General features: G+C 41.3%; 64 protein-coding genes, 2 tRNA genes and 1 pseudogene (1 of these 67 cut by a window edge). 33 read left to right on the top strand and 34 right to left on the bottom strand.

Annotated features, from left to right (window positions below):
• Nucleotides 1-5 precede the first annotated feature (5 nt).
• From BM378_RS13895 to BM378_RS13885, 3 genes are all read left to right on the top strand, one after another.
• Nucleotides 6-81, top strand: a tRNA-Lys gene (locus BM378_RS13895).
• 130 nt (nucleotides 82-211) lie between these two features.
• Nucleotides 212-1,252, top strand: a complete 1,041-nt coding sequence (gene nadA, locus BM378_RS13890; protein ID WP_036967789.1) for a quinolinate synthase NadA — start codon at nucleotides 212-214, stop codon at nucleotides 1,250-1,252.
• A 150-nt stretch (nucleotides 1,253-1,402) separates the two neighbouring features.
• Nucleotides 1,403-1,490 (top strand) — tRNA-Ser (locus tag BM378_RS13885).
• Between the two features lie 93 nt (nucleotides 1,491-1,583).
• On the opposite strand, the gene BM378_RS13880 is transcribed toward BM378_RS13885, so the two are convergent.
• Nucleotides 1,584-7,751: a pectate lyase family protein gene (locus tag BM378_RS13880; RefSeq protein WP_074989416.1), complete on the bottom strand. Its 6,168-nt coding sequence runs from the start codon at nucleotides 7,749-7,751 to the stop codon at nucleotides 1,584-1,586.
• Nucleotides 7,752-7,831: 80 nt separating this feature from the next.
• The gene (locus BM378_RS13875; RefSeq protein WP_074989415.1) at nucleotides 7,832-10,789 is read right to left on the bottom strand and encodes a TonB-dependent receptor; all 2,958 of its coding nucleotides are present in this window, start codon (nucleotides 10,787-10,789) and stop codon (nucleotides 7,832-7,834) included.
• Nucleotides 10,790-10,963: 174 nt separating this feature from the next.
• Between BM378_RS13875 and BM378_RS13870 the strand changes: the two genes are divergently transcribed.
• On the top strand, nucleotides 10,964-12,376 hold the full coding sequence (locus BM378_RS13870; protein WP_074989414.1) for a pectate lyase family protein: 1,413 nt from the start codon (nucleotides 10,964-10,966) through the stop codon (nucleotides 12,374-12,376).
• A 314-nt stretch (nucleotides 12,377-12,690) separates the two neighbouring features.
• On the opposite strand, the gene BM378_RS13865 is transcribed toward BM378_RS13870, so the two are convergent.
• The gene (locus tag BM378_RS13865; RefSeq protein WP_074989413.1) at nucleotides 12,691-13,089 is read right to left on the bottom strand and encodes a DUF2750 domain-containing protein; all 399 of its coding nucleotides are present in this window, start codon (nucleotides 13,087-13,089) and stop codon (nucleotides 12,691-12,693) included.
• A 631-nt stretch (nucleotides 13,090-13,720) separates the two neighbouring features.
• Entirely contained in the window at nucleotides 13,721-14,302 is a 582-nt protein-coding gene (locus tag BM378_RS13860; RefSeq protein WP_074989412.1) for a TetR/AcrR family transcriptional regulator, read from the bottom strand.
• 126 nt (nucleotides 14,303-14,428) lie between these two features.
• On the opposite strand from BM378_RS13860, the gene BM378_RS13855 reads away from it, so the two are divergent.
• The 5 genes from BM378_RS13855 (at nucleotide 14,429) to BM378_RS13835 (ending at nucleotide 24,944) form a co-directional block, all read left to right on the top strand.
• Complete coding sequence (locus BM378_RS13855) at nucleotides 14,429-15,472, top strand: alkene reductase (RefSeq protein ID WP_065978515.1); 1,044 nt, start codon at nucleotides 14,429-14,431, stop codon at nucleotides 15,470-15,472.
• 120 nt (nucleotides 15,473-15,592) lie between these two features.
• Nucleotides 15,593-18,895: an exodeoxyribonuclease V subunit gamma gene (gene recC / locus BM378_RS13850; protein WP_074989411.1), complete on the top strand. Its 3,303-nt coding sequence runs from the start codon at nucleotides 15,593-15,595 to the stop codon at nucleotides 18,893-18,895.
• A complete protein-coding gene (recB, locus tag BM378_RS13845) occupies nucleotides 18,882-22,463 on the top strand; it encodes an exodeoxyribonuclease V subunit beta (protein ID WP_074989410.1) in 3,582 nt (1,193 codons plus the stop codon). The genes recC and recB overlap by 14 nt, the downstream gene beginning before the upstream one ends.
• Before the next feature lie 5 nt (nucleotides 22,464-22,468).
• Nucleotides 22,469-24,502, top strand: a complete 2,034-nt coding sequence (recD, locus tag BM378_RS13840) for an exodeoxyribonuclease V subunit alpha (RefSeq protein WP_081759723.1) — start codon at nucleotides 22,469-22,471, stop codon at nucleotides 24,500-24,502.
• Nucleotides 24,489-24,944, top strand: a complete 456-nt coding sequence (locus BM378_RS13835) for a GNAT family N-acetyltransferase (RefSeq protein ID WP_074989409.1) — start codon at nucleotides 24,489-24,491, stop codon at nucleotides 24,942-24,944. Before recD ends, BM378_RS13835 begins: the two co-directional genes overlap by 14 nt.
• A gap of 87 nt (nucleotides 24,945-25,031) precedes the next feature.
• Here BM378_RS13835 and BM378_RS13830 read toward each other — a convergent pair whose 3' ends face one another.
• Entirely contained in the window at nucleotides 25,032-26,321 is a 1,290-nt protein-coding gene (locus BM378_RS13830; protein ID WP_036967817.1) for an amidohydrolase, read from the bottom strand.
• A 54-nt stretch (nucleotides 26,322-26,375) separates the two neighbouring features.
• Between BM378_RS13830 and BM378_RS13825 the strand changes: the two genes are divergently transcribed.
• The 6 genes and pseudogenes from BM378_RS13825 (at nucleotide 26,376) to BM378_RS13800 (ending at nucleotide 32,407) form a co-directional block, all read left to right on the top strand.
• Nucleotides 26,376-27,038: a Crp/Fnr family transcriptional regulator gene (locus BM378_RS13825; protein WP_065978513.1), complete on the top strand. Its 663-nt coding sequence runs from the start codon at nucleotides 26,376-26,378 to the stop codon at nucleotides 27,036-27,038.
• Nucleotides 27,039-27,091: 53 nt separating this feature from the next.
• Nucleotides 27,092-27,496, top strand: coding sequence for a hypothetical protein (locus BM378_RS13820; protein WP_074989408.1), 405 nt, complete (start codon nucleotides 27,092-27,094; stop codon nucleotides 27,494-27,496).
• 92 nt (nucleotides 27,497-27,588) lie between these two features.
• Nucleotides 27,589-28,092 carry an Mpo1 family 2-hydroxy fatty acid dioxygenase gene (locus tag BM378_RS13815; protein ID WP_036967827.1) on the top strand — a complete coding sequence of 168 codons (504 nt, stop codon included), beginning with the start codon at nucleotides 27,589-27,591 and terminating at the stop codon, nucleotides 28,090-28,092.
• A gap of 35 nt (nucleotides 28,093-28,127) precedes the next feature.
• Nucleotides 28,128-28,916 carry an SDR family oxidoreductase gene (locus BM378_RS13810; protein WP_065978510.1) on the top strand — a complete coding sequence of 263 codons (789 nt, stop codon included), beginning with the start codon at nucleotides 28,128-28,130 and terminating at the stop codon, nucleotides 28,914-28,916.
• A 176-nt stretch (nucleotides 28,917-29,092) separates the two neighbouring features.
• Nucleotides 29,093-30,094 (top strand): annotated as a pseudogene (locus BM378_RS13805) (branched-chain amino acid aminotransferase); the annotation flags it as partial.
• 159 nt (nucleotides 30,095-30,253) lie between these two features.
• Nucleotides 30,254-32,407, top strand: a complete 2,154-nt coding sequence (locus BM378_RS13800) for a prolyl oligopeptidase family serine peptidase (RefSeq protein WP_036967836.1) — start codon at nucleotides 30,254-30,256, stop codon at nucleotides 32,405-32,407.
• Nucleotides 32,408-32,485: 78 nt separating this feature from the next.
• On the opposite strand, the gene BM378_RS13795 is transcribed toward BM378_RS13800, so the two are convergent.
• Entirely contained in the window at nucleotides 32,486-33,577 is a 1,092-nt protein-coding gene (locus BM378_RS13795; protein ID WP_051501754.1) for a DUF481 domain-containing protein, read from the bottom strand.
• 97 nt (nucleotides 33,578-33,674) lie between these two features.
• The gene (locus BM378_RS13790; protein WP_036967839.1) at nucleotides 33,675-34,970 is read right to left on the bottom strand and encodes an anti-phage deoxyguanosine triphosphatase; all 1,296 of its coding nucleotides are present in this window, start codon (nucleotides 34,968-34,970) and stop codon (nucleotides 33,675-33,677) included.
• A 214-nt stretch (nucleotides 34,971-35,184) separates the two neighbouring features.
• Here BM378_RS13790 and BM378_RS13785 point away from each other — a divergent pair, with 214 nt between their 5' ends.
• The 4 genes from BM378_RS13785 (at nucleotide 35,185) to BM378_RS13770 (ending at nucleotide 38,034) form a co-directional block, all read left to right on the top strand.
• Nucleotides 35,185-36,003: a glucosaminidase domain-containing protein gene (locus BM378_RS13785; protein ID WP_036967842.1), complete on the top strand. Its 819-nt coding sequence runs from the start codon at nucleotides 35,185-35,187 to the stop codon at nucleotides 36,001-36,003.
• Between the two features lie 82 nt (nucleotides 36,004-36,085).
• Entirely contained in the window at nucleotides 36,086-36,664 is a 579-nt protein-coding gene (locus tag BM378_RS13780) for a DUF2987 domain-containing protein (protein WP_405127523.1), read from the top strand.
• A 388-nt stretch (nucleotides 36,665-37,052) separates the two neighbouring features.
• A complete protein-coding gene (locus tag BM378_RS13775) occupies nucleotides 37,053-37,412 on the top strand; it encodes a MerR family transcriptional regulator (RefSeq protein WP_074989407.1) in 360 nt (119 codons plus the stop codon).
• Nucleotides 37,413-37,458: 46 nt separating this feature from the next.
• Nucleotides 37,459-38,034 (top strand): NAD(P)H-dependent oxidoreductase, encoded by a 576-nt coding sequence (locus BM378_RS13770; protein ID WP_036967851.1) that lies wholly within the window; start codon nucleotides 37,459-37,461, stop codon nucleotides 38,032-38,034.
• Between the two features lie 74 nt (nucleotides 38,035-38,108).
• Here the strand turns inward: BM378_RS13770 and ttcA are convergent, their stop codons facing one another.
• From ttcA to ccoN, 11 genes are all read right to left on the bottom strand, one after another.
• Nucleotides 38,109-39,014, bottom strand: coding sequence for a tRNA 2-thiocytidine(32) synthetase TtcA (gene ttcA, locus BM378_RS13765; RefSeq protein WP_065978506.1), 906 nt, complete (start codon nucleotides 39,012-39,014; stop codon nucleotides 38,109-38,111).
• 95 nt (nucleotides 39,015-39,109) lie between these two features.
• The gene (uspE, locus tag BM378_RS13760; protein ID WP_074989406.1) at nucleotides 39,110-40,033 is read right to left on the bottom strand and encodes a universal stress protein UspE; all 924 of its coding nucleotides are present in this window, start codon (nucleotides 40,031-40,033) and stop codon (nucleotides 39,110-39,112) included.
• 102 nt (nucleotides 40,034-40,135) lie between these two features.
• Nucleotides 40,136-40,870, bottom strand: a complete 735-nt coding sequence (locus BM378_RS13755) for an FNR family transcription factor (protein ID WP_036967860.1) — start codon at nucleotides 40,868-40,870, stop codon at nucleotides 40,136-40,138.
• A 38-nt stretch (nucleotides 40,871-40,908) separates the two neighbouring features.
• Complete coding sequence (locus BM378_RS13750) at nucleotides 40,909-41,580, bottom strand: sulfite exporter TauE/SafE family protein (protein ID WP_036967863.1); 672 nt, start codon at nucleotides 41,578-41,580, stop codon at nucleotides 40,909-40,911.
• A complete protein-coding gene (gene ccoS, locus BM378_RS13745; RefSeq protein ID WP_036967866.1) occupies nucleotides 41,573-41,740 on the bottom strand; it encodes a cbb3-type cytochrome oxidase assembly protein CcoS in 168 nt (55 codons plus the stop codon). Before ccoS ends, BM378_RS13750 begins: the two co-directional genes overlap by 8 nt.
• Nucleotides 41,737-44,112 carry a heavy metal translocating P-type ATPase gene (locus BM378_RS13740; protein WP_074989405.1) on the bottom strand — a complete coding sequence of 792 codons (2,376 nt, stop codon included), beginning with the start codon at nucleotides 44,110-44,112 and terminating at the stop codon, nucleotides 41,737-41,739. The genes ccoS and BM378_RS13740 overlap by 4 nt, the downstream gene beginning before the upstream one ends.
• A gap of 9 nt (nucleotides 44,113-44,121) precedes the next feature.
• Nucleotides 44,122-44,613: a FixH family protein gene (locus tag BM378_RS13735; protein WP_065978504.1), complete on the bottom strand. Its 492-nt coding sequence runs from the start codon at nucleotides 44,611-44,613 to the stop codon at nucleotides 44,122-44,124.
• Nucleotides 44,614-44,763: 150 nt separating this feature from the next.
• A complete protein-coding gene (gene ccoP, locus BM378_RS13730) occupies nucleotides 44,764-45,729 on the bottom strand; it encodes a cytochrome-c oxidase, cbb3-type subunit III (protein ID WP_036967877.1) in 966 nt (321 codons plus the stop codon).
• Nucleotides 45,726-45,911 carry a cbb3-type cytochrome oxidase subunit 3 gene (locus tag BM378_RS13725; protein ID WP_010373992.1) on the bottom strand — a complete coding sequence of 62 codons (186 nt, stop codon included), beginning with the start codon at nucleotides 45,909-45,911 and terminating at the stop codon, nucleotides 45,726-45,728. Before BM378_RS13725 ends, ccoP begins: the two co-directional genes overlap by 4 nt.
• Before the next feature lie 5 nt (nucleotides 45,912-45,916).
• Nucleotides 45,917-46,591 (bottom strand): cytochrome-c oxidase, cbb3-type subunit II, encoded by a 675-nt coding sequence (gene ccoO, locus BM378_RS13720; protein ID WP_036967880.1) that lies wholly within the window; start codon nucleotides 46,589-46,591, stop codon nucleotides 45,917-45,919.
• 12 nt (nucleotides 46,592-46,603) lie between these two features.
• Complete coding sequence (gene ccoN / locus BM378_RS13715) at nucleotides 46,604-48,037, bottom strand: cytochrome-c oxidase, cbb3-type subunit I (protein ID WP_036967883.1); 1,434 nt, start codon at nucleotides 48,035-48,037, stop codon at nucleotides 46,604-46,606.
• Between the two features lie 343 nt (nucleotides 48,038-48,380).
• Here ccoN and BM378_RS13710 point away from each other — a divergent pair, with 343 nt between their 5' ends.
• The 3 genes from BM378_RS13710 to BM378_RS13700 all read left to right on the top strand — a co-directional run bounded on the left by BM378_RS13710 (nucleotide 48,381) and on the right by BM378_RS13700 (nucleotide 53,573).
• The gene (locus tag BM378_RS13710; protein ID WP_083202723.1) at nucleotides 48,381-48,803 is read left to right on the top strand and encodes a hypothetical protein; all 423 of its coding nucleotides are present in this window, start codon (nucleotides 48,381-48,383) and stop codon (nucleotides 48,801-48,803) included.
• 576 nt (nucleotides 48,804-49,379) lie between these two features.
• Nucleotides 49,380-52,097 carry a TonB-dependent receptor plug domain-containing protein gene (locus BM378_RS13705; RefSeq protein ID WP_036967885.1) on the top strand — a complete coding sequence of 906 codons (2,718 nt, stop codon included), beginning with the start codon at nucleotides 49,380-49,382 and terminating at the stop codon, nucleotides 52,095-52,097.
• A 108-nt stretch (nucleotides 52,098-52,205) separates the two neighbouring features.
• On the top strand, nucleotides 52,206-53,573 hold the full coding sequence (locus BM378_RS13700) for a hypothetical protein (protein ID WP_036967889.1): 1,368 nt from the start codon (nucleotides 52,206-52,208) through the stop codon (nucleotides 53,571-53,573).
• Between the two features lie 26 nt (nucleotides 53,574-53,599).
• Here BM378_RS13700 and BM378_RS13695 read toward each other — a convergent pair whose 3' ends face one another.
• The 8 genes from BM378_RS13695 to BM378_RS13660 all read right to left on the bottom strand — a co-directional run bounded on the left by BM378_RS13695 (nucleotide 53,600) and on the right by BM378_RS13660 (nucleotide 65,337).
• Complete coding sequence (locus tag BM378_RS13695; protein WP_036967891.1) at nucleotides 53,600-53,863, bottom strand: lipoprotein; 264 nt, start codon at nucleotides 53,861-53,863, stop codon at nucleotides 53,600-53,602.
• A gap of 11 nt (nucleotides 53,864-53,874) precedes the next feature.
• Nucleotides 53,875-54,708: a CsiV family protein gene (locus BM378_RS13690; protein ID WP_036967893.1), complete on the bottom strand. Its 834-nt coding sequence runs from the start codon at nucleotides 54,706-54,708 to the stop codon at nucleotides 53,875-53,877.
• Entirely contained in the window at nucleotides 54,708-58,181 is a 3,474-nt protein-coding gene (gene mfd, locus BM378_RS13685) for a transcription-repair coupling factor (protein ID WP_074989404.1), read from the bottom strand. The genes BM378_RS13690 and mfd overlap by 1 nt, the downstream gene beginning before the upstream one ends.
• Nucleotides 58,182-58,203: 22 nt before the next feature.
• Complete coding sequence (locus BM378_RS13680; RefSeq protein ID WP_036967897.1) at nucleotides 58,204-59,097, bottom strand: carbon-nitrogen hydrolase; 894 nt, start codon at nucleotides 59,095-59,097, stop codon at nucleotides 58,204-58,206.
• Nucleotides 59,090-60,148, bottom strand: a complete 1,059-nt coding sequence (locus BM378_RS13675; RefSeq protein WP_074989403.1) for an agmatine deiminase family protein — start codon at nucleotides 60,146-60,148, stop codon at nucleotides 59,090-59,092. Before BM378_RS13675 ends, BM378_RS13680 begins: the two co-directional genes overlap by 8 nt.
• 84 nt (nucleotides 60,149-60,232) lie before the next feature.
• The gene (locus tag BM378_RS13670; protein WP_065978500.1) at nucleotides 60,233-60,826 is read right to left on the bottom strand and encodes a hypothetical protein; all 594 of its coding nucleotides are present in this window, start codon (nucleotides 60,824-60,826) and stop codon (nucleotides 60,233-60,235) included.
• 117 nt (nucleotides 60,827-60,943) lie between these two features.
• Nucleotides 60,944-64,117: an efflux RND transporter permease subunit gene (locus BM378_RS13665; protein WP_036967904.1), complete on the bottom strand. Its 3,174-nt coding sequence runs from the start codon at nucleotides 64,115-64,117 to the stop codon at nucleotides 60,944-60,946.
• Between the two features lie 14 nt (nucleotides 64,118-64,131).
• Entirely contained in the window at nucleotides 64,132-65,337 is a 1,206-nt protein-coding gene (locus tag BM378_RS13660; RefSeq protein ID WP_065978498.1) for an efflux RND transporter periplasmic adaptor subunit, read from the bottom strand.
• 674 nt (nucleotides 65,338-66,011) lie between these two features.
• Between BM378_RS13660 and BM378_RS13655 the strand changes: the two genes are divergently transcribed.
• The 3 genes from BM378_RS13655 (at nucleotide 66,012) to BM378_RS13645 (ending at nucleotide 70,671) form a co-directional block, all read left to right on the top strand.
• On the top strand, nucleotides 66,012-66,572 hold the full coding sequence (locus tag BM378_RS13655; protein ID WP_074989402.1) for an RNA polymerase sigma factor: 561 nt from the start codon (nucleotides 66,012-66,014) through the stop codon (nucleotides 66,570-66,572).
• Nucleotides 66,569-67,639 (top strand): FecR family protein, encoded by a 1,071-nt coding sequence (locus BM378_RS13650; protein WP_036967913.1) that lies wholly within the window; start codon nucleotides 66,569-66,571, stop codon nucleotides 67,637-67,639. The genes BM378_RS13655 and BM378_RS13650 overlap by 4 nt, the downstream gene beginning before the upstream one ends.
• 215 nt (nucleotides 67,640-67,854) lie before the next feature.
• The gene (locus tag BM378_RS13645; RefSeq protein WP_227006825.1) at nucleotides 67,855-70,671 is read left to right on the top strand and encodes a TonB-dependent receptor plug domain-containing protein; all 2,817 of its coding nucleotides are present in this window, start codon (nucleotides 67,855-67,857) and stop codon (nucleotides 70,669-70,671) included.
• Nucleotides 70,672-70,729: 58 nt separating this feature from the next.
• On the opposite strand, the gene BM378_RS13640 is transcribed toward BM378_RS13645, so the two are convergent.
• A complete protein-coding gene (locus BM378_RS13640; RefSeq protein WP_036969180.1) occupies nucleotides 70,730-71,128 on the bottom strand; it encodes an ExbD/TolR family protein in 399 nt (132 codons plus the stop codon).
• 289 nt (nucleotides 71,129-71,417) lie between these two features.
• Here BM378_RS13640 and BM378_RS13635 point away from each other — a divergent pair, with 289 nt between their 5' ends.
• Entirely contained in the window at nucleotides 71,418-72,395 is a 978-nt protein-coding gene (locus tag BM378_RS13635) for a catalase family peroxidase (RefSeq protein ID WP_074989401.1), read from the top strand.
• A 57-nt stretch (nucleotides 72,396-72,452) separates the two neighbouring features.
• Here the strand turns inward: BM378_RS13635 and BM378_RS13630 are convergent, their stop codons facing one another.
• The 6 genes from BM378_RS13630 to BM378_RS13605 all read right to left on the bottom strand — a co-directional run bounded on the left by BM378_RS13630 (nucleotide 72,453) and on the right by BM378_RS13605 (nucleotide 78,130).
• Entirely contained in the window at nucleotides 72,453-72,896 is a 444-nt protein-coding gene (locus BM378_RS13630; protein WP_036967916.1) for a ferritin-like domain-containing protein, read from the bottom strand.
• A 193-nt stretch (nucleotides 72,897-73,089) separates the two neighbouring features.
• Complete coding sequence (locus tag BM378_RS13625; protein WP_036967919.1) at nucleotides 73,090-74,028, bottom strand: LysR family transcriptional regulator; 939 nt, start codon at nucleotides 74,026-74,028, stop codon at nucleotides 73,090-73,092.
• A gap of 16 nt (nucleotides 74,029-74,044) precedes the next feature.
• Nucleotides 74,045-75,769, bottom strand: a complete 1,725-nt coding sequence (aceK, locus tag BM378_RS13620; RefSeq protein ID WP_036967922.1) for a bifunctional isocitrate dehydrogenase kinase/phosphatase — start codon at nucleotides 75,767-75,769, stop codon at nucleotides 74,045-74,047.
• 100 nt (nucleotides 75,770-75,869) lie between these two features.
• Nucleotides 75,870-76,343 carry a DUF4124 domain-containing protein gene (locus tag BM378_RS13615; protein WP_036967925.1) on the bottom strand — a complete coding sequence of 158 codons (474 nt, stop codon included), beginning with the start codon at nucleotides 76,341-76,343 and terminating at the stop codon, nucleotides 75,870-75,872.
• Nucleotides 76,344-76,418: 75 nt separating this feature from the next.
• On the bottom strand, nucleotides 76,419-77,912 hold the full coding sequence (locus BM378_RS13610; RefSeq protein WP_065978494.1) for a DUF3413 domain-containing protein: 1,494 nt from the start codon (nucleotides 77,910-77,912) through the stop codon (nucleotides 76,419-76,421).
• A gap of 5 nt (nucleotides 77,913-77,917) precedes the next feature.
• On the bottom strand, nucleotides 77,918-78,130 hold the full coding sequence (locus BM378_RS13605; protein ID WP_036967930.1) for a YejL family protein: 213 nt from the start codon (nucleotides 78,128-78,130) through the stop codon (nucleotides 77,918-77,920).
• Between the two features lie 63 nt (nucleotides 78,131-78,193).
• On the opposite strand from BM378_RS13605, the gene yejK reads away from it, so the two are divergent.
• From yejK to BM378_RS13570, 6 genes are all read left to right on the top strand, one after another.
• The gene (gene yejK, locus BM378_RS13600) at nucleotides 78,194-79,210 is read left to right on the top strand and encodes a nucleoid-associated protein YejK (RefSeq protein ID WP_036967934.1); all 1,017 of its coding nucleotides are present in this window, start codon (nucleotides 78,194-78,196) and stop codon (nucleotides 79,208-79,210) included.
• 190 nt (nucleotides 79,211-79,400) lie between these two features.
• Nucleotides 79,401-79,904, top strand: coding sequence for a DinB family protein (locus tag BM378_RS13595; protein ID WP_074989400.1), 504 nt, complete (start codon nucleotides 79,401-79,403; stop codon nucleotides 79,902-79,904).
• 153 nt (nucleotides 79,905-80,057) lie between these two features.
• Nucleotides 80,058-80,423 carry a cupin domain-containing protein gene (locus BM378_RS13590; protein ID WP_074989399.1) on the top strand — a complete coding sequence of 122 codons (366 nt, stop codon included), beginning with the start codon at nucleotides 80,058-80,060 and terminating at the stop codon, nucleotides 80,421-80,423.
• Nucleotides 80,424-80,447: 24 nt separating this feature from the next.
• Nucleotides 80,448-80,720, top strand: a complete 273-nt coding sequence (locus BM378_RS13585) for a hypothetical protein (protein WP_143104586.1) — start codon at nucleotides 80,448-80,450, stop codon at nucleotides 80,718-80,720.
• Nucleotides 80,721-81,700: 980 nt separating this feature from the next.
• Nucleotides 81,701-82,120 carry a hypothetical protein gene (locus BM378_RS13575; protein ID WP_036967950.1) on the top strand — a complete coding sequence of 140 codons (420 nt, stop codon included), beginning with the start codon at nucleotides 81,701-81,703 and terminating at the stop codon, nucleotides 82,118-82,120.
• 301 nt (nucleotides 82,121-82,421) lie between these two features.
• A complete protein-coding gene (locus BM378_RS13570) occupies nucleotides 82,422-83,288 on the top strand; it encodes a PhzF family phenazine biosynthesis protein (RefSeq protein WP_074989396.1) in 867 nt (288 codons plus the stop codon).
• A gap of 80 nt (nucleotides 83,289-83,368) precedes the next feature.
• Here the strand turns inward: BM378_RS13570 and rne are convergent, their stop codons facing one another.
• Nucleotides 83,369-86,602: a ribonuclease E gene (gene rne, locus BM378_RS13565; RefSeq protein WP_074989395.1), complete on the bottom strand. Its 3,234-nt coding sequence runs from the start codon at nucleotides 86,600-86,602 to the stop codon at nucleotides 83,369-83,371.
• A gap of 622 nt (nucleotides 86,603-87,224) precedes the next feature.
• Here rne and rluC point away from each other — a divergent pair.
• A protein-coding gene (gene rluC / locus BM378_RS13560) for a 23S rRNA pseudouridine(955/2504/2580) synthase RluC (RefSeq protein WP_074989394.1) crosses the window boundary here: on the top strand, nucleotides 87,225-88,041 show its 5' portion. The gene runs 152 nt beyond the window's last position; 817 of the gene's 969 nt are visible here — the first part of the coding sequence; the start codon lies at nucleotides 87,225-87,227; its stop codon lies off the right edge, out of view.

The following is an 88,041-nucleotide window of genomic DNA, read 5'->3' as shown; positions in this document are numbered from 1 at the left end:
AGAGCGGGTCATTAGCTCAGTTGGTAGAGCAGTGGACTTTTAATCCATTGGTCGATGGTTCAAGTCCATCATGACCCACCACGCTTAATTTATCTTTTTTATCTAAGTTATCCCTTAATTATCTTTAACAGCACTCAGCAATACTGTTCTTTAGCGTTATATTCTCGTATAATTCGCGCCATGAATGCACTGTGGACTAAGTGGTCGAGAAATGAGTCTAGCTGAACAAATTATGCCTGAGGATTATATCTTTCCTCCAAAGCCAGCGCCGTTATCAAAAGATGAGCAAGCTGAGTACAAAGCACGTATTAAACAATTACTAATAGACAAGAATGCAGTTCTTGTTGCCCATTACTATACGGATCCTGAAATTCAAGCACTTGCTGAAGAAACAGGCGGCTGTGTGGCCGACTCGTTAGAGATGGCACGTTTTGGTGCTAAACACGATGCGGATATTATTGTTGTCGCCGGCGTGCGTTTTATGGGCGAAACAGCAAAAATCTTAACGCCAAACAAAACAGTCGTAATGCCAACTTTGGCTGCGACTTGTTCATTAGACGTAGGGTGCCCAATTGAAGAGTTTTCTGCGTTTTGTGATCAGCACCCAGATCGTAAAGTAGTGGTGTACGCTAACACCTCTACGGCGGTAAAAGCACGCGCCGATTGGATTGTTACCTCATCATGTGCGCTTGAAATCGTTGAGCACTTAGATGAGCAAGGCGAAAAAATCATTTGGGGTCCAGACAAGCACCTAGGTTCTTATATTCAAAAGAATACCGGTGCCGATATGATTATGTGGAATGGCGCGTGTATCGTTCATGACGAGTTTAAAACCAAAGCGTTAAAGGACATGAAAGCCCTACACCCAGATGCAGCGGTGTTAGTACACCCAGAGTCACCTGCTGAGATTGTTGCCCTTGCTGATGCTGTTGGTTCAACAAGCCAACTAATTAAAGCTGCGCAAACCATGGACAACAAAAAGTTCATCGTGGCGACTGACCGCGGTATTTTTTATAAAATGCAGCAGTTATGCCCAGAGAAAGAATTCTTTGAAGCACCTACAGCCGGTGAAGGCGCAACATGTAAAAGCTGTGCACATTGCCCGTGGATGGCTATGAACGGCTTAAAAGCGATTGAAGAAGCCCTAACAGACCCACAAGGCAAAGAAGTGTTTGTTGATATGGACTTACGCGAAGGCGCGTTAAAATCGCTTAATCGCATGTTAGAGTTCTCTGCGACACTACAACGCTAAGAATTGTTGGGATAGAAATGAAAGGCAAGGTGTACATACCTTGCCTTTTTTGTTTGTTTACTAGCCACTTAAGTTCGCTATTTTAAAAACCCCTTGCGTATGTAGGGTTGTTTTCATACTATAACGCCGCGTTAATCAGTTAACGCTTTAGGTGACGTGTCCGAGTGGCTGAAGGAGCACGCCTGGAAAGTGTGTATACGGCAACGTATCGAGAGTTCGAATCTCTCCGTCACCGCCATTTCTTCATATATACTTGTCTATTTTTATCAAATTTTCTTTATAAAAAAATAAACCCCGCAATTGCGAGGTTTATAGTGTAATGCGAAATGCACTATTGAATGCTTATTTCATCCAATGTGATAGTCGCTTCACTTTCCGTTCTTATGGTGATGAATGAAGTGCTGGTTGCAACGAGTCCATCCACAGTATAAGTTTGGCCTGCTGTTAAGTCAGACAGCGGCACAGAATAAAACTTAGACGCAGTGCCATGAATTGAATTGCTACTACCCGAAGTATTGTTATCGACATAAATTTGAAAGTTTTTGGCTGTGTTTCCAGCTACCGCTGCAACTTTGAACGTTACTTGGTAGTTGTTTGATAAATCAAGCAAGCCTGTTGTTTCGATGTCATTTCCTGTCGTACTGGTACTTGGGGTTGTGTTAGCAATGCTAATTCTAGCGCCAGTCATTGTTAACTGTCCGCCTGCGACGTCAACATTACCTGTTACACGGTAGAACAGCGCTTGTTCGTTACCCGCAGATCCTGAAATATCACGATAGCTGTTACTAAAAAACTCATCAGTATTAGCAGCAGAGAAGTTTTCAGTAAAGGGCAATCCAAGTGGTTCTTGAATAGGAGGCTCCGTTGGAGACTGAATATCAGGAATGTTTAAATCACTTTGATCCAGCTTACCAACACCTGCATGAGCAAGTACATGTGCTTTAACATCCATTACAGGCGTAAGCGTATATTCATAAGGTGCTTTATATGAGCTGGTTGGCGTCATGCCGTTTTCAGTCACTTCTGCTCGTACATCCCCATCTGCCGCATCACTCCATGTAATGCCTTCGCCTAGATAATTACCTGATGTGTTCCAATAACCAATCTGTGCTGAATAAAAAGAAACCACAGGGTTCTTGGTATTTTCAAAGTAATTATTCTCTATGTGTAGCTCAGCTCCCATGCGTGAATTAATTGCACTTGAAGTGATATTGTTATAGTAGTTATTGAAAATATGACCATTACCGAACCTAAATAAAGGGACCCGAGAGACAATATTTTCAAAGCGGTTGTGATGGAAGGTGATATGACGGTTTTTATTACTGCTGTCGTCATTGTCACTATGGCCATGTAATGAAGTTTTCCAACTATCATGTATATAGTTGTAAGAAATGGTAATGTTCTCAGCACCCGACTTAGAGTCAATTAAGCCATCATAATAGTCTTGATCCACGGAGAGCGAAGAATACAACTCATTATGGTCAATCCAAATGTTTGCTGTTGTTTCGTTTTCATCACCTTCAATTGAAATTCCGTCTTTACCACCAGTGAGTACTTCATGAATTTTTAAGTTTTGGATGATAATGTTGTTAGCGCGGCGAATAGCAATGCCAATCCCATTAAACTCACCTCTATCAGCCACACCGATAATTGAGACATTATTCATATCTTTAATTTCAATAGATTTATTATCACCGCCACTGTTAGCATCTGTGATTACACCATCAACATAGATAGTAATAGCGGATGCTGAAGACTTCGCTTGTGCTAGGGCTGCTTTTAATGAAGCCCCATTATCAACAGTAACAACAGTACCGCCTTCACCTCCGGTGATATTATAGTTATACCCTGCAAACCCTCGACTAGGATTGATTGGCGCAATGCTGACAGGCTCATCCGGTAGTTGAGGAATAGCAAGTGGTTTTGGACTCCATCCTTGACCGTCGTTATAATCTGCAAAAATGTTTTCGCGGTCTAGCAGCTCGCTGACTTCTGAATCTGAAAGAATATAGCCACCTTCGCGTTCAGATAAATCAAGTGGATTACCGTCTAAATCCATACTGCCATATTCGCGCCAACCACTGGTTGCTGTGGCAACGCTAGGGTTAGGAGCAGGTTGATTATTTACACCTTGAACAGCCCAGCCAATTTTAGCGATATGTGTATCAAACCTATTGTTTATTAAGGTTATATTATCAAAGTATGTATCGCTGCCTCCACTTCTTGCAATGTATGTTGAGTTATCTAAAACATCATTGCCAATGGGGCCAGGACCGTGTGTGAATCGACTATTCAAGAAAATAAAACCAGGGTCTGTTTCTACAGGTACACGCGCTTGTAAAACATAGCCACCCGCTGAGTCAGTTAAAGGATCACCGTCTTTTGAATCACCGATTGTACGGATCTCTGAACTCTCGAATAACGCCGTTGTTGGGTAACCCCAAATAAAATCAACATTCCCTGCAACAAGCGTGTTGTAGAACCATGAGTATCCTTTTAACAGGAGGGTATCTTGTTCACTTTTAAAGCGGGCATTGTTCGCAACTAGGCGGTACGGGCTATTGAAATAAATAGTTTCTGCTTGGTTTGAATCCACTTTATTACGAATATGCGTATTTTTAAGGGTGAGATTATTAAGGGTCAGCATGTCGACACCTTCTACTAAAAACACACTTCTACCTCCGTTAGGTGTTCCTGTGCTAATAGGTGCACTGCCACCCGTGCCGCCATTCATAGACTCGTAATTCTCATATTGAATAACGGTGTTTTCTTGGCTTTCACCTTGAATAGTGAGGTTGTTTTTATCGCGTAAAAATAACAGTTCGTTATAGATGCCGTCTTTTATGGAGACAGTGGTGTGCTCATCTTTGCCCAAGTACTGCATAGCAAAATTAAGTGCACCTTGCACAGTTCTAAAGTCTGCCGCACCTTCATCATCAACGAGCAGCTGATTACCTGCAGGCATGCTTACTTTAGTGACAAAGTCCCATTGACTGTTATCACCTAGGCCACTAAATTCTTGACCATTTAACATTGCACCAACCACGACATCATCACCAATTACAACACGGTATGTATGTCCATACTCAAGGGTATTATTGCGTGGTTTAATGGTGAGTGTGTTCCCATTTAGCTGCAGTGGATAGTAGTAAACAGAGCGAACTTTAGCTTGTCCAGCAAAACCAATGTGGTCAATGTTTTTACCAACGGTAAGGGTATCGACTAAACTGTTATCGCTGACTTTATAAATACGTACTTCACCTAAAGCGCCTAAACTTGGTTCATTATCAAATGTAAGGCTAAATTGCGTATCAATAAATTGATTGGCACTGTTTTTTTCAGGAAATAACTTTCCAGTTAAGTCGCCATAGTCAGTTGTTGGCATGACAAAACCTTCAGCCACACTCACCTCTATTGTTCGGGTTATGGTACTATCAGAACCAGAGACGAACGTAATCGTGGCATTACCGGCCGCCATTGGGGTAAGAGTAATTACACTCCCATTGATATCGACACTGACAATTTTGTCATCAGTTGAAGTCACTGTGAATTCATCAATTGTTACCCCATCATTTTTAATGGCGGTGACATTAATTGTTAATGGTTCAGCTGTCGTTGAGGTGTCCCAGTTAGGGTCCTTGTAATCCAGTGTGAGTTGAATGGGTTTGATAGTCGGATCGCCAACTTTTAAGTCATCCAATTCAAATGAACGGTTATTAGTAAATAAACCTATTAGCCCACGTGCGCTGTAATTTGTATCACTCACTGAGCCTAAGTTTTCACCATTTAAGTAAATGGTTAATTGATCATTGATTAATTCAAAACGGGTGGTGTACCAAACACCGTCTTCTGTGCCCCCTTTTTCGCCGAGTAAAATAGGTGTACTTGCCTGAACAGGGCGTGCAATAGAGCCCTCGGTGCTGACAGCAACTTCTACTCGCGTGCTACTAGATGAGTTTTGCACATTTAAACCGCCACCGTACCAGTTTCCTGTATCTTGATAACGGGCCATCATGTACAACTGTTTGTTTGCTGTTGTACTGTTTTGACGAGGACGAATTTTCGCTTCTACAAAATAATTACCTGTTTGTGGGATATTTTGCATTGCTTCGTCTGTGGCTAAAATAAGTTCACCGCCTGCGTTGCCTGCGGTGTATCGCATCATGTTATTACCGTTGATATTTAAAATATCGAATTCACCCATGGCACCGTCTACGTTAGTAGGCGTTGCTAAAATTTTCCAGTTGCTCAAATCACCACTTTCAAAATCATCACAAAAATACAGTTCAGGTGCATCTGAACACTTAAAGATACTTGGGTCTTCAACGTACTCAATGCGTAAATTATTAATCACTACTTTACCGCCTGTCTCGGTACGCAATTGTAAAAAAGAGTTCTTGGTAGCGAGTTTTCCGGGTACGACTAAGGTTTCGCCAACAACTAAGTCATTGATTAACTCGTTGAAGAATCGAGATTCACCACCGTGCATCGATTTAGAGCTACTTGATGTATTGTTGTCGACATAGATTTGGAACTTGTTGTCACCTTCAGGATCGCTAGCACTGACAATATCCATGACGACTTGGTAAGGCCTTGATAAATCAAATACCCCCGTTGAGTTTGTATCATTTTCGCTGGTTTCCACGCCCGCAGTGGTATTACCCAAAGTGAATCGGCCCCCGTCCAGTTCTAAACCGTTTTCGACGACGGTGACGGATCCTCCAGTTTTTGAAAACATCGGAACTTCATTACCTTGACTATCAACTATTTTTTGATAGTCGACAGAAAAAATATCACCAGTAACAGTCGTAAAATCGTTTGTGTAAGGCAGTTCAACAATGGGGATCTCACCTGTCGCAGGTGGATCAATTGGCGGTTCAACAGGTGGCTCAACTTCTGGCACATCTGTCGCAACTGTTTCTATTTTTAGATTATCTATGACAAATAAAGCGGCTGAATCGGTTCTGATTTGAAAGTAAGAGTTTTTAATATCTGCGCTCAGGATACCGCGTGCATCTGGGTGCGTTAATTCAGTTCCTGTATTAACATCTTGCCCAGGTATATAAGTATAAGAGAAGCGTTGTCCGACAGGCAGGTTGGTTTCATCAATCGATTTTCCATAAAACTTTGATGCATCAGCATGCACAGAGTTACTTTGGCTTGTTGTATTGTTATCAACGTATAAAGAAAGAGAGCCTGCACCATTATGGCTAATGACGTCAAAGCTAATAGTGAAGCCTTCGCTTAAATTGTATATTCCCACACCCGTTGTATCGCTTGGCGATGATTCTTTACCTGGCAGGGTATTACCGATTGTGAAACGGTCACCTTCCAAAACAAGCTGACCCAACTCATTGATAATGGCACTGCCGCCAGATTTAAAATAAAGAGGCCCACTTCCTTGCTCATCAGAGAGGCTCTTATAACTGGATGAGAAGAATGTATCAGTGTCGGTATCGAATTCTTCGTTTAACGCAAGACCGGTTTGTTCAGCAAGTTCACTAAGCTTTACCAACTCATTTTGGGCTTGCTGTTCATCAAATGCTAAAATATTGTTGTATGCATCATCGTTGTTATCACAGCTAAGTACTAACGTTGCAAGCTGTGCTGCATCATTTGTAGAGCACACACTAAAGGTATTATTGACAGTGTTGTGCGAGCGAGAAATTAAATAATGCTTACTCGGTGTATCACCTTCACTGGTTGTTAATACTAAAACGCGATTACCAAACTGAAACTCATAGCTGCCAACAAGCGTTTCATTCCCATCGACTAGCTTAGTGAATGACCCCGTGCTTGCTCCTTCTTCACTGGGTGTAAACTGCCACATTTCAATACTCGCTTTTGCCCCTTTTACAACGGGGTTATAAATTGTTCCCGTGAAGTCGGCAGGAGTGAAGGCGAGAGGCTGTGTACTGTTATACTGCTCAAAAATAAAATCTACAAAATGCATAATGGCAGTATCAGCACTCACTAAGCTGGTATTTGCTCCCCCAGCGTTAGCAAGCCATTGATTTACCTTTTCGTCAAAATCGTCACTGGCAAAGAATTCTGCAGGTGTTTGTCCTTGGGCTAATTCCATTACTGCAGCCTGTGCTGCTGCGTCACTAATGGTAATACCGTTACTGGTGTCACCATCCACATCTAACGACTGCAATAAACGCAAACTATTGATTACAGCAGGATGAAATACGGTGTCTGTAGAGAATACGCTCAGTGGAGTGACAACATTGCTGGCCGCGACACTTGGAAATGTCAGCTCACCAATAGAAAATGTGATCGCTTCACCACGGAAATAATCAAATTGGCCATTACTGTCCGTTTTACCGTTTGTCACAGACGGGCTGTTATAGGTCAATCCGGCGACAGGGCTATCTATAAAAACCCCTTGAATAGGGGGAAGTGGCGCCTCTTTTACGTTGACAGAGCTTTCTTCGCCGCAGCCTGCAAGTACGGCTGCAAGCAATAAGCAAGATGGAATTTTAATTGTGCTATTCATACATCCCTCCAAGGATGAACGCGTTTAGCAACACAAACGCGTGTGTTCAGTGATTATTGTTGTTTTAAGTAGTTGAATTATTAGTAGAACTTATAATTCATTCCTAGTTGATATGTCCGACCATAATCTTCTCGTTGATACAAAATCTCGCCGCCAGACTGATCATTACCGGTGAAATAACGAAGGTCTGACTCGTCGGTGATATTGATTGCATCAAAGTAGAATGAAAGGTGTTCGTTGAAGTCGTAAGTCGCTTTTATGTCAAAGGTTAATATGTCATCTTGGTAGATATCAGCCCATGTTTTACATGCTTTAGCATCATTTTTGTCTGCTGAAATAGGGCAAGAGCCTACTTGTTCTAAAATATCGGAACGATAATTACTGATTAGCCTAAGTGACGCTGTTTTATTCTCCCAACCCAGCGCAATATTAGCGGTAATATCTGCTTGGCCTGGTAACGGCATTTTTTCATAGCGTATGGTGTCATCGAGTTTTGACTCACTACTGACGACGGTCATATTACTTTGCCAAAATAAGCCGTTTTCAAAAAACTGGTTATAACTAAGCTCCATACCATACACGGTTGCTTTATCACCGTTTAAGGTGATATCAACTTGATTTATGACTAAGTCTTGTGGAATCGCGAAGTCAGAAACATGATCAACAGGTAATGTAAGAGGTAGCTCATCTAACCCCATTTGAATACCACTGACATCAACAATGAAGTTATCAATATTTTTATAGAAAACAGCTACTTCAACGAATAATTCTTTGGAAGGATACCAACCAAATGAGGCGTCAAAGTTGTCTGATGTCATTGCGACAAGATTTGGGTTACCAACTTGAAGTGCATTGTCGGGCCCCAAAATATAGTTTTGTAATTCTAATGCACTTTGCCCATCGGGTTCGCTATAACATGTATTGGTTGTGGGGTCGCATAAACTGATATCATCATCAAACCGTGCATATCCTCGTGCTTGTTTAAACGAAGGGCGAGTGTAGCTGGTCCATAAAGAGGTTCTAACTAACATCGTTTCATTTGGTTCATAACGAAGATGCATACTAGGGAAGTATTCACTGTAAGTTATTGATGATTCAGGTAACGGAACTGCAATATCTAAGGTATGCTCACCACCAAATGACCAATCGTCATTTTCAAGTGACATAAAACCAGTCGACGAAAACTCGGTATGCGCATAACGCACACCCGTTATTACGCTTACTTTTTCTGATAACTGCAGTTCTGCCATAACATAAGTGGCATACGTGTCCTCGGTGAGTACATAGTCTTCTTTAGTGCTGTCGATTGATAGTTCGCCACCGGTGGCATTTTCACGCGTGATTTTTGTTGAATCAACCATGTACTCAACATCCTGCGCGGACACTAAAGGGTAGGTGAATAAATCACCAGCGGGCACACTATAGTCATAATCGGTAATATTAGAGTTAGCAACAGCGATACAGGTTTCATTACCATCGCAATCATCAGCATTTATCGTGTAACTCCAACGATCTTTATCTCTATAGTGTTCACGTTCGTTATAGGTGCCCCCAAACTTTATAGAATTTAAAAACTGACTATCAAACTCCTTTTGAAAGTTAAGTTTAAAGCTTGTGATTTCGTCTGTGCGGGTGCTGTCTTCCATGAATAGGTTATCGTATTGCATATTAGAAAGATCGCTTAAATCACCGTCGGCCTCACCAGCAAAAACATCATTGTCTGGGTCAAGCTCAAAACCACCAAGAGCCGCAGCTTCAGAAGGCGTTAATACTTTCGCAGTAATAAAATCACGGCCAGCCTTGCCATAAACGATATTTTCTCGTTCGCGGAATTGCACACGACGATCACCCACTGATTCATCGTCTGTTTTAGAGTAAGCATATTCATAATCTACGCGCCACGACTCAGCAAAGTAGTTTTCACCACCAAAGCTATAGTTGGTGGTTACAGTTTCACCTTCTTGAATAAAATACTGGTTGTAAACATCAATATCTGAAAGTGCAAACTCCTTAGTTTGTGGGTTAACATAAATAACTTCGTCTTCTTGATCGCCATTATAAAAGTTATAAAATTCACGTTGAGCGATATCGTCGTCGGTGTATTTTGAATAATTACCACGAATATAGTAAAAGCTGTCTTCATTTGGTTTGAATTCGACATTAAGTGTGGCATTGGTACGTTTACGATCCGCTATTTCGCGACGGTTTTCGAGCTGTGCAGGGATTAAAATTTCTTCTGCATTTGCTAATTCTGTTTCAGAGAGACCAATACCCCCTTTTAAAAAGTTCATATCACGAGAGCTGTGATGACGTACTTCATCGACTTGTGTTTGTCTGTCTTCATAGCTGGCCGCAAAGCCAATACCAACTTTGTCATCAAATAACAACTGTGTACCATCAATACTAAACTTCGGTGAATGTGCCTCTCTCATTTCATTGTAAGAATCTTGAAGTTTTATTTTCAGTGTATTGTCACCACGGTCATAAGCCGAAATAGCTTTCACGTTTACTGCGCCACCGATTGAGTTTAAGTTCATATCAGGTGTGAGCGTTTTAAACACCTCAATTGCACCAAGAGAGTCACCCGTTATGCCATCAAGGCCGACTTTTCGGTCATCACCTGCACCAGAAAGTTCCGCGCCATTCATATTTACCGACACAAATTTGGGACCAAGACCACGTACAGCTACATATTTACCTTCGCCTTCGCTTCTTTCTAAGGTGACACCGGGAACACGACGTAGAGACTCAGCGACATTTTGGTCAACTAAGTTACCTAAATCATCTGTAGCAATCACAGAGCTAAATGCTTTGCTTTCACGTTCCATTGCTCGGGCTTTTAAATCAGCCTGATAAATGCCTGTTACAGCGATGATCTCCATGTCATCATCTTCATCTTGGGCTTTCTTTATCGCTGTTTTTTCATTACTACTAGACGCTGTTTGCGGTACGGGTTTGGTTGTCTGTGCGTCTTGTGCATAGACGGGCAGGGCAACCAAAAGTGCTGCTGCAATACCGCTGAGTTTTATCGTTTTCATTGTTGTTCCTTTTTAAAAGGCTTTTATTGTGTTCTATTTTCTTTTTAAAAATCCATTTGCCACCGGTGGCAAATGAAGATAACATAAAGTTAACACCGCATTAATTAAACTGTCAATTTTTTAATCAGCATAAAGGCTGGTTTTTTTCTATAAGGTACAAAAAGGTGGGTTTGAATGAAAAGTGAACAATACCGGTTTCGTCGAAACGTCCTATTGCTACTGTTTGGTGCATTGAGTGTGTCATTATTTAGTGCAAATAGTATGGGTCAGTTGTTAACGCCTAGGTCTATTGCCTTTGATGGTGCCGAAGGGTTTGGTAAATTCTCTCGAGGTGGCGCAGAGGGTAAGTTGTATATTGTAACGAGCCTCGAAGACAAAGATGAGCCCGGAACCTTACGTTACGCAATTAAACAAAAGCATCCTCGCGTTATTACATTTGCTGTGTCTGGGGTGATTAAGCTGTCAAAAGAATTAAAAGTAAACCACGGTCGAATTACGCTAGCAGGGCAAACCTCTGCGGGAGGCATTACCATTTCAGGTGCGCCATTTACTGTCTCAAATGCAGAGGATGTGATTATTAGGTTTATTCGTTTTCGATTAGGGACATTTAAGGTGGTAGAAGACGCATTAACTGTGCGCAATTCTAACAACGTTATTATAGATCATTGTTCATTAAGCTGGTCTGTTGATGAAACGGGTAGCTTTTACAATAATCGTAATTTCACATTACAAAACTCTATTATTTCATATAGCTTAAACGACTCTATTCATCCTAAAGGAAAGCATGGTTATGGTGGTATTTGGGGAGGAGCTAATGCCTCTTTTATTAATAATATAATAGCAAATCATGCAAGTAGAACTCCCCGTATAAATGGACATAGACTAAAATCTCCTTACCCTTACACAGATGAATTTATCGAAGTTAGTAATAATATTATTTTTAATTGGGGACACAATAATGTGTATGGCTCTGAGAATGGGCGATTTAACCTAATAGCGAATTATTACAAACCGGGTAAAGCGAGCAAGCGCATTCAATTTGCGGATATTTGGTTCTCTCCATTCATTAGCAAAAACCAAGCTTATATCGCTGGAAATATTCTAGAAGGGTACCCAGAGTTTGATGATAAAAACTGGTTAGCTGTCAATTATAGAAATAAAAAAGAAGGGAAACGTATCGCCAGCCAAGCAAACAGCCCTTGGTTGAGTGATAAAAAAATTATAGTTGAGAAAGAGTCTGATTTTAAAGCAAAGAATGCGAAGCAGGTGTTTTATGACATCGCACAAAATCAGTTAGCGGGAGCGAATAGAAATGCAAATGGCGTGTTCATAGACAGCATTGATCAGTTAGTTTATGACCAACTCAATGACAAGCGTCCCGTAACAGGGGATGGGTTAATTAATCATGAACTTGACGTTATTCCTAGCTGGCAAGCGTATGAAGCTCAATTTAAAGATGTTGCTGTTGTTCAAGATAAAAATAACGACGGTATTGCCGATAGCTGGTTTGCACAACAAGAAGCGGTGTTAAAAACATTAAACGAATCACAAAAATTAGAATTATATTTAGAGCATTTAGCAAAGTAGTCAATAATTTTTGTTAAATTTGCAGGATTAGGTATTTTACGGATTGGTATCATAGCCTATCGGTAAATGCCGCATAAAAAAGGGAGCTATTGCTCCTAATGCCAGTCAGTTAAGCAGTTTTTTGAATAAATATGTGAATATTATTCAGTTAAAGCTGCTTAAAGCAGGTGGGGATAAAATTAGCTAAAGACCATATAGCAAAAGGGCTACAGTAAGATTTTTATAAATCATCGCTGTAACCCTTTATTTTATTGGTTTTTCCTTAACTGATCTGCATTAAGCTATTGCTCCCTTTTTTAAGTTATAAGCATGATTTAAAAACGTCTTTTTGGCACTCTTAGTTGCGAGTCAAATTCGTCAGGGAATAAAATAGTACCGTCATCTTGTTCAGTTGGAAAAACGGCAATCAGTAAGTCATCTTGTTCAAGACCTGGCGTCCAGCGGCTCAACCAATCTTTGACGGGTATCGCTTTGGGCTCGCAATCTTGCCACTCTCCGGTTGCCCAACTTTGTGCAAACTCACGGCTAGGCCAAACGGGTACGCAGTCATCGTCTTCATTGGTAAGCATTACACAGCCGTGCTCATCATTAAGGATCCAAATCTGTTTAAATTCGTGAACCATTTCAAACATATAAGCGAGTCGTTTTTTTGTACCAAGGGCAAGGATTTCGTCTAATTCTGTTTCAACACGTTTTGCAGTTGCATTATTCATGACAGGCTCACTCTTTTTAGTTATACACAGCATTATCTTAATCATAAGGTGATAAATTAATATGACAAGTAATAAAGCGATTATCTCTGTGCAATGAATGGTGGTTAATGCCCTTCACGGCTATTAACGTAAGCGGCAAGCCATTGGTGCATTCGCTGTTTATAAATTAGATAGTTGTTGGTTCGGTATGTGTTGATTTTGCACTTATCGATTTAGATTTAAGTAACTGAAATCGTTCACTGGAAGGTGGCACCAATGCAAAAGATAAATCATTTATCCACGAAGAATTAATATTAACAGTGACATAAGCAGGGTACACGTGCACTTTTTCTACAATAGTAATCGTGCTGATAACGCTGTGAGTTGGGTTGTCAGGAAGGGGCAAATTTTCGGGATGAGTAAACCTACAAGGTGGGATTATGGGGCAGGACAGTTAATTTAACACTGAGCTGTTCAATGAAGTCATGGTTACTTGCTGTGATTGTAAATATATATTTTCCAGGCTCAGTTGCTTTATGTGTATGTGTAATAAGAGAAAAGTGGTCTCCTAAATTGATCTGCTTTTTTGTAAGATAACTATTCGCTATTGGTGTGGCGACATAGTAGTTATTAATAGTGCGAGTGCCGTGAGTTAATTAAGAAGGGCACAATATAAATCATCGGCAAGCAGCTGTAGCGCTTTCGGATCGCTATTAGTGAGCGCATAAGTACGGATACCATAAATACCCATAACTAAAAAGCGCGCCAATTGCTGCGCGGTTTTACTGCTTTTAAATTCGTTGTTATCAAGGGCTTTTTGAATTTGTTCGGCAAGTGTATTTTCGTAGGCATTTAAGTTGCCACGTAGCACGCTGCAAATTTGTGGATCGTTGCCTTCTACCTCTGAAATACTCTTGGTGAGTAAGCACACTTTTGCTACTTCGCCTTTAATACACTCATCAACAATGAGGGACAGATAATTTTTAAGTGTCTCTAAAATAGGCTGTTTATTATGAAATAACGCTGTGAACTGTTGATTACGATCTTTTTGATATTGTTCTATTGCTCTTAAAAATATCGCTTTTTTATTGCCAAAGGCGCCGTACAGCGAACCGGGGTGAAGGCCAGTAACGTGCGTTAGTTTTTGCATGCTGGTTTTAGCATACCCAAACTCCATGAAGGCTAGCATGGCTTGTCTTAACACATAGTCATTATCAAATTCAGCGGTTCTCATTACGTCAACTTTTTGAGGTCATTATTTGCAGTCTACTTAATCTTGAACAAATATTCAAAAATAGCCTTGAATAATGATTCAAGAATCCCTATCTTGAATGTACATTCAAAAATAATTGAGACATTTATGGCTACTGATTTATTAACTCCCTTTAGGTTAAACGACACTATTGAACTGCAAAACCGTGTATTAATGGCGCCGCTTACGCGCTGTATGAGTGATGATGATTTAGTCCCCACTCAAGCAATGGTTGACTACTATGCACGCCGTGCCGATGCCGGTTTAATCATTAGTGAAGCGACAATTATTCGCCCTGATGCACAGGGTTACCCAAATACCCCAGGGCTATTTACCAGCGAACAGATTCAAGGCTGGAAAAAAGTCACCGATGCAGTGCATGCGAAAGGCGGCAAAATGTTTGCTCAGCTTTGGCATGTAGGGCGTGTGGCTCACCCACATTTTTTTGGTGGTGATGTACTTGCTCCTTCGGCAATCGGTGTAGAAGGGTCTGTGCCACGCATGCGTGAATTAACTTACGTGACACCAAAAGCAGCAACCATTGAAGACATTCAAGGTTTAATTGCTGATTACGCTAAAGCGGCTGAAAACGCTATAGAAGCGGGCTTTGACGGGGTTGAAATCCATGGTGCAAATGGGTATTTAATTGATCAATTCTTACACTTCGCTGCCAACCAACGCGATGACCAATACGGTCAAACACCAGAAAATATGTCACGTTTCGCCTTAGAGGTTGTAGATGCTGTAATCGCAGCCATTGGCGCAGATAAAACAGCATTACGTTTATCTCCGGGTGCATATTTTAATATGAGTGAAGATAACCGCGATAAGGCCGTGTTTGATTATTTATTAACAGCGCTTGAAAGTCGCAATCTTGCCTATCTTCATGCGGGTATTTTTGATGACAGCATGCGTTTTGCAAGCCTTGAAAATAAAACGACATCTGAATACTTACGCAGTGCATATAAAGGTACATTAGTGGGTGTAGGTAGTTATACGTTTGAGTCAGCTAATCAGGCAATTGATAACAACCAATTTGACTTAATCGCGATTGGACGCCCCTTTATCGCAAACCCAGATTACATTAGTAAAGTTACCCATGGTGAAGCATTAACACCTTACAGCGAAGAAATGCTGGCAGAACTTATCTAATCTGCAGATCGCTTAAATTGTCACCTAAGAGCGTACTTAGGTGACTCTTATACCTATCCCATCTAATTAAAATATCTTACACTGTGTCAATTAGTTAGTTTCAAGCAAGGACAGTGTAAAGTGCTGAATATAATTCAATCAAATCGCATGGAAGCACTGCAAGCGCGGTTTCACGCTCTTCTTAAAGTTAATCCGTTAACGAGTCCATTCAAAAAAGAAATTGTGCTTGTGCAGTCACCCGGTATGTCGCAGTGGCTAAAAATAGGCTTAAGTGAACATTTAGGCATTGCCGCACAGGTTGATTTTCCACTGCCATCTAGTTTTATTTGGCAGCTGTATCAGCAACTATTGCCCGATGTGCCCAGTGAATCTCCCTATAATAAAGCAAACCTTGCGTGGAAGCTGTTTGCTATTCTGCCTGATTGTATTGATGAGCCGTTGTATTTACCTCTAAAAACGTATTTAGATGGCGATACTGATGGCCAAAAGACCTTCGCATTATGTGAAAAAATCGCCGATGTGTATGACCAATACCTAATGTATCGTCCACATTGGATTGCCACGTGGGAGCAGGGCACAGATCAACTTGATGATGTTGATATAGGCATAGCACCTTGGCAGCCTGATCTTTGGCGTAGGCTGGTGGCGCACAGTAAACAACTTGGCCAAAGCCATTATCATCGTGCCAATATGCAAGACCAATTACTCGCTGCGCTTGAAACGATGGATAGCAGCTTATTACCCGAGCGTATTAGCTTATTTGGTATTTCGGCGATTGCCAGTAGTCAGCTTGAAGTGTTCCAAGCCATTGCGAAAAAAACGCAGGTGTTTCTGTTTTTCTTCAACCCAAGCGAGCACTATTGGGGTGACACTTTAGATGAAAAAACGGCTGCTAAAATTGCTGCAAAATATGCCAAACGTCCGCACCTAGATGCGCTTGAAGACCATGCAAAAAATCCCGACCATGAGTACTTTTTTATTGGCAATCCGCTGCTATCGTCGTGGGGGAAATTAGGCCGAGATTACTTTGAGCAATTATTGCAGCTAGACGCGCAGTGGTTAGATGGTTTTGAGAATGAATTTGATGACACTTTATTATCGCAAATTCACGCTGAGATTTATCAATTAGCGTTTAAAGGCGAATCGCTTACACCCGATAAAGAATGGTTTATTAACGATGAAGGTAAACTGCCAATTAAAGCAGGCGATACCAGTATTGTGCTCAGTGACTGTCACACGCCACTGCGTGAAGTAGAGCGGCTTCATGATTACTTATTAAATTTGTTTAACCAAAACCCACACTTAACGCCGAAAGATATTATTGTGATGATGCCCGATGTTGGCACTTACAGCCCGTATATCGAGGCCGTTTTTGGTGGTGCAGAAGGTCGTCGTTTTATTCCTTATGCGTTAGCCGATTTAGCCATTGAACAAGAAAAGCCTGTACTGAGTTCATTTGCAAGTTTGGCCGATTTACCTTACTCACGGTTTGGTGTGTCTGACATTCTTGATTTACTGCAAGTCACACAAATCGCCGAAAAGTTTAACTTAGAGGCTCATGAATACGAACAAATTGGCTTTTGGCTTGAGCGAGTGGGTGTTAAATGGGGTTTAGATGCCGCGCATAAAGACAGTTTTGGTCTTCCTGCTATTGATTTAAATACCTGGCAGCATGGGTTAAACCGGTTACTGCTAGGGGTGGCACAACGTGATGAACACATGCCATTTTCGGGAATTTACAGTGCCGATGAAGTCGAAGGCATGGCGTTAAATACCCTTAATAAATTAATTGAATTTATTGATGTATTGGCTCGTTATAAAGAAAAACTACACGATGATGCACCATTAAACGAAAAAGCCGCGATTTTAAAAGCCCTGCTTGGCGAAATTTACAGTGATGAGGGCGAGCAAAGCTGGGATTTACTGGTACTGCAAAAAGTGCTTGATACGCTCATTAAGCATTACGAAAACGGTGATTACCAAGGGGATGTTTCGCAGCGTATTGTTAGCTATTTAGTGAAGCAAGGTATTCAAGAGAAAGGCGTAGGACAGCGCTTTTTAGTTGGGCAAGTGAACTTTTGTACGCTGATGCCAATGCGTGCCGTGCCCTTTAAAGTGGTGTGTATGCTGGGTCTGAACGATGCTGATTACCCTCGTACCGTGCAGCCCATTGGTTTTGACTTAGTGCCGTATTCAAAACGCCAAAAAGGCGACCGTTCGCGTAAACTAGATGACAGGTATCTGTTTTTAGAAGCCATTTTAAGCGCCCGTGAAAACTTATATATCAGTTATATTGGGCGCTCGTGTTTTGATAACCAACCAAGAATGCCCTCAACACTCGTCAGTGAGCTGTTAGAATACATCGCCCGTAGCTTTAAATTTGACGATGAAAAAGACTGTCACGCAGCACTGCCCGAGGCGCTGATTAATTATCAGCACTTGCAACCGTTTAATCCTGCCTATTATCTTAAGGCTAAGCAGCCTGCGGTAACGCAATTACACAGCTATAACCCGGTGTGGATACCCGCTCAAAGTATTACGCCAGAGCCACAGCAAGACCTGTGTGTATCACCCGAGCAAATTGTTGAGCTAAACCAGTTTATTCGCAGTGTGTGTCAGCCGCACGAAAGCTTTTATCAGCAGAGTTTGGGCTTAAGGTTGCCGCAATTTAATGATATTGCGAAAGATGAAGAGCCATTTAGCCTTGATGCACTGCGTCGCTATTTCTACTTAGATGAAATTTTAGAAGCCAGTATTCTAGAAACACCACTTAATAAAGCGCAAATCATGCAACGCGGTGAGTTGCCCCAAGCGCATGTTGGCGATTTGGTGTTTGAAAGTATGCAGCACCGTGTTGATGCGTTAGCAGGGCAGGTGAAAGCCCATATTCAAGATGATGAGTTGCTGCCAATTGAAGTCAAAATAACTCTTGAAAATACCACCTTAGAGGGCTGGCTTAACCACATTTACGGGCAAAAACAGGTGTTTTATCGTACCGCAAGCATTAAAGCCAAAGACGTGATTAAGGGCTTTATTCAGCATTTAGCTGCACAGATCATGGGCCAACATGTTGAAACCTTAATACTTGGTTTAGATAAACAAATTAGTTTTTCAGCGCTTTCACAAGACGATGCACGTGGTTATTTGAACGATTGGTTTATGCTCTATAAAGCATTACTTACACGGCCAGTGGCATTTTTTCCAGTAAGTGGCTACGAGTACATTAAAACAAATAAAGACATGGCAAAAGCGAATAATAAATTTGCCCCGCAATATATCGGTGTAGGTGAAGGAGAAAACCCCTATATTCGCCTAACCATTCGGAATCTAAAAGACTGCGAAGACGAGTTTATTCATTGGAGTGAGCTGCTTTTATCGCCGCTGGTTGAATTAGCGCAGGAGGCTGACCATGCAAACGCTTAATCCTATTAGCATGGAGCTTTGTGGGCAAAGCCTGATTGAAGCCAGTGCCGGTACAGGTAAAACGTACACTATAACGGGGTTGTATTTACGTTATTTATTGGGCTTACAAAAAGCGACGGACGAAGATGGCACTGCGCTTTTAAATACCCCGCTCAGTGTTGAACAAATATTGGTTGTTACTTTTACTGAGGCGGCTACCCAAGAAATAAAAGACCGCGTGCGCGCACGTATAATCAATGCCAGAGATGCACTGCTGGGCAAAAATCCTGAAGATGAATTAATTAGTCAAATTATCAATGAAGTTAATGACAAACACGCGGCATTTGATTTACTCGACGCTGCGGCCAAATCAATGGACGAAGCGGCTATTTTTACTATTCATGGCTTTTGTCAGCGCATGCTCAAACAGCACGCGTTTGAGTCAGGTGTCGCGTTTAACTTAGAATTTATTTTAGATGAGCGAGAGCTCATTCAAGAAACACTCAATGATTTTTGGCGTGCCTTTGTATACCCACAGTCAAAAGCGCGCACAGAAGCGATTACTGATATTTTCCCGGTACCAGCGTCGATGTATCCGCACGTGGTCAGTTTGCTCAGCAAACAAGGGGCGATTATTACCCCTGAATACAACCTTGATGAAATATGGCAAGCACGCGATAACTTTGTCGCAAAAGTACCTGCTTTTAAAAAGGCATGCCGTGACAGTGAATTTATCAATGCTGTAAAAGCGTCTGATCTGAGTGGTTCTAAAACGCCAGGCCGCAAAAACAGCCTTGCAGCGCTTGAAGAATATCTAAACAATGACGACACCTTTTTTGTATTTGGCACCAGCAAGTATTCGTTTGAAGTTTGGAGCACAGAGAATTTAAGCGACCCTGCGAATTATAAGAAAAACGGCAGTTTGCTTAGTCACGCAATGACGGCACAGTTTGATGAAATGGCCAAACTGAGTAGCCTTATTAATAACGGCTTGAATATTGCGATAGTGCAATATGCAACAAAATGGGTTGCGAATGCACTTATAAAACGTAAGCAGGAGCAAGGGGTTATCACCCCTGATGATTTGCTAACTAACTTGCATCAGGCACTTTGTAGCGACCAAGGAGACGTGCTAAGCGAAAAAATAGCGGCCTTATTTCCTGTTGCCATGATAGACGAATTCCAAGATACCGACCCAGTGCAATACGGTATTTTTAGCCGCATTTATAACGCCAAAAATACCACACTCGCTATGATAGGCGACCCAAAGCAGGCTATTTATGGTTTTCGTGGTGCAGATATTTTTACCTATATTGGTGCCAAAAAAGCGGTTGTTGCGCAAAAACAATACACATTAGACACTAACTTTCGCTCAAGTGAAGGGGTGGTCGAGAGTGTAAATCGCATTTTTTCTAAAAACGCTAATAGCTTTATTTATAACGATGCGATTCCGTTTCAAGCAGTTCATGCAAAGGGGAAGCCTGAAAACAAAGCGTTTTTAATCAATGGCGAAACCACCAATGCATTTGAGTTTTCAGTGTTTGTTGATGAATACGCTCAGGCTAATAATAAGCCAACCAGCAAAGGGGTTGCCCAGCAGGCGCTTGCCCAGCACTACACACAAAAAATCACACGCTTACTTAAGCAGGCGCATTCAGGTGAAGCCACAATTGCTGGCAAAGCGGTCACCGCTGCCGATATTTGTGTATTAGTGCGAGATAGAAACGAAGCACAACTGATGAAGTCGGCGTTGAGTGAGGCAGCCATTGCCAGCGTGTATTTATCTCGCGATAGCGTGTTTCAGCAAGAGCTTAGTCATCATTTATTAAACTTTTTAACAGCGCTTCATGGTCAGTACGATGAATCATTATTGCGCGGCGTACTGGCAGGCCCCTTGTTTTGCTTAAGCTATAACCGTATTTATGCGTTACATGAAAACGAAAGCGAATGGCAAGAACATTTAAACTTTTTCGCTCAGCTTTCACATATTTGGCATAAGCAAGGTGCGATGGCGATGCTTGAGCGCTTACTGAGCCACAATCAACTCGCTGCACGCTGGCAGGGGCTTGGTTATAACGTGGAACGTTGGCTGACAGATTTTCGCCATTTAGGTGAAATCTTGCAGCAAAAGCAAATTGAACTAGAAGGCACTCACCGATTATTGCGCTGGTTTGCGCAAAAGGTCAGCCAACAAGAGGGTGAAGCGGTGCAAGTTCGTCTTGAAAGCGATGCCAATTTAGTAAAAATCGTCACGATGCATGCTTCAAAGGGTTTGGAATATCCGATAGTGTTTATGCCGTTTGCTTGTGGCTACCGTGAAACCAAAGAAGCGCTTTATCATCATAACGGAAAACTGGTTTACGACCTTGCTAACGGTGATGAGGCCTTACAAAAAGCAGAGCAAGAACGTTTAGCTGAAGACTTGCGTTTATTGTATGTGGCGTTGACCCGTGCGGTACATTTTTGCTCAGTCGGTGTGTATAACATTGCACAAGGGCGCAGTAATCGCCCTGGTATACAAAGTACCAGTATTGGTCATGTACTGTTTGCAGGGGAAGAAATTAAATCGGCTGATGAGTGGCACAGGTTATTAAGCGATTTTTGTGCTCAGTCGGCGCATATGCATTTTGAAGCTTTTACGCAACCCGATGAGGTCACTGTGCTTGACCTAACAAGCACAGGTGCTGAGCAGTCATATCAAGTCAACACACTCGAACCCCACATTGAACGAGATTGGCGTTCAACCAGCTTTAGTGCATTAACCTTTAAAAAGCAGACTGATCATATTGAACTGGGGCGCAGTGATGAAGATCACGAAAAAGATGAATTTTTAGCGCAGCAAGCAGTGCAACTAACCCCCTATAGTTTCCCGAAAGGTGCGAAGCCGGGCAGTTGTTTACACGAAATATTTGAGCAATTGGACTTTACGGATCCCTATGCATTGAAACGACCTGACAACGAGCGTGACGACCATGCTCTTGATAAGGTAATAACAAAACTGTTTGCCAAGTATCACATTGATGATAGTTGGGAGGCAATGACCGAAAGCTGGATCAATGCCGCTTTAAAGTGTCCACTAAACGATAAAGGGCTTTGTTTATCGGCGCTTTCGCCTGAAGTGTGTTTAGTCGAAATGGAGTTTAATTTACCGTTATTATCGCTTTCAAGTGATAAGTTAAATCAAATTTTGGTAAAGCATTTTGGTTTACCGGGGAAACTCGACTTTACTGATGTGCAAGGTTTACTAAAAGGCTTCATCGATTTAATTTTTTGTTGGCAGGATAAGTATTACATTCTTGATTATAAGTCGAACTTTTTAGGCAACAGCGCAGCTGATTATCAACATGATCAGCTTGAGCAAGCGATGAGCAGTCACCAATATCATTTACAGTATTTGATTTACACTGTTGCACTGCATCGCTTATTACAACAACGTGTTAAAAATTACGACATAGAGACCCATTTAGGCGGCGTGTATTACACCTTTTTACGGGGCATGAGTGATGGCCAAGGGGTGTACTTTAATCAGCTTACAAAGCCGCAAGTACTTGAGCTGGATAGTTTATTTGCACGAGGAGCAATGTTATGAGTCAGATGACATTTGGCTTTGATGAACGTGAACCAGAGCAACCTCGCAAACACAAAGAACCGTTAAAGGAGCCTGTACAGGCATTAGAGGGGACTGAGGTTGAAATGAAAACACAGCCCTTACTGGACTTTTTGTTAGAGACGAAACGTATTCGCTTAGTGGATGTAAAACTTGCTGAGCTTTTAATAGGCACTGATACCTCCCAGAAAAATGAGGTGTTCTACCTTATTTTGTTGCTTGCCGTCGCTCAGCAAAGCCAGCATAGTTGCTTAGATTTAAACGCTATTAATTGGCAAAATCCGTTTGCAATTAGAGAACAGGCAGTATCAGACGCAAGCATTGCTGCACCTGATATTATTTCGCCGTTTTCAGAAAACTATGACGCGCAGCAAGCTGAAACACAGCTCATGGCTGCAGCTTGTGTGGGTGATGACAAGCCACTGCTGCTGTTTGCTAATAAGTTATATTTTGCGCGATTAGCTCAGTATGAAACTGTGTTAGCGTCACGTTTGAGTCATTTGGCAGCAAAACCACTAAACATCGATGAAACGGCTTTAACTGCGCTTTTGACAGAGTATTTCCCTGATGAAGCTCACCGTGAAGACCCCGCAGATCCTATTAAAACGTTAAATTGGCAAAAAGTAGCATGTGCCATAGCCGCCACCAAAGGCTTTAGTGTGATTACCGGAGGGCCAGGCACCGGTAAAACCACAACTGTCACCAAATTATTAGCTATTATGCAGTCGTTGTATGCCAGTGCACCGTTGACAATTAAGTTGGTTGCACCAACGGGTAAGGCCGCGGCTCGTTTAAGTGAGTCAATTTTGGGAGCGAAGCAAAAACTCAGTATGATCCCAAAAGACATCGCACCGCTTATTCCTGAAACGGCACAAACGATTCACCGCTTACTTGGCGTGATTCCGCACACGAATAAATTTCGCCATAACAAACGTAATCCACTGCATTTAGATGTGTTGATCATTGATGAAGCCTCCATGGTTGATTTATCGTTAATGGCAAAATTAATTGAGGCGCTGCCAAGTCATGCTCGGTTAATTCTGCTGGGAGATAAAGACCAATTAGCCTCAGTTGATACTGGCAGTATTCTCAGCGATTTATGCCAAGGATTAACACTTGAAAAAATGCCCGCCTACAGCCAAGCGCGGGCAGAGCAACTCAATCGGGTGTGTTTTAATAATCGCGCCGTGCTTTCACACAGTGAAGACAGTTACTTGTTAAGCGACTGTATTGCGTTTTTACAGCAAAGCTACCGTTTTGACGGCAAAAGCGGCATAGGTCAATTAGCGCAAGCTGTTAATACCAATAGCCAAGGGTTACTTGGGTATGTTGAGCAAACGGTGAACGAGGGCGGCTTTAGCGACCTTAAACTTAATTACAATGTGATTAACAAACCGATTGAGCATTTTGTTCAGTTAGCAGCCCAGCATTATCAGGCGTATTTAACACTGATACGCGAAGGTGCTGGGGTGGCTAAAGTGCACAATGCTTTTTCTGACTATCAACTACTGGCAGCGGTGAAAGAGGGCGATTATGGCGTAAACAGCCTTAATCTTCGAATTGAAAAAGCACTTTCACAACAAGGGCTTATTTCACCGTATCAGCGCCATTACCTGGGCATGCCCATTATGATCAGCCAAAATGATTATCAGTTAAAACTGTTCAATGGTGATATTGGTATTTTAATGCACGATGAGCAAGGTCAACTAAAAGCAATGTTTATTGATGAGCAAGAAAACATTCGTGCTTTTTCGCCAGCTCGTTTACCCGCTCACGATAAAGTGTATGCCATGACTATTCATAAATCGCAGGGCTCTGAGTTTGCGTATACAGCGATGATTTTACCGCCAATAAATCAAGCAAACCAAGGGATCAACAGACAGCTTGTGTACACGGGGATCACTCGTGCAAAAAACACCTTTGAGCTGGTGGCAGATAAAAACGTGTTACTAATGGCAATGAATAAATCAGTTACCCGAGCATCGGGTTTATTCGATAGGTTAAAACATGCAGCTAGTTAGCGTGACTGATGAGCATTTAACTAAGCTAATGGGTTGGTTTAACACAGAGGCGGAGCTGCGTATTTGGTCTGGGCCATTTTTTAACTTCCCATTTGATGCACACAGCTTTAAACAAGATTTAAATCTTGATGAACTGAACTCATACGCGCTGGTAAATAATGAGGGCCAGATGTTGGCTTTTGGCCAATATTACTTACGTGAAGGATGCTGTCATTTAGGACGTTTGGTCGTGGCTTTGAATATGCGGGGGCAAGGGCTTGCAAAAATACTGATTAATTTATTAAGCGAGCAAGGCAAACAGCAATTGCACTGTAATACAGTGTCGTTGTTTGTATATACCCACAATACCTTGGCCATTGCAGTTTATAAAAAATTAGGTTTTCAAGAATCCAAGTACCCAGCCCTAATGCCTTTGGCAGACTGTATCTACATGGTTAAATAAAAAGAGCCGATTAGTTCGGCTCTTTTCACAAGATTATTATTTAAGGTAATAAACTATTTAAGGTAATCAACTATTTAAGGTAATCAACTATTTAAGGTAATCAACCACTAATTGCGTCATGGCATTTACACCCAATTGTAATGCTTTCTCGTCTGCAAAAAAGTGTGGTGAATGGTTACTAGGCGCTGTTACGGCATCTTGACCTTTTGGCGTAACTCCTAAAAAGAAGAACATTCCTGGTGTTTCTAAGGCATAGTAACTAAAGTCTTCTGCCCCTGTTATTAATGGCGTTGTGATCAGGTTTTCTTTGCCAACCACACCTGCAAGTGTTGGTGTCATTTTCTTGGTTAATTCAACATCGTTCACGGTGACTGGGTAACCGTGATCAATGTGAACATGCGCTTCTGCGCCACCAGATTCAGCCACCATTTCGGCGGTTTTAGCTAAGCGTTTTTTAATATCAGCACGCATGTCTTGATCAAAAGTACGAATTGTACCGACCATTTCAACTTGATCAGGGATTATATTATTACGTACACCCCCATTAATGGCACCAAAGGAGACAACAGAAGGGGCTTTTGTTACATCAACTTGGCGTGATGCAATGGTTTGCGTTGCCATAATAATTTGTGATGACGCGACAATGGGGTCAACCCCATTCCAAGGACGCGAGCCATGAGTTTGGCGACCTTTTACAGTAATCGTAAATTTATCGGCGCTGGCCATTAGCGGTCCTTCACGAAAACCAATTTGCCCTGTGTTCAGTGAGCTGGTGACATGTAAACCAAAGATGGCTTCGGGTTTTTCTTTAAATAAGCCTTCTTTTAGCATTAGTTCAGCACCTCCTTCTTCGCCATCGGGTGCACCTTCTTCTGCAGGTTGGAATACAAATAGAATATCGCCAGCGAGATTATCTTTAATTTTGACCAAAGACTCAGCAGCAGCCATTAAGATTGCGACATGATTATCGTGGCCACAGGCATGCATAACACCCACGGTATTACCTTTATATTCAGTTGTTTGTGTTGATGCAAAAGGTAAATCAACTTGCTCTTTAACTGGCAGGGCATCCATATCTGCACGAAGCGCGATAAGTGGCCCTTTTTTGCCGCCTTTTAATTTGGCCACCACACCGGTGTGAGCTACGCCTGTTTGCACTTCTAGTCCTAATGAGCGAAGGTGTTTAGCAACATACTTTGCCGTTTCAAATTCACGATTGCTCAGTTCTGGATATTGATGCAGATGGCGGCGCCATTTTATGACCTTTTCACTGACACTTTTATTGGCTGATTTAAGTTCTGTCTCTATATCACTGGCAAATGCAGGAGCAGACATAGCACTGAGCAGTAAGCTGGTCGAAAGTAGTTTGTTAAACATCCTGTATCCTCTTATTATAAGTAATTGCACTCATAACAATGTAAGTATAAATAATTGAATGAACAAGACCTTTCGATAATTAACCACGATAAATGGTTTAAAAATCGCAGCCAAGAGTTTAAGCAACACTTACTTAAAAACGCTAAATTAATCACGTGTAATGCAGGTGATGCCTTATTTTTGCGCGGTGATGAAAATACGGGTTTGTATTGTGTAATAAGTGGGGTGTTACGTGTATCGGGCGTAAACAAACAAGGTAAAGAAGCGGTGCTTAGTTTTGTAACAAGTGCCATGTGGTTTGGTGAAGTGGCGCTTTTTGATGGCGGCAAACGAACTCACGATGTGTATGCCCATACTTCAGTGCGCCTTATACATGTGTCTGAACGAGCACTCACTCAATTGCTGAACGAACACCCGATATACTGGCATGACTTTGGGGTGTTATTAACCGAGAAAGTGAGAAGTTTGTTTGATTCTTTAGAAGATCATGCGTTACTTACGGCAAAGCAAAAAGTCAGTAAGCGACTGTATATGTTGTGCCACTCATCGGGGCAAACTAGGTTGCCACTTTCTCAGCAACAACTTGCCGATATGACTTATTTAACACGGCAAACAGTGAATCAAATATTACAATCATTGCAAACAGAGTCAGTTATTAGTCTTAAATATCAGATAGTTGAAATAGAAAATTTAGATAAACTCTTAGCTCAATGTTAGCTTGGAACTAAAATTGCTACATCTTTTCAGACAAGTTTAAAGGACGATTACGTGTGACTATTACTTTTCATAACCAATATAAAGCTTATCATTACTCAGGCACTAATAAACTTGAGCGAGCACTGGATGTATCAGAATCAAAATTGATGCCTCAAACGTCTTCTGATGCACAAAGTCTATTAAGAAAACAACCCGAACCAAGTTCATTTTTAGAGACAGCAAACGAAGCTCTTGTTTATCAGCGCTTAGGGGTAGATAAAGAGAAAATCGATGAAATCAAAGCGCAAATAGAAAAGCTTGCGGAACAAATGCAACAACAAGGTGCAGATACCAAAGCACTGCAAGAAAAAATGAATAAGTTGCAAGCCATGCTTGATGAAGAATATCAAAAAGGACGCGAGCGCATGGATATGCAGCCAGAAGCCGAAAAAGGCAAGGTCATCGATGCGCTAGTTTAATGCAGTTACTTTAAAATGTCGGCTAGTTGACATTCTTAGTGGTAAATTTTCTGCTAATCTGAGTTTTGAACACAGTTTTGGCAGGAATAATAATGAAAACTCTCAAACAACAGCTGAGCAATTACGCCCTTTATCACCGTTCAAAACGCAATATCTATACACATTTTATTGGTATTCCCTTGATTGTGTTTGCCATTATTTGTTTATTGCAACGCGCAACAATCATGCTTGAACCCGTTACGTTAACAGTGGCAAGTATTGTTATTGCGATTACGTGCCTGTATTACTTAATGCTCAGTATTTCTATGGGGCTAATTATGGCTGTGTGCTTTGCTTTATTGAGCATTATTGCACAGCCTGTCGTTGTGCTTTCAACATCAATGTGGCTGGCTGTGAGTGTGGGCTGCTTTGTGGTGGGTTGGCTATTTCAATTTATGGGTCATTACTATGAAGGTAAAAAACCCGCCTTTGTTGATGACATTATTGGCCTCGTTATTGGACCCTTATTTGTTGTCGTAGAAGCCTTAATCATACTTGGTTTTTATAAAGATGTTGCTGATTACATTGAGCAACATGCAGGTCCTCATAAAGCGTGATAACAGCAATAATAACAATAAGAAAAGGAACACACATGAATTTAAAAGATAAAATAGTTTGGGTTACGGGGGCATCATCAGGTATTGGTGAAGCACTGTGTGAACAATTGGCTGCAAAAGGGGCAATCTTGGTTTTATCTGCCCGTAATGAAGATAAATTAAAAGCGCTAAATACACGTTTAGGCGGAATGCATCATGTTGTGCCACTCGATTTAGCAGAGCCTGAGGCGCTGCTTAAAGAGATGCCTGCGGTTGTTGAACGTATTAAGCGCATTGATGTGCTAATTAATAACGGCGGGGTGTCGCAGCGCAGTTTGTTTTTAGAAAACGATTTCAGTGTGTATCGCCAGTTAATGGAGGTGAACTACTTTGGCCTTATTGCATTAACGAAAGTGGTCGTGCCGCAGATGGTTAAACAAGGTATGGGCATGGTTGTATCGATAAGCAGTGTGGCGGGTAAAGTTGGCTCTAAATTCAGAACCGGTTACTCGGGCTCAAAATATGCGGTTGTGGGGTTTATGGATTGTTTGCGTGCTGAACTGGCAGATAAAAATGTCAATTGTTTAACAATCTGTCCCGGATCAATCAAAACAGCCATTGCGCATAATTCGTTGGATGGGCAAGGTAAACCACAAAATAAACCCGAAGAATCGATTGAAAATGGGATGGATGTTGGCAGAGCTGCTGCGAAAATGATCAAAGCCATAGAAGCGGAAAAGGATGAGGTTGTCGTTGGTGAAGGGATCAGCGGTTTAGCGCCGACAATTAAACGCTTTTTCCCTCGCTTTTTTAATCGACTAACGGCACGAATGAATTACCGGTAAAAGCAAAAACGTGACCGTGAATGATTATTAATAAAAAACACGCAATTAAATTGCGTGTTTTTTATACTGTGAGGTGAAATTATTTGCACTTTAATCGATAAAAGGCATGCGTTAGCTATGGTTAAACAGGGATGTATTAGCATACAATGGAGAAAAAGTAGTCCAAACAAGAGAGAACAACAATGGCCGCATTTGGTACTGTATTTATGCCACACATGATCCAAGCACGCTTTGCAGACAACACATGGAGTGAAAGCGCGCTGGTCCCATCTGATAAAATCGAATTACACGCAGGTGCTCACGTATTACATTATTCAAGCACGTGTTTTGAAGGATTAAAAGCATTTCGTCACGAAGATGGCTCGGTCTATATCTTTCGTATGGACGCAAATATTGCCCGAATGAAGCAAAGCTCAAAGCTATTAAACTTGCCTGATTTTGATGAAAGTATGCTTGAGCAAATGATCAAAGACATTGTTAAAGAGTACGCAGACGAAACGCCAGCCCCGCCGGGTTCAATGTATATTCGCCCAACTCATATTGGTACAGAAGCGGCAATTGGTAAAGCGGCTGCGCCTTCAATGAGTTCATTACTGTATGTGCTTCTTTCGCCTGTAGGTGATTATTTTGCAGGGGGTGCAACAGCACTTCGTGTATTACTTGAAGAAGACGGCATGCGCTGTGCGCCTCATATGGGTATGGTAAAAAGTGGTGGTAACTACGCCAGTGCATTAGGGCCTATTTTACAAGCACGCTCTGAGCATCAGGCTGACCAAATATTGTTCTGCCCAGGTGGTGACGTACAAGAAACGGGTGCTGCCAACTTCATTCTTATTGATGGTAATGAAATTATCACCAAGGCACTTGATAGCACTTTCTTACACGGTGTTACGCGTAATAGTATTTTAACTATTGCCAGAGATTTAGGTATGACGGTGTCTGAACGCAACTTTACCGTAAGTGAATTACTAGAGCGTGCCGCTAAGCCTGGTACTGAAGCTGCGCTTTCAGGCACTGCTGCAGTGCTGACGTCTGTTGGTACACTTATTCATAACGACCAAGAGTTTAAAGTAGGCTCGGGCGAGCCGGGTGAGAAAGTGGTGAAGTTACGCCAAGCATTGAATAATATTCAATGGGGTAAATCACCGGACAACCACGGTTGGTTGACTAAAGTATAGGCACCCTTTTTATTGCAGAGCCACGCACTTGCGTGGCTTTTTTATTGGTATTTTACATTGGTTTACAGCCTAGGCTGTGTTTAACCGCAAATTGCTAGACTTTCTATTTCATTAACTCTATTTTCTGTTTGTTAACAATAACTAAAAAGTATGAAGATTATGATTAAGAAGACGCTTGCATGTGCAATTCTAATTGCACTGGCTGGTTGCAGTGAATCAACCACAACGAAGACTGAACAAACAGTAAAAACCGCAGAGGTAAAAGCTGCCGTGAATTATCCTGAAACTAAAAAAGGCAATGTTGTTGACGAGTATTTCGGTGAAAAGGTTGCCGATCCTTACCGTTGGCTTGAAGACGACATGAGCGAAGAGACGGCGCAATGGGTTAAAGCCGAAAATGAGGTGACATTTTCTTACCTAAAGAATATTCCTTATCGAGATGAATTAAAAACGACTCTCGAAAAGCTAATGAACTATGAAAAAGTCACAGCGCCGTTCACTGAGGGCGAGTACACCTATTTCTACAAAAATGATGGCCTACAAAACCAATACGTTGTTTACCGTAAAAAAGGTGACTCAGAGGCTGAAGTTTTCCTTGACCCAAATACATTCAGTGCTGATGGCACAACCTCTATGTCGGGATTAACGTTTACCGAAGATGGCACGCTAGCTGCGTACCAGATTTCAGAGGGTGGAAGCGACTGGCGTAAAATTATTATTATTGATACTGCCACTAAGCAGCCTATTGAAGAGGCGTTAGTTGATGTGAAATTTAGTGGTATTTCGTGGTTAGGAAATGAAGGTTTTTATTATTCAAGCTACGATAAGCCAAAAGGGAGTGAGCTGTCGGCTAAAACGGATCAACATAAAGTGTATTATCATAAGCTTGGCACTTCTCAAGCGGATGATCAGTTAGTTTATGGTGGCACAGAAGAACAAAAACATCGTTATATTGGGGCTGCTGTTACCCGTGATAATCGCTACTTGATCATCTCGGCAAGTACCTCAACATCTGGTAATAAACTGTTTATTAAAGACTTATCTAATCCAGATAGCGAATTGGTGACAATTTTAGACAACACAGATTCTGATACATCCATTATTGATAATGATGGCAGTAAATTGTATTTGGTAACAAACTTAAATGCACCGAATAAACGTGTTGTGACAGTTGATGCGAATAATCCAAGCCCAGAAAACTGGCAAGATCTTATTCCCGAAACAGACAATGTATTGAGCCTGACTAAAGGGGGAAATTACTTCTTCGCTAAGTATATGGTCGATGCTATCTCGCAAGTTAAGCAGTACGATAAATCAGGTAAGTTAGTTCGCGAAATCAGTTTACCAGGTGTAGGCACAGCCTATGGTTTTAGTGGCAAGCATGACGCTGACACGCTGTATTATTCTTTCACGAATTACACGACGCCGGGTAACACTTACTCATTTGATATTGAGTCAGGGCAATCGGATGTTTATCGCAAGTCGGGTGCTAAATTTAACAGCGACGAGTACGTGTCTGAACAAGTGTTTTACACATCGAAAGACGGCACGAAAGTACCGATGATTATTTCGTATAAGAAAGGCACTGAACTTAACGGTAAAAATCCAACGATTTTATATGGCTATGGTGGCTTTAATGTAAGTTTAACACCAAGCTACAGCCCAACAGTTGCAGCGTGGCTTGAGCACGGTGGTGTGTATGCAGTTGCTAATATTCGTGGCGGTGGTGAATATGGTAAACAGTGGCACATTAATGGTACACAGCTTAAAAAACAAAATGTATTTGATGATTTTATTGCGGCTGCAGAATATCTAAACGATAAAAAATACAGCTCGCCAGACTATTTAGCTGTGCGTGGTGGTTCAAACGGTGGCTTATTAGTTGGTGCGGTTATGACCCAGCGCCCAGAGCTATTCAAAGTAGCATTACCGGCTGTTGGTGTACTGGATATGCTGCGCTATCACACATTTACAGCGGGTGCAGGCTGGGCGTATGACTACGGTACTAGTGAACAAAGTAAAGAGATGTTTGACTACTTGAAAGGGTATTCACCTGTTCATAACGTAAAAGAGGGGGTAACGTACCCTGCAACGCTTGTGACGACAGGCGATCACGATGACCGTGTTGTACCTGCTCATTCATTTAAATTTGCCGCTGAGTTACAAGCAAAAGGTGCAAAACAGAACCCTTACCTGATCCGTATTGAAACTAACGCGGGTCATGGCGCGGGTACACCAACCAGTAAGATTATTGATCAGTACGCTGATATCTATGGTTTCACGCTTTATAATATGGGTGTTAAATCACTTTAATTTAATGAGTGGTAAAAAAACGCCGAGCAAAATTGTTCGGCGTTTTTTGTTTTAAACGATCGTTTTTAAACGCGTATTTTATAAATCGATTCCCAAAGCAAAAATCATTTTATAGTCTTCCTTTTCAGGCACCACGGCATTCTCGTCGGCAATCGGGTCTGCTAAGTAATCCCAAACCAGAGAGATATCAAAATCAATGTCGTCAGTAATATCAATCTCGAAACTTGCCATAGCGTATTGAGAATCTCCTCCTGTATCACTTTTGGCCGTGAGGTAGCGATAATTGAAGGTAAAGTCGATTTTTTTAGTAAGTTCATGCTCAAAATTAGTGCCAATAAAGTAAGACATTGACGCATTACTTTTGTCTTCACCGGTGGTGACAGTATCAAATTCAGTTTTTTGATACGCAGGGCCAGTTGAAAAATCCCACTCAGTTTTGTCGGTATCCATCACGTAATAACCGACACCTGCGCCTACAGTGTATTTATTAGCAATGTTTTGAAAAGGGTCACGGTAATATTCAAAAAAGATAGGACGGAAATACATTTTTTGAGTGTAAAACCAGTCGAACGTGCCATTGGCTCTAATGTTGTTTTTAGTTACTTGTTCATCGCTGGTGGTACGGTAGCCTAAAAACTCGGCTAAAAAGCGACTCGATGCCGTACGACGTTTAATATCGGCTCTGGCAGAGTATTCTGTTTGGTCTGTATTACCTCGCGATAAATCAGCACCCAAGGAAATTTTTACTGTCCACGCGCTGAGCTCACTGTCGATTGAAGGGGCAATCGACACTAAATCACGATAGCGATACTTTGCCGGTAAGTCACCGACCTTTACATAACCGCCTGATATATTAAGTGTGCCACTGAGTTCTGTGCCGTCGTTAAAGCGTACTGTGTGATGGCGGTCAGAGACAATCATATAGATATCTTCACGGTCAATTACGAGGGTGTCGAGTACATCACTGTCAAATTCAAGCTCTTTATCGTACATTGCGATAAGTTCACCTTTGAGCCATTCACCTGAGTTGAGCCTTACCCAGTCAAATTGACTGGCATCTTTAATGATGACACCACGCTCTTCTAACAGTGGATCAGGCAGGGATTCATTTGCGAAGCAAGTTAAAGGAGAGAGTAAAAGCGTGCTAATAAGCAGGTATTTTTTGAGCATTATTCCAATCCATGTTTAATAAAATGCGAAAGAAAGTTGTTATAGTAATTAGGTACTAATTAAATACTAGCTCAATATTTTACCCTCTTCAAAGTCCTTAAGCAGAGGGTAAAAATAGGCGTTGATAGGTTTTATATGCGTATTCGTCACTCATCCCCGATAAGTAATCGCAGATAATACGCATTGCATTATCACCTTGTTGGTGTGCATTTAGCCACATTTCTTGGGTGGTTTCTGGCAGTAAACGCATAGGATCACTTGCAAACGCACTGAACAGTTCAATGAGTAAATTTTGCCCTTTAAATTCAACTTGCTGCATTTTCGGTTCACGAATTAAACGTTTAAATACAAAGTGTTTTAACACATTAAGAATGCTTGCAAATTCGTCGGGTAAACTAACCGTGTATTGCAAGATTTCTGATTCGAAATCAGCATTTTGCACCACTAAATTGGCGTGAATTATAAAAGTATTAACAAGCTCACCGATGGCATCTTTTCGCTCATATTCATGGTGTGAAAAAAGGCGCGCCGTAATAGAGCTTAAATGCGTTGTTAACCATGGTGAGTTTAGTGCTTGTAACTGCGTTAATGCATGGTTTTGCCAATCAGCTAATGTGAGTACTTCTGTGGCGATAGCATCTTCCAGGTCATGAACAGCATAAGCTATATCATCGGCGAGCTCCATGATGGCAGAGTCAATCGATTTATAATGTGTTTTTGCTCTGAATTCATCAACGTTATAATGGCGACTTAAAATGTGCTGGTCGTTTTTTGATAGTGGCGCGACAATCCAATCAAACACATCTTTGTCGTCTTTGTATAAGCCTTTTGCAGGACGCCAGTGATCAGCTTTAATAAAGCTGCGCTGCTCAGAGAGCGGTGGAATGGTGTGCCATAAGTCATCAATAAAAGCGGGGTATTTTATAAAACCAAGCAAAGTGCGGCGTGTTAGGTTCATACCATAGCCATTGCTGTATGGCTCAAGCTTAGAAACAATTCTTAGGGTTTGCGCATTTCCTTCAAAACCACCGTGTTCACGCATCATGTAATTAAGAGCTATTTCACCACCATGACCAAAAGGAGGGTGCCCAATATCATGAGCAAGGCACAAGGTTTCAAGTAAGCTACCACTGGGGAAATGGCTAAAATTTGGGTGTTGTTTTTTAAGGTGGCGCAGTAGACCACTGCCTATTTGTGCGACTTCAAGAGAATGGGTGAGGCGAGTACGATAAAAATCGTTTAGGCCAATGCCCATTATTTGAGTTTTAGCTTGTAAACGTCTAAATGCTGCCGCGTGAATTATACGAGAGCGGTCAACCTGCCAGGCAGTGCGGTTGTCGTTTGGGCGATATTTTTGCTGATCAATGATACGCGCTTGCCAAGACTGGCACATAAATAGAACCTTATAATTACTCGCTCAGTTGCCCTTTAGTATACGCAAGCACTTGAAAATTGCGAGTAAATTGGACGTGATTCGCAGCAAGTCATGTTGAGTTAGGGCAAAAAAATACGCTGATATTCGCGAAAAAATTAGCTCTTTGATATAATCCGCCTTTATGTGTGCGTGGCTTTACCGCACATGAGTTGTAGTATATTTGAGAGAATACATGCTTAAGTACGTTTTTCGAGGTTTACTGACCGCTTTTTTTGCATGGGCGTTATTATCGCCTTTCATGAATCAAGATGTTGCAGTGGAGGAGGCCGACCAAACCGAGGCAACTCAGCAGGGTAAACAGCGAGTAATTAAAAAAGAAAAGCCATTACATAATGTAAAACTGCCTGACTTTGCGGGCTTTACTGATGTAAAAGAAAAGAAACAGGCGTTTTTTGATTTTATTCGTCCCCATGTTGAAGCTGAAAACAAGAAAATTCTACAGCAGCGTGCCAGCTTAGAAATTGCACGTATGATGCTAGAATATAATGAGCCTCTGACGAGTAAGCAGCTGTCTGATATTAAGAAAATTCTTACCAGTTATAAATTACCAACAAGTATTGATGTATTGTCTTTGACACAAGCACTGCGTCGTGTTGATATCATTCCAAAAGAACTTGCCTTAATGCAGGCGGCGAATGAGTCAGCATGGGGAACATCGCGTTTTGCCCGTATTGGCTTAAACTTTTTTGGCCAATGGTGTTATAACAAAGGCTGTGGCATGGTGCCACGACGCCGTGCAAATGAGGCGGCTCATGAAGTGACGGCATTCAAATCTGTTCGTGCTGCTGTAAGCTCTTACTTTAAGAATATTAATACCCATGCGGCGTATAAAGATTTACGCACAATCCGCGCAGATTTACGTCGCCAACAAAAACCGATTGAAGCGACAAAACTAACCCAAGGGTTGTTATCGTATTCTGAGCGACGTGAAGCATACATAGAAGAATTAAACACGATGATTAATCAGAACAGAGCATATTTTGATGAATAAAATCTTTTTATTGTTAAAAGTGGTGGGTGTGATCAGTGCATTAAGCGTTACGAGCTTTAAAGCAACTGCCAGTGAGTTTGTGATTGCATATGACGGTTTTTACGACCGTTTAAAAGTCGTAAACAAGGGGGAGTTTCAGTACGCACAAGTTAACTTTTATTTAAGTGATATTGCCACTAACGAAGTATGTACGATTAAGTCAGGTAAAATTCTAACCGAAAAACAAGAGTTCGATTTAACGTACACCGACAATGCACAGCTGTTATTGCCTTTTGATAAGCAGTTAGACACGGATAAAGCTGTGATTGTCGTACAGCCTAAAAACCCTCAGCATGATTGCCAATTAAAGCTGCAAATTGAAGCAACAGAGCTTAGTAACTTTGCACTAACAAAAGCGAATTTATTTGAGCTTAACCAAGAGTTTGATGAGCTTTTATCTGATTTATCGGGCTTTTTTGTTAGCAAACTAATGTGGTTTTTATTACCTGAGCAACAAGGAGTTGTACTTAAATTTGACGCTCCTGCAAGTATGTCGGGTGAGGGGGTTAGCTGTAAAGAAAACCGCTGCACGATTAAAATCACTGATGAGTGGCAAGATGACAAAACTCTACTTAATAGCAGTGCAAAGCTTATTAGTGCAACGCCGTGGATTGTAAAATAGCTGAGTCATCTTTTTTATAGCATAGCTAATTATTCAAAAAAGGATCTTTACAGGTCCTTTTTTGTTGCTTTTAAATTACGCTTTAATGATTTATACCATTTTGCAAAAATACTTAATCATTTTGAGTGATTAAACCAGTCGCTACCTACGTTAAAAATTTCTGATTTACGACTGCATGGATGCAGGAGGTAGAGCAATGCAGGAGCAATTGCCGAGAACAATTAAATAACTAAATTTTTGCCTTGTTATCAACGCGGTTTTATTGCCTCAAAATAGACCCCTTAATTAAGCACAATGGTATTAATCTGAAAAATCTATATCTAACACTATCTCTTAAATACAAACAAAGCATGTCACATAAATTGATTTGGTGGATAAGGACGTTCGAATGTATCTCAATGAGGCATCTAAACTGTCTGGGGCAACACAAAGAGCAATAAGGCTCTATGAATCAGTGGGCTTACTGACTGTTTCTAGGGTTGGAAAGTATCGAGTTTATAATCAAGAGAATATTTATTTAATCAAATTAATAAAAGAGGCTCAAACTCTGGGAGTTGCACTGTCAGATATGGTTGCTTTGAAGGGAGAAAACGAGGATTTTGATTGGCAGGCTGTCAGCCATTACCTTATTCAAAAGCAAGCTGCAGTCGAAGAAAAGATAAAGGAGCTTGAACTTCAAAGAGAGCGCATTAAAAATTACCGAATTTCAATTGATAAGTGTATTCAAGAACTTGACTCTTACCCTTAGGTGAGAGTTTACACTGTGTCCTCACTCTAAATGGATATGTCAGTGTATGAAAAGAATATTAGTAATCAATGCTAACCCCAAACTAACCAGCCTGTGTAAATCTTTAGCGGAACAGTATGCAGCAGTTGCCATAAAAAAACATGACGTTAAGCACGTGAATATCGGTGACTTGAATTTCGAAATCAATTTAGCCGAAGGCTATGACAAAGTGATTGATTTAGAGCCTTGTTTAGCAGATCTCCAAGAGAAGATTCTGTGGTCTGAGCATATTGTGATTGTTAGTCCTGTTTGGTGGGGAACCATGCCTGCTAAGTTTAAAGGGGCGATTGATAGAGTTTTTTTACCGGGGTTTTCGTTTAAATATGTCGAAGGTAAATCAATACCGAAAAAGTTATTAAAAGGACGTACATCAGAGTTATTAATAACGTTAGATACCCCTGCTTTTTGGTATAAATACATTCAAGGGAATGTTATCTATAAGAATTTTAAACATTGTATTTTGGACTTTTCTGGCATTAAAAATAAAACCACTACATACTTTGGGCCAGTTATAAATTCCAGTAGCAATAAAAGAAAAGTCTGGCTTGAGAAAGCAGCTCGATTAGGAGCGAAAGTTAGTTAGATAATTTTTTACCAAAAATAAAAAGGAGAGCTTCTTTGCTCTCCTAATAATTAGTTAAATGTTTTTTTAAACCATTAGCTTAGGTTAATTGTCACAACGTCACTAATGTGTTCGTCATCAAGCGCAGGCTGTTTTGGGATATCTGGCTTATCAAGGGCGATATCGCCACCATCAATTACATCACCTGTTTGCAGGTCTTTAAAATTGAATAAGTCTTTATCAGCTAAGTGCGACGGCACGACGTTTTGCATTGCCGTGAAAATGCTTTCAATACGACCCGGATGCTGTTTATTCCACTCAGCAAGCATGGCTTTTGTGTGTTTACGCTGCAAGTTTTCCTGAGAGCCACATAAGTTACATGGAATAATAGGGAATTCCATACGCTCTGCGTATTTTTCGATATCGACTTCTTTACAATATGCCAGTGGGCGAATCACCATATGCTCGCCGTTATCGCTCATTAATTTAGCGGGCATACTTTTTAATTTACCGCCGTAGAACATATTTAAGAACAACGTCTCTATCATATCATCGCGGTGGTGACCAAGGGCAATTTTAGTCGCGCCCATTTCTTTCGCTGTACGGTATAAAATACCGCGACGAAGGCGTGAGCACAGCGAACAGGTTGTTTTACCTTCAGGAATAATATCGGTAACAATGCTGTAGGTGTCTTCTTCAACTATTTTGTATTCAATACCGAGTTTATCTAAGTATTCGGGTAAAACGTGCTCAGGAAACCCTGGTTGCTTTTGGTCTAAGTTAATGGCGAACAAATCAAACTTAACCGGTGCGACACGTTGTAGATGCTGTAATGTATCTAATAGGGTGTAGCTGTCTTTGCCGCCTGATAAACAGACCATGATACGATCGCCATCTTCGATCATATTAAAATCCATAACGGCTTGGCCGGTTAATCGACGTAAGCGTTTTTGTAACTTATTAAAGTTATATTGCGCTTTAGCTTCTGCTGAGTGAGACACTACGCCCCCTTATAAATACATGGGTAAAATAAAGGGGCGTATTATATTTGAAGCGCGGGTAAACAACAATTATTTGTTTCCCGCAACGATGAGAATTATTTTGCTAAAGGGCTCACGTAGCCATCTGGTTTTAGAGCCAATACGTCGCAATCTAGGCTATCAATTACATGCTCAGCTGTATTACCAACCAATGCAGCACTTAAACCGGTGCGGCCTACAGTGCCAATAACCACAAGCTCGCTGTTAAGTTTTGCAGCAACATCAGGGATCACATCTTCAGGAAGACCTTCTTCAATGTGGCATTGTGCTTCATCAATTTGAAAACTTTTTGCTAGTTCTAAGGTTGATTCAAAATGATGCTTTTTAACCGATTCGTTGTATACACCCGGGTTAAACTCAGGAATTTCGATAGCAATATTTACCGGTGTAGCAGGGTAGGCATTCACTAAATTAAGCTGCGCATTAGCAAGGTCACAAATAAAGCGTGCATCATTGATAATACGTTTGTTCAGCGCAAGGTGTTGCTCATTTTCACTGACTGCATTTACTGCTGCGAGTATGTTGCCATGTGCAGGCCACTCTTTTTCTTTAACTAATAACACCGGTGCAGGGCACTTACGAATGAGGTGCCAATCAGTCGGTGTAAAAATCACTGATTTAAGGGTGTCATGCTGATGTGTGCCTTTAACCACAAGATCATAACCGTCATTGATCACCGTATTAATAATGGCTTCGTAAGGGCGATTGTGCCAAACAACACAACTATCAATTGATAATTCAGGGTAAAGGGCGATTTGTTCATTTAACCAGACTTGACGGTCTTTGATGACAGCTTCGCGCATGGCTTCACGCTCATCAGAAGAAAGCATTGTGGTCATTTCGTAGGAGAAGTCATAAATACTAAGAAAAGCAGTGATGGTTGCGCCTGACTTTTTGGCTAGGTCAATTGAGCGGCTTAAACTATGCTGGTGTTCCTTGGTGGGATCTATTACTGCTAAAATTCGTTTTATTGCGTCCATATGCTGCTCCTTAACTGTTCTGCAAAAAGGTATACCTTGAGTGTAACCTAAATTCTGAGCAGTTAAAGGGGCAAGCAATAGAAAGTTGCGCTATATCAAACTCTATTTACATTTAATCGCGGCTGTTGAAGCAAGCGCCTGTTGATCTAAAATGGTAATAAATTTACCTTCAACTTTGATAATGTCGGCTTTTTGAAAGCGGCTTAGCAAGCGGCTAATTGTCTCGACGGTTAAACCAAGATAATTACCTATTTCGCCACGAGTCATTGTAAGACGGAACTCTTTACGCGAGAAACCACGTTCACCAAATCGTTCTGCAAGGTTGTAAATAAAGCTGGCTAAACGCTCTTCTGCTGATTTCTTATTAAGCAGTAACAACATTTCTTGGTCGTAATTAATTTCGTTACTCATCAAGCGCATAATTTGTTGGCGTAATTTTGGTAGTTTACCTGCCAATTCATCTAATGTATCGAATGGAATTTCGCATACCATTGATGTTTCAAGCGCTTGCGAAAAACTTTGATGAGACATTTTATTGATAGCATCAAAGCCAACGAGATCACCGGCTAAATGAAAGCCTGTGATTTGCTCATCACCTTGCTCCGAAAGCGTATAAGACTTAAATGAACCTGAGCGAACTGCATAAATTGCATTTAGCTTTTCACCCGACTCAAATAAAAAGTCGCCTTTGTGAAGAGGCTTTTTACGCTCGATAATCTCATCAAGACGATCCATTTCTTGGCCATTAAGCGAAAATGGTAAACACAGCTGACTAATACTGCAATTATTACAGCTAATAGTGCATAAGCCTTTTGACTTGTTTTGTGAAAAGTCCATACATCAAATCCATTCTAATAAGTTAACAACTCGTAAGGTTAATGAACGAGCCTGTCAGTTGCTATAATTAATAAGTATACACCGTACCATATTATTACGCTTCCTAGAATAACCCTAGTCCAAACATGGTTTAAAAAAACGTTTATTTTTTGACTTGCGAGGCCAACACTGACCATCGCTGGAAATGTGCCTAGGGCAAAAAATAGCATAACCCCTGCACCATGAAGCGCAGAAGGGCTCGTCAGGGCCCATGTCAGTGCAGAGTAGACTAATCCACACGGCAGCCAACCCCAAAGCGCACCATAAAGCAGGGCTTTAGGGGTTGTATTAACCGGCAATAAATAGCGATTTAATTTTGCTAAATGCTGCCACACGAGCGTTTTCCCAAGTTTTTCTAACCACTGTAATGTGGCAGCCAAACGCATAATATAGATGCCCACAAGTAGCATAAAAATGCCACTCAAAAATGATAAAGCGAGGGCGATACTGGTGTTCTGTGCTGCAAAGCGACTGCTGATACCCGCGACTAAAGCACCCGCTAACATATAACTCAGCGCGCGCCCTACATTGTAGGCAACAGAAAAGCTCACAGCACGATTTTTGTCGGCGGCAAGCTGTAAGCTACTTGCAATGCCACCACACATCGCTAAGCAATGGCCACTGCCAAGTAACCCCATAACAAATGCACTAATGAAAAGGGGATCAATCATTACTTTTGTTGTGCTGCTCTTTGTCATCTTCAAACAGGATACTGTGGCCCTGTTTATTTAAATCTGAGAATTGTTCACTTTTTACAGCCCAAAAAAATACACCAATAGCGATTATTACAAACAAAATCGCAATCGGGATTAACATGTAAATGATACTCATAGTTTTAATAACCTTAATGAGTTGGTAATAACCAAAATGGAGCTTGCAGACATGCCAATAACAGCCATCCAAGGCGCAACGAGCCCCAATGCTGCTAAAGGTAAAATCGAACCATTGTAAATAAGTGATAACGCCAAGTTTTGTTTCACAATTCTGCGCGTTTTTTTCGAGACGCTAAGCAGATGCTCAATGGCGCTTAAATCACTATTGAGTAATACCACATCGGCACTGTTTTTGGAAATATCTGCCCCAGTTTCCATCGCAATTGATAAGTGTGCACTTGCAAAAACTGGGCTGTCATTAACGCCGTCTCCAACCATAGCAACCACAGCGCCTTTACTTGCAAGGGCATCAACATGCGTTTGCTTATCTTGTGGGCTGCAGCCAGCGTGAACAGTGTCGAGATTTAGTTGTTTAGCCAATCGCTCCCCACTGTTTGAGGCATCCCCAGTTAACATATGGCACTTTATGTGTTGCGCATGAAGGTTTTTAATGAGTTTATCGGCATTATTACGCAAACTATCCGATAGGTAGAAGCGTGCAACAATCTGTTTGTTTACATATAAAGTGGCTTGGGCGTCTGCTTTATCGGTTTCAAACCAGCCACTTTTACCAATCGCAAAGTGCTCATTATTAAGGTTAGCAGTGATACCTTTGCCTGGTTCAATAGTGACATTTTCGAACTGATTGACGCTATTGTTAAACCCTGCAAAGGCATTGGCAATCGGGTGCTCGGAAAAGCTCTCTAGCTGAGCAGCAAGAGTTAATGCTTCAGCTTCTGAGTACGTATTATCTATTAACTCAATGCGCTCAATTGTAAAACGACCTTGTGTGAGTGTGCCTGTTTTATCAAAGGCGATATCACTTAGTTGAGGGAGTGTCTCTAAGACGTGGGCTTGTTTTATTAATATACCGCGTTTAGTTAAGCTTGCCACGGCGCAAGTGAGTGCCGTAGGAATCGCTAAGCTGAGCGCACACGGGCAGGTTGCAACCAATACAGAAATGGTGATCCAAAATGCATGTTCAGGATCAACTTGATACCAGCCAATAGCGGTGATTGAGGCAAAAAGCAATAAGCATGCGACAAACCATTGTGCCACTTTATCCGTTATCTCAACAAGTCGTGGACGCTTAGTTAGGGCTGTATGTTGCAGTTTTATAATTTGATTAATAAGGGTGTTTTGGCCAATTTTATTAATCTCAATGCTGATCACGCCATCGTGGTTAATGGTGCCAGCAAATACTTGATGATTAACAAACTTATTAACGGGTTGATGCTCGCCTGTCATCATCGCTTCATCGACCGTTGTTTTACCTTTAATAACTATCCCGTCAGCGGGGATTGTTTCACCAGCTTTTATAAGTACCACGTCGCCCAGTTTGAGTTTTTTAGCGGCAATGATTGATTCTTGATGGGTGTTATCAATAATGCGTGCGGTGAGCGGGAGTAGTTTTTGTAGGTTTGCTGTGAATTCGCTGGCTTTTAATCGTGCTCTGAACTCTAAATACTTACCCAACAATAATAGAAAGGTAAACATACAGATTGATTCAAAATACACTTCGCCAACCGACATTATGGTTGCATAACAACTTGCGCCATACGCGCCAAAAATAGCCAAAGAGACGGGTAAGTCCATATTCAGCTGTTTTGCTCTTAATCCATTAATTGCATTCGTTAAGAAGGGTAATGCACTGTAAAGAATAACCGGCGAAGCAAGTACGAGGCTTATCCAGCGAAAGTATTGTTCAAAATTTTCTTCCATGCCAGAAAACATGCCAAAGTACATTGCAAAAGCAAACATCATTACCTGCATAGTCATCAGGCCGGCGACACCTAAGCGGCGAATATAGGCCTTTGCAGCTTGTTGCTTTTGGCTGGCTTCTAAGTCGGCTTGAAAGGGGTAGGCTTTGTAACCTATTTCATGTAATGCAGTAATTATTTTACTCAGTGGGGTGACTGATTTATCCCACTGGATCATGGCACGATTTGTTGAGGTATTTACATCTACGCGTCTGATGGCTGACAAATTAAGTAGCTGCTTTTCAATAAGCCAAGCACAGGCGGCACAGGTAATCCCTTCAACGGTGAGTAAAACCTCAGATAACTCTTGGGAGGTGGCAATAAACTCATCTTGAATATCTTCGTTATCGTAACTTTTTATAAGCTCTAATTGCTCTGGAACAAGTTGTTCAACTTTCCCAGAGCGAACAGTTCTAAACTTATAGTAATCGGTCATGCCTTGGGCAACGATATTCTCGGCCACTGTTTGGCAGCCAATACAACACATAGGCTGTGCCTTCCCATCTATTACGACAGTTGCATTAAAGCCTTTTGGCACACTTTCAAGACAATGAAAGCAATTATCAGACATGAGCGTTAACTACTTATATTCAGGGCTAATCGAAATTGTTTTAGCTGTTGGAAGAATAATATCTTCTTTTAGTTTCCAACTGTTATCGACAGGTTCAATAAATACGGTATACGCACCATCAACATGAGCATCGAGCAGGGCTGTAAAGTCACCATGAGCATTTTTCATCAAGCTTACATCAAAGTCGTTAGCTTTAATGGTGCGATGATAAAATGACATTTTTAAAGAATGAACATTACTGGCATCACCTTTAGTGAAAACAAACGTGACTTTGTCATCAGTAACGTTTAAATCACCATGTAAATAAAGCGCTTTGGCTTTATTAAATTTACTAAGCTCTAAATTGATTGCTTTTCCTTTTTTATAATAATCATCAACAACCATGTCAGGTCCGTTGCCTATTGCCATATAGATAAGACCCGCACAACCGATGATAGCGGCAAGTGGGAAAGAGATTAAAAACCATGGCCAGAAATTTTTATACCAAGGAGTGGGATTCATAGTACTTACTACCTCAAAAAACGTTGTACGCATTTTATCGGATCTAAAAGCAAAAGACTAAAAAAAAGCCTCCAGATGGAGGCTTTTTTGATCTTAATTAATCTATTGAATTAAAAGATTAATTGTATATACATTTTATTAACCGCGCGGTTATTTTTCTTGTGACAGACTGTAAACGTACGCTGTTAAAAGGTGTACTTTGTCTTCACCAAGAATGTCTTTCCATGCTGGCATCACACCTGCACGACCATTTCTCAGTGTTTCTTCAACAGCACGTTTAGAGCCACCATATAACCAGATATTGTCGGTTAGGTTAGGCGCACCAAACGGTAAGTTGTGAGCAACCGAACCTTTGCCGTCAGCACCGTGACATGCAGCACACATTGCAAATTTAGCTGCACCAGCTTCAGCGTCTTTTTGGTTAACTGTACGACCCGAAAGGCTAAGTACGTGAGCAGTCATTTCTTTAATGCCTTGCTCGCCAAGTGCATCACCCCAAGGTGGCATTGCTGCAACACGGCCGTAAAGAAGCGTTTCTTTAATTTTGTCTGGTGAACCACCGTATAACCAATCGTTATCCGTTAGGTTAGGGAAGCCTTGACCACCACGCGCATCTGAACCATGGCATTGAGCACAGTTTTGAGAGAATAAACGTTGACCAATCTCAAGCGCTTTTTCATCTTTTACAAGTGATTCAATGTCTTGTTTCGCGAACGACTCAAAGATTGGGCCAAAACGCTCATCTGCTGCAATAAACTCTTGGTCTAACTGAACATTCTCACCATTGGCTAACGCTTCTTCAGTGGCCTTTTTAGACTCTTCTAAAGACGTAATACCTTGGTTTGAACTTGTCCATTTACCTAAACCTTCCCAGTTACCTAAACCCGGGTAAGCCGCTAAGTAATAAACTGACCAAACGAATGTTGCAAAGAACATGTAAGTCCACCATTTTGGTAGTGGGTTATTCAGCTCTTCAATGCCATCAAATTCGTGACCACAACTTTCGCCTTCTTTAACACCTGTGTAGTTTTTTAAGTTCCACAGAAGTAGGCCGAAGATGATAGCAAGACACGCAAGGGTTAATACAATAACCCATATACTCCAAAAGCTAGTCATTTCTCAGACTCCTTTTCCTCGTTAGAGATTGTGTTGTTGTGTTTTTTTTCATCTTCAAATATGGCATTAGCTGCGTCATCAAAACGACGTTTGCTACGCTTGCTATATGCCCATACAACAATCACAATAAACAGTACTAAAATTACCAGAGTTAAAATGCCTCTGTATGTTCCGTAATCCATAATAATTACTTCAAGTGTGTGCCAAGCTGTTGTAAGTAAGCAATTAGAGCTTGCATCTCAGTTGCGCCTTCACCATTGTTCATGGCTTCAATTTTCGCAATGTCAGCTTGTAACTCTTCATCGCTTCCATAACCTTTACCGTCGTAACGGGTGCTTGCTTTATCAATTCCGAAGCTATCACGGAATATTTGAAGCTTTTTAAGAGTATGGGTCGTATCGACTCTGTTTTCGTCTAACCAAGGAAACGCTGGCATATTTGATTCTGGAACCACAGCACGTGGGTCCATTAAATGCGCATGATGCCAATCGTCTGAGTAACGCTCACCAACACGTGCTAGGTCTGGACCAGTACGTTTAGAACCCCATTGGAATGGGTGATCCCATACTGATTCACCAGCAACAGAGTAGTGACCATAACGCTCAACCTCGTCACGGAAAGGGCGAATCATTTGTGAGTGACAGTTGTAACAACCTTCACGTACATAAATATCACGACCTTCCATTTCTAAAGCTGTAAGAGGGCGTAGGCCATCAACAGGCTTAGTCGTATCATCTTGGAACATCAACGGTGTAATTTCTACAAGTGCACCGAAGCTGATCGCAAAGACAGTCAAGATAGCCATAAGGCCAACATTTTTTTCGACTATTTCATGTTTGTTTTGTGAATTATTATTGCTCATCATCCTACTCCGTTATGCTAATTGTGCGTCAGCGTCTAATTGAAGCGAATCTTTCTTCGCAGCAATTGTACGGTAAACGTTGTAAGCCATAATTAGCATGCCCGTTACGATGAATACACCGCCAAGGAAACGCATGATGTAGAACGGATACGATGCTTCTAGTGATTGTACAAAGCTGTACATTAACGTACCGTCTGAGTTTACTGCACGCCACATAAGACCTTGCATTACACCTGAAATCCACATTGCTACGATATATAGAACAACCCCTACAGTGTGTAACCAGAAGTGTGTATTAACCAGTTTAACACTGTACATACGACCCTGAGAGAATAGTGCAGGGATTAAGTGATAAATTGCACCGATTGAAATCATCGCAACCCAACCTAGCGCACCTGAGTGAACGTGACCTACTGTCCAGTCTGTGTAATGTGAAAGTGCATTAACAGACTTAATAGCCATCATTGGACCTTCAAACGTAGACATACCGTAGAAAGACAGTGAAACAACTAAGAAGCGAAGTACTGGGTCAGTACGAAGTTTGTGCCATGCACCTGATAACGTCATGATACCGTTAATCATACCACCCCATGATGGGACGAATAAGATAACTGACATAACCATACCTAAGCTTTGCGTCCAGTCTGGAAGCGCAGTGTAGTGAAGGTGGTGAGGACCTGCCCAGATGTATAAAGAAACAAGCGCCCAGAAGTGAACAACCGATAGACGGTAAGAATATACAGGGCGACCTGCTTGTTTTGGTACGAAGTAGTACATCATACCTAAGAAACCAGCAGTTAATAAGAAGCCAACAGCATTATGACCGTACCACCACTGAACCATCGCATCTACTGCACCCGCATAAATAGAGTATGATTTAGTTAGTGACACTGGAATTGCCATGCTGTTTACAATGTGTAATACGGCAACAGTAATAATGAAACCAGCATAGAACCAGTTTGCAACATAAATGTGCGATACTTTACGTTTGATTAGCGTACCAAAGAATACAACGGCGTAGGTTACCCAAACTACCGCTATAAGAATATCAATTGGCCATTCAAGTTCTGCGTATTCTTTTGAGCTCGTGATACCTAACGGTAAGGTAATCGCGGCAAGTACGATAACAAGTTGCCAACCCCAAAAGGTAAAGGCCGCTAGTTTATCTGAGAAAAGACGCGTTTGACACGTACGTTGTACGACGTAATAAGACGTCGCAAAAAGTGCACTTGTACCAAATGCGAAAATTACTGCGTTCGTATGTAACGGACGTAGTCGAGAGTAAGTTAACCATGGTGTATCAAAGTTAAGTGCTGGCCAAGCTAATTGGGCAGCAATCAGAACCCCAACACTCATGCCAACGATGCCCCAAATCACTGTCATAATAGCGAATTGGCGTACAACTTTATAATTGTACTCAGTTTGTGATGCTACTGTTTGGCTCATTTTCTGGCTTCCGCTGCAATTAATGCGTTTTAGAAATGAATTACCCACTTAGTAATAAGTGGGGCCTACTATTACTTCACAAGCGTGTTACCCAAAGCTAGCTGTAGATGATAGCTTCAGAAAACAAACTCGAGAAACCCTTATTTTGCGATGGAAATGATAAAATTTTTGACCTTAAAAAGATAGGTCAATTGCATAAAATTATGACATCAATCAAATTTTCCCGCTTTGTTGGTTATTTTTTGTCAGTCATTGTATTTTTATTAACTTATTCTACTTAGCCTAGTTGTTTTTCATAGACGAGCGGACTAGTATCCGCTTTTATTTTATACAGGTAAGTTGAGTGCGAACTACAATAACCAGCTACATTTTGTTTTTGAGTGTTTTCATAGTTGCTTGTGACAGGCAAAGTATAGATGAGCCACAGACAAGTGCAACGTGCGAAAAAAATACACATTGTCAGTTTGCGAACGGTGTGGAAATTTGGTTGCCCAATTCAGTCATTAGCCCAGAAACTCCCTTTTCAATTAACCTTAAATTACCTCCAAATGCGTATAACGTTTCGGCAAAACTAGAAGGGGTTACGATGTATATGGGGTATATCCCTTTACAGTTTACCCAAAAAGGCAGTTATTGGTCGGCCCAGACGATGGTCGGAGTGTGCTCCGAACCTGTGATGACTTGGAAAATGACAGTCGTTTTTACCGATGCGCAAAACCGTCAACAGAGTGTTTTTTATTACTTTGACTCACGCCATGCTGTGTAAATAAGGTTGAGCATTAACAGCCTCCTCATTGCCTTATAATAGGTAATAGCTTTTTACGTTTGCCACTTTTCTTGAATAACACGCTCTCACTGCTTTTTTGCATGGAAATTTAATCCGTGTGAACAAAATACAAAAACCATCCTCTAATACCTTGTTTAAAAGCTAACTTTGCCAATTTAGTTATTTTTTGTGAATAACTATGGTTAGCAGACATATTGACCTATTACGGTTTTTATAACGTTGTGTGATCAACTTGTAAAATTTTCATTTAAAGACAAATATCCATCATGGTTACACTTGATTACAAAGTGTGTGTAATTGATTTCAATCGTGTTTTTTTTGTTTTAAACATTTTGTACCTGTTTGTTTTGTATTGGTTTTTTATTGTTAACATTGATACATAGTGAAATCTTATTACCTTAAATGGGTACGTAATTTTTGGGGTGTTTTTTATTTAATCTACCATTCAGTTTTCGTTCAGTTAACTGCGCCTAAGTTGCCCTCCGCTGACTCGTGATTCTAATAATAACGAGCGCTACCTAACTAAAGGTAAATTTCCAACAAGTAGGGTTTCACATGAAAAAATCAATTCTTGGTTTAGCTGTTGTTTCAGCAATCCCAATGTTCTCAAGCATGCAAGTTTTAGCTGCTGATGATGCAGCAGAATCTATCGAAAAGATTCAAGTTACGGGTTCTCGCATTAAGCGTTCAGATATGGAAAACGCAAGCCCAGTAACATTGATTGGCGCAGACGATATTAAAGCGATGGGTGCAACTAGCATCGATAGCGTATTACAAAAAATGACTGCCACTGGCGGTGCGATGACTAACCCAGGTATCAACAATGGTTCTGGTGGTAATGCACGTATCGATTTACGTGGTCTAGGTAGCAGCCGTACATTGGTTCTTGTTAACGGTCGCCGTATGATTGCATCGGGTACTGGTGCTGCTTCAACTGTCGACTTAAACACAATCCCTGTATCAATGATCAAATCAGTTGAAGTGCTTAAAGATGGTGCTTCTGCTGTTTATGGTACAGATGCGGTAGCAGGTGTTGTTAACATCATTCTAAAAGACGATTTTGAAGGTCTTGACATGAATGTTAACTCAGCTATCACTGGTGAAGGTGATGCAACTGAGAATTCATTTGACTTCACAGTTGGTTCATCATTCGACAAGGGTAATATTGTAATCGGGATGCAATATACAGACCGTGGTAAAGCGAAGCAATCAGACCGAGATTTTTCTTCTTGTCCAATCGCTGAAGGTGCTAATGGTTTAAATTGTAATGGTGGCTCACAATACAGTGAAGGCGGTCACATTTGGCAAGGTGGGGTCATCGGTGATGTAAACGATAAAGGTGAAACAGTCGATGCTGATGGTAAAAAAATTACTTCTAGCTTAGCGCCTAGCGATTATGGTTTAAGTGGTAAAGATGGCTTACACCCTTACAGTGATTCTGATCTTTATAACTTTGCACCTGACAGCTATTTGTATACGCCAATGGAGCGTTTAAACCTGACTGGTTTAGCACGATATGAACTATCTGATGACACAACATTGTTTTCAGAATTCACTTATACTAAACGTTGGTCAGAACAGCAAATGGCTGCTCAACCAGTATGGTTTGATTTCAAATATACTGAAAATATGGGTGACTCATTACTTGGTCAAACATATGTTGGTAAAGTAGATCGTGATGGTGACGGTATTGCAGATCGTGATGCTGATGGCAACTACATCACTGATACTCTGAACTACGCTTATGGCGATGATATTTCTTATGGTCGTCGCATGACTGATACAGGTGCACGTTACTTTGAGCAATCTGTAGACACTGTTCGTGCAGTAATTGGTGCCGAAGGTTTCATTGGTGATTATGCTTGGGATGTGTCTGCTAACTTTGGTCGTAATGACTCAGTTGACAAGCTAAGCAACCTTCACAACATGGGTGCTATTCAAGACCAAATCACTGAGGGGACTTTTAACCCATTAGATCAAGCTGCATGGGTATCTGAAGATTTCCGTAAAAATGTTTACACTGAAGTTAACAACGGTGGTAGCCAATTATTTATGCTATCAGCATCGATCTCAGGTGAAATGTTTGAATTACCAGCTGGTTTTGCTGCATTCGCTGCAGGTGTTGAACGCCGTCAAGAAAAAGCATGGTACACACCTGACTCACTTACAGCACAAGGTCTGGCTAATGATCCTCCAGTAGAGCCAACTTCAGGTGGTTTTGATGTTAATGAAGCGTATGTTGAATTTGCATTGCCACTTCTTTCTGAATTGCCATTTGCTCAATATGTTGAATTAAGTGCTGCAATTCGTGCGTTTGATTACAGCACATTTGGTTCAGATGAAACATGGAAACTAGGTTTAACCTGGAAAGCAAACGATGAATTAATGCTACGTAGCGTTGTGTCAACTGCGTTCCGTGCACCAACTGTTTCTGAGTTATATTCTGGTAATTCACCATCTTTCGAACGTATATCATACCCAGGTGCTCAAGACCAAGCTGAAGTAACTGTAGGTGGTAACTCTCTTCTTACTCCTGAAGAAGCAGATACGTTTACTGCAGGTATCGTTTACGAGCCTGAGTGGTTTGAAGGCTTCAGCATGACGCTTGATTACTACAAAATCGATATTGAAAATGCAATTGCGTCAGTTAATGAGCAGTATATTGTTGATCAATGTTTAGCTACTTCTGCAAATAGCGACACAGTATTATGTCAATCAGCAAACATCGGTATTGATAGTACTGGCCGTATTAGTTTTAACAATCAACTTCAAAATGTTGGTTCTGAAAAGACTTCAGGTGTTGACCTTAACTTAGCATACAGCTTTGAAGCTGCAGGCCTTAACTGGAAAGCAGGTTTAGACACAACATATTTAGATGAGTATGTTGTGACTGTATTAAATGACACCGTTGACTACGCTGGACTAATTACATCAAACATTGGTGGATATGCAGATATCAAATCTAACTTCACGCTAAATGTAGCGGGTGATAATTGGGATGCTCAATACCAAGCACGTTACATTGCAGGAATGGATAGCTATGCATGTGTTGGTAAAGATTCATGCTTAGCACCTACAACACCATCAGTTGTTTATCATGACATCAGTGGTTCATACTTACTATCTGATACAGTGACTTTATCTGCAGGTGTTAATAACTTGTTCGATAAAGAGCCACCTTACTACACAGGTAACAATGACTCAAACACTGACCCGTACACATACGATGTACTAGGTCGTCGTTTCCACGCTGGTGTGAACGTTAAGTTCTAATCTAGTTTGAAATGATTATTAAGGCCCGGTTTTTACTGGGCCTTTTTTATTGTCTGAAAAGCTATCTCGGCGTAAACTTACAGTGTAAAAGTAAACAACGAGGTGATATTGCTTAAACAAGACGAAAACCTATCTTTTATTATCGAACCTGAGCTAAGTCCCCGCGCAGAGCAGCGTCTCGATCTGTATTTTTCTATTCCAAATGAAATGAGTGTCAACCCGCAAACACTCAGTGAAGAAGCGTACTTCAACAACCACTTTAAGTCGCACCTAGCTTACAATGCGAACAATATTCACTTGCCACTGGTGCGAAGTCGGTTTGTGAGTAAAAACAAAGGTGAGCAACAAGATTATAGGCAAAACCTAAATTTATATTGTTATCAGGTTCGTCTAGCACTCAATGCCGATATTAAAGACACCCTAAAACATAACGAAGCTGACGAGTTTTACCCTGCGGCGATGGAGTTGTGTGAGCAAACTGAAGGGTTACTAAAAAAACTACGTCGTTATACCCCAGATGATGAAAAGTTGCTGCCATTTTATAAAAATGCCGATAACTATTTAAGCTGGCATGTTGAACAATCATTTTTAAAGTTATTAGACGAAGGGCCGCGCAGTAGCGATTTTGCAAAAGAGCGTGGTGAGTTGCTCGATTTCTGTAAAGCAGAAAACAGCTACCGAGAAGAACAAGAGTATAATTCGCAATCAACCCTTGAAGATGCAAACCGCATTACAAATAAAATGCGTTTATTACAACGCTTAATTGAGCATGGCGTTATCTTAAATCGCACCACACGCCATCTTAATAGTTATCTAAAGCGAATGGTTAAAGGCACTGTCACTGCCGTTATAATGGCTTTTGTGATGCTGGTTGTACTTAATGCACGCTCAACCTTTACTGAAGTAACAGCAACATTAATTTTGATTTTAGGGGTGATCTACGGGCTGCGTGAAATATTTAAAGAAGATATAACCCGTGTTATTTGGCGTGCCATTGTGAGAGGCCGGCCGAAATGGCGTTTTCAGTTTAAGAACAGTATTACAAAAGACAGGATCGCCAGTCAGTACATTTGGCTCGAATACACCTCGTTCAAGCGGATCCCAAAAAAAGTGCGTCAGATATTTTCTAAGCGTCGCCATCAAAATAAACAAGCAGCACAATGGTTACACTTTGCCAGTGAAACACACGTCAATGCAAAAGAGTTTTTGCCCGGGTATGATACGTTGCAACAAACTGTTAGCTTTAGCTTAGCGCCGTTTGCGCGTTACTTAAAACGTGGTGAGGGGAAACTCTATCATCTCGACAGTAATAAAATATCAAAGCAGGCAGTTGAGAGGCGTTACCAATTAAATTTGGTGTTAGTTTTTTCAGAAAATGAGCACGAAACTAGGTATGAACGCTACAAAATTACGTTAAATCGCAGCAAAATTATTAATATAGAGCTGATCCACAGTCAATTAGATAAGAGTGAGTAGGGTGGCTATATGCCACCCTTGCAGGATTATTTAGCGTCTAAACCTGTTTTACTATAAAGCGATACTTTATCTGAAACCAAAGTGATTTCGATATTTTTATCATTATCACCCCAGATACAGTTCGTATGCAGTGTTTTCTCTTCGCACTTATCAGCTGAACCTAAGATAGCTTCAACTTCTGCTTTATCCATACCGATTTTTATTTTTTCATAGTTCTCAAGGTTTACTTTAGAGCAGCCAGCTAATGTTAACACTGCAGCGGCAGCAGCAATTGCCATGTATTTTTTCATAATAGATTCCATTAATGGTTGTAGCGTCTTATTTGCACGATCATGCCCATACGAGGATGATCGAAATAATGTATTTCGTTGCTGATCACACGCTTAAATTGTGAAAAGCGGGCTTTTTCATAATCACCGGTTTCTAAACGTTGACTAATATCAAAATCAGCATTTATAAAAAGGTAATGACGAACGTAAATTTTCATTAAACCATCTAATTCCCAATCAGGCGTTTGTTGCAAACTCTCCGGAATATATTGCTCTGATGGAGTTACTAGGCTAATAAAGTCATTGTTATCTGGTTCAATAGCAGGTGAACTTGCTGCTAAATGTTTGCCTGCAAATAACCGAATACTTTGAGCGCGTGATTCACTCATTTCAGGAAAACGCCAACCGGTGTGTAATAACGGTGTCAAACCTTTTCTATCAAGCTGGTTTTTCTGTTCAGTAAATTGCAGTTGCTCAGGCGCCATTAAATAAATTTCGTCGGTGTCTTCACGTGGTTCGACAGGGGGAGAGACTGGTAATTCGTTGTAGCTTGCTAAAAAATCAACGCTGTCGTCACAGACATTCGAATGTGGGTTTGAATTAATCAATTCATCAGTAAATGACTGTGAACGAAAACGACTATCACCGTTAATACAAGCTTGTTTAGCGTGCGCTTTGTAGACAGGTGATAATAAGTCTTTCGAACGTTTTGCATTGATTTCATCATGTTTTAACGAGAAATCTTCTTGTAAGTAGGGCGCTGGACGTTGTTTATAAATAAGCACTTCTATTTCGAACCAGCGTGCTGCAAACGATGAGCTTGTAAATAAGCAACAAAGTAAAATAAAACTATTTCTAAACAACATTAATGGCTAACCTTTTTTTCGAAATCTGCAATCATTGCAGTGACCATTTTCAAGCGTTCACGAGGGTTCGCCTCGCTGATCGCAAAACGCAATTTATTTGCGCCGTCCATTTTATATATATGCGGAGCACTTTGTATCAAACCTATAATGAAGCTAGGGTTAACCTTTGTATGCTGGCTAAACTCAAAATAGCCGCCTTTCGGGTTTGCTTCAATCTTTTTGATGCCAATATTGCTGGCTTGCAATTTCAGTTGTTGCAAACTAAATAAGTTTTTAGTGGCATCTGGGAGTAAACCAAATCGGTCTATTAACTCGACCTGTAGCTCGTCCATGTCATTGAGATTAGCACAGCTTGCGATGCGTTTATAGATTCCTAAGCGTGCATTTACATCATGAATATAATCATCCGGTAATAAGGCTGGCAGTTTTAAATCAACCTCAGTCTGTTGACCTAGCAGGTTCTCCAGTGTTGGCTCTTTGCCTTCTTTTAGTGCGTTAACGGCCTGTTCAAGCATTTCCATATAAAGGCTAAAACCGATGCTCTGCATTTGCCCTGATTGATCATCACCGAGTAGCTCACCCGCGCCACGAATTTCTAAATCATGCGTCGCTAACGCAAAGCCTGCGCCTAAATCTTCTAAAGACTCGATGGCCTCAAGGCGTTTTACTGCATCTTTAGTTAATGACTTTGGATTGCCTGTTAATAAATACGCGTATGCTTGGTGGTGACTTCGACCAACGCGGCCGCGAAGCTGGTGCAGCTGAGCTAGGCCAAGCTTGTCGGCTCTATCCATTATGATGGTATTCGCAGTCGGAACATCAATGCCGGTTTCAATGATTGTTGTACACACAATCACATTGTATTTTTGGTGATAAAAATCACTCATGATTTGCTCAAGCTCGCGTTCACGCATTTGGCCGTGTGCAGTGGTAACGCTTGCTTCTGGTACCCACTCAGTAATTTCTTCAGCAACACGGTCGATAGTTTCAACATTATTGTGTAAGAAATAAACTTGGCCGCCGCGCTTAATTTCACGCAGAATAGCTTCGCGAATGAGCTCAGCATCACGTTGTCTTACAAAGGTTTTAACGGCCAATCGTTTAGCCGGTGGTGTGGCGATAATCGATAAGTCGCGCATGCCGCTCATTGCCATATTCAGTGTACGCGGAATCGGGGTGGCGGTGAGGGTTAAAATGTCGACATCGGCGCGCAGTGCTTTTATCTTTTCTTTTTGACGAACACCAAAGCGATGTTCTTCATCAACGATTAATAAGCCTAAGTCTTTAAATTTAATGTCTTGCTGAATTAATTTGTGTGTACCTATGACAATATCTAGCTTGCCTTCGGCCATTTTATCCAGTGTTTCTTTTTGTTCTTTTGTCGAATTAAAACGCGATAAAACACCGACTTCTATTGGCAAATCAGCGAAGCGATCTTTAAAGTTTTCAAAATGTTGCTGTGCAAGTAACGTGGTCGGGACTAGCACGGCGACTTGCTTGTTATCATTTACGGCAACGAAGGCAGCGCGCATGGCGACTTCTGTTTTACCAAAACCCACATCACCGCACACTAATCGGTCCATAGCCTGTTTACTTTGCATATCGCCTAGTACAGCTTCGATGGCGTTGCGTTGGTCGTCTGTTTCTTCAAATGGAAAGCTGTCGCTAAATTGGCGATAAGCACTGCCGTCAAGCTTAAACATATTGCCAGGTTTAGCTTGGCGTTTTGCGTAAATATCTAATAGCTCAGCAGCGACATCGCGTACTTTTTCTGCGGCGCGTTTTTTCGCTTTTTCCCATGCATCTGAACCCAGTTTATGAAGTGGGGCACTTGCTTCTTCTCCACCTGAATAACGGCTCAACATATGAAGTGCAGAAACGGGCACATAGAGTTTGGCTTCGTTTGCGTAGGTGATCGTAACAAACTCGGTAATCACCCCTGCAGCATCAATGGTTTCAAGACCTTGATAACGACCCACACCGTGATCAAGGTGCACAATTGGTTGACCTTGACGAAGTTCTGCCAGATTGCGAATTAATGCATCTTGGCTTGCTTCGTATTTATGTTTTCGGCGTCTGCGCTGAGACACCTTAATACCTAATAACTCTTGCTCTGTAATGATGGTTAAACGGGGTTTACCATCCAGTACCACACTTTGCTCAAGGGGCGAGACGATTAAACCCACATCACTAGAGCTTTGGGTAAAGTCGGTGAATGAATTAAATTCTTTAAACTTTAAACCACTTGGTTTTAACAGTGTCAGCAGCGATTCACGTCGTCCGTCAGACTCTACAGACAGTAGCACACGGCCTTTTTGTTTTTTTTCACTGGCAACATAGTCAATTAGGCCTTGATACGGCTCATGCAATTTATGATCAATACGTACATTGGGTAAATCGTTGCTGGCTAAATTTGTGTGTCCTGCTTTCGTACCAAGCTTTGCCTGTGATAAACGTATTCGCGCGTAGTGTGCAAACTCACCAAACAGTTCATTGACACTTTGATAAAGTTTTATAGGCTCAAGAAGCGGTCTAAGAGGGTCTACACGGCGGTTTTCATAGCGTACATTTACATCATGCCAAAACTGCTCAGCGGCATGCTCAATATCACCAAAGTGCATGAAAGTGGTATTGTTAGGAAGGTAATCGAAAATTGTCGCTAGTTGATCGAAAAACAGCGGCATGTAATATTCAATCCCCGCAGGCCAAGTGCCTTTGGTTACCTGCATGTAGATAGAATCTTGCTCGGAGCTGGCACCAAATTGTTCACGATAGTTAATTCTAAACCGTTCTATATCTGCATCGTTTGTCGGGAATTCGTGGGCCGGTAAGAGCTCTATTTTATCGACTTTTTCATCAGAACGTTGGCTTTCTACGTCAAACAAGCGGATGCTGTCTAGTTCATCGTCAAAAAAGTCTAATCTGAATGGGTGAGGACTCCCCATCGGGTATAAGTCAACAATTGAGCCACGTATTGCATATTCACCATGCTCCATCACTTGTTGAACATGTAAGTAGCCTGCTTGCTCAAGGTTATCACGTAGGGTGTGAGTATCTAGCGTGTCACCCACCGTAAAATTAAGGGTTGAACCATAGATAAATGACGCGGGAGCAGTGCGTAGCATCAAGGTCGACACGGGCACAATTAACACGCTTTGTTGTTCTTTTTTTAAGGTGTTAAGAGTGGCAAGACGCGCAGAGATAATATCCTGATGCGGTGAAAAATGATCATAAGGTAACGTTTCCCAGTCAGGGAAGACCATGACTGGGTTTTCAGGTAATAAAAATTCGAGTTCAGTTTCAAGGCGAAGGGCGCTTGGTGTATCTGGGGTGACAATCACAACAAGTTCGTTATGTTGTTTCACACCTTCGGCTATTGCGATACTCAGCCCGCTGCCGGTTAGTTGTCCCCAGTGAATTTTATCTTTCTCAGATTTTACCCAAGGCAATGCTGCCCATTGCGCAAACGCCATTTACTACTCCTTTAAACTGTGTTTAGTCTCGATAAATTTTTGTTAGATCCTGATAGTGGTCGATGCGACGATCACGTAGGTATGGCCAAATACGGCGAATGTTTTCGCTGCGTTGTTGGTCAAGTTCAACAACAAGTAACTGCTCGTCGCTGTTATTTGCGTGTGCAAGGATTTCACCTTGAGGGCCTGCGATAAACGAATTACCCCAAAACTGAATACCCTCGCTTTGCGCACTTGGATCACTTTCATGACCAACGCGGTTACAGCTAATAACGGGCACACCATTGGCAACAGCATGCGCACGCTGTGAAATAACCCAGGCGTCTTTTTGACGCGTTTGCTCGTCTTTATCATCACGAGGATCCCAGCCGATGGCTGTTGGGTAAATTAAGATTTCAGCTCCCGCCATCGCCATTAAGCGTGCGGCTTCAGGGAACCATTGATCCCAACATACTAGCACACCGAGTTTACCCACTGAGGTTTGAATTGGTTGAAACCCTAAATCCCCCGGTGTGAAGTAAAACTTCTCGTAAAACCCCGGATCATCCGGAATATGCATTTTACGGTATTTACCCGCAATGCTGCCGTCTGTTTCAAGTACAACGGCGGTGTTATGGTAAAGGCCTGTGGCACGCTTTTCGAATAATGATGACACGATCACCACATTTAACTCTTTTGCCAGCGCACCCAGTGTGTCTGTACTTGGGCCTGGAATTGTTTCTGCTAAATCGAAAACATCAACGTCTTCTGTTTGGCAGAAATATAAACTGCGGTGTAGTTCTTGAAGAACAACCAGTTTAGCGCCTTGGCTTGCTGCATCACGAATGCCTGCAATTGATTTTGCCATATTTTCTTGGGCGTTATCAGAATTAGATTGCTGAACAAGGGCAACCTTTAAATGCGTTGGTTTAGTCATTGTTTGCTCCTGCTAAAAAGCCGCGCGGTAATTGCATCGTAATGCAGTGTAAACTGCCAAACTGATGGATAATTGGTAAACAGTTAATACCCAGTACGGTGTGTTCTGGGTAGGCCATTGCAATTTGAGCTAATGCCAGTGAGTCATGTTCATCACCGTAAATTGGCACAAGCACTGTTTTATTGATGATTAAATAATTGGCATAAGTGGCGGGTAATCTGTCACCGTCATTGTTAAACACCGCTTTAGGCCAAGGAAGAGCGATAAGCCTGTAATCTTCACCTTGGTGTGTTTTAAACGTGTGTAACTGTTTTTCCATCGCGTCTAATGCAGCAAAATGCTCATCATTTTCGTCATCACACTTAACGTATACAAGCGTATTGTTTGGTGCAAAACGCACTAACGTATCAATGTGGCTGTCTGTGTCATCACCCGCTAAATAGCCGTGATCAACCCATAAAAACGATTCGGCACCTAATTGTTCTTTAAGGATTTGCTCGATGTCTGTTTTAGATAACAATGGATTACGATTCGGGTTTAACAAACATTCACTGGTCGTCAACAGCACTCCATGCTCATTAATTTCAACGCCGCCACCTTCAAGCACTAAATCACTTTGCTGATAAGCCGTGTTTGGGTTTGCTAGTTGTTTGACGAGCACTTGATTAATATGGTTATCAAGCTGGCTTTCGAATTTATTACCCCAGCCATTAAAAATAAAATCCATGATTTTTAAATCAGCTGCGTTATCAAGGTTCGCACAGGTTAACGGTCCATGGTCGCGAGCCCATGTATCGTTGCACGGGGTAACGACAAAGTGAATACGGTGTGCATCAACACCCGCGTCGGCCAGTAGGGCACTTATGTGGTTTTTAAGTGCGTCGTTATGAGCGACAATCACCACATCTTGTTGTTGGCTAATTGCTTGACATAGGGCGACGTAAACGGGTTCTACAACCGTTAAAATTGCAGCCCAATCGGTATCTTGGTGCGGCCAAGTGAGCATTACAGCGTCTTGCTCAGCCCATTCAGGTAAAAGTCTAAATTTCATGAAGGTATTAAACAAACAAAGGTGGGGCTAGTTTAGCATTTTAGCCATAGATGTCAGCTTTTTGTGCGCGATAAAGCAGGATTTTTAACTGCTTTGCGACGTGTTTTCTTGTTGACGTTTTTTAAGCTGGCGAGTTTGTGCATGTAATGCTGCCCGAACGACTAAATCTTGGTCTGCATCGCGAATGGCAGTGAATAATAAAGTGTATTGGTATTTATCATCATCGCGCTTTTCAATCGCAACTAATTCGGTATAACAATATATCGCTGATGCTTCATGCTGCAAAAATAGTTTGGTTCTAAACGTTTGCCCTAATTCGTATACCTCAGTCGATGTGAGTTTTACGCCACCGCCACCATAACTATCACAATAATTTGCGTTATCTTCGGGCTGTTCAGAGGCCAGAATGTGGCTCATAATCAAGTCTATTTTACGTGATTGAGCTTGTAAAAATATGGCCAGCTCTTGAGCTATGTCACCTAAATTACGCAGTGGGCGTAATGTACTTTGCTCAAGTTCATTCACTTCATTTGCAAGCTTAAATAGGGCGGGAATATCGGCTTCAAGTTCAGCATGCGTTTTCGGCACAACATGTGGCTCAACAGCGTATAAGTTCACGCGGTTGCTTTCTTCTATCTGAAAGTATTGCTCAAATTCGCTTAATTTTTGATTGTTCATGCTGTACTCCACACATATTTAGTTAATATTAGCGCCGCAAAGCACAAATTACCAGTAATGAAATACTGACAAATGACTTATAAAAAAAGGGCAAACTTATTGTTTGCCCTTCGTTTTTTATAAGTTGCCTTCTTGCGTATCGACATGCTCTTGCTTATGGTGCGCAGCAATTTCATCAGCCAGCTCTTGCCTTGAACGTTTTTCAGTTAACTTACGCTCAGTCAGCCAATAAAAGAACAGCGGTACAAAGAACACAGCGAGGAAGGTTGCCGCCATCATGCCGCCCATTACGCCTGTACCAACGCTGTGACGGGCTCCAGCACCCGCACCTGAGCTTAACACCAATGGTACAACACCCAATATAAAGGCTAATGAGGTCATAATAATGGGTCTAAAACGTAAGCGAGCTGCTTCCAATGCAGCAGTACTTGCGCTCCACCCTTGTTGATGTTTCATTAGCGCATACTCAACGATTAATATGGCATTTTTACTCGCTAAACCGAGTAGGGTGACTAAGCCAATTTGGAAATAAACGTCGTTAGTCATGCCTACCAGCCAAACAGCAATCAATGCACCAAACGTACCAAAGGGTAATGCTAGCATCACTGAAAGCGGTAATGACCAACGTTCATACAATGCTGCCAGAATTAAAAACACCATGATCACAGCAAGCCCTAGTGCAATACCCGTTGTCCCTGAACTGCGTTTTTCTTGGTACGCAGACCCTGTCCATTCGTAGGTCATGTTTGGGGGAAGCACCGCGTTTGCGATCCGTTCTACTTCGGCAATTGCTTGGCCTGAGCTATAACCTGGTGCTGCATTACCCATTAGTTTTACGGCTGGTAAGTTATTGTAGCGGTTTAAGTTCTCAGGGCCTCGGCTGTACTCAATCGTTGTAAACGCTGACAAGGGCACCATATTGCCTAGGTTGTTTTTAACATAGATACGTTTGATGTCATCAGGTTTCATTCTAAATTCAGCATCCGCAGACATAAGCACTTGCCATGCACGGCCAAACTTATTGAAGTCGTTTACATAATAGGTGCCTAGGTTACCAGCCAGTGCGGTAAAGGCATCGTCTATTTCAACCCCCATTGCACGAGCTTGCTCGCGGTCAACATCAACACGCAGTTGCGGGGCATCTGGGCGCCACAGAGTTTGAAGGCCACTAATGATAGGGCTCTTTTGTGCTTCTGCTGTCATTAACTGCATCGCTTGTTGCAGTTTATCAGGGTCACTGTCGCCTTTGTTTTGAATATAAAACTCAAAACCCCCTGTATTTCCCAGACCAAAAATAGCGGGGGGATTAAAGGCAAGTACCAGCGCTTCTTTTATCCCGGCTGTTTTCATAAACAATTCTTGAACAAGCGCTTTCGTGTCGACTTCGCGTTCATCCCAATGTTTTTGAGTGACAAACAAGGTTGCAGCGCTGTTTTTATACCCGCCACCGATAAAGTCAAACCCCGTAAATGCCACGACGTTTTCGTTGGCAGGGTTTGATTGCACCGCTTTAACAACTTGTTGAGTAACGTGCTCTGTACGCTCAAGCGATGAACCATCAGGTAAGAAAATAGCCGAAATGTAATAGCCCTGATCTTCGTCTGGTACTAATGAACCGGGTGTGTTCTGCCACAGTCCGATTGTGGCAGCAATCATTGCTGTCATGAGTATTAAGCCGAGTAATCCACGACGCACCATAAATCCGACGGCACCAACATAACGGCTCGTAATTTTTGTGAAGGTTGCATTAAACCATAAGAAAAACCGCGCGGTTTGTTTATGCTCTTGTTTTAAGATTAGGACGCATAATGCAGGTGTCATGGTTAGCGCAACTACGCCCGATAAGCTCACCGCAATAGAGATGGTGATCGCAAATTGACGGAACAATTCACCGGTTAAGCCGCCTAAAAATGCAATAGGCACAAACACAGAACACAGCACTAAAACGATTGCAACAACAGGGCCACTGACCTCACGCATTGCTTTAATTGCCGCTTCGCGTGCACTTAAGTGTTCTTCGTGCATAATACGCTCAACGTTTTCGAGTACCACAATGGCATCATCAACCACGATACCTATCGAGAGCACCATACCAAATAACGTCAATGAGTTAATCGAATAGCCAAGCATGTACATGCCGGCAAATGTTCCAAGCAGAGACACAGGCACAGCAAGGGTGGGGATTAATGTTGCGCGCCAGTTTTGCAAAAATAAATACACCACCAAAAATACCAATACCATGGCTTCGAGCAGTGTTTTAACAACTTCACGAATTGAGACTTCAACAAAACGTGTCGTGTCGTAAGAAGTTAAATGTGAGAGACCGGTTGGAAACTGGCTTTTCATCTCTTCGATTACAGTATTTACTTCGTCTGCGACATCAAGTGCATTCGCGCCGGGTTGTAAGAAAATACCCAACAGGACCGCTTCTTTACCGTTGATTGTGCCTTTAAAGTTATAATCTTTGGACCCGAGCTCAACACGCGCGACATCCTTTAAGCGTAAGCTACTGCCATCTGGGTTTGAACGAATAATAATGTTTTCAAACTGTTCAGGCTCAGAGAGTCGGCCTTGTGCCGTTACACTATAAACAAGCTCTTGTGGTGAGGATGCAGTGGGGGTAGCGCCAATTTTACCTGCGGCATATTGGGAGTTTTGAACGCGAATCGCTCCGGCCACCTCTTCGACAGTCACGCCTAATTGACTCATAACATCAGGACGCAACCAAATGCGCATAGCGTAGTCCTTGGCACCAAAAATCTGCACACTCGTAGTGCCTGGAATACGTTTTACACGGTCTAGCACGTTCATGGTGACATAGTTTGATGTCCATAAACTTGAGCGAGAACCATCCGGTGAATAAAAGGCATGCACTTGTAAAAAGCTGGATGAGCCTTTTTGAACAACCACACCTTGACGGCGTGTTTCTTCTGGTAAACGCGCTTCAACTTGTTTAACACGGTTGTTCACATTTACTGCGGCTTGGTCTACGTCTGTGCCAATTTCAAACGTGACTTCAATAGTGGTTGAACCCGCACTCGTCGAGGTTGATGACATATACATCATGCCTTCAACACCGGTGATCGCATTTTCAATTGGGGCAGCAACTGTTTGCTCAAGTACGTCTGCAGACGCACCTGGGTATGCAGCTGTTACTTGAACGACTGGGGGCGCAATTTCAGGGTATTGGGCAATGGGTAAACTGCGCATGGCAGCAAGACCTGCCAAAACGATGACAATAGATATAACAAACGCAAAAATAGGTCTGTCTATAAAATAACGAGAAAACATAAGACTCCCTGTGTTTATTCTGCGTGGTTTGAGTTTGCAGCCGATTGGCCAACATTCACTGGCATACCAGGGAAGAAAATACGCGCCATTCCATCAACTATCACGTTATCGCCTTCTTTTAGGCCACTTTTAATCAGCCAAAAGTTCTGATATTGCTCGTTATTTGGTTGTTTAACCCATTCTCCTACCGTTACGGGAGCCGGCAGGGCAACATCCATGCCTTGCTCATTTTTACTGACAACGTACACAAACTTACCGGTGCCGTTATCCAGTACAGCACGCTGTGGCACAATGATCGCATTTTTACGCACAGCACCACTTAACTCAATACGGACGAATTGACCAGGACGTAATTGAAAATCAGGGTTTGGAATAATCGCTTGAAATTCACTGGTGCCTGTATTTGGGTTAATACGCACATCTGAGAAGTTAACTTCACCTGTTTTGCCGTACACAGAGCCGTCTTGAAGTTTAATTTTTGTTTGCCAATGGCCTTGTTCAGGTAAGGTTAGAGAGCCATTTTGAACATCTTGACGCATTTGTAACTGCTCTCGCTCAGATAAACCAAAGCGGATACGGATTGGATCAAACTGTGTCATTTGTGTAAGCAATAAATCGGGTCCCGATACAAAGGTCCCTTCTGAGACAAATTCACGACCCATTACACCGGCAACCGGGGCTTTAACTTGTGCATATTCAAGGTTCAACTGCGCTTGTTTTAGGGCAACTTTCGCCGCCTCGAGATCTGTTTTTGCAATGTCGTAGGCTGAACTCGCATTATCGTAATCGCGTTGCGACACAGATTTTTCTGCGCGTAATTTAGCTAAACGTTTTACATCTCTGTTAGCTTGTACTAACGCTGCATTGGCTCCATCAAGTGCAGCTTGAGCACGGTCAACCGCTAATTGATAAGGTTCAAGGTCGATAGTAAATAAAGAGTGGCCTTGTTCAACACGTTGACCTTCTTCAAAATTACGTGATTCAAGAATACCCGCAACGCGAGCACGAACTTCGACTTCTTTTGAACCAGACAACGTAGCAGGTAATTCGATAGTAAAGGGGGCATCTTGCGGTGTCATTGTCATAGTTGCTACCGCGGCAGGGTGCATTTGACCTTGTTGCTGCTGAGGTGCTTCTGAGCAACCTTGTAATAGTAAAGGTGCAGTTACAAAAAACAACGCAGATAATGATAATTTGGCAGACGCGAAAGGCAGGCGCATGTTTACTCCACAGTCCAATTGTTAAGTAGGTAAGCATAGAAAATAGCCTATACACTATCGAAAGGCGATACTATGCAGAAATTAAGCGCGTTTAGTTTATACCCAAATTAGCGAAAGGTACACCCTTTAGTTTACTTTTTACAGGTGAGATAAGCAGAGAATTAAATGCTATCTTCACAAAGAGATAGCGCACATACAGTGTACTCTAATTGCGGGTTAGTGTTTAAATAATTTAGCCAGTTCACCTATACCAATTTGCTTAATGAAGTGAGCTATTTCAAGGCGATAAACGTCGTTGCTAACGAGGCAAAAATGTCGTTATTTAGGTGTTCTCGGCAATTGCTCTTACATTGCTCTACCACCTGCATCCATGCAGGCGTAAATCAGACATGTTTAGCGCAGGTAGCGACAGGTCTCTCCCTCAAAATGATTCAGTATTATGACAGATTAGTATAATTGTATTGACTTGATAGTTCGGTTTTTTGCCTGTCGGCACAGTGGCTCACAGGAGGCTATATTAAGTTGTTTTGTAGTTTAGCGACTCGTAAAAACAGACTTTGTATGAGTTTATGAAATCTTTGTTTACGTGAGGAACAAAAATTTAACAAATACGCTTGTATTTATAATGAAAACTCGTACCCTAAAGTAATAAAAATAATAAAGGTGAGTTAGGGATGACGAAACACATTGGGGTAACATCAACGTTTGCTGAAATATCTAATAAACTAAGGCGCTTTGTATCTCGCATTGTGAGCCCAGATGATGTCGAAGACATAGTGCAAGAAACCTTTATTAAAAGTTATGAGGCTGATCTCAAGCAAAATATTGAATTTACGCACAGTTATATGCTTAAAACAGCGAAGCACTTAGCACTTAATCATATAGCTAAATGGGATAATAAATACAAAGATTCATTGGATGAACAGCAGCAAGTTGAACGTCATATGCGCACAATGGCGTTGGAAGATGAGGTTACCTCTAAAGAGCGATTTTTGTTCTTTTGTCGTGTAACAAATGAATTGAGCCCACAAGTTAAAAAGTGTTTTATCCTTAAAAAAGTATATGGTTTGAGCCAAAAGGAAATTGCCAAAGAAATGAACCTAAGTACGAGCACTGTTGAAAAACATATCGCTAAAGGATTGTTACATGCGCACCGTGCGATGAAAGCCCACGATATTCAACAAAACAATTACCCTGAAACAAACACATTTACAGCCAAAGAGGTGAATAAATGAGTAATGTTCACCCATTTACCTCACACGACATGATTCAAGCGCAGGCAAGCCGTTGGATAAGCGCGATTGACCGTGGCTTATCAGATGAAGAAGTTAAACAATTACAAGTTTGGGCAAGTCAAAGCCGAGCGCATCAGGATGCATTGTTTGAGTTAGCACAATTATGGGATGAAATGAGTGTGCTAAATGAATTAAGCAGTTTGTTTCCACATAAAGCGCCTACAAAACAAAGTACTTCATTTGGGATGGCTACCGCTGCGAGCTTTTTAGTGGTGATGCTACTTGGTTGCATCATGTTAATCTATTCAAGCTATTGGCATTCAGCTGAAAACGATCATGCTAAATTTACAAAAATTTACCGAACAAAAGTCGGCGAACAAGCCACCTTTGTCCTGCCAGACAGTACTATTGTTCAGTTAAATACCAACACAAATCTTGAAGTTGCATACACAGGTAATCGTCGCCAACTCATTTTGAATCGAGGTGAAGGACGATTTAATGTTGCAAAAGATGCGAGTCGTCCATTCACTGTGATAGCGGGTGATAAATCGTTTACAGCATTAGGCACTGTGTTTAACGTGCAGCGGAACACGGCATCAGATCTAGAACTCGTTGTAACAGAAGGCAAAGTGATGATTGCCGACCCCAGTACTCAGGTTGACGCCACTGATTTTAATCGTCTTAAAGATGCAACAGACACCAGCAACGATATTAAAAAACTTAAAGCGAATGTTGTTGTTTCAGGTGAAAAAGCATTGATTAAACACAGTAAAACAGAGCCAATAAAACAATTATCAGCAGATGATGTGCAACGTGATTTAGCGTGGCAACATGGCATGCTTATTTTTAATGGTGAGCCCCTCAGCGACGCATTACAGGAAGTGAGTCGATACACCGCAACACGCTTTGAACTCCTTGACCCTGAACTCTCAACATTGAAAGTGGCGGGAGTATTTAAAGCTGGCGACATTAAAGGGTTACTTGATTCTTTGGCCGCTAACTTAGCTGTTGAACATCAACGATTAGGTGAACATCGTGTTACTTTGACCTTAGCGACTAAAAGTTAATATTGCCTATGAGAGCACACTTATTTCATGCAGTTAATGGTGCTGACGCTGCTTGTCATAAAAAATTAAACACAAAAAAATTAAATTTATGTAGTGGATTTTTCTTTCTCAACTGTTTGGTTAAGTTGCGCAGTAAACATGTGTATTTGTTACCAGCGGCCTATTTTGTTTATGGACTGAATGTAAGTCAAACAGTCATCGCTGCTGAAAAACAAATGCTGCAATTTGATATTAAAGCGCAACGAGCTGATTTGGCTTTGATTGAATTTGCAAAGCAAACCGACCAAACAGTCATATTTTCGTTCGATTTAGCAAAGCAATATCAAGCGCAATCTGTGTTTGGTTTTTACACCAAATTAGATGCGTTAGATGCCATGCTAAAAGGCACTGAGCTCGATGCGGTTGTTGATCAAAATGGTTTACTGAGTATAAAACTCAAACAAATCAATAGGAAAGATAACAACATGAAAAACCTTTCAGGGATCAGCGCTGCAGTCGTGCCGTTACTGCTTGCTTCGAATACACAGGCGGTAGCTGCTGATCAAGCTGCACAGGAAAATATTGAGAAAATAGCTGTCGTGGGTAGCCGTGTCGCAGGGCGTTCAGTTGAAGATTTACCTGTACCGGTAGATATTTTAAGCGCAGAAGCACTGGAAAATACAGGTCAAACTGAGGTTGGCCGTATGTTGCAAGCCATTGCGCCTTCATTTAACTTTTCCAGCTCGTCTATCAGCGATGGTACAGATGCGTTAAGACCAGCAACATTGCGCGGTTTAGGGCCCGATCAAACGTTAGTTCTGATTAATGGTAAGCGCCGTCACCAGGCAAGTATTATTCATATCAATACCTCTGTTGGTCGTGGTACGGCCGGTACAGACATGAATGCGATTCCTGCTGCATCCATCAAACGTATTGAAGTCTTGCGTGATGGTGCCGCAGCACAATATGGTTCAGATGCGATTGCGGGCGTTATCAACATCGTATTAAAAGACGCAGAAGAAGGCGGTAAAGCGGCGATTAATTATGGTGAGTACTCAGAGGGCGATGGCGAAACAGTTAATATCGATTTTAATAAAGGGTTTGCGTTAGGCGACGAAGGGTATTTAAATACGACGATTAATTATCGAGATCGTGCGCCAACAAACCGTGCAGGCTTACATGGTTCATGTCAATTTTATGGCTGTACTGAGCTTGAAGATGGCACATTACTCGCGGGCGATCCTCGTGAGCTAACAGCCCCGCGCGATACTTTTAGAATTGGTGATGCAGATTCACAGCAATTTGCCCTCACAGTTAATACAGGCTATGAACTTGCTGGTGGTGAGCTTTATGGTTTTATTACTTATTCGAACCGTGAAAATGAATCAGCTGCATTCTTCCGTCATAATGCCAATGCAAGTGGTAACCCTGTTTTACAAGATGGCGATGCAACCATTCCTATGGGGTTTCTACCAAAAATTAACACAGTAATCGATGACGTGTCCTACAATGTTGGTTTCAAAAAATCATTTGATAATGACGCGAGTATTGATTTGTCATACACCTATGGCGAAAACAGCATCGATTACACCACAAGCGATACGATTAATGGCTCGTATGCTAATTACCTTCGTTATGAGCAAGGCTTAACGGCTGACGAAATTCGAACTACGATCCCGCGCTCGGCGTATGCCTATGGTCTTGAGTTATCACTACAAACACTGAATCTTGACTACACCAAAGATTACGAGCACTTTTCGCTGGCGTTGGGTGCGGAGCTTCGTACCGATGAATTTCGCATCCTAGAGGGAAGTGAGTATGCGTATCGTGATTACGATACAGTTGATGGGGTAAGTATTTATGCAGGCCTTAATGACGGCATAGGAAGTGTTGATGCTGCAAGTGGTGCTCAAGGGTTTGGTGGTTCCGATCCGGCCTCGTCAGTGGATGAGTCACGCGATGTAATTTCATTTTATTTAGACGCCGAAACGTATGTAATTGATGATGTGATTATCTCAGGGGCACTTCGTTACGATAACTATAAAGGTTTTGGCGATACCGTTAACTTTAAACTGGCGGGTAACTGGTCAATCACTGAAGATGTTTCGTTACGTGGGGCTGTGAGTACAGGATTCAGAGCGCCTTCAATGCAGCAGTTGTACTTTAATAACGTAAGCACACAGTTTGTTGTTGGACCAAATGGTGACTTAATTGCAGAGCAAGTGGGCACCTTTAGAAACGACAGTACGCTGGCGCAATCTATTGGTATTCCTAAACTTAAAGAAGAGAAATCGCAAAATCGTAGTTTAGGGATTGTTTACAACGTCACAGATAACATCAACCTAACTATTGACTACTATGCGATTGATATCGATGACCGTATTGTGATCAGTAATCGTTTAGGGAAAGGATTATCCGACACATTAGATGCAGCGTTAGAAAGCGCTGGCGCGGGAGCTGGACAGTTCTTCTTAAATGGCGCTGATACAGAAACCGAAGGGGTTGATTTAGTCGCAACGTGGAATACCGAGGGCCTTGGTGGAACACTTGATTTTACTTTTGCTGCTAACTTTACAAAAACGGATGTCGTTGATTTATTCACCCCTGCAGGCAGTGGGCTTGAAACGATTCCGGTTGAAGATGTGTTTTCTGCGCAAGAAACATCGATTATTGAAGAGTGGCAACCCGAAGACCGCATTAACTTAAGTGCACTTTACCGACTAGAAGACTGGACGGTCAATTTATCACTTAATCGTTACGGTGAGTACACGGTAGAAGATGGAGGTCGCCAAACGTATGGTGCTGAAATCTTAACTGACGTAAAAGTTAACTACTTCTTTAACGAAAATCTGTCGTTTAATATTGGTGCAAACAACTTATTTGATGTTTACCCCGATAAGAATACCATTGGTAATTCGCGTTCGGGTACCATTGTTGATGCAAATGGAAACACTATTGTTTCAAGCCCGGGTGTGTTCACTTATTCACGTCGCTCAGCACCCTTTGGCTTTAACGGTGCGTACTACTACGTAGGCGCAGAATATAAGTTCTAAAAATCCTATCGATTCCTTTATTATTTAACCTTCAAAGGGCCGTTAGGCCCTTTTTTAGTTATAGAGACGTGCTTATAGAGATTGGAACATCTTGATATTGTTTTATTTTATCAAGCAAGGTGACTAAGGTTTTGTGGCTGCTTTGCTCACTTGCAGTTACTTGCACCTGTGTCATTTCAAACTGTGCGGCAAATAACGCGAGGTTAGCTATAATTTGCTCTGGTGTTATAAGTCGGTTTGCAAAGTAAATACTGTCGTTTTCAGTAATAGTAAATTGCGCTTGTTTTTTTGGGTTTTCAAGAGTTGGTTTTGCTAAAGGGCGATTGACTTCTATAGCGCGCTCTTTAACAAATGAGGTTGTAACGATAAAAAATATCAGCAATATAAATACAATATCGAGCATCGGGGTCATATCTACATCAGCGTTTGCAGTGGTTTTTTTAGGTTGTTTCACCATAATTAGGTCCTTGTTGTTTTTGACCAAGCCACAAAATTTACGATTAAGTCGACTAGCCATAGTCGTGTTAAGAACACGGATTATTTTTAAAATGCTGGGCGCCACAGCCATTTTTCGGATCCTAAATTTAAAGTTAGCAGCTTTTAAAAATACTGTAGTTAAATAAATATTCTAAGTTTATTAAATGTTTGTAGCGTTTTTGTTGGTAAAAATATTTATTAAATTTGATGAAATCATTTCGAGGTTTGTCAGGTCATTTTTGTTGGAACTAAGTTTAAAGGATGGATAAATGCTAAAAATTAAGTCTTTAGTTTGTGCTATGTGCCTTGTTTTACCAACAGCAAGTTTTGCTGAGCAATCAGTTAACGGGCAAGATTTCATAAATTTATTTGAGAAGCTGTCAGGTAAGCATCCCGGAATTAGAAAAGGTCACGCCAAAGGTGTATGCGCTGTGGGCACATTTACACCTAATCAAGCAGCAAAACAGTATTCAATCAGCCCTTTATTTAACGCACCATCAAGAGCAAATATTCGTTTTTCTATGGGTGGAGGTAACCCTAATGCTGATGAAACATCACGTTCTCCGCGAGGAATAGGGGTGCAGTTTGTGCTAGAAAATGGGGATGTGCACAATATTGCAGGGCTAACTACGCCCGTATTTGCAGGTAACAGCCCTGAAGCATTTTTTGGTTTGCTAAGTACCTTAGTACCTGACGAAAAAACAGGTGAAATCGATTTTGCAAAAGTGAAAGCATACAGAGAGCAAAACCCGAGTACGTTAGGGCAATTTAATTGGTTACAAAGCCATAACCCGCCAGCATCGTATGTGTCTTCACGTTATTTTGGTGTGCATACCTTTTACATGGTTGATGAAAAGGGCACTAAGCAAGCTTTTAGATGGACCATGGTGCCAGAAGCGCAAGAACAAGTACTAACTGAAGAACAAATGAAAGCATTACCTAAATCATTTCTTGCTAAGCGACTTGAAGAGGATTTAGCGAAAGGGAAAGTTCATTACCGTTTTCAAGCTGAATTAGCCGAGCCGGGTGATGCATTAACGGATCCTTCAGTGCAATGGCCTGCTGATCGCAAAACAGTTAATTTAGGAAAGCTCACGATAGAATCCGCGGGTGAATCAGGGTGTGATTTAACTAATTACGACCCAAATCTGCTTTCACAAGGCTTTATGCCAAGTGAAGATGAAGTGTTAAAGCTGCGCTCAACTGCTTATGCTATTTCATTTTCAAAACGTATTACTGGGCAATAACGTTCTTTAAATTTTCAATATGAAGCCCAGTTATGCTGGGCTTCATATGATTAGCAGTTAATGCTTTTTCATTTTACTCATTTCGGCATGACAGCTTTGAATAGTTAGCAGGGTTTTTGATAACGCTGCTTCACAGTCGTGGGGTTGAGGTTTTTTGAGCGCACTTTTTATTTCTGCGAGTGTTTTGTCTTCGACTTCTTCAAGCTCACTGACGTAGGTTGCATCTTTGTCTGCACCGAGTTTAGTGATTAAAGATGTGTAAGCTTTACGAGCTTCTACCGCAAAGTCTGAGCCATTTTCACGGTGACCTGTTTGGTTTATGGCGTATGGCTGTAAACGTTCAATACTTACTTTACGGGCATCGATCATGCGCTGAAATAACGCGACGATACTGGGGTCTGAAACTTTTTCCTGTGCTTTTTCATAAAAATCGATACCACTGTTCATAACTTGAATGATATCTGCAATATGATGAACGTCATGTCCTTGATGTGTTTGCATAATGACCTCTCTAATAATATAGACTGAATTAAAACAATGCTCTCTACATGAAGCAAAGCATGTTCCAACCCCTAACATAAAAGTATTATCATTAATAATCAGAGTGTTACATTTTTATTTTGAGATAACGCGAGTTTGGTACGCCCATATAAAAAGGCGTACCAGCAATAATTACAGGTTAATAGGTAAAATATTACTTAAGCTCATTGGCCACTTCAGCCACTTTTTGTCTAAGCCAAATATGGCTGGCATCACGGTGTAAAAGAGGGCTCCAAATCATGTCGAGTTCAAAAGGCGGAATAGGGAAAGGTGGCTCAAGAATTTTTAATCCCGGATCATCTAAATAAATATTCGCCGCTTTTGATGGCAGTGTGGCCACTAAATTCTGCTCTTTAGCCAGGTGAATGGCGACATGATAGTTTCGAGTAAAGGTTGCAATATTCCGGTGTTTACCAAAATGAGCAAGCGCTTCGTCTACCCAACCTAACTTTTGGACATCTTTTGGATCCATACCTACGCCAACACCAAAACCTGTTTTACTTACCCAAATATGGCGCGCTTTTAAGTAACTATCGAGACTGAAGTCTTTAATAATAGGGTTGTCGGCTTTTACTAAGCAGCAAAAACTGTCTTTCCAAATTTGTTTGTAGTGAAACGATTGGGGTAAGTTTTCAAAGCGGTTAATTGCCATGTCGACCTTGCCGTTTTCAACGTCATGAAACGTAACGTCACTGGGGGTCAGGATATCAAGCGTGGTGTCAGGCGCTTCTTCGTGTAACTTACTAAGTAGTTTGGGCGCAAGGGTACTGGCCGCATAGTCACTGGCCATAATACGAAATACACGTTTACTTTGAGATGCTTCAAATTCACGGTTAGGAGCGAGTGTTTCTTCTAACGTCATTAAAATACCGCGTATGACAGGTTGTAGCTCTTTAGCACGTTCTGTCGGCACCATTCCTTCACTGGTGCGTACCAAAATCGGATCATTAAATAAATTTCTCAGGCGCTTTAAACCGTTACTCATTGCGGGTTGTGTAATGCTTAACTGATTAGCCGCTTTGGTTACATTGCACTCTCTGAGTAATGTATCTAGGTAAACAAGTAAGTTTAAATCTATTTTACTTATATTCATTCTGTGTCCTTGGTGTTTACCAATAATGGATAAATCGTTGTGCAGCAGGGTAAGGGTAAATGTGGCTTACCACGCCTTGCTTAATATTATATTGAGCTTGTCGCCAATAAGCGGGGTCTTCAAGCTCTGGGTGTGTACTTAATAAATAGTGTTTGTACACAGGGTTAGCCGTAACAAAGGTGCACAATTGCTCAGGAAATACGTCTTGCGGTGCCACTGAATAACTTTGCTCATTCGTTAAGTAGTCATCGTATGACTTGGCTTTTGGTAAGGCACGAAAGTTCATATCAGTTAAATATTGCACTTCATCGTAGTCATAAAAAATAACGCGGTTATGCTTACTTACCCCAAAGTTTTTCAATAGCATGTCGCCTGGAAATATATTCACGGCTATCATTTCTTTTAATGCTTGACCATATTCTTCAATGGCTTCAAATGCTTGTTGTTCACTGGCATTTTCAAGGTAAATATTTAATGGTGTCATGCGCCGCTCAATATATAAGTGTTTTATGATCAGCCAGTCACCTTCAATAATCATTGAAGAGGCGATTGTTTTATGCAGCTCTGCTAACAATTTACTATCAAAACGACTCAGAGGAAATACGACGTTAGAATACTCTATAGTATCGGCCATGCGTCCGACACGATCATGACTTTTAACTAATTGATAGCGTTTAAGCACGGTATCGCGCCCAAACGGTTTGCTTTCGCCAAAGGTGTCTTTAATCACTTTAAACACATAGCCAAAGGATGGCAGAGTAAATACCATCATCACCATACCCGGTGTGCCAGGGGCAATAACTAATTGATCGTTTGAGTTATTTAAATGCTGTAAGAACTCACGATAAAACTCGGTTTTACCTTGCTTATGAAAGCCAATTGCATTGTAAAGCTCTGCCAATGTTTTGTTGGGCATTAGTTGATTTAAAAAACGAACTAATGCAGAAGGAGCATGCGTTTCAACCATAAAATAGGCGCGGGCAAAACCAAAGATAACCCGCATTTGCGATGATTTCGTCAGCAACGCATCAAGGTATAAGCCTTTATCCTCATGGTGTAAAACAGCAATGATAAAAGGTTGTACGCCACTTTCAGACACCACTCGGCCAACAATGTAAGCGGCTTTATTTCGGTAAAAAGGGGCTTGAAGGATATCAAAGCGCATGTGCCACGCTTGGTGGTGTGTATCGGGAGCTTGCTTATAAAACGCCTTAACCAACAATCGAATATCACGCTCAAGGTCCACAAAAGGGGCTTTAAAGTCAAATTGATTAATAATTTTACGTATTGTGGGTCTTAGCCCATCTACGACAGGAAAATAACTGCGATATTCAGCTTCCATTGGGAGGGCGGGAGCATCTGCGAGAGTGGCTTTTACAAATATAAAGTCGTTATTAAAATAGCGGCGGTGAAATAAGCGACAAAAAACGGAGTTATAGAAAGTTTCAGCCAGCTCGGCTTGTGGGTGAAAGCTTAAAAATTGTTGGTATATTTGTTTGGTTTCGAGCCAGCAAGTCTGATTGAGCTCAATAATTTGTTGTTCATTCAGCGATTTTAGCTTGGTAATGGTTTCGTTAACCCGATCATCATAATGGCTAATTCTGAGCTTACTAATTTCATTAATTTTTTGCCAATCTCGGTTGGCAAATGCGATAGGGGCTTTGGCTGTTATTGCTTGGAAGAGTTTATAGTGATTACGAAAGCCAGATAAAATTAACTCCGCAATATGTTGTGGCTGCATACAAACTCCTTCGAAACGGCTGAAATGTCGTGTTTAGAGCATTAACTCTATCCGTGTTAAGAATATGTTATTTATTAGTGAAACCCAATAGTAAAGTTAATTAATTATAGCGTGCTAATTTTTTTTCTAAGTCAGCCAGCTTTTTATTAGCCTTTTTTACGTCTCGTTGGTATTGCTTATTGATACTGTTTAGCTGCTTTTGTATGTCTTTGCTGATTTGCTTGCTTTGTGAATCAGACAAAATGCGGTTAAGCCGTTGCTCTTGTTGGTACTGCGCTCTATCACGTTCGCGACTTAAAATGTCTAAACGATGTTTTTGACTACGAATTTCGGCTTCTAATCGCTTTATTATTTGTTCTCTTTCCAGTTCATTAAGTTGTTTAACATAATTATCAGGTGCTTGTATATCAGGATCAGTTACTGTAATGCGGTGTTTAGTTGCGCGATTCCCACAAGGAAATTGGCTAAATACGGTGCCTTTGTCAGTTACGCATTTATAGTATTCCGCCGCTGTAAGTGCGGGAGAAAAGGTAATGAAAAGAGAGGAAAATAACGCGGTGATTGTGGCTTTCATGACATCCGTGTCCTTACTTTAATACGTGTTATTAAATATAATAAAGCCAGCTCGTATAGCAAATAATCAAAAGGGCTAAGGTGTATAGCGTTTTAGTTTTTTAATGCTTTGCACTAAAAAGGGTACATCAAGTCGCTGCTCTATTGCAAAGCCCTGAGCTGCAGAGATGTTTTTAAAATTACCATCCGAGTCAATTAAAGTAATTCTATCTTTCTTAAATGCAATAAACACATTTTGAGAGTAGTTTACGCCGGTATCATCATGGCGTTTATATAAATTACTGCCTAGCATGCTTTGTTTCGCGAGCGTTTGGCAATTTAAATAATGCCCAACACTGGTGGCTATTATGTCACTTGGTTGAATAAGCCCGTCTGTTTGCACAACTTTTTTATCTGAGCTGTACAGGCGAGACGTAGTCACAATGCCGTTGCTATGCTGAGCAAGGCTAAATGCGAAAACAGCGTGTGCATTATTACGCACTGTGGTTGTTTCATCTGCGCTGACAAGTCTTATTGATGAGTCTTCATTGGTTGAATTGATAAATTCAAATTGTTCGAAGCCCTCTACCTGTAGTGAGCGAGATTCGCTTAACCAAACAGGCGACTGCTGTTTTTCAAATATAGGTGATTTGTAAAAAGCCGGTAAGCCATAAACAAGGCTAAATAACGTATCTTCAACTTCAATAGGTTGTAAGAATAAATCAGTTTTACGTAAATTTGGTTGAGTATTTACAAAGCTTTCAAGGGCGTCGTTGTTTGAAAATACTAAAATATCGATTTTTGCTGTAGTTTCATCAACACATTGTGCTGGAGGCGTCGGTGCTAAATAATCAATATTGTGCGGATCTAGCCTAACATCATGAGCTTCTTTATAGCTGTCAAGGTCAAGTAAATCGTTTTTAGCCAGCAGGCTTTTTGCAGTTGTTGGGTACGATAATGGCAGTACATTATCTTGCTTAGTAATATCAAATTTTAAATTAGCATCGGCCCAAATATGAATACTGTGACTTAGAGCAAAACACACTAAGATTGTGCTCGTAGCATAACGTGCGAATTTATACTGTTTTAAGCGTGCCAGATGATGCCAAGTGTAATTACTGACTAATAACTGGAAAGCTAAAATGAGTAGTACGATACCGCCCGCAAAAATAGTCGTGAGTGCAGGGGAGTCTGTAAGACGATGCCATAATAACGACACAATCTCAGGTAAAGCTGATGAATTCAAATGATAGCCTAGGTTGAAATAAACGTAGGCATCAAGTGTCAGCAGTGATGCACCAAAGGTCGCAATTACCGCGGCCATCCCCCGAATATGTCGAGGGTAAGGAAACACCAAACTCAGCGGAAATATCGTCAGAACAAAGGCAATAAACGTAATAAAGCTTGTGTGGCTTAACCAAGTTACAAACATGTACAGGTAACCCACAAAAGTAGTGGGGGCACTGTCGGCAAATAAATAACTTAAGCTGATAAACAGCAGTAAACCTATATTTGCGAAGGTGAACCAATGGCCCCAACTAAGAAGCTGACTTACTTTTGATGAAAATTGACTTTGTTGCGATAAATTCATAAATCTTATTTAACCGACTGCGCTAATGCTTTGGCAAAGTTGTCGGCAACCGCTTGTCTTTTCTCTGAAGGTACATGCTCTTTTAAAATATGCGTGATAGAATTTCCTAAACACATAAGGCTTAAATCTACAGGCGCTTTATGCTCTGTAAGTACATCAATCAGCTGATCAACGATTTGTTCTACTTGCTCATTAGAATATTTTGATATGATAGGCATCAGTTGGTTCGATAAAAAGAGTTATATTCCCGTATTTTAACACCAGAGGCGTGAAAAACAAAGATGACAATAGATGTTAAAAAATTAGTCGTTCATTATGTAGACAAAAAAGACGACGATACTGAAATTCATTTACGCAATGATGAAATGGTTGTTAACGACAAAGTCGCTGTATTCATAGAACAGCTTCACCATGCTTACAATGGTAAACCGGGTAAAGGGTATTGTGCATTCAGTGGCGAGAAAAACAGTGTTGTAGCATCTGCAATGCAGAGCTATCGAAACAATGAGCTGGGCTTTTGGCACATGACTGAGCAGGCCACAAATGTATTAAAAGAAGAGCTAAATAAGTATGCGTTTAACGAAACTGGTTATTTAGTTTTTTGCCATTATCAATATGTTGCAAGTGATTATGTGTTAATTGCGCTGATCAATATTAAAGAACATTATTCAATTACTTCGGAACTTGATTTAGCGTCATCGCGTCACTTAGATATCTCACGCATGCAATTAGCTGCGCGTGTCGATTTGACAGCCTGGGACACGCAAGCGGAAGATAATCGCTATATTTCTTTTATTAAAGGGCGTGCGGGTCGTAAGGTTGCGGATTTCTTTTTAGACTTTTTAGGTTGTGAAGAGGGCATTGACCCTAAACAACAAAGCCAAGTAATGCTTAACGCCGTTGAAGACTACTTATCAGAGCAACAGTTTGATAAATCAGAAAAAGATGAGCTTCGTAAACAAGTTTTTGATTACTGTAATGACTGTGTGACCACAGGTGAAGATGCCAACGTTAAAGAATTATCGGCGACATTATCTAAAAGTGATGACAGCCCATTTGACAGCTTTTGCCAAGAACAAAACTATGATTTGGAAGACTCGTTCCCTGTTGATAAAAAGACGGTAACGAGCATGGTTAAGTTCTCTGGTATGGGTGGTGGCGTAAGTGTGAGCTTTGAGCGCAAACACCTAGGCGAGCGCGTTACATATAATGAAGCAACAGACACACTTGTGATTAAAGGTATTCCACCTAACCTAAAAGACCAACTGCAACGCTTTATGGAGCAAGAAGAAGATTAAATAAAGTCATGCGTTAAGGCATTAGACAGTTGGGTAAACCTCGACAAAATTGACAGACTTTTGGCCCAGTTACTGCTGGGCTTTTTATTATTTAATAATTAAGGCTTGCAGTAAGACAGTTTATTATTAGGTATTAATCGTTTAGGGTATTATCGGTCAAGATTGGTAAAAAGCTGGCGTATACGTAAGGATGAATAGGGACTTTTCTAAGGCGTTTCACTACAAAAAGTGGGCAAATACTCAATTGCTTGATTTAGGAGAACAGCAGTTTTCAGGGCTTCCAGAAAGTGATGCTACCTTTTTCGTCAGAATTTTAAATCACACAACTGTCGTCGATAGCCTGTTTATTAGCCGAATTTTGAGAGAACCTGAAAAATACAGTGATGATAATACCGTTGAAACACCAACATTTTTAGAGTTGCGCGAGAGAGTAAATGAAAATGACTCATGGTTAGTTCAGTATTCTAAAACAGTACAGCAAGAAGAACTAGAGCGGGTTGTTTCATTTAAATTTGTTGATGGTGATACAGGGCAGATGTCAGTGACAGAGATTCTAATCCATTTGTTAACTCATGGCAGTAATCACAGAGGTATGGCATCTAGGGTACTTGCGGCAAATAATTTAGAGAGACCTAAGGACACATTCACTCGCTATCTGCATCAATTAGAGCCATTAAGAAGAGTAATAGTATAGTCTCTTCTTTGTGGGGCGTTATATGCAAAACCTCAAGACGACATAAAGCGCATATCCAGAGTTTAATTGTCACTGAAAGCGAAGATAATAGAGATAAATGAGATGTGTCTTTAGGTTTACTCGACCCTCAAATTAAATTTATATAGGGATTTTATGACTTACAAAGCAATTAATTTTAAAGAGAAGTTTTCTAAATTTACTGAACATTGGTCACCGCGAGTAATTGCAGAAATGAACGACTATCAATTTAAACTCGCTAAAGTTGAAGGTGAATTTGTTTGGCACGATCACCCTGACACTGATGAAGTGTTTATTGTTATTGAAGGTGAGCTAGAAATCGAATTTAGAGATGGCATTGTAAATTTAGAGTCAGGTGAAATGTTTGTAATCCCTAAGGGGGTTGAACATAAACCCCATGCGAAGACTGAATGTAAAATTATGCTTGTTGAGCCGAAAGGCGTGGTAAATACCGGTGAGGCTGGTGGTGAACTGACCGCAGCGAATGATGTTTGGGTGTAACAAACAACTTTGATGGTGTCAGATTTGAATCAGCAGCAATTACAAACCCTGAAAAAGGCTGCACTGCGCAGTGTGTGGGTGTTTTTGCTATTTAATAGCAGTCTGTTGCTGTTGTTTTTCTTAGGTAATACAGAGTTTGTGTTTATCGCTTTAGTGATACAGATTAGCATTGTTGTTATTTGGCAATTACCTGTATTGATATTTCACGTAGTTTATAAAAAACAGCCAATATTAATATCGATCTATAAAGCATTGGCGTCATATCGTTACGTTATGGAGCAAGTGCAATGGCCTTAGTATTTAATTTATATAAAAGAAGCGTGTAATGATGGTATCTGCATTTGTAGCAAATTTGCAGGTGGCACAGTCGCGAACCTTGCAGGCGTTGTATTAAATGCGGATAAGCTATCTGATGCTGAAAAATATAATTGCCTAATTATTAATATTTATCTGTAACAGAGACAAAATAACCGCTAATCTACAGAGAAGATTACGACGTATTCTAAGAAAAGGTTCTGAGCTATAAATTTCTTTTAATACAGCTCTTTATTTTGAGCACATTTAACCCATTTTTTAGCAAGTTGTTAAAATGAAAATGTTAGTTAGGAGAACTAATGCCACACTTTATAATGGGCTGCTCTTAAAGTATCCTGAAATCCCATCATGAAGAATGTATTATTGAATAAATCTATCATGTCGCTAATTCTACAGGATTATTCGATGAAGGTGATATTAAGTTAAGAATTAATCCATTTCAAAAGTATTCCGTGGGTAATATGAGAAGGTTTTATCCCTTTTTTTCTCAAATTGATTATTCCATTATTTAGTTTTAGTTAGAAAAGGATGTCTAGCCTATGTATCAACTTTATTTTTCTCTTGCTCTAATATTTATTATTTTTAGTTTGCCCATTTATATTTACTATATAACATTAAAACTTGAACAGTTCGAAGATAAAGGTTCTAGTTTTTTCTCTTTATTTTTCGCAGAGCCAAGCTTGAGGGTAGTACTAACAGTTTTGTGCTTTCCGTTTATAGGCATTATAAGTGTTCTAAGCACTATTAAGACTTTATGTAGACGGAAGCCAGTTAAACCATCTTTGTTATTTTCTGCAATAGTCTCATTACTGTGGTTGGCATTTTTACTTGCAGGGCTTGTGCAATATTTAGGCGAATAGAAGTTAAATAAGCACGAAAATATTTAAAATTTTTATTCGCTTTTTAATGCTATTGTTTTTCTGTTATGACTATTGAGTTGTTTACAAGGAGATTTTAAAAGCATGAATATATTTCTTATTATTGCAGGTGTATTAAGTGGAATCGTTGCAATTTTGCATCTTGGGTGTATTTATTTTGGCGCACCGTGGTATCGCTTTTTTGGTGCGGGGGAACAAATGGCGCTACTATCTGAGCAAGGTAGTATAAAACCAACCCTTATAACCAGTGGCATTACACTCGTGCTCTCAATGTGGTCAATGTATGCGTTTTCTGCTGCTGGGATTATTTTCAAACTCCCATTAACGCGTTTAGCGCTTATATTAATTACGTTCATTTATATTGCCCGGGGCATCGTCGGTTTTTTGTTTGTAAAGTCACCCCAAGGTCGAACTCCCGAGTTTTGGATTTGGAGTTCAATTATTTGTTTATCTTTAGGTGTTGTTCATCTAATAGGACTGAAACAACAATGGGCTAGTTTGTAGGCAAATTTAAATAAAGTCATTATGATTGCAGCACATATCCAAAGTGCCATCTCGTCAACAGATAAGGTGAGACAAGTTGCACAGCGCAAGATTTGATAGTGCTGTTTGAGAATAAGGCACAAAGCTATAAATTAAAACTACGGATATTCAACGTCTATATCGGTACTCTCTATATCAGTACTCTCTATATCAGTACTCTCTATATCGGTGATATCTATATTGGTACTGACTATAACAATACTATTTATATTGACACTATCTGTAGCTTTTATTCGTTAAATCTAAAAAGAGAGTTGTGTGAATGAAAGTAGAAGCATTTTTAGTTAACTCGTTTACTGCAGATGGAAGCGGAGGTAACCCTGCCGGTGTTGTATTCAATGCGGATAAACTTTCTGATGCGGAAAAACTGACTATTGCGAAAGCCGTGGGCTTTTCAGAAACGGCCTTTGTATCAGACGATGAAGAGGTCGATTTTTCGGTGTCATTTTTTACCACAACAGAAGAGGTCGATTTTTGTGGTCATGCTACGCTTGCTGTATTTTCGACTCTATTCAACCAAGGTGTGATAGCTGCGGGTAATTACACGCAGAGAACCAAAGCGGGTCTACTCGGAATAACGATTGCCAATGACGGTCAAGTTACGATGGAGCAAACCTTACCTAAATATCTCGGCAGCTTTGCGTATCATGAGGTCGCTGGATTATTGGGGGTTGATGAAGCGGTTTTAGCATCAACGGCTTTACCGATAGACGTAATCACAACAGGTTTACCCGATATTATCGTTCCTGTACCACGGGGCTATCTCGATAAAATTGAAGTTAATAACGCTGCTCTCAGTGATTTTTGTAAACAACATGAAGTGATTGGTGTGCATGCATTTGAGCTTTACAATGCGCATGAAAAGCTGACTGCAAGTTGTCGAAACTTTGCACCTTTAGTGGGTATTCCAGAAGAATCGGCAACAGGGAGCGCGAGTGGTGCGCTTGCTTGTTACTTAACTAAGCATCTTTATTCTGAACACATTAATCATTTCAAATTTGAACAAGGACGACTTATGGGGTGTGCTTCACATATCTCAGCATGCGTTAGATCAGACAAACAAGGTGTGAGTCAGGTGTTAGTGGGTGGATACGCCAGTGGCTTCGGAACCCAAATAATCGAAATATAGTGTATATATCTAAAACAAAAATCTAAAACAAAAAAGCCGCGTTATTTTCATAACGCGGCTTTTTTCGTATAACAGCTAGACTAGTCAGCCGATAATGTTTTAGCCATATCAGCACGGGCTTTACCGGCAGGTTTAATTGAACCTGCGCGTAAACCACTGTCTGGAATAGCTTCACGCTTATCGTGTGCCATAGCACCTGGTGTTGGTACTGGCTCGCTGTCTGCAACTGGTGCAGGTTTTGCCATTGCAGCGCTTGCTGAACCCTTAACTAACACTGTTCTTTCATTGTTAGGTGCTTGTTTAGCTTGCATTGGTTCATCAGCTTTAACTGCTTCGTCAGCTTTAACAGGCTCTTCAGCTTTTACTGGTTCGTCAGCTTTTACTGGCTCTTCAGCTTGTACTGATTCGTCAGCTTGCACTGGTTCGTCAGCTTTTACTGGCTCTTCAGTTTTAACTGGCTCTTCAGATTGTACTGGCTCTTCAGATTGTACTGGCTCTTCAGTTTTTACTGGTTCGTCAGCTTGTACTGGTTCGTCAGTTTTTACTGGTTCATCAGCTTTTACTGGTTCGTCAGTTTTTACTGGTTCGTCAGCTTTTACTGGCTCTTCAGCTTTAACTGGCTCTTCAGCTTTAACTGGCTCTTCAGCTTTAACTGGTTCTTCAGCTTTAACTGGTTCTTCAGCTTTAACTGGTTCTTCAGCTTTTACTGGCTCTTCAGCTTTTACTGGCTCATCAGTGTTAGCTGATTCAGGCGCTTCAACTGGTTGCTCAGTTTGCGCTTGTTTAGCTTTTAATTCAGCTTCATATTCAGCAGCAGCTTGATCCGCAACAGGAATAAAGGCAGGTGTGTCACCTTTATCTTCATTTTGCTTTTCATCTTGCTCAGGACGACGACGGCGTTGTCCAGCTGCACGAAGGTGACGAGGTGAACGACGTGAGCGTGTGCGCGGCTGTGCTTGTTCATCATCAGCAACTGACTCAGCGTTTACATTTTGCTCCTCAACCGGTGTGTTGGTTTCTTCTGCTTTAACCGATTTAACGTCAGCTTTTGCAGGTTTTTCTGCTTTAACCTCAGTCTGTGCAGGCGTTTCAGATTTAACCTCTGGTACTACATCGTCTTTCGCTTCTTTCGCCTGTTTGGCAGGTTTTGCTGCTTTGTCTGTTTTCTCAGCCTGAACAGTATCACTGCTCTGAGTTGATTTTACTTCCTCGGCATTTTCGTCTTGTAAACGCACTTTCTTACGAATATTACGACGTTGACGGCGAACCTTAGGTTTAGTCTCTTTCGGTTGCTCCGTTTGCGTTTCTTGAACTGCCTCTGTTGACGTTGTTTCTACGTCATCAGTACGCTTTTCATTTCGCTTTCGGTTAGTCGAATTGCGACGGCGCTTATTACGGTTTTCGTTACTTTCTTTTTGCTCAGGAGCTGAATTAGTGGCCGGTTTCTCTTCTTTCGCTTCAACGTCTGAAGGACGCTTATTACGAGAGTTGTTACGACGACGTTGGTTGTTGCTTCTGCGACGGTTGTCGTTGTTTCGACGGTTGTTGCTGCGCTGTTGTGCCGCTTTTTTCTCTTCTTGCTCTTTTTCAGTCTCTTCTTCAGAGTTGCTGAAGAGTGATTTAAACCATTTACCAATGGCTGCAAATAAACCACCGTCACTTTTCTTAACGTCTTGAGCTGGTTGTTCAGCTTTTGGAGCAGCTTGTGGCGCTGGGTTTGTTGGCATAACAACACCCTTTAACACAGGCTCTTCACGAACAGGTGCTGTGGGTGCTTTAGCCATTTCAAATGCTTCTGGCTCTGGTGCAACGACTTGCTCATAGCTAACAGTTTCAATCGTTTCATCTTTGCGTAAACGAACTACTTCATAGTGCGGTGTTTCCATGTGTTGATTTGGAATAATGACCACATCAACACTATGGCGTTTTTCAATACGGTGCACACTACGGCGTTTTTCATTTAATAAGTAAGCAGCTACCGCAACAGGTACTTGTGCGTTTACTTGCGATGTATTGTCTTTGATTGCTTCTTCTTCGATTAAACGAAGGATAGACAATGCAATTGATTCGTTTGAACGAATAGTGCCTTGACCATTACAACGCGGACACGGACCTTGGCTTGCTTCACCTAGAGATGGACGCAGGCGTTGACGTGACATTTCAAGAAGGCCGAAGCGTGAAATTTTGCCTATTTGTACGCGAGCACGGTCTGGACGTGCAGCATCTTTTAGGCGATTTTCAACTTCACGTTGGTGGCGAGGTGGTGTCATATCGATAAAATCGATAACAATAAGACCACCTAAGTCACGTAGACGTAATTGACGTGCAATTTCATCAGCGGCTTCTAGGTTCGTGTTAAGCGCGGTCTCTTCGATATCACCGCCTTTGGTTGCTTTTGACGAGTTAATATCGATAGAGGTAAGCGCTTCTGTTGGATCAATAACGATTGAACCACCAGAAGGTAAGCGAACTTCGCGTTGGAACGCTGACTCAATTTGGCTTTCGATTTGGTAATGTGTGAATAATGGCACATCGCCTTGATAAAGCTTAACACGGCTCATGAAATCAGGGCGGAAGCGTTCAATATGCGCTTTAGCTTCTTCAAAAACACGGGCTTTATCAATTAAAATTTCACCAATATCACGACGTAGATAGTCACGGATAGCACGGAAAATAACGTTACTTTCTTGGTGAATTAAGAATGGAGCAGGGCCGCTATCTGCAGCTTGTTGAATGGCATCCCAGTGAACTAAAAGCGCTTTTAAGTCGTAGTCTAGTTCCTCGAATGATTTGCCAACACCCGCAGTACGGACAATGAGCCCCATACCTTTAGGAAGTTCTAAACGGCTTAGCGCTTCTTTTAGTTCAGTACGCTCATCACCTTCAATACGACGTGAAATACCGCCGGCACGAGGGTTATTTGGCATAAGTACTAAATAGCTGCCTGCTACGCTTATAAAGGTTGTTAGTGCCGCGCCTTTTTGGCCACGTTCTTCTTTATCAACCTGAACAATTACTTCTTGGCCTTCTTTGATTACGTCACGAATATTCGGACGACCTTGGAATGTATAGCCTTGTGGGAAGTATGTGCGTGCAATTTCTTTCAGTGGAAGGAAACCATGTCTTTCCGCGCCATAATCAACAAAGGCTGCTTCTAGTGATGGTTCGATACGGGTAATTTTACCCTTGTAAATATTGGCTTTTTTTTGTTCGTGACCTGGGCTCTCTATGTCTAAATCATACAGGCGCTGGCCATCAACCAGTGCAACGCGCATTTCTTCTTGCTGCGTCGCATTGATTAGCATACGTTTCATATTGTTACTCTACTAATTTCTGTCGCTGACATGACGATATCATTTCGTCTGTTCAGTGGTTTTTGACGGTTATTCTTGTGCAATCTCACGACTGGTTAAAATCAAAAACCGACGTTGTTCGCTTACATTGAGCGTGTCTATGGTGTGGCTGACAATAACATGTTGTCACGTTATTAAATTCTTTTTGGTGCCAAAACTGCCGCGTCTTTCACGGTTTTAATTTACGAGTTCTGTTCCGAAGTCGACCATGTTCAAATTTTAATTCAATGTCTTGCTACAACAGCTTACTCTGAATGACGTTGTTACGTCGTCACTATCAGACAATTTATCTTGTTCAATTGCTTTTTCTATTCATTAATCAGCATTCGTGCTCAAATTATGCAGGCAATATATTACGCGCATCGCCGATAATTGAACGCTCGTGTTGGCTGGGTAATTATAAAAGCTTTGGAAAACTTAGCGCGGATCTGTATGATCGGCAACCCAGAATATGCATCACGAATGTTTTAATGTGGTAAAAAGCACCGTTGTTACTTGCAAACTTTATGTTCGCAGCGGTGATTATCCCACTATTACAACCGCGTTAGCAACTAAATTATTTACTTAAATCAGTGATTAGGCAATGTCAGAAAAAACCGGCTTACAAGTATCATTTGTTACCATAGGTGAAGACCACTTAGGTCAACGCATTGATAACTTTCTTATTACTCACCTGAAGGGTGTGCCTAAAAGTGCAGTTTATAAAATTCTTCGTAAAGGTGAAGTGCGAGTAAATAAAAAGCGCATTAAACCCGTTTATAAATTACAACTTGATGATGTTATTCGTATTCCGCCCATAAAAGTGGCCGAAAAAGATGAATTTGTGCCGAAAAAGCTAGATAAGGTTAAACAGCTTGAAGAGGCCATTTTATTTGAAGATAAATACTTGATGGTGATTAATAAGCCGTCAGGAATGGCGGTGCATGGCGGCAGTGGTTTAAGTTATGGCTTAATCGAGGCACTGCGAGTACTTCGCCCAGAAGAGCGCAGCCTTGAACTGGTTCACCGTCTTGACCGTGATACTTCAGGCTGTTTACTTATTTCAAAGCGCCGTTCTGTGCTTACACACTTGCATCAGCAGTTGCGTGAAAAAAACATGGAAAAAAATTATTGGGCACTGGTTGATGGGCAATGGGATGCGAAAACTAAAAACGTCACTGAAGGCTTACGTAAAAATACTTTAAAGTCTGGTGAGCGCGTGGTGCGTGTAGACAATACCGAAGGTAAACCGTCGCACACACGTTTCCGTGTTCTAGAGCGTTATGCAGAGTGTTCACTGGTGCAAGCGTCGCCGGTGACTGGGCGTACTCACCAAATCCGTGTTCATACGCAATGCAAAGGTCACCCAATTGCGTGTGATGATAAATATGGTGTGGCTGAATTTGATCAATACGTTAATA

It is taken from the genome of Pseudoalteromonas lipolytica, from assembly GCF_900116435.1.
GTDB lineage: Bacteria > Pseudomonadota > Gammaproteobacteria > Enterobacterales > Alteromonadaceae > Pseudoalteromonas > Pseudoalteromonas lipolytica.
The sequence above is the reverse complement of the archived record's forward strand: the minus strand, read 5'-3'. Positions and strand labels throughout refer to the sequence as shown.

Excerpts from the sequence above, each read along its gene's own strand:
- BM378_RS13640 (WP_036969180.1), bottom strand. The coding sequence starts at position 71,128 with ATGGTGAAACAACCTAAAAAAACCACTGCAAACGCTGATGTAGATATG.
- BM378_RS13625 (WP_036967919.1), bottom strand. The coding sequence starts at position 74,028 with ATGAATATAAGTAAAATAGATTTAAACTTACTTGTTTACCTAGATACA.
- recD (WP_081759723.1), top strand. The coding sequence starts at position 22,469 with ATGACATTTGGCTTTGATGAACGTGAACCAGAGCAACCTCGCAAACAC.
- BM378_RS13645 (WP_227006825.1), top strand. The coding sequence starts at position 67,855 with ATGCTGCAATTTGATATTAAAGCGCAACGAGCTGATTTGGCTTTGATT.
- BM378_RS13670 (WP_065978500.1), bottom strand. The coding sequence starts at position 60,826 with ATGAACAATCAAAAATTAAGCGAATTTGAGCAATACTTTCAGATAGAA.
- BM378_RS13575 (WP_036967950.1), top strand. The coding sequence starts at position 81,701 with ATGAATATATTTCTTATTATTGCAGGTGTATTAAGTGGAATCGTTGCA.
- BM378_RS13570 (WP_074989396.1), top strand. The coding sequence starts at position 82,422 with ATGAAAGTAGAAGCATTTTTAGTTAACTCGTTTACTGCAGATGGAAGC.
- ccoS (WP_036967866.1), bottom strand. The coding sequence starts at position 41,740 with ATGAGTATCATTTACATGTTAATCCCGATTGCGATTTTGTTTGTAATA.
- BM378_RS13750 (WP_036967863.1), bottom strand. The coding sequence starts at position 41,580 with ATGATTGATCCCCTTTTCATTAGTGCATTTGTTATGGGGTTACTTGGC.
- BM378_RS13855 (WP_065978515.1), top strand. The coding sequence starts at position 14,429 with ATGGCTACTGATTTATTAACTCCCTTTAGGTTAAACGACACTATTGAA.
- BM378_RS13865 (WP_074989413.1), bottom strand. The coding sequence starts at position 13,089 with ATGAATAATGCAACTGCAAAACGTGTTGAAACAGAATTAGACGAAATC.
- BM378_RS13665 (WP_036967904.1), bottom strand. The coding sequence starts at position 64,117 with ATGTTTTCTCGTTATTTTATAGACAGACCTATTTTTGCGTTTGTTATA.
- ccoP (WP_036967877.1), bottom strand. The coding sequence starts at position 45,729 with ATGACTAGCTTTTGGAGTATATGGGTTATTGTATTAACCCTTGCGTGT.
- BM378_RS13725 (WP_010373992.1), bottom strand. The coding sequence starts at position 45,911 with ATGGATTACGGAACATACAGAGGCATTTTAACTCTGGTAATTTTAGTA.
- BM378_RS13655 (WP_074989402.1), top strand. The coding sequence starts at position 66,012 with ATGACGAAACACATTGGGGTAACATCAACGTTTGCTGAAATATCTAAT.
- BM378_RS13595 (WP_074989400.1), top strand. The coding sequence starts at position 79,401 with ATGAATAGGGACTTTTCTAAGGCGTTTCACTACAAAAAGTGGGCAAAT.
- BM378_RS13835 (WP_074989409.1), top strand. The coding sequence starts at position 24,489 with ATGCAGCTAGTTAGCGTGACTGATGAGCATTTAACTAAGCTAATGGGT.
- yejK (WP_036967934.1), top strand. The coding sequence starts at position 78,194 with ATGACAATAGATGTTAAAAAATTAGTCGTTCATTATGTAGACAAAAAA.
- BM378_RS13830 (WP_036967817.1), bottom strand. The coding sequence starts at position 26,321 with ATGTTTAACAAACTACTTTCGACCAGCTTACTGCTCAGTGCTATGTCT.
- BM378_RS13705 (WP_036967885.1), top strand. The coding sequence starts at position 49,380 with ATGAAAAAATCAATTCTTGGTTTAGCTGTTGTTTCAGCAATCCCAATG.
- BM378_RS13690 (WP_036967893.1), bottom strand. The coding sequence starts at position 54,708 with ATGTTGTTTAGAAATAGTTTTATTTTACTTTGTTGCTTATTTACAAGC.
- BM378_RS13875 (WP_074989415.1), bottom strand. The coding sequence starts at position 10,789 with ATGAAAACGATAAAACTCAGCGGTATTGCAGCAGCACTTTTGGTTGCC.
- BM378_RS13790 (WP_036967839.1), bottom strand. The coding sequence starts at position 34,970 with ATGTGCCAGTCTTGGCAAGCGCGTATCATTGATCAGCAAAAATATCGC.
- BM378_RS13810 (WP_065978510.1), top strand. The coding sequence starts at position 28,128 with ATGAATTTAAAAGATAAAATAGTTTGGGTTACGGGGGCATCATCAGGT.
- ccoO (WP_036967880.1), bottom strand. The coding sequence starts at position 46,591 with ATGAGCAATAATAATTCACAAAACAAACATGAAATAGTCGAAAAAAAT.
- BM378_RS13635 (WP_074989401.1), top strand. The coding sequence starts at position 71,418 with ATGCTAAAAATTAAGTCTTTAGTTTGTGCTATGTGCCTTGTTTTACCA.
- BM378_RS13770 (WP_036967851.1), top strand. The coding sequence starts at position 37,459 with ATGAAAAGAATATTAGTAATCAATGCTAACCCCAAACTAACCAGCCTG.
- ccoN (WP_036967883.1), bottom strand. The coding sequence starts at position 48,037 with ATGAGCCAAACAGTAGCATCACAAACTGAGTACAATTATAAAGTTGTA.
- BM378_RS13880 (WP_074989416.1), bottom strand. The coding sequence starts at position 7,751 with ATGAATAGCACAATTAAAATTCCATCTTGCTTATTGCTTGCAGCCGTA.
- BM378_RS13755 (WP_036967860.1), bottom strand. The coding sequence starts at position 40,870 with ATGGACTTTTCACAAAACAAGTCAAAAGGCTTATGCACTATTAGCTGT.
- BM378_RS13815 (WP_036967827.1), top strand. The coding sequence starts at position 27,589 with ATGAAAACTCTCAAACAACAGCTGAGCAATTACGCCCTTTATCACCGT.
- uspE (WP_074989406.1), bottom strand. The coding sequence starts at position 40,033 with ATGGACGCAATAAAACGAATTTTAGCAGTAATAGATCCCACCAAGGAA.
- BM378_RS13590 (WP_074989399.1), top strand. The coding sequence starts at position 80,058 with ATGACTTACAAAGCAATTAATTTTAAAGAGAAGTTTTCTAAATTTACT.
- BM378_RS13680 (WP_036967897.1), bottom strand. The coding sequence starts at position 59,097 with ATGACTAAACCAACGCATTTAAAGGTTGCCCTTGTTCAGCAATCTAAT.
- BM378_RS13740 (WP_074989405.1), bottom strand. The coding sequence starts at position 44,112 with ATGTCTGATAATTGCTTTCATTGTCTTGAAAGTGTGCCAAAAGGCTTT.
- BM378_RS13630 (WP_036967916.1), bottom strand. The coding sequence starts at position 72,896 with ATGCAAACACATCAAGGACATGACGTTCATCATATTGCAGATATCATT.
- BM378_RS13695 (WP_036967891.1), bottom strand. The coding sequence starts at position 53,863 with ATGAAAAAATACATGGCAATTGCTGCTGCCGCTGCAGTGTTAACATTA.
- BM378_RS13660 (WP_065978498.1), bottom strand. The coding sequence starts at position 65,337 with ATGCGCCTGCCTTTCGCGTCTGCCAAATTATCATTATCTGCGTTGTTT.
- BM378_RS13610 (WP_065978494.1), bottom strand. The coding sequence starts at position 77,912 with ATGAATTTATCGCAACAAAGTCAATTTTCATCAAAAGTAAGTCAGCTT.
- aceK (WP_036967922.1), bottom strand. The coding sequence starts at position 75,769 with ATGCAGCCACAACATATTGCGGAGTTAATTTTATCTGGCTTTCGTAAT.
- BM378_RS13615 (WP_036967925.1), bottom strand. The coding sequence starts at position 76,343 with ATGAAAGCCACAATCACCGCGTTATTTTCCTCTCTTTTCATTACCTTT.
- BM378_RS13800 (WP_036967836.1), top strand. The coding sequence starts at position 30,254 with ATGATTAAGAAGACGCTTGCATGTGCAATTCTAATTGCACTGGCTGGT.
- BM378_RS13795 (WP_051501754.1), bottom strand. The coding sequence starts at position 33,577 with ATGCTCAAAAAATACCTGCTTATTAGCACGCTTTTACTCTCTCCTTTA.
- BM378_RS13785 (WP_036967842.1), top strand. The coding sequence starts at position 35,185 with ATGCTTAAGTACGTTTTTCGAGGTTTACTGACCGCTTTTTTTGCATGG.
- BM378_RS13775 (WP_074989407.1), top strand. The coding sequence starts at position 37,053 with ATGTATCTCAATGAGGCATCTAAACTGTCTGGGGCAACACAAAGAGCA.
- BM378_RS13650 (WP_036967913.1), top strand. The coding sequence starts at position 66,569 with ATGAGTAATGTTCACCCATTTACCTCACACGACATGATTCAAGCGCAG.
- recB (WP_074989410.1), top strand. The coding sequence starts at position 18,882 with ATGCAAACGCTTAATCCTATTAGCATGGAGCTTTGTGGGCAAAGCCTG.
- BM378_RS13860 (WP_074989412.1), bottom strand. The coding sequence starts at position 14,302 with ATGAGAACCGCTGAATTTGATAATGACTATGTGTTAAGACAAGCCATG.
- nadA (WP_036967789.1), top strand. The coding sequence starts at position 212 with ATGAGTCTAGCTGAACAAATTATGCCTGAGGATTATATCTTTCCTCCA.
- mfd (WP_074989404.1), bottom strand. The coding sequence starts at position 58,181 with ATGGCGTTTGCGCAATGGGCAGCATTGCCTTGGGTAAAATCTGAGAAA.
- BM378_RS13735 (WP_065978504.1), bottom strand. The coding sequence starts at position 44,613 with ATGAATCCCACTCCTTGGTATAAAAATTTCTGGCCATGGTTTTTAATC.
- BM378_RS13870 (WP_074989414.1), top strand. The coding sequence starts at position 10,964 with ATGAAAAGTGAACAATACCGGTTTCGTCGAAACGTCCTATTGCTACTG.
- BM378_RS13675 (WP_074989403.1), bottom strand. The coding sequence starts at position 60,148 with ATGAAATTTAGACTTTTACCTGAATGGGCTGAGCAAGACGCTGTAATG.
- rne (WP_074989395.1), bottom strand. The coding sequence starts at position 86,602 with ATGAAACGTATGCTAATCAATGCGACGCAGCAAGAAGAAATGCGCGTT.
- BM378_RS13605 (WP_036967930.1), bottom strand. The coding sequence starts at position 78,130 with ATGCCTATCATATCAAAATATTCTAATGAGCAAGTAGAACAAATCGTT.